The sequence below is a fragment of the Ectothiorhodospira shaposhnikovii genome (assembly GCF_022227765.1).
Classification (GTDB): domain Bacteria; phylum Pseudomonadota; class Gammaproteobacteria; order Ectothiorhodospirales; family Ectothiorhodospiraceae; genus Ectothiorhodospira.
In genome coordinates, this window is the sequence record NZ_JAJMLZ010000003.1 from 1 (window position 1) to 115,343 (window position 115,343).

101 protein-coding genes and 2 tRNA genes (1 of these 103 running past the window's edge) are annotated in these 115,343 nt (G+C 63.6%); 57 read left to right on the forward strand and 46 right to left on the reverse strand.

The features are described from left to right. Window positions 1–818 (forward strand): EAL domain-containing protein (locus tag LQD11_RS04920; protein ID WP_238616530.1); only part of this gene is annotated, 818 nt, incomplete at its 5' end. A 104-nt stretch (window positions 819–922) separates the two neighbouring features. Here LQD11_RS04920 and LQD11_RS04925 read toward each other — a convergent pair. The 10 genes from LQD11_RS04925 to rsxA form a co-directional block, all read right to left on the reverse strand. Next, window positions 923–999: transfer RNA gene (locus tag LQD11_RS04925), tRNA-Arg, on the reverse strand. A 55-nt stretch (window positions 1,000–1,054) separates the two neighbouring features. Further along, complete coding sequence (locus LQD11_RS04930) at window positions 1,055–2,500, reverse strand: GntP family permease (protein WP_238616531.1); 1,446 nt, start codon at window positions 2,498–2,500, stop codon at window positions 1,055–1,057. Further along, window positions 2,497–3,600, reverse strand: a complete 1,104-nt coding sequence (locus LQD11_RS04935; protein WP_238616532.1) for a patatin-like phospholipase family protein — start codon at window positions 3,598–3,600, stop codon at window positions 2,497–2,499. Before LQD11_RS04935 ends, LQD11_RS04930 begins: the two co-directional genes overlap by 4 nt. Window positions 3,601–3,896: 296 nt before the next feature. Next, on the reverse strand, window positions 3,897–4,163 hold the full coding sequence (locus LQD11_RS04940) for an RnfH family protein (RefSeq protein ID WP_238616533.1): 267 nt from the start codon (window positions 4,161–4,163) through the stop codon (window positions 3,897–3,899). A 27-nt stretch (window positions 4,164–4,190) separates the two neighbouring features. After that, the gene (locus tag LQD11_RS04945) at window positions 4,191–4,889 is read right to left on the reverse strand and encodes an electron transport complex subunit E (protein WP_238616534.1); all 699 of its coding nucleotides are present in this window, start codon (window positions 4,887–4,889) and stop codon (window positions 4,191–4,193) included. Beyond that, window positions 4,886–5,614 carry an electron transport complex subunit RsxG gene (gene rsxG / locus LQD11_RS04950; protein ID WP_238616535.1) on the reverse strand — a complete coding sequence of 243 codons (729 nt, stop codon included), beginning with the start codon at window positions 5,612–5,614 and terminating at the stop codon, window positions 4,886–4,888. Before rsxG ends, LQD11_RS04945 begins: the two co-directional genes overlap by 4 nt. Beyond that, window positions 5,611–6,717 carry an RnfABCDGE type electron transport complex subunit D gene (locus LQD11_RS04955; protein ID WP_238616536.1) on the reverse strand — a complete coding sequence of 369 codons (1,107 nt, stop codon included), beginning with the start codon at window positions 6,715–6,717 and terminating at the stop codon, window positions 5,611–5,613. Before LQD11_RS04955 ends, rsxG begins: the two co-directional genes overlap by 4 nt. A gap of 3 nt (window positions 6,718–6,720) precedes the next feature. Then, window positions 6,721–8,256 carry an electron transport complex subunit RsxC gene (gene rsxC / locus LQD11_RS04960; RefSeq protein WP_238616537.1) on the reverse strand — a complete coding sequence of 512 codons (1,536 nt, stop codon included), beginning with the start codon at window positions 8,254–8,256 and terminating at the stop codon, window positions 6,721–6,723. Window positions 8,257–8,267: 11 nt separating this feature from the next. Further along, on the reverse strand, window positions 8,268–8,807 hold the full coding sequence (locus tag LQD11_RS04965) for an RnfABCDGE type electron transport complex subunit B (protein ID WP_238616538.1): 540 nt from the start codon (window positions 8,805–8,807) through the stop codon (window positions 8,268–8,270). A 21-nt stretch (window positions 8,808–8,828) separates the two neighbouring features. After that, window positions 8,829–9,410, reverse strand: a complete 582-nt coding sequence (gene rsxA / locus LQD11_RS04970) for an electron transport complex subunit RsxA (RefSeq protein ID WP_008932848.1) — start codon at window positions 9,408–9,410, stop codon at window positions 8,829–8,831. A 288-nt stretch (window positions 9,411–9,698) separates the two neighbouring features. Here rsxA and nifL point away from each other — a divergent pair, with 288 nt between their 5' ends. The 13 genes from nifL to LQD11_RS05035 all read left to right on the forward strand — a co-directional run bounded on the left by nifL (window position 9,699) and on the right by LQD11_RS05035 (window position 25,428). Next, entirely contained in the window at window positions 9,699–11,273 is a 1,575-nt protein-coding gene (gene nifL / locus LQD11_RS04975; RefSeq protein ID WP_238616539.1) for a nitrogen fixation negative regulator NifL, read from the forward strand. Between the two features lie 19 nt (window positions 11,274–11,292). Beyond that, window positions 11,293–12,855, forward strand: coding sequence for a nif-specific transcriptional activator NifA (gene nifA / locus LQD11_RS04980; protein WP_238616540.1), 1,563 nt, complete (start codon window positions 11,293–11,295; stop codon window positions 12,853–12,855). A 75-nt stretch (window positions 12,856–12,930) separates the two neighbouring features. Further along, window positions 12,931–13,563, forward strand: a complete 633-nt coding sequence (locus tag LQD11_RS04985) for a phosphoribosylanthranilate isomerase (protein WP_008932845.1) — start codon at window positions 12,931–12,933, stop codon at window positions 13,561–13,563. Beyond that, window positions 13,550–14,770 (forward strand): tryptophan synthase subunit beta, encoded by a 1,221-nt coding sequence (gene trpB, locus LQD11_RS04990; protein WP_238616541.1) that lies wholly within the window; start codon window positions 13,550–13,552, stop codon window positions 14,768–14,770. Before LQD11_RS04985 ends, trpB begins: the two co-directional genes overlap by 14 nt. Beyond that, window positions 14,767–15,591 (forward strand): tryptophan synthase subunit alpha, encoded by an 825-nt coding sequence (gene trpA / locus LQD11_RS04995; protein ID WP_238616542.1) that lies wholly within the window; start codon window positions 14,767–14,769, stop codon window positions 15,589–15,591. Before trpB ends, trpA begins: the two co-directional genes overlap by 4 nt. Before the next feature lie 42 nt (window positions 15,592–15,633). After that, window positions 15,634–16,629 (forward strand): acetyl-CoA carboxylase, carboxyltransferase subunit beta, encoded by a 996-nt coding sequence (gene accD, locus LQD11_RS05000; protein ID WP_238616543.1) that lies wholly within the window; start codon window positions 15,634–15,636, stop codon window positions 16,627–16,629. Then, window positions 16,626–17,948, forward strand: a complete 1,323-nt coding sequence (gene folC, locus LQD11_RS05005) for a bifunctional tetrahydrofolate synthase/dihydrofolate synthase (RefSeq protein WP_238616544.1) — start codon at window positions 16,626–16,628, stop codon at window positions 17,946–17,948. Before accD ends, folC begins: the two co-directional genes overlap by 4 nt. Window positions 17,949–18,051: 103 nt before the next feature. Continuing rightward, complete coding sequence (locus LQD11_RS05010; protein WP_238616545.1) at window positions 18,052–18,522, forward strand: Dps family protein; 471 nt, start codon at window positions 18,052–18,054, stop codon at window positions 18,520–18,522. Between the two features lie 327 nt (window positions 18,523–18,849). Then, window positions 18,850–19,875 (forward strand): magnesium chelatase ATPase subunit I, encoded by a 1,026-nt coding sequence (gene bchI, locus LQD11_RS05015; RefSeq protein ID WP_238616546.1) that lies wholly within the window; start codon window positions 18,850–18,852, stop codon window positions 19,873–19,875. Further along, on the forward strand, window positions 19,872–21,659 hold the full coding sequence (locus LQD11_RS05020; protein ID WP_238616547.1) for a magnesium chelatase subunit D: 1,788 nt from the start codon (window positions 19,872–19,874) through the stop codon (window positions 21,657–21,659). Before bchI ends, LQD11_RS05020 begins: the two co-directional genes overlap by 4 nt. 9 nt (window positions 21,660–21,668) lie before the next feature. Further along, a complete protein-coding gene (bchO, locus tag LQD11_RS05025; RefSeq protein ID WP_238616548.1) occupies window positions 21,669–22,547 on the forward strand; it encodes an alpha/beta fold hydrolase BchO in 879 nt (292 codons plus the stop codon). 218 nt (window positions 22,548–22,765) lie between these two features. Further along, on the forward strand, window positions 22,766–24,304 hold the full coding sequence (locus tag LQD11_RS05030) for a phytoene desaturase (RefSeq protein ID WP_238616549.1): 1,539 nt from the start codon (window positions 22,766–22,768) through the stop codon (window positions 24,302–24,304). Then, window positions 24,301–25,428 (forward strand): phytoene/squalene synthase family protein, encoded by a 1,128-nt coding sequence (locus LQD11_RS05035; protein ID WP_238616550.1) that lies wholly within the window; start codon window positions 24,301–24,303, stop codon window positions 25,426–25,428. The genes LQD11_RS05030 and LQD11_RS05035 overlap by 4 nt, the downstream gene beginning before the upstream one ends. 48 nt (window positions 25,429–25,476) lie before the next feature. Here the strand turns inward: LQD11_RS05035 and LQD11_RS05040 are convergent, their stop codons facing one another. Further along, window positions 25,477–26,391, reverse strand: a complete 915-nt coding sequence (locus LQD11_RS05040; protein WP_238616551.1) for a carotenoid 1,2-hydratase — start codon at window positions 26,389–26,391, stop codon at window positions 25,477–25,479. Then, a complete protein-coding gene (gene crtD, locus LQD11_RS05045; RefSeq protein ID WP_238616552.1) occupies window positions 26,388–27,890 on the reverse strand; it encodes a 1-hydroxycarotenoid 3,4-desaturase CrtD in 1,503 nt (500 codons plus the stop codon). The genes LQD11_RS05040 and crtD overlap by 4 nt, the downstream gene beginning before the upstream one ends. Window positions 27,891–28,000: 110 nt before the next feature. On the opposite strand from crtD, the gene LQD11_RS05050 reads away from it, so the two are divergent. The 13 genes from LQD11_RS05050 (at window position 28,001) to LQD11_RS05110 (ending at window position 41,787) form a co-directional block, all read left to right on the forward strand. Continuing rightward, window positions 28,001–28,870, forward strand: a complete 870-nt coding sequence (locus LQD11_RS05050) for a polyprenyl synthetase family protein (protein ID WP_238616553.1) — start codon at window positions 28,001–28,003, stop codon at window positions 28,868–28,870. A gap of 7 nt (window positions 28,871–28,877) precedes the next feature. After that, a complete protein-coding gene (locus tag LQD11_RS05055) occupies window positions 28,878–30,035 on the forward strand; it encodes an acetylserotonin O-methyltransferase (protein WP_238616554.1) in 1,158 nt (385 codons plus the stop codon). A gap of 99 nt (window positions 30,036–30,134) precedes the next feature. After that, on the forward strand, window positions 30,135–31,094 hold the full coding sequence (gene bchC, locus LQD11_RS05060) for a chlorophyll synthesis pathway protein BchC (protein WP_238616555.1): 960 nt from the start codon (window positions 30,135–30,137) through the stop codon (window positions 31,092–31,094). Window positions 31,095–31,195: 101 nt separating this feature from the next. Beyond that, complete coding sequence (locus LQD11_RS05065; RefSeq protein WP_238616556.1) at window positions 31,196–32,119, forward strand: chlorophyllide a reductase iron protein subunit X; 924 nt, start codon at window positions 31,196–31,198, stop codon at window positions 32,117–32,119. A gap of 178 nt (window positions 32,120–32,297) precedes the next feature. After that, on the forward strand, window positions 32,298–33,740 hold the full coding sequence (gene bchY / locus LQD11_RS05070; RefSeq protein WP_238616774.1) for a chlorophyllide a reductase subunit Y: 1,443 nt from the start codon (window positions 32,298–32,300) through the stop codon (window positions 33,738–33,740). Then, on the forward strand, window positions 33,740–35,191 hold the full coding sequence (gene bchZ, locus LQD11_RS05075; protein WP_238616557.1) for a chlorophyllide a reductase subunit Z: 1,452 nt from the start codon (window positions 33,740–33,742) through the stop codon (window positions 35,189–35,191). Before bchY ends, bchZ begins: the two co-directional genes overlap by 1 nt. A gap of 386 nt (window positions 35,192–35,577) precedes the next feature. After that, window positions 35,578–35,736: a light-harvesting antenna LH1, beta subunit gene (pufB, locus tag LQD11_RS05080; RefSeq protein WP_008932826.1), complete on the forward strand. Its 159-nt coding sequence runs from the start codon at window positions 35,578–35,580 to the stop codon at window positions 35,734–35,736. Between the two features lie 91 nt (window positions 35,737–35,827). After that, on the forward strand, window positions 35,828–36,013 hold the full coding sequence (pufA, locus tag LQD11_RS05085; RefSeq protein WP_008932825.1) for a light-harvesting antenna LH1, alpha subunit: 186 nt from the start codon (window positions 35,828–35,830) through the stop codon (window positions 36,011–36,013). A 149-nt stretch (window positions 36,014–36,162) separates the two neighbouring features. Beyond that, the gene (gene pufL, locus LQD11_RS05090) at window positions 36,163–36,987 is read left to right on the forward strand and encodes a photosynthetic reaction center subunit L (RefSeq protein ID WP_238616558.1); all 825 of its coding nucleotides are present in this window, start codon (window positions 36,163–36,165) and stop codon (window positions 36,985–36,987) included. A 15-nt stretch (window positions 36,988–37,002) separates the two neighbouring features. After that, window positions 37,003–37,980 (forward strand): photosynthetic reaction center subunit M, encoded by a 978-nt coding sequence (gene pufM, locus LQD11_RS05095; protein WP_238616559.1) that lies wholly within the window; start codon window positions 37,003–37,005, stop codon window positions 37,978–37,980. Between the two features lie 5 nt (window positions 37,981–37,985). Next, window positions 37,986–39,083, forward strand: coding sequence for a photosynthetic reaction center cytochrome PufC (pufC, locus tag LQD11_RS05100; protein WP_238616560.1), 1,098 nt, complete (start codon window positions 37,986–37,988; stop codon window positions 39,081–39,083). A 192-nt stretch (window positions 39,084–39,275) separates the two neighbouring features. Next, the gene (locus LQD11_RS05105) at window positions 39,276–40,328 is read left to right on the forward strand and encodes an AI-2E family transporter (protein ID WP_238616561.1); all 1,053 of its coding nucleotides are present in this window, start codon (window positions 39,276–39,278) and stop codon (window positions 40,326–40,328) included. A gap of 46 nt (window positions 40,329–40,374) precedes the next feature. Beyond that, entirely contained in the window at window positions 40,375–41,787 is a 1,413-nt protein-coding gene (locus LQD11_RS05110) for a mannose-1-phosphate guanylyltransferase/mannose-6-phosphate isomerase (protein ID WP_276315665.1), read from the forward strand. Window positions 41,788–41,805: 18 nt separating this feature from the next. Here the strand turns inward: LQD11_RS05110 and mfd are convergent, their stop codons facing one another. The 9 genes from mfd to LQD11_RS05155 form a co-directional block, all read right to left on the reverse strand. Next, window positions 41,806–45,282 (reverse strand): transcription-repair coupling factor, encoded by a 3,477-nt coding sequence (mfd, locus tag LQD11_RS05115; protein ID WP_238616563.1) that lies wholly within the window; start codon window positions 45,280–45,282, stop codon window positions 41,806–41,808. 110 nt (window positions 45,283–45,392) lie between these two features. Beyond that, window positions 45,393–45,599, reverse strand: coding sequence for a YgaP family membrane protein (locus tag LQD11_RS05120; protein WP_238616564.1), 207 nt, complete (start codon window positions 45,597–45,599; stop codon window positions 45,393–45,395). A 108-nt stretch (window positions 45,600–45,707) separates the two neighbouring features. Then, window positions 45,708–46,583 carry a carbon-nitrogen hydrolase gene (locus LQD11_RS05125; RefSeq protein WP_238616565.1) on the reverse strand — a complete coding sequence of 292 codons (876 nt, stop codon included), beginning with the start codon at window positions 46,581–46,583 and terminating at the stop codon, window positions 45,708–45,710. Between the two features lie 56 nt (window positions 46,584–46,639). Beyond that, entirely contained in the window at window positions 46,640–47,050 is a 411-nt protein-coding gene (locus tag LQD11_RS05130; protein ID WP_008932188.1) for a hypothetical protein, read from the reverse strand. Window positions 47,051–47,422: 372 nt separating this feature from the next. Beyond that, window positions 47,423–48,406: an arsenic resistance protein gene (locus tag LQD11_RS05135; RefSeq protein ID WP_238616566.1), complete on the reverse strand. Its 984-nt coding sequence runs from the start codon at window positions 48,404–48,406 to the stop codon at window positions 47,423–47,425. A gap of 96 nt (window positions 48,407–48,502) precedes the next feature. Further along, window positions 48,503–49,570 (reverse strand): molybdenum ABC transporter ATP-binding protein, encoded by a 1,068-nt coding sequence (gene modC / locus LQD11_RS05140; protein ID WP_238616567.1) that lies wholly within the window; start codon window positions 49,568–49,570, stop codon window positions 48,503–48,505. Continuing rightward, a complete protein-coding gene (gene modB / locus LQD11_RS05145) occupies window positions 49,567–50,265 on the reverse strand; it encodes a molybdate ABC transporter permease subunit (RefSeq protein ID WP_200175542.1) in 699 nt (232 codons plus the stop codon). Before modB ends, modC begins: the two co-directional genes overlap by 4 nt. Before the next feature lie 81 nt (window positions 50,266–50,346). Further along, window positions 50,347–51,108: a molybdate ABC transporter substrate-binding protein gene (gene modA / locus LQD11_RS05150; RefSeq protein ID WP_200175534.1), complete on the reverse strand. Its 762-nt coding sequence runs from the start codon at window positions 51,106–51,108 to the stop codon at window positions 50,347–50,349. A 24-nt stretch (window positions 51,109–51,132) separates the two neighbouring features. After that, window positions 51,133–51,930, reverse strand: a complete 798-nt coding sequence (locus tag LQD11_RS05155; RefSeq protein ID WP_238616568.1) for a TOBE domain-containing protein — start codon at window positions 51,928–51,930, stop codon at window positions 51,133–51,135. 360 nt (window positions 51,931–52,290) lie between these two features. Here LQD11_RS05155 and LQD11_RS05160 point away from each other — a divergent pair, with 360 nt between their 5' ends. Further along, on the forward strand, window positions 52,291–53,466 hold the full coding sequence (locus LQD11_RS05160) for an MFS transporter (RefSeq protein WP_238616569.1): 1,176 nt from the start codon (window positions 52,291–52,293) through the stop codon (window positions 53,464–53,466). Between the two features lie 24 nt (window positions 53,467–53,490). Here the strand turns inward: LQD11_RS05160 and LQD11_RS05165 are convergent, their stop codons facing one another. The 7 genes from LQD11_RS05165 to glgB all read right to left on the reverse strand — a co-directional run bounded on the left by LQD11_RS05165 (window position 53,491) and on the right by glgB (window position 62,067). Continuing rightward, window positions 53,491–55,110, reverse strand: a complete 1,620-nt coding sequence (locus LQD11_RS05165) for a Na/Pi cotransporter family protein (protein WP_238616570.1) — start codon at window positions 55,108–55,110, stop codon at window positions 53,491–53,493. A 78-nt stretch (window positions 55,111–55,188) separates the two neighbouring features. After that, window positions 55,189–56,577, reverse strand: a complete 1,389-nt coding sequence (gene mgtE, locus LQD11_RS05170) for a magnesium transporter (RefSeq protein WP_238616571.1) — start codon at window positions 56,575–56,577, stop codon at window positions 55,189–55,191. A gap of 670 nt (window positions 56,578–57,247) precedes the next feature. Continuing rightward, window positions 57,248–57,733 carry a GIY-YIG nuclease family protein gene (locus LQD11_RS05175; protein ID WP_238616572.1) on the reverse strand — a complete coding sequence of 162 codons (486 nt, stop codon included), beginning with the start codon at window positions 57,731–57,733 and terminating at the stop codon, window positions 57,248–57,250. Window positions 57,734–57,770: 37 nt separating this feature from the next. Next, a complete protein-coding gene (locus LQD11_RS05180; RefSeq protein WP_238616573.1) occupies window positions 57,771–58,661 on the reverse strand; it encodes a hypothetical protein in 891 nt (296 codons plus the stop codon). A 117-nt stretch (window positions 58,662–58,778) separates the two neighbouring features. Then, window positions 58,779–59,570: a hypothetical protein gene (locus LQD11_RS05185; RefSeq protein ID WP_238616574.1), complete on the reverse strand. Its 792-nt coding sequence runs from the start codon at window positions 59,568–59,570 to the stop codon at window positions 58,779–58,781. A 186-nt stretch (window positions 59,571–59,756) separates the two neighbouring features. Beyond that, window positions 59,757–59,832 (reverse strand) — tRNA-Ala (locus LQD11_RS05190). A gap of 57 nt (window positions 59,833–59,889) precedes the next feature. Next, complete coding sequence (gene glgB / locus LQD11_RS05195; RefSeq protein ID WP_238616575.1) at window positions 59,890–62,067, reverse strand: 1,4-alpha-glucan branching protein GlgB; 2,178 nt, start codon at window positions 62,065–62,067, stop codon at window positions 59,890–59,892. A gap of 603 nt (window positions 62,068–62,670) precedes the next feature. Here glgB and glgC point away from each other — a divergent pair. The 3 genes from glgC (at window position 62,671) to malQ (ending at window position 67,258) form a co-directional block, all read left to right on the forward strand. After that, complete coding sequence (glgC, locus tag LQD11_RS05200; protein ID WP_238616576.1) at window positions 62,671–63,936, forward strand: glucose-1-phosphate adenylyltransferase; 1,266 nt, start codon at window positions 62,671–62,673, stop codon at window positions 63,934–63,936. Between the two features lie 13 nt (window positions 63,937–63,949). Further along, on the forward strand, window positions 63,950–65,674 hold the full coding sequence (locus tag LQD11_RS05205; RefSeq protein WP_238616577.1) for a glycoside hydrolase family 57 protein: 1,725 nt from the start codon (window positions 63,950–63,952) through the stop codon (window positions 65,672–65,674). 87 nt (window positions 65,675–65,761) lie between these two features. Beyond that, window positions 65,762–67,258 (forward strand): 4-alpha-glucanotransferase, encoded by a 1,497-nt coding sequence (gene malQ, locus LQD11_RS05210; protein ID WP_238616578.1) that lies wholly within the window; start codon window positions 65,762–65,764, stop codon window positions 67,256–67,258. Here malQ and LQD11_RS05215 read toward each other — a convergent pair. From LQD11_RS05215 to bchF, 11 genes are all read right to left on the reverse strand, one after another. Next, window positions 67,243–70,854, reverse strand: a complete 3,612-nt coding sequence (locus LQD11_RS05215; RefSeq protein WP_238616579.1) for an EAL domain-containing protein — start codon at window positions 70,852–70,854, stop codon at window positions 67,243–67,245. The two genes, malQ and LQD11_RS05215, sit on opposite strands and share 16 nt — an antisense overlap. A 20-nt stretch (window positions 70,855–70,874) precedes the next feature. Beyond that, the gene (bchJ, locus tag LQD11_RS05220; RefSeq protein WP_238616580.1) at window positions 70,875–71,480 is read right to left on the reverse strand and encodes a bacteriochlorophyll 4-vinyl reductase; all 606 of its coding nucleotides are present in this window, start codon (window positions 71,478–71,480) and stop codon (window positions 70,875–70,877) included. Between the two features lie 15 nt (window positions 71,481–71,495). Further along, window positions 71,496–72,365 carry a putative photosynthetic complex assembly protein PuhE gene (gene puhE, locus LQD11_RS05225; protein WP_008932210.1) on the reverse strand — a complete coding sequence of 290 codons (870 nt, stop codon included), beginning with the start codon at window positions 72,363–72,365 and terminating at the stop codon, window positions 71,496–71,498. A gap of 49 nt (window positions 72,366–72,414) precedes the next feature. Next, window positions 72,415–72,912, reverse strand: coding sequence for a photosynthetic complex assembly protein PuhC (gene puhC / locus LQD11_RS05230; RefSeq protein WP_238616581.1), 498 nt, complete (start codon window positions 72,910–72,912; stop codon window positions 72,415–72,417). Then, window positions 72,909–73,592: a photosynthetic complex putative assembly protein PuhB gene (gene puhB, locus LQD11_RS05235; RefSeq protein ID WP_238616582.1), complete on the reverse strand. Its 684-nt coding sequence runs from the start codon at window positions 73,590–73,592 to the stop codon at window positions 72,909–72,911. The genes puhC and puhB overlap by 4 nt, the downstream gene beginning before the upstream one ends. After that, complete coding sequence (gene puhA, locus LQD11_RS05240) at window positions 73,589–74,419, reverse strand: photosynthetic reaction center subunit H (RefSeq protein ID WP_238616583.1); 831 nt, start codon at window positions 74,417–74,419, stop codon at window positions 73,589–73,591. The genes puhB and puhA overlap by 4 nt, the downstream gene beginning before the upstream one ends. 27 nt (window positions 74,420–74,446) lie before the next feature. Next, window positions 74,447–75,883 (reverse strand): BCD family MFS transporter, encoded by a 1,437-nt coding sequence (locus LQD11_RS05245; protein WP_238616584.1) that lies wholly within the window; start codon window positions 75,881–75,883, stop codon window positions 74,447–74,449. Next, window positions 75,880–76,599, reverse strand: coding sequence for a magnesium protoporphyrin IX methyltransferase (gene bchM / locus LQD11_RS05250; RefSeq protein ID WP_238616585.1), 720 nt, complete (start codon window positions 76,597–76,599; stop codon window positions 75,880–75,882). Before bchM ends, LQD11_RS05245 begins: the two co-directional genes overlap by 4 nt. Before the next feature lie 132 nt (window positions 76,600–76,731). Beyond that, entirely contained in the window at window positions 76,732–78,339 is a 1,608-nt protein-coding gene (gene bchB / locus LQD11_RS05255) for a ferredoxin:protochlorophyllide reductase (ATP-dependent) subunit B (RefSeq protein ID WP_238616586.1), read from the reverse strand. A gap of 4 nt (window positions 78,340–78,343) precedes the next feature. Next, a complete protein-coding gene (locus LQD11_RS05260; RefSeq protein ID WP_238616587.1) occupies window positions 78,344–79,606 on the reverse strand; it encodes a ferredoxin:protochlorophyllide reductase (ATP-dependent) subunit N in 1,263 nt (420 codons plus the stop codon). Further along, on the reverse strand, window positions 79,603–80,106 hold the full coding sequence (gene bchF, locus LQD11_RS05265; RefSeq protein ID WP_238616588.1) for a 2-vinyl bacteriochlorophyllide hydratase: 504 nt from the start codon (window positions 80,104–80,106) through the stop codon (window positions 79,603–79,605). Before bchF ends, LQD11_RS05260 begins: the two co-directional genes overlap by 4 nt. 247 nt (window positions 80,107–80,353) lie before the next feature. On the opposite strand from bchF, the gene LQD11_RS05270 reads away from it, so the two are divergent. From LQD11_RS05270 to LQD11_RS05305, 8 genes are all read left to right on the forward strand, one after another. Further along, on the forward strand, window positions 80,354–81,364 hold the full coding sequence (locus tag LQD11_RS05270; RefSeq protein WP_238616589.1) for a cobalamin B12-binding domain-containing protein: 1,011 nt from the start codon (window positions 80,354–80,356) through the stop codon (window positions 81,362–81,364). Between the two features lie 34 nt (window positions 81,365–81,398). Next, window positions 81,399–81,671 (forward strand): hypothetical protein, encoded by a 273-nt coding sequence (locus LQD11_RS05275; RefSeq protein WP_238616590.1) that lies wholly within the window; start codon window positions 81,399–81,401, stop codon window positions 81,669–81,671. Then, window positions 81,613–82,887 carry a transcriptional regulator PpsR gene (gene ppsR / locus LQD11_RS05280; protein WP_420828252.1) on the forward strand — a complete coding sequence of 425 codons (1,275 nt, stop codon included), beginning with the start codon at window positions 81,613–81,615 and terminating at the stop codon, window positions 82,885–82,887. The genes LQD11_RS05275 and ppsR overlap by 59 nt, the downstream gene beginning before the upstream one ends. A gap of 149 nt (window positions 82,888–83,036) precedes the next feature. Then, the gene (gene chlG, locus LQD11_RS05285; RefSeq protein ID WP_040405525.1) at window positions 83,037–83,936 is read left to right on the forward strand and encodes a chlorophyll synthase ChlG; all 900 of its coding nucleotides are present in this window, start codon (window positions 83,037–83,039) and stop codon (window positions 83,934–83,936) included. A 124-nt stretch (window positions 83,937–84,060) separates the two neighbouring features. Beyond that, window positions 84,061–85,248, forward strand: a complete 1,188-nt coding sequence (locus tag LQD11_RS05290) for a geranylgeranyl diphosphate reductase (protein WP_238616592.1) — start codon at window positions 84,061–84,063, stop codon at window positions 85,246–85,248. Between the two features lie 10 nt (window positions 85,249–85,258). Next, entirely contained in the window at window positions 85,259–85,522 is a 264-nt protein-coding gene (locus LQD11_RS05295; RefSeq protein ID WP_238616593.1) for a hypothetical protein, read from the forward strand. Between the two features lie 12 nt (window positions 85,523–85,534). Further along, entirely contained in the window at window positions 85,535–86,578 is a 1,044-nt protein-coding gene (gene fni, locus LQD11_RS05300; protein WP_238616594.1) for a type 2 isopentenyl-diphosphate Delta-isomerase, read from the forward strand. A 275-nt stretch (window positions 86,579–86,853) separates the two neighbouring features. Then, entirely contained in the window at window positions 86,854–87,510 is a 657-nt protein-coding gene (locus LQD11_RS05305; protein ID WP_238616595.1) for a DUF2189 domain-containing protein, read from the forward strand. Window positions 87,511–87,540: 30 nt separating this feature from the next. Here the strand turns inward: LQD11_RS05305 and LQD11_RS05310 are convergent, their stop codons facing one another. The 4 genes from LQD11_RS05310 to LQD11_RS05325 form a co-directional block, all read right to left on the reverse strand. Further along, complete coding sequence (locus tag LQD11_RS05310; protein ID WP_238616596.1) at window positions 87,541–89,028, reverse strand: alpha/beta fold hydrolase; 1,488 nt, start codon at window positions 89,026–89,028, stop codon at window positions 87,541–87,543. Beyond that, window positions 89,025–89,720 carry an HAD-IA family hydrolase gene (locus LQD11_RS05315; protein ID WP_238616597.1) on the reverse strand — a complete coding sequence of 232 codons (696 nt, stop codon included), beginning with the start codon at window positions 89,718–89,720 and terminating at the stop codon, window positions 89,025–89,027. The genes LQD11_RS05310 and LQD11_RS05315 overlap by 4 nt, the downstream gene beginning before the upstream one ends. Before the next feature lie 40 nt (window positions 89,721–89,760). After that, window positions 89,761–90,474, reverse strand: a complete 714-nt coding sequence (gene ubiG, locus LQD11_RS05320) for a bifunctional 2-polyprenyl-6-hydroxyphenol methylase/3-demethylubiquinol 3-O-methyltransferase UbiG (protein ID WP_238616598.1) — start codon at window positions 90,472–90,474, stop codon at window positions 89,761–89,763. Between the two features lie 121 nt (window positions 90,475–90,595). After that, window positions 90,596–91,933 (reverse strand): TRZ/ATZ family hydrolase, encoded by a 1,338-nt coding sequence (locus tag LQD11_RS05325; protein ID WP_238616599.1) that lies wholly within the window; start codon window positions 91,931–91,933, stop codon window positions 90,596–90,598. Between the two features lie 102 nt (window positions 91,934–92,035). Here LQD11_RS05325 and mtnA point away from each other — a divergent pair, with 102 nt between their 5' ends. The 17 genes from mtnA to LQD11_RS05410 all read left to right on the forward strand — a co-directional run bounded on the left by mtnA (window position 92,036) and on the right by LQD11_RS05410 (window position 111,488). After that, on the forward strand, window positions 92,036–93,091 hold the full coding sequence (gene mtnA, locus LQD11_RS05330; protein ID WP_238616600.1) for an S-methyl-5-thioribose-1-phosphate isomerase: 1,056 nt from the start codon (window positions 92,036–92,038) through the stop codon (window positions 93,089–93,091). Between the two features lie 157 nt (window positions 93,092–93,248). Then, window positions 93,249–95,819 (forward strand): DNA gyrase subunit A, encoded by a 2,571-nt coding sequence (gene gyrA / locus LQD11_RS05335; RefSeq protein WP_238616601.1) that lies wholly within the window; start codon window positions 93,249–93,251, stop codon window positions 95,817–95,819. A gap of 121 nt (window positions 95,820–95,940) precedes the next feature. Then, entirely contained in the window at window positions 95,941–97,023 is a 1,083-nt protein-coding gene (serC, locus tag LQD11_RS05340; protein ID WP_238616602.1) for a 3-phosphoserine/phosphohydroxythreonine transaminase, read from the forward strand. Between the two features lies 1 nt (window position 97,024). After that, window positions 97,025–98,188 carry a phosphoglycerate dehydrogenase gene (locus LQD11_RS05345; RefSeq protein ID WP_238616603.1) on the forward strand — a complete coding sequence of 388 codons (1,164 nt, stop codon included), beginning with the start codon at window positions 97,025–97,027 and terminating at the stop codon, window positions 98,186–98,188. Window positions 98,189–98,217: 29 nt separating this feature from the next. After that, window positions 98,218–99,309, forward strand: coding sequence for a prephenate dehydratase (gene pheA / locus LQD11_RS05350; RefSeq protein WP_238616604.1), 1,092 nt, complete (start codon window positions 98,218–98,220; stop codon window positions 99,307–99,309). A 75-nt stretch (window positions 99,310–99,384) separates the two neighbouring features. Next, entirely contained in the window at window positions 99,385–100,509 is a 1,125-nt protein-coding gene (gene hisC, locus LQD11_RS05355; protein WP_238616605.1) for a histidinol-phosphate transaminase, read from the forward strand. Continuing rightward, window positions 100,506–101,363 (forward strand): prephenate dehydrogenase, encoded by an 858-nt coding sequence (locus LQD11_RS05360; RefSeq protein ID WP_008932235.1) that lies wholly within the window; start codon window positions 100,506–100,508, stop codon window positions 101,361–101,363. Before hisC ends, LQD11_RS05360 begins: the two co-directional genes overlap by 4 nt. 29 nt (window positions 101,364–101,392) lie before the next feature. Further along, complete coding sequence (gene aroA, locus LQD11_RS05365) at window positions 101,393–102,721, forward strand: 3-phosphoshikimate 1-carboxyvinyltransferase (protein WP_240544915.1); 1,329 nt, start codon at window positions 101,393–101,395, stop codon at window positions 102,719–102,721. Next, window positions 102,721–103,407 (forward strand): (d)CMP kinase, encoded by a 687-nt coding sequence (gene cmk, locus LQD11_RS05370; protein WP_238616607.1) that lies wholly within the window; start codon window positions 102,721–102,723, stop codon window positions 103,405–103,407. The genes aroA and cmk overlap by 1 nt, the downstream gene beginning before the upstream one ends. A 101-nt stretch (window positions 103,408–103,508) precedes the next feature. Then, on the forward strand, window positions 103,509–105,194 hold the full coding sequence (gene rpsA, locus LQD11_RS05375; protein WP_238616608.1) for a 30S ribosomal protein S1: 1,686 nt from the start codon (window positions 103,509–103,511) through the stop codon (window positions 105,192–105,194). Window positions 105,195–105,282: 88 nt separating this feature from the next. Next, window positions 105,283–105,582 carry an integration host factor subunit beta gene (locus tag LQD11_RS05380; protein WP_238616609.1) on the forward strand — a complete coding sequence of 100 codons (300 nt, stop codon included), beginning with the start codon at window positions 105,283–105,285 and terminating at the stop codon, window positions 105,580–105,582. A gap of 40 nt (window positions 105,583–105,622) precedes the next feature. Then, the gene (locus LQD11_RS05385) at window positions 105,623–105,916 is read left to right on the forward strand and encodes a LapA family protein (protein WP_238616610.1); all 294 of its coding nucleotides are present in this window, start codon (window positions 105,623–105,625) and stop codon (window positions 105,914–105,916) included. A gap of 5 nt (window positions 105,917–105,921) precedes the next feature. Beyond that, on the forward strand, window positions 105,922–107,118 hold the full coding sequence (gene lapB / locus LQD11_RS05390; protein WP_238616611.1) for a lipopolysaccharide assembly protein LapB: 1,197 nt from the start codon (window positions 105,922–105,924) through the stop codon (window positions 107,116–107,118). A gap of 61 nt (window positions 107,119–107,179) precedes the next feature. Continuing rightward, window positions 107,180–107,905 carry an orotidine-5'-phosphate decarboxylase gene (gene pyrF / locus LQD11_RS05395; RefSeq protein ID WP_238616612.1) on the forward strand — a complete coding sequence of 242 codons (726 nt, stop codon included), beginning with the start codon at window positions 107,180–107,182 and terminating at the stop codon, window positions 107,903–107,905. 110 nt (window positions 107,906–108,015) lie between these two features. After that, window positions 108,016–108,300, forward strand: coding sequence for a ComEA family DNA-binding protein (locus tag LQD11_RS05400; protein WP_238616613.1), 285 nt, complete (start codon window positions 108,016–108,018; stop codon window positions 108,298–108,300). Window positions 108,301–108,457: 157 nt separating this feature from the next. Continuing rightward, window positions 108,458–109,345 carry a UTP--glucose-1-phosphate uridylyltransferase GalU gene (gene galU, locus LQD11_RS05405; protein WP_238616614.1) on the forward strand — a complete coding sequence of 296 codons (888 nt, stop codon included), beginning with the start codon at window positions 108,458–108,460 and terminating at the stop codon, window positions 109,343–109,345. A gap of 238 nt (window positions 109,346–109,583) precedes the next feature. Beyond that, a complete protein-coding gene (locus LQD11_RS05410) occupies window positions 109,584–111,488 on the forward strand; it encodes a hypothetical protein (RefSeq protein ID WP_238616615.1) in 1,905 nt (634 codons plus the stop codon). Window positions 111,489–111,508: 20 nt separating this feature from the next. On the opposite strand, the gene LQD11_RS05415 is transcribed toward LQD11_RS05410, so the two are convergent. Together LQD11_RS05415 and msrP are read right to left on the reverse strand one after the other, a co-directional pair. Beyond that, window positions 111,509–112,081 (reverse strand): protein-methionine-sulfoxide reductase heme-binding subunit MsrQ, encoded by a 573-nt coding sequence (locus LQD11_RS05415; protein WP_238616616.1) that lies wholly within the window; start codon window positions 112,079–112,081, stop codon window positions 111,509–111,511. Between the two features lie 38 nt (window positions 112,082–112,119). Further along, window positions 112,120–113,061 carry a protein-methionine-sulfoxide reductase catalytic subunit MsrP gene (msrP, locus tag LQD11_RS05420; protein ID WP_238616617.1) on the reverse strand — a complete coding sequence of 314 codons (942 nt, stop codon included), beginning with the start codon at window positions 113,059–113,061 and terminating at the stop codon, window positions 112,120–112,122. 156 nt (window positions 113,062–113,217) lie between these two features. Between msrP and LQD11_RS05425 the strand changes: the two genes are divergently transcribed. Then, on the forward strand, window positions 113,218–114,213 hold the full coding sequence (locus tag LQD11_RS05425) for a cytochrome-c peroxidase (RefSeq protein ID WP_238616618.1): 996 nt from the start codon (window positions 113,218–113,220) through the stop codon (window positions 114,211–114,213). A 68-nt stretch (window positions 114,214–114,281) separates the two neighbouring features. Here LQD11_RS05425 and LQD11_RS05430 read toward each other — a convergent pair whose 3' ends face one another. Next, window positions 114,282–115,343 carry the 3' portion of a TonB-dependent receptor plug domain-containing protein gene (locus LQD11_RS05430; protein ID WP_238616619.1) on the reverse strand. The gene runs 909 nt beyond the window's last position, so the window shows 1,062 of its 1,971 coding nt (coding positions 910–1,971); its start codon lies beyond the right edge, outside the window; the stop codon is at window positions 114,282–114,284.

Below are 115,343 nucleotides of genomic sequence, written 5' to 3' on the forward strand. Positions count from 1 at the left end.
ACTTTGTTGACAAGCTGCGCGCCGCACTGGTCCGCTACCCTGCCGTGCCACCGGGTGACATGGAACTGGAGGTCATCGAGACCAGCGCCCTGAAGGATATTGCCCACATTTCGAGCCTGATCAGGGAATGTCGGGGGTTTGGCGTCAGCTTCTCGCTGGATGATTTCGGCACCGGCTACTCCTCGTTGACCTATTTGAAGCGATTGCCGGTCGAAACCCTCAAGATTGATCAAAGCTTTGTGCGCGACATGCTGGATGATCCGGATGATCTGGCCATCCTGCATGGGGTGATCGGCCTGGCCGAGAGCTTCCAGCGTGGTGTGATTGCCGAAGGCGTTGAGACCGAGGTTCACGGTCAAATGCTGTTGCAGCTGGGCTGTAAAATCGGCCAAGGCTATGCCATCGCAAAACCCATGCCTGCAGAAGAGATGACGCGATGGCATGCACGGTGGCAGCCCCATGCCAGTTGGAGTGGGACCTCCGCGATCCCCGATACCCTGCTGCCCGTGCTGTTCGGCATGGTTGCCCATCGTGCCTGGATGAACGCGTTAAAATCTTACGCGCACGAGACAAACCCGCATCCACCCGAACTGTCACCGCAACAATGCCACTTTGGTCGTTGGTTGGCGAGTCAGGATGGTAGGGGAGATACCTGCCCGGTGGTACTGACCCTGCACGAACAAGTGCATCAACTGGGCTGTGAACTGATCATGCTCACTCAGAAGGGTGACGATCTCCTGGCCCGGAAGCGTTTGGCCGAAGTGGAGGCTCTGCATGATCGACTCATGGAGGCAATTTGGGAGCTGATCGGAACCTGATGGTGGAAGCGGGTCCAACCTTGAGCCTATGGCTTTTCGCCTTCAAGGCCCAGAACGAAAAAAGGACCAGCAACGCCAAGTTACTGGTCCTTTTTTTCCTAATATGGCGCGCCCGGAAGGATTCGAACCTCCGACCACCTGGTTCGTAGCCAGGTACTCTATCCAACTGAGCTACGGGCGCTGAACAACTGAAGCGCGCATTCTATGGACGAGGCTGGGGGGTGTCAAGCATTTTTTTAAAAACTCCCGAACAGGGTTCCCAGGGTGATCAGTACCACCAGCGAGATGAACGGGGCCAGCATGGCCACCATGGCGATATCGAAATAGGCCTGGCGGTGGGTGAGGCCGCAGATGGCCAGTAGGGTGATGACCGCGCCGTTGTGGGGCAGGGTGTCCAGACCCCCGGTGGCTACCGCCGTCACCCGGTGCAGCAGTTCCGGATCGATGCCCCGGGCCTGGGCCATTTCCATGTAGGTCTCGCCCAGGGTGGACAGGGCGATGCTCATGCCCCCCGAGGCGGAGCCGGTCATGCCCGCCAGGATGTTCACCGCGATGGCCAGGGAAATGAGCGGGTTGTCGCCCCCCAGCCCCACCACCGTATCGCGGATCAGCAGGAAGGCCGCCAGGGAGGCGATGACGGCACCAAAGCCCACCAGGCTGGCGGTGTTGAAGATGGGCAGCAGGGAGGCGTTGGCACCGCTATCCACCGATTGCTTGAGTGTGGGCAGGCGCTTCCAGTTGGTGGCGATCACCACCAGCAGCGACAGCACCAGGGCGGCGATGACGGACCAGATCCCCCGCACCTGTTCGATGCTGGTCTCGCCGTACAGGGGCAGGGCAAGGAAGTCCGTGTCCATGCGCGGGATGATCAGGAAGGTGAACAGCAGGTTGATGGCGATCACCAGCACTAGGGGCAGCATGGCCACGAACACGGAGGGCGGTGCCACCGGGCGCTGTTCCACCGGCAGTTCCATGAGGTCGAAGCCCTCGCCTGAGGCCTTCTCTCGCAACTCCTTGTTGGGGGTGAAGTCCGCATCCGGATGGTCGCCGTAGCCTTCATGGGCCAGCTTGCGGGAACGGTAGGTGAGCCAGAGCATGCCCAGGGTGAACATCACCAGGGCGGTGATGATGCCCAGGCCCGGCGCTGCGAAGGGGGAGGTGCCGAAGTAGGGCATGGGGATGGCGTTCTGGATCGCCGGGGTGCCGGGCAGGGCGGTCATGGTGAAGGTGAAGGCACCCAGGGCGATGGTGGCCGGGATCAGACGCTTGGGAATGTTCGACTGGCGGAACAGGGCGGCGGCGATGGGGTAGACCGCAAACGCCACCACAAACAGGGAAACCCCGCCGTAGGTCATCAGGGCGCAGGAGAGCACCACCGCCAGGATGGCCCGGCTGCTGCCCAGCCAGCTGATGATGGCCTTGGCCAGCACGTCCGCGCTGCCCGAATCCTCCATCAGCTTGCCGAAGATGGCCCCCAGCAGGAATACCGGGAAGTAGAGGGTGATGAAATCCCCCGCCGCTCCCATGAAGATCTGGGTGTAGCTGCCCAGCACCGGGCCGTCCATGGTGGCCACCACGGCGAAGGTGGCCAGGGCCGGGGCCAGGATCAGCAGGCTGATGCCCCGGTAGGCCAGGTACATGAGCAGGCCCAGGGCGATGAGAATGACCAGGATGCCCATCATGACTTGGCCTCCTTGCGCGGATGGTCGCGGTGGTTGTCGCTGTCCTCATGCTCCAGATCGGGCGGGGCGAAGGTGTCGGTGAACAGGCTTTTCAGGTCGAAGCTGGAGCGCAGGCCCAGGTCATCGAAATGGCGTTCCAGGAAGGCATCCGCCCAGGCCCTGCCCCGGTCACGGAGATGGGTGAGGTAATCCCACTCGGCGTTGAGCTTGCTGGAGGCGTCCAGATCCTTGAGTTCCTCGTGGGCGTGGATCAGGTGCACGAAGATGTCCCGGTAACGTTCCGATTCCAGCTGCTCCGCCTCGATCAGCTGGTGTAGCAGCTCGATGGCGCGCAGTTCCTTGATCAGGCTGGCGTTGAAGGTGATCTCGTTGAGTCGGTTGATGATGGCACGGCCGGTCTTGGGCAGTTCCTCCCGGATCAGGGGATTGATTTGCACGATGATCAGGTCCCGGGTGGCGGTGTCTTCCACCAGGGGGTAGAGGGCCGGGTTGCCGATGTAGCCCCCGTCCCAGTAGGCCTCGCCGTTGATTTCCACTGCCTGGAACAGGAAAGGCAGGCAGGCGGAGGCCATCACCGAGTCCACGGTCAACTCGGGCTGGGTGAAGATGCGGCCCCGCCCGGTGCGCACGTTGGTGGCGGTGACGAATACCTTGAGTTTGCTGCAGTGGTTGACCCGGTCGAAATCCACCTGTGCCGCCACCAGATCCCGCAGGGGATTGATGTTCATCGGGTTGAGTTCGTAGGGGGAGAACTGCCGGGTGAGCTGTTCGAAGAAGAGGTAGCCCGGCGAATGATCCATGCTGAAACGGTGGGTGAGCCGGTCCCAGAGGGTGCGCTGGATGGGGGAGAAGCGGGCGGCGTCGCTGACGGTTTTCCAGAAGGCGGTGAGGGCGTCGCGGGCGCCTTCCCGGCCGCCTCGCTCCAGCCCGTCGGCCACGACCACGGCGTTCATGGCGCCGGCACTGGTGCCGCTGACGCTGCTGATGTGGATACGGGGGTCCGCCAGCAGGCGGTCCAGGACGCCCCAGGTGAGCGCGCCGTGGGCGCCGCCTCCCTGCAGGGCCAGATCCACGGTCTTGCGGGGTGTGCTGTTGCTCATTGGTCACTGATTCCGGTGTGAGCTTGGTTCTATTGCAACGCAGCAGCGGGAGGATGTCCAGTTCTGGAGAAAGTGGGCGGTCCTCGCTGTCACTCCGGGAGTATTCAGCGTCGCTCCCGCGTAAGCGGGAGCCCAGGAGTACAGGACCGTAGTCAGTTCCCGGTTGTACTGTCGCTCCCGCGCAAGCGGGAGCCCAGGGTTTTCTGGCCCGTCACTGGATTCCCGCTTTCGCGGGAATGACGGGGAGCCGCGGGAATGACGGGGAGTCGTGGGAATGACGGGTTGGGCAGGTCGGATCAATCGTCGTCATCATCATCGTCGTCATCGGACAGGTCCACGGTGATGGGGCGATAGATCTCCACCCGGTCCCCTTCCTGCACCGGGTTGTCCAACTTGCAGAACTTGCCGTAGATGCCCACCTTCTGATGATCCAGATCAATGCCCGGAAACCGCTTGAGGATGCCGGATTGCTCGATGGCCTGCTGCACGGTGGCCCCTTCCGGCAGTTCCACCTGCAGCCAGGCCTGGTTGCCGGGTTCACTGTAGGCTACGCCGACTTTCATGGATGTGTTCCTCCCAAGCCTGTCATGTCATGAGGATGTGGCCGGGGCCGCCGCCGGCGCCGTCCGCGCCGCCAGTCGGGCATCCAGCACCCGTTTGCCCGCCAGGATGAAACCCAGGGCCAGGAAGGCGCCGGGGGGCAGGATCATGAGCAAAAAGCCCCGATAATCGGGGATCAGGGTCAGTTCCATCCAGGCAAAGCTTTCTCCCAGCAGCAGGTGGGCATCGGCGAACAGGGTGCCGCTGCCGGGGATCTCGCGCACGGCCCCCAGGACCACCAGGATCACGGTGAACCCCACTCCCATGGCCAGACCGTCCACCATGGCCCGGTGCACCGGCTGGCGGGAAGCGAAGGACTCGGCCCGGCCCAGAATGGCGCAATTGGTGACGATGAGAGGGATGAACAGGCCCAGTGCCTTGTGCATTTCATACAGGTAGGCGTTCATCACCAGGTCCACCAGCGTCACCAGGCTGGCGATCAGCAGGATGAAGACCGGAATCCGCACCTCGGGGGTGATGATGGTCCGGAACATGGAGACCAAAAGCCCCGAGGCCACCATGACGAAGGTGGTGGCCAGGCCCATGCCCAGTCCGTTGGTGGCGGTGCCCGTGACCGCCAGCAACGGGCACAGGGCCAGCATCTGGGCCATGACCACGTTGTTGTCCCAGATGCCGTCCCGGAACAGACGGCGATAGTCCTCCAGCAGTGCCTTGGCGCTTTGGGTCATGGGTGTATCTCCGGCAGATTCCGGGCGGGCGGGGATGTCATGGGGGGCTCGGGGGAGGCAGAATCCTGTATGGCCGTCGGCATCGGCTCATCCGGAGCATCCGGGGCCCGTTGCAGCAGTTCCGACTGATGGGCATGGAACAGGGTCAGCCCGTCCCGAACGGCGTTCACCACCGCCCGGGGGGTGATGGTGGCCCCGGTGAATTGGTCGAAGGGACCGCCGTCCTTCTGTACCGCCCAGCGGGGGGCGGGAAGGGCGCTGAAGCTCAGGCCGTCGAAGGACAGGATCCATGGATCACGATTCACCTCGATCTTGTCGCCCAGCCCCGGGGTTTCCTTGTGTTGCAGCACCCGTACGCCCAGCACTTCACCAGCGGCATCCACGCCCATGAGGATATGGATGGGGCCGGCATAACCCCGCCCTTGAACCCGGAACGCCACGCCGGATACCCGGCCTTCCTGCCGGGCCCGGTAAACCTCCAGGGAGCGTCCGTCGTCGGTGCGCAGGGTATGGATGTCCTCCTGGGGGCGGTTGTCGTGCATCTGCGCGGGCAGGACCTGTTCCAGGGTGCGGCGGAAATCCTCGGCGCGACGCTCGGCGATGGTGTCCCGGGTCTGCAGGTCGGCAATCACCAGCACGGCGCTGGCCAGCAGGGCGATGCCCCCCAGCAGGGTGGCCTGGTAGCCGACCCGCTTGCGGTAGGTGGGTTGTGCCAGGGTGGTCATGGGCGTTTCTCCTGGGCCGGTGCCGGTGCTTCCGTGTTTTTCATCGGCAGGGGCTTCCCGCGCCGGGTGCGGCCATAGGCGCGGGGACGCAGGTAGTGGTCGATCAGGGGCGTGAGGGCATTCATGAGGATCACGGCGAAGGCGGCGCCTTCCGGATAGCCGCCCCAGGTGCGGATGACATAGATGAGCAGGCCGCAGCCGGCCCCGAACAGCAGTCGCCCGGCCACGGTACTGGGAGAGGTGACCGGATCGGTGATGATGAAAAAGGCCACCAGCATGGCCGCACCGGAGAACAGGTGCAGGCCGGGTCCGGCATAACGCTCCGGGTCGATGAGCATGAACACGGTGGACAGGATCACCAGGGTGCCCAGCATGGCCACCGGGACGTCCCAGGTGATGATGCGTTTGGCCATGAGCAGTAGCCCTCCCGCCAGGAGCAGCAGGGCGGAACCTTCACCCAGGCTGCTGGGTACGAAGCCCAGGGCCTGCTGGAGCGGGGCATAGACTCCGGGCAGGGTCTCGGACAGCCCCAGGTCCCGGCTGAAGCCGGTCTGGGCCTCGCCCAGCACCGTGGCGCCGGTGACGGCATCGGGAATCGCCACCAGGCCGAAGGTGATGGCCAGCCCTTCCAGGAAGCCGGGGGCACCCTCTGAAAACAGGGGGGAGGGGGTGATCCAGGTGGTCATCTCCAGGGGGAAGGAGACCAGCAGGGCCACCCGGGCCAGCATGGCCGGGTTGAACAAATTCTGGCCCAGGCCGCCGAAGACGTGCTTGCCGACGATGATGGCAAAGGCCGCCCCCAGCACGCCGATCCACCAGGGCGCCCACGGCGGCAGGGTCAGGGCCAACAGCAGGCCGGTGACGATGGCCGAGCCATCCATCAGGAACGGCGATACCGGCCGCCGGGCAATGCGCAGGCACAGGGCCTCGAACAGCACGGCGGCCAGAATGGTGATGAGCAGCAGGTTCAGGGCGGGCCAGCCGAACAGGTAGACACCGAAGGCGGTGGCCGGAAGCAGGGCGAGGGTGACCCAGCCCATGTTCCAGGCCACGCTGCCTGGGGCATGGGTATGGGGGCCGCTGACGGGGGTGGTCTGAGTCATGGGTTAGGCCTCTGCCTCATCGGCGGCGGGGGTCTTTGGGGTCTCCTTGGCGGCGCGGGCGGCCTTGGCTTCCTCGGCCTTGCGCTTGGCAGCCTCGCGCTCCGCCTTGCGCCGTTCCGCTGCCTCGGCCTTGGCCCGGGCTTCCGCCTCCTGGCGTTCCCGGCGTTGCTGGGCCAGCCGCTTGATCTCCTCCTGGCGACGCTGCTGTTCCCGCCGCGCCCCCAGCACGCCCTTGGCATGATGGAAGAACTGCACCAAGGGGATATGGGAAGGGCAGACATAGGAGCAGGAACCGCAGGCCACACAATCCATCAGGCCGTAATCGACGGCGCCGTCCATGTCCTCCTTGCGGATTCTTGCCGCCATCTCCAGGGGCATGAGACCGCAGGGACAGGCCGCCACGCAGCGTCCGCAGCGGATGCAGGGCATGGTTTCGCCGATGTTGATCTCTGCCTCGGTGAGGGCAATGATCCCGTTGCTACCCTTGATGACGGGCACCTGGGCATGGGGCATCACCTGGCCCATCATGGGGCCACCCATCAGCAGACGGGCCGGTGGTTGCCGGGTGCCGCCGCAATGGGCCAGCAGGTCTTCCACCCGGGTGCCCAGCAGGACCTCCAGGTTGGCGGGTCGCCGGACCGCGCCGCCGCCCACGGTGACGATGCGGGAGATCAGCGGGCGGCGCATGCGCACCGCCCGATGGACGGCGTAGGCCGTCCCCACGTTGTGGACGATCACGCCGATGTCCGCCCCCAGCTTGCCGGCCGGGATCTCGCGGCCGGTGACCGCCTTGATCATGTGTTTTTCCGAACCCATGGGATAACGGGTCGGGACCGCCATGGCCTCGATGGTGTCCATCTCATACAGCCGCGTCTGCAGGGCGGCCAGGGCTTCGGGTTTGTTGTCCTCCACCACCACCAGGGCGCGTCGCGCCCCCAGGGCATGGCGCATGATGCGGATGCCGTCCACCACCTCGTCGGTGCGTTCCCGCATCAGGCGGTCGTCACAGGTGAGATAGGGCTCGCATTCTGAGCCATTGATAATGAGGGTATCGATGTGATGCCGGGACCCCAGGTTCAGCTTGATGGCGGCGGGGAAGGTGGCTCCACCCATGCCCACCACGCCGGCCTCGGCCACCCGGCGGGCGATGGCTTCCGGTTCCAGGTTCAGGGCATGTTCCGGGTCCGGGTCCTCCAGCCAGCGATCCTCGCCGTCCGGTTCGATGACGATGGTCTCCACCGGCAGGCCGCTGGGATGGGGGGCGGGATGGGGTTCCACCGCCAGGATCCGGCCCGAGGTGGGCGCATGCACGGCCGCCGACACGGCGCCGTCGCCGCGGGCGATCATCTGGCCCTTGAGGACGGTGTCGCCGGCCTTGACCACCGGGCGGGCGGCGGCACCGATATGTTGCTGTACCGGCAGATAGAGCCGTGTCGGCAGGGGCAGGGGTTCGATGGGCAGTCCGCTGGTGGCCTGCTTGCGATCATCGGGATGGACGCCGCCCTGGAAGACGGGCCGCTTGCGCATGAAAGAGAACATGGGGAGCACCTTCAGGCCGATTTGGGTTTGGGCCAGTGCCAGCGACGCAGGCTGGGGGCTTCCGGCACCAGGCTCAGACCCTGGGTGGGGCAGACCTCCACGCATTTGCCGCAGCCGTTGCAGGCCTCGACGAAGACCGTATGGATCTGCCGGTTGGCGCCCATGATGGCGTCGGTGGCGCAGACCTTGTAACACCGGGTGCAGCCGTTGCACTGATCGGGATCGATCACCGCAAAGGCGGGGACTTCCTCACCCATGGCGGACAGGTCCACGGTGATGTCCAGTTTGTCGGCCAGTTGCTGGGCCAGGAGCTTGCCGCCCGGCGGACACAGGGTGACGGGTGCCTCCCGGGAGGCCAGGGCCTGGGCGGCACTGGGGCAGCCGGGCAGGCCGCACTGACCGCAGTTGGTGCCGGGCAGCAGGGCCTCGATTTCGTCCACCAGGGGGTCCTTATCCACCCGCAGGTATTTGGCGGCCATGCCCAGACCGTAGCCCAGGAGCAGGCCCATGGTGGTGAGGATGAAAATCGCGGAAAGCAGGGATGGTTCCATCGGAAATTCCTCCTGTCGCGGTCAGGCGAAGTTGAGTCCGGCAAAACCCATGAAGGCCAGGGACAGCAGACCGGCGACGATGAAGCCAATGGGGGCACCGGCAAAGGCGGCCGGTACGTTGCTGATGGCCAGGCGTTCCCGCAGGGCGGCGAAGATCACCATCACCAGGGTGAAGCCCAGGGCCGCGCCCAGGCCGAAGGTCACGCTCTGCAAAAAGCCGTGGCCTTCCTGCACATTGAGCAGGGCCACCCCCAGCACCGCGCAGTTGGTGGTGATCAGGGGCAGGAAAATCCCCAGCACCTGATAGAGGGCGGCGCTGGTCTTGCGGATGACCATTTCGGTGAACTGCACCACGGCGGCGATCACCAGGATGAAGGACAGGATGCGCAGAAAGCCCAGGTCCAGGGGTGCCAGGACGAAATACTCCAGCAGCCAGCCGGCCACGGACGCCAGGGTGAGCACGAAGGTGGTGGCCAGCCCCATGCTCAGGGCCGTGTCCAGCTTGTTGGAGACACCCATGAAGGGACACAGCCCCAAAAATTGCACCAGCACCACGTTGTTGACCAGGGCGGTGCCCACCAGCAGCAGCATGAACTCGGTCACGGTCGGTTCCTTCGGTTCGGTTGACGAAGGAATTGCATCTTGTGTGCCAGCCGCCTCATGCACGATGAAGGCGCATGAATCCAGGGGTCTTGTGGGGAATTGCACCGTGCTGGTGCGTATTGCTCTGTGCGGATCGTGACAGCGTGGGCCGGGTGATGTGGGTTCTGTCGGGAAGGCGACAATGCATGGCTGTCTCACTCGGGGAAAGACCGGACCTTTTGTATTGGCCTGGATGTTGCAGTGTGTTTATCAGGAACCCAGCCCAACTCACCCGGGAGACACACCTCCATGAGCCGACCCGATCAACCCGCCGTCGCGGGCCTGGCCGATACCATCCTGACCCCGGAGGGGGTGTTGCCGGCGCGCCTGTTCTTTGAAGCGGTGGAGCAGTCCTCGGTGGCCATTTCCATCACCGATACCCGGGCCAACATCCTCTATGCCAATCCGGCCTTTGAACGGGTGACCGGTTACGGTGTGGCAGAGGTGGTCGGGCGCAACGAATCCATTCTGTCGGATCGTCATACTCCAAGTCTGGTCTACGAGACCCTCTGGGGACGGTTGCGCCAGCTCAAACCCTGGTCCGGGGTGCTGGTCAACCGCCGCAAGGACGGTAGCCGCTACCTGGCGGAATTGAGCATTGCCCCGGTGCTGGATGGCCAGGGTCAGCTCAGCCATTACCTGGGCATGCACCGGGATGTGACCGAGATGCACCGGCTGGAGCAGCAGGTGCGCAACCAGAAGGCCCTGATCGAGTCGGTGGTGGATGCGGAACCGGTGGCCATCGCCCTGCTGGACGAGGCCGGTCAGGTGGTGTTGGGCAATCAGGCATACAAGCAACTGGCCGGCGACATGGGCGGGCGCGAGCCGGCCCGGGAATTTCTCACCGCCCTGGCCGAGAGCATGGGCGATGCCTTCGAGACCGCCCGCAGCACCGGGGAAGGCTTCGTCGACCGGGAGGTGCAGTTCGATCCGGGTGGTGGCCGTGCCCCTCGCTGGTTTTCCTGTTCCGGCACCTGGTTCAAGGAGCGCGACACCAGTGCGGATTCGTTTTTCGAGGCCCGCAAGGCCAGTTACCTGGTGCTGGTGGCCAAGGAGGTCACCGAGATCCGTCGCCAGCAGGAAGAGATGCGCATGAATGCCCTGCGTGCCCTGACCGCGGAGAGCGAGTTGGTGGAGAGCATGCGCGAGACCTTGGCCGGCGCCATTTACCAGATGCAGGGGCCGGTCAACATGATCGCCGCCGCCACCCAGCTACTGGCGCGTCGGCGTCAGGGGGAGGGCGGTGCCGATCCCTTGCTGAACGTGTTGCAGGAGGCCCTGGACGCCGGTCGTCGGGCCCTGCAGACCCTGGAAGACTCCATGCCCGAGGAGCGGGATGAGCCGGTGGCGCCGGTCAACATCAATGCCCTGCTGCGTGAGGTGTTGGGGCTTTCCACCCGACGTCTGCTGGCTGCCGGGGTGGTGGTGGACTGGCAGCCGGCGCCGGTGCTGCCCTGCGTGCTGGGTCGGGAAGGACGACTGCGGGGTATGTTCAAGCAACTGGTGGACAACGCCCTGGATGCCCTGGACGGCGCCACCGACGGCCGTCGGGAGATCCGCATCCTCACTGAGTCCCGAGGGGATGCGGTGCATGTGACCATCCAGGATTCCGGTCCGGGCATTCCCGAGCATCTGCGCCTGCGGGTGTTCGAGCCCTTTGTCAGTACCAAGGGCCGTTCCGGCCGTGCCGGGATGGGGTTGCCCATGGTTCAGGAGGTGGTGAACCAGCATGCCGGCCTGATCGAGATCGATCCCGGCTGCCATGAAGGTTGCCGTATCCGACTGCAGTTCCCCACCGCCGCACGACGACAAGACCCGAACTGACTAGGGAAGCCTCATGGTAATGTCTTCTTCAGCCGTAAGAGAGAATGGCGGGCATCGCTCTGCCCTGGTGGAGATGCAGCTGGACGCCCTCTATCAGGTGAGCCAGGTGCTCAGCCGTTCGGCGGATCTGCACGAGATCCTCTCCGACGTGCTCCATGTGCTGCACGAAGCCGCCGACATGCAGCGGGGCATGGTGTCGTTGCTGGACCCCTCCAGTGGCGAGCTGATGGTGGGGGCCGCCCATACCGGCCATCGCGAGCAATTGGAAAAGGTGCGTTATCGTCCCGGCGAGGGGGTGGTGGGGGCGATCCTGAAGGAAGGCGACACCCTGGTGATCCGGCGCATCGCCGACGAGCCCCGGTTTCTGGACCGCCTGCGTCTTTATGTCCCGGATCTTCCATTCATCGGCGTGCCCATTCAGGTGGGAGACGAAGCCCCCATCGGGGTCCTGGCCGCCCAGCCGGCCGCCGACGACGGTCTGCTCACGGAGCGGGCCCGTTTCCTGGAGATGGTGGCCAACCTGCTGGCGCAGACCGTGCGTCGTGCCTGGGACCTGGAAAAGGAACGCCAGGCGCTGACCGACGAACGGGACCGCCTGCGCCGGGAAGTGCGCAGCGGCTATCATCTGGACAACGTGGTGGGGCATTCCCGAGAGATGCGCCGGGTGTTCGAGCAGGTGCGCCAGGTGGCCAAGTGGCACACCACGGTGCTGATCCGGGGCGAGACCGGCACCGGCAAGGAACTGATCGCCAACGCCATCCATTACAACTCTTCCCGGGCCAATGGCCCCTTCATCAAGCTCAACTGCGCGGCCCTGCCGGACAACCTGCTGGAAAGCGAACTGTTCGGCCATGAAAAGGGGGCCTTTACCGGTGCGGTGGCCCAGCGCAAGGGGCGGTTCGAGCAGGCCGATGGCGGCACCATCTTTCTTGACGAGATCGGCGAGATCTCCCAGGCCTTCCAGGCCAAGCTGCTGAGGGTGTTGCAGGAAGGCGAGTTCGAACGGGTGGGCGGCACCCGTACCCTCAAGGTGGATGTAAGGGTGGTGGCGGCCACCAACCGTCACCTGGAGGACGAAGTGGAGCAGGGGGAGTTTCGCGAGGACCTGTATTACCGGCTCAACGTGATGCCCATCTTCCTGCCTGCCCTGCGCAAGCGCACCGAGGACATCCCCGATCTGGCCCGTTTCCTGGTGGCCAAACTGGCCCGGGCCCAGGGGCGTCCCCTGGACATCACCGATGGCGCCATCCGCACCCTGATGCGCCACGACTGGCCGGGTAACGTGCGCGAACTGGAGAACTGCCTGGAACGGGCGGCCATCATGAGCGAGACCGGAACCATCGATCTGGATGCGATCCAGCTTACGGGGCTGGAGGACAAGCTGCCCACACCGCGCAAGAACGGCGCGCCGGCCCCGGAAACGGATCTGGATGATCCGGAACTGGACGAGCGGGAACGAGTGATTGCCGCCCTGGAACAGGCGGGCTGGGTGCAGGCCAAGGCGGCCCGCCTGCTGGGGATGACCCCGCGCCAGATCGCCTACCGGATTCAGACCCTGAAGATCCGCGTCAAGCAATTCTGAGTCCGGCCGGCAACCTGCTGATGACCGTTCCCTTTTCTGGTACGCTTGGCGACTCGGTTCACCAGGCTGGCCTCCATGCGCACCCGTATCAAGATCTGCGGCATCACCCGACCTGAGGACGCCCGGGCCGCCGTGCAGGCGGGCGCGGACGCCCTCGGGCTGGTGTTCTACGCGCGCAGCCCGCGCGCCGTCACCCCGGATCAGGCCCGCGCCATTGCCGCCGTGGAAGCCCCGTTCGTCACCCGGGTCGGCCTGTTCGTGAATGCGGATGCCCAGTGGGTGCGTGAGGTGCTGGCCCGGGTCAGCCTGGACCTGTTGCAGTTCCATGGGAATGAACCCCCGGATTACTGCGAGTCCTTCGGTCTGGATTACATCAAGGCCATTCCCATGGCCGAGCCCGTGGCCGTGGGCGAGTACATGGACCGTCATCCCGGCGCCCTGGGCTTTTTGCTGGACAGCCATGGCGCCGGTCAGGTGGGCGGGACCGGCAAGACCTTCGACTGGTCCAGCTGGCCTGACCGGGCAACACGCCCCCTGATCCTGGCCGGCGGACTCCATCCGGACAACGTGGCCGCCGCCGTGCAACAAACCCGCCCCTGGGCGGTGGATGTGAGCAGCGGCGTGGAGTCGGCCCCCGGCCTGAAGGACCCGGAACGCATGACCCGATTCATCAGCGAGGTATTACGTGTCGACCGTGATCAAGCCTGAACAGACGCCGGACTGGCGTGCCTTCCCGGATGCCCGCGGGCATTTCGGGCCCTATGGCGGCCGTTTCGTTTCCGAGACCCTGATGGAACCCCTGCTGGAACTGCAGGAGGCCTATCAGCGTTATCTCCAGGACCCGCAGTTCCTGGCAGAGCTTGACCAGGACCTGGCCCATTACGTGGGGCGCCCCAGCCCCCTCTACCTGGCCGAGCGACTGACCCGGGAGCTGGGTGGGGCCAAGGTCTATCTCAAGCGGGAAGATCTCAATCACACCGGCGCCCACAAGGTGAACAACACCATCGGCCAGGCCCTGCTGGCCAAGCGCATGGGCAAGACCCGCATCATCGCCGAAACCGGCGCCGGTCAGCACGGCGTGGCCACCGCCACCGTGGCGGCCCGGCTGGGGCTGGAATGCGTGGTCTACATGGGCGCCGAGGACATCCAGCGCCAGGCCCCCAATGTCTACCGCATGCGCCTGCTGGGCGCCCGGGTAGTGCCGGTCACCTCCGGTTCCCGCACCCTCAAGGATGCCCTCAACGAGGCCATGCGGGACTGGGTCACCCACGTGGACAACACCTTCTACATCATCGGCACCGTGGCCGGTCCCCACCCCTATCCCGCCATGGTGCGTGATTTCCAGGCCATCATCGGCCGCGAGGCCCGCGAACAGTACCAGGCCGCCGAAGGCCGGCTGCCCGATGCCCTGGTGGCCTGCGTGGGCGGCGGTTCCAACGCCATCGGCCTGTTCCATCCCTTCCTCGCCGACGAGGGCGTGGTCATGTACGGCGTGGAGGCCGCCGGTGACGGTATCGATACCGGGCGCCATTCCGCGCCCCTGTGTGCCGGCAGACCCGGTGTGTTGCATGGCAACCGCACCTATCTGATGGAGGACGAGGACGGTCAGATCATCGAGACCCATTCCGTCTCCGCCGGCCTGGATTACCCGGGCGTGGGTCCGGAGCACGCCTGGCTCAAGGACGTGGGTCGGGTGCGGTACGTGCCCATCACCGATCGGGAGGCCATGGATGCCTTCCACCGTCTGACCCGCACCGAGGGCATCATACCCGCCCTGGAATCCAGTCATGCCGTCGCCTACGGCCTCAAGCTGGCACCGACCCTGGAGCCGGAGCAGGGCATCATCATCAATCTGTCCGGTCGGGGCGACAAGGACATCAATACCGTAGCCCGTCTGGAGGGGATCGAACTGTGAGCCGCATCGCCGCCCGTTTTGAAGCCCTCAAGGCCCGTGGCCGCAAGGCCCTGATCCCCTACATCACCGCCGGTGACCCGGAGCCGGGCAACACCGTGCCCCTGATGCACGAGATGGTGGCGGCCGGTGCCGACATCATCGAACTGGGGGTGCCCTTTTCCGATCCCATGGCCGACGGTCCGGTGATCCAGCAGGCCTGCGAGCGGGCCCTCAAGCACCGTGTCAGCCTGCGCAAGGTGCTGGAGATGGTGCGCGAGTTCCGGCGCGACAACATCGAGACCCCGGTGGTCCTGATGGGGTATCTCAATCCGGTGGAGATCATGGGCTATGAGACCCTGGCCGATGAGGCCGCCCGGGCCGGCGTGGACGGCGTGCTGACCGTGGACCTGCCGCCGGAGGAGAGCGCGGAGCTGGCCGGCGCCTTGAAGCGCCACGGTGTTGACCCCATCTTCCTGCTGGCACCCACCAGCCATGAGGCGCGCATCCGCGGCGTGAGCGAAGTGGCCGCCGGGTTTGTCTATTACGTCTCTCTTAAGGGCGTCACCGGGGCCGCGACCCTGGATGTGGAGGCCGTGGCTCAAAAGCTGGCCCTGATCCGTCGCCAGACCGACCTGCCGGTGGGGGTGGGTTTCGGTATCAGTGATGCCGAGGCCGCCGCCAAGGTGTCCCGGATCGCCGACGCCGTGGTGGTGGGCAGTGCCCTGGTCAAGCGTATCGCCGCCCATGCCGACGACCCCGCCGCCGGGCGTCGTGAAGTGGCCCAGGTGCTGGCCGGAATGCGTCGTGCCATGGATCAGGCCACCACCGCGACCCCAGCCTGAGCCGGGACCCCGATTCATTCATCCAAACGTTGACGATCGCCCATGAGCTGGTTTGAAAAACTCGTTCCTTCCCGGATCCGCACCGACGCCACCAACAAGCGGGCGGTGCCCGAAGGTCTGTGGCTGCGCTGCGATGGCTGTTCCGCCACTCTGTACCGCCCCGAGGTGGAGCGCAATCTGGAAGTCTGCCCCAAGTGCGGTTTCCACATGCGCATCAACGCCCGCCGGCGTCTGGAAGCCTTTCTGGACGAAGGTGAGCGCCAGGAGATCGGTGCCCAGATCGAACCGGTGGACATGCTGAAATTCCGTGACAGCAAGCGCTACAAGGATCGTCTGGTGGCGGCCCAGAAGACCACGGGCGAGAAGGATGCCCTGGTGGTCATGCAGGGCCGGTTGTTCGGCATGCCGGTGGTGGCCGCCGCCTTCAACTTCAATTTCATGGGCGGTTCCATGGGGTCCGTGGTGGGCGAGCGTTTCGTGCGCGGCGTGAATGCCGCCATTGAGGCCCGCTGCCCCATGGTCTGCTTCTCCGCCAGCGGCGGCGCCCGTATGCAGGAGGCCCTGTTCTCCCTCATGCAGATGGCCAAGACCAGCGCCGCTCTGGCGCGCCTGAAGGAAGAGGGGCTGCCCTTCATTTCCGTCATGACCGATCCCACCATGGGCGGCGTGTCCGCCAGTCTGGCGATGCTGGGTGATGTGAATGCCGCCGAGCCCGGTGCCTTGATCGGATTTGCCGGTCCCCGTGTGATCAAGCAGACCGTGCGCGAGACTTTGCCGGAAGGTTTCCAGCGGGCGGAATTCCTGCTGGAGCATGGTGCGGTGGATCTGATCATCGACCGTCGTCAGATGCGGCCTCGCCTGGGCAAGCTGCTGGCCATGCTGACCCATCAGCCCGCGCCGGATGTGCCGGTGCCGGTAGAAGATGATGACAAGGAGAAGGCGGAAGGTAGTGGCGCCGAGAATGACGGCGACCGGACGGAAGGCGGCGGTGACGCGGGTGCCCAGTCCGCGCCTCAGGGGCAGGGTCACCACGGATGACCACCCCAGCCTTTGCCGGGCCGCGCCACCACACGCTGGCGGCCTGGCTGGCCTGGCAGGAACAGGCCCACACCCGGGCCATTGACCTGGGTCTGGAGCGGGTGGCCGAAGTGGCCGATCGATTGCAGCTCAGGCCCGCCCCGATGCCTGTCGTCATCGTGGGTGGCACCAACGGCAAGGGTTCCACCGTGGCCATGCTGGAGGCCATCTACCTGGCGGCGGGATACCGGGTGGGCTGCTATACCTCGCCCCACCTGATCCATTACAACGAACGTATCCGTATTGATGGCCGCCCGGTGGCGGACGCGCCCATCTGCGAGGCCTTCGCCGCCATTGACCGGGCCAGGGGCGAGATCAGTCTCAGCTATTTCGAATTCGGCACCCTGGCCGCCCTGTGGCTGTTCCGCCGCGAGCGGGTGGATGTGATGGTGCTGGAGGTGGGGCTGGGCGGGCGTCTGGATGCGGTCAATATCCTGGATGCGGACGTGGCCGTGGTCACTGCGGTGGGTATCGATCATCAGGCCTTTCTGGGGGACGATCGGGAGTCCATCGGTTTTGAAAAGGCCGGTATCTTCCGGGGTGGTCGCGTGGCCGTCTGCGGTGATGCCGACCCGCCGGCCCGTCTGCTGGCCCATGCCGACGGGATCGGTGCCCGCCTGCTGCTGGCCGGGCGGGACTTTGCCCCGCTGACCGGATCGCGCACGGATACCTGGCAATACCGGGGTGCGGGTCTGGTGCTGGAGGGATTGCCCGCGCCGGCACTGTCCGGGAGTGTGCAGTACCGCAATGCCTCATCGGCGATCACGGCGGTGGTGTCTCTGCGGGAACGCCTGCCCGTGACGCAGGATGCGGTTGGCCGGGGGTTGGCCACGGCACGTCTGCCCGGCCGTTTTCAGCTGTTGCGGGAAGCCCCGGCATTGTGGGTGGATGTGGCCCACAATCCCCAGGGGGCGGAAAGCCTGGCCCTGAACCTCTTGGGCGTGCCCTGCCGGGGACGTACCCTGGCGGTGATGGGGGTGATGGCTGATAAAGATGTGGAAGGCATCCTGCATCCCCTGCTGGAGGTGATTCATGACTGGCATGTGGCCGCGCCCCGCACCGAGCGTGCCCTGGAAGCCGGTGTGCTGGCGGAACGCGTGGCGGTGCTCACGCGGCAACCGGTGCAGTCCCATGCATCGGTGGAGCAGGCCTGCCGGGCGGCGTTGGCGGCGGCCGGCCCCGAAGACCGGATTATCGTCTTCGGTTCCTTCTTCACGGTGGCCGAAGTGCTGCAGGGAGCGTTTTCCGGGTCTCCACCGGCGGGCCGTCCTGGGTTATGATTGGGGCATATGTTCATATTGGCCGGAATTTTCGCGGGCCGTCAGGGTCTTCTTCATTTCAGGCTGATCAGATAACACCAACACCCACTTAGGAGTACATGCTGTGACCCAGATCGATATCGGTATCAAGGAGCAGGACAGAGTCGAGATCGCCGAAGGCCTCAAGCGCCTGCTGGCCGACTCCTACACCCTCTATCTGCAGACCCACAATTTCCACTGGAACGTGGTGGGTCCCCAGTTCCGTGACCTGCACCTGATGTTCGAGGAGCATTACACCGAACTGGCCACCGCCGTGGACGACATCGCCGAGCGCATCCGTGCCCTGGATGTGCCCGCCCCGGGGACCTACAAGGAATTCGCCCGCCTGAGCAGCATCCAGGAAGTGGAGGGCGTGCCGCCCGCCAAGGAAATGGTGGACCTGCTGACCGTGGGTCATGAGCAGGTGGTGAAGACCTGCCGCGACGTCCTCAAGCTGTCCCAGGAAGCCGGTGATGAATCCACCTCCGCCCTGGCCTCCGATCGCATGCGCATCCATGAAAAGACCGCCTGGATGCTGCGCGCACTGAACAAGTAAGTCCCATGTCCGTGTCCCCCGGCTTGCCGGGGGACACGATGTTTGTGCGGTCGGCATGAAATGTCCCCGCAAAGTTCCGCATCACCCCTGCCACGTCATTTCCATGACAATCGCCCTTTGTCTTTTTGTGCCAATTAGGGGAACATTACGCCCTTGATCTGGGAACGGGTTCCCTGGGATTCCGGCTTTGCCGGGGTCGACATGGGGTATCTCTCAACGCTCGGCGTTGACCCGGTGCATGACCGGGCCAGGGCGGAGCCTCATCCCGGCATGGGCGCCGCTTGCCGTGGCAGCCCGGCCGCTACCTTAAGGCAGAACAGACAGACTATGGCTTTGACGTTTCCGTTTTCGGCGATTGTCGCGCAGGACGAGATGAAACTCGCCCTCCTCATCTCTGCCATCGACTCCAGTATCGGCGGTGTGCTGGTATTCGGAGATCGGGGCACGGGTAAATCCACCACGGTACGTGCACTGGCTGCGTTGCTGCCTCCCATGGAGGCGGTCGTCAACTGCCCCTACGGTTGCGCGCCGGAAAAGCGTGCCGGCCTGTGCGGCGTCTGTGAAGGTCCCGATGCCAAGGACAAGCCCAAGACCCGCAAGGTGCCGGTGCCCGTGGTGGACATGCCCCTGGGCGTGACCGAAGATCGGGTGGTGGGTGCCCTGGATCTGGAGCGGGCCCTCACCCAGGGCGAAAAAGCCTTCGAACCGGGCCTGCTGGCCCGCGCCCATCGCGGCTTTTTGTACATCGACGAGGTCAACCTGCTGGAAGACCACCTGGTGGATCTGTTGCTGGACGTGGCTGCGTCCGGCGAGAACGTGGTGGAGCGTGAAGGCCTGAGTATCCGCCACCCCGCCAAGTTCGTGCTCATCGGCAGCGGTAACCCGGAAGAGGGGGAACTGCGTCCCCAGCTGCTGGATCGCTTCGGCCTGTCCGTCGAGATCACTACCCCCACCGATCTGCCCACCCGCATCGAGGTGGTGCGTCGCCGCGATGCCTTCGAAAAGGATCCGGAAGGCTTCACCCAGAAGTGGAAGCGTCAGGATGCCAAGTTGCGCAAGCAGCTCGTCGACGGCCGCGCCCTGCTGCCCGAAGTGGTGGTCCCCGACGTGGCTCTGGAGCGGGCAGCGCAGCTGTGTCTGAAGCTGGGCACCGATGGCCTGCGCGGCGAACTGACCCTGATCCGCGCCGCCCGCGCCCTGGCCGCCTTCCAGGGCGACAAGGAAGTGACCGACGAACACCTGCGCCGCATCGCCCCGCCGGCCCTGCGCCATCGTCTGCGCCGCAACCCGCTGGACGACGCGGGCTCCACGGTGCGTGTGGAGCGGGCCATCGCGGAAATGTTCGACGCATGACCGATCCGCGCGCACCCGAACTGACACCGTGGGCGGCGGCCGGCATTGCGGCCGGCCTGTTTGCCGTCGATCCGGCCGGTTGCGGTGGTCTGGTGCTGCGTGCCCACGCCGGCCCGGTCCGTGAACGCTGGCTGGAACAGTTGCGTCAGCTGCTGCCGTCGACCTCTCCCATGCGTCGTCTGCCATTGCACATTGCCGACGGCCGCCTGCTCGGTGGCCTGGATCTGGCCGCGACCCTCAAGGCCGGTAAGCCCATTGCCGAGCGGGGATTGCTGGCGGAGTGTGATGGCGGCGTCGCGGTGGCGGCCATGGCCGAGCGCCTGACCGTGGCCACCGCCGGTCGCATTGCCGCGGTGATGGATTCCCATGAGGTCCTGTTGGAACGGGACGGCCTGGGTCTAAGGGTGCCCACCCGGTTCGGGGTGGTGGCCCTGGACGAAGGTGTCACCGATGACGAGGTGGTGCCGGTGGTGCTCACCGACCGGCTGGCCTTCCAGGTGGACATCGTGCCCGTGGGTATCCGGGATGTGGAAGAGCCCTTCTGGACCGTGGACGACATCGTTGCCGCTCGCAACCTGTTGCCCCAGGTGGAAGCGGGGGATTCCGTGCTGGAGGCCCTGTGCGGGGCCGCCATGGCATTGGGTATCGCGTCCCTGCGCATCCCGTTCCTGGCCCTGAGGGTGGCCCGCGCGGCCGCCGCCCTGGATGGTCGTACCCAGGTTTCCGACGATGACGCGACCCTGGCCGGGCGGCTGGTGCTGGCCCCTCGTGCCACCCGGTTGCCGCCCATGGAGCCGCCGGAGGATCAGCAGGAGGAGGCACCGCCGCCGGAGCAGCAGCCACCGGACGAGCCGCCGCCGGAAGGCGAGGATCAGCAGACCCAGCAGGATCTGGACAAGCCCCTGGAAGACCGGGTGCTGGAGGCCGCCAAGGCCGCCCTGCCGGCCGGGTTGCTGGCCCAGTTGCAGCTGGGCGCCATGCGCAGTCGCTCCGGCTCCGCCGGCAAGGCGGGAGCACTGCAGCAGGGCAAGTCCCGCGGACGCCCCATCGGCACCCGTCGGGGGGAGATCCGTGCCGGCGCCCGGCTCAACGTCATCGAGACGTTGCGGGCGGCGGCGCCCTGGCAGCCCCTGCGGCGGGCACAGGCCCTGGCCAGTGGCGCCGTCAAGGGACCGCGAGTGCATGTGCGGCGGGATGATTTTCGCATCACCCGCTTCAAGCAGCGCACCGAGACCACCACCATCTTTGCGGTGGATGCCTCCGGTTCCGCGGCCCTGCATCGTCTGGCCGAGGCCAAGGGGGCGGTGGAGTTGTTGCTGGCGGACTGCTATGTGCGTCGTGACCGGGTCGGGTTGATTGCTTTCCGGGGGCAGGGGGCCGAGTTGCTGCTCCCGCCCACTCGTTCCCTGGTGCGGGCCAAGCGCAGCCTGGCCGGTTTGCCGGGCGGCGGCGGTACGCCTCTGGCTGCTGCCATCGATGCCGTGCGTGAACTGGCCGAGGCGGTGAAGCGTCGGGGCGAGACGCCGGTGGCGGTGTTCCTGACCGATGGTCGGGCCAATATCGACCGGGAAGGCAAGCCCGGTCGACCCAAGGCCATGGAGGATGCCGTGGCCGCGGCGCGGGTGCTGGCGCAGGAGAACTTCACCACCATCCTGGTGGATACTTCTCCCCGACCCCAGCGTTCCGCCCAGGAACTGTCCCAGGCCATGAACGCCCGCTATCTGCCCTTGCCCTACGCCGATGCGGCCACGCTGTCCTCGGCGGTGCAGGCGGCCAGCAGTTAAGGGGCCGTCATGACAGGCCGGCTGGACTGGACGCGGGATGGTCATGATTGGCCGCACCGTGACGCCAGCCGGTTTGTCGAGGCCGGTGGTCTGCGCTGGCATGTGCAGTGTCTGGGGGAGGGGCCACCGATCCTGCTGGTTCACGGCACCGGTGCCGCCTCTCATAGCTGGCGTGATCTCATGCCCCTGCTGGCCCGTCACTTCACGGTGATCGCACCGGATCTGCCGGGGCATGGGTTTTCCTCTCCACCGGCGCGCTTTGCCGGGTTTGCCCTGCCGGGCATGGCGGCGTCCCTGGCGGCGCTGCTCAAGCAGATGTACCTGTCTCCGGTCCTGGTGGCCGGGCATTCCGCCGGGGCCGCGGTGCTGGCCCGCATGTGTCTTGACGGACACATTGCGCCGCGGGCCCTGGTGAGCATCAACGGGGTCATGCTCCCCTTGCCGGGTACGGTGAGCCTGTTCTTCAGCGCCTCGGCGCGTGTCCTCTCCATGATTCCCTTCATCCCCCATTACGTGGCCTGGCGGGCCACGGACCGTCGTGCCCTGGAAGGATTGCTGCGGGGAACCGGTTCGCGGGTGGATGCCCGAGGCCTGGAGTTGTACGGGCGTCTGGTGCGCAGTCCCGGGCATGTCGGTGGGACCCTCAACATGATGGTGAACTGGGACCTGCATCCCCTGGCCCGGGACCTGTCCCGTCTGTCGGTGCCGTTGATGCAGGTGGTTGGCGGCAATGACCGTACCGTGCCGCCCTCGGAGTCGCGACGGGTGCAGGCGCTGCTGCCTCAGTCACGCCTGGTGACGTTGCCCGGCCTGGGGCATCTGGCCCATGAGGAGCGCCCCGACCTGGTGGAACCCCTGTTGCTGGAACAGTTTCCGCCATGTTCATGAATGAACATTGAACAAGTCCTCTGCCGTCACTTCTACGTCCACCGTCATTCCCGGTTACGCGGGAATGACTTTTTCAGGGCATTCTGAAGGGAATGACGTGCCTCATGTAATGCGCATTTAGCCGGTTCAAACGCGCTTCTCTCATATGGTATGCCCCGTATCTCCCTGCTAGACTGTCAAGCAATACTTACAGTTGATAGGGTTGCTCTGTGTCCACGGTGGTAGAACCTCATTCCGCAACAGCCTCCTCTCACGCCAACCCGGATGCCCCTCATGCCGTGGTCATCGGCAGCGGTTTCGGCGGCCTGGCCGCCGCCATCCGCCTGGGCGCCCGAGGCTACCGAGTGACCGTATTGGAAAAGCTGGATGCGCCGGGCGGGCGCGCCTATGTCTTCCGCAAGGACGGCTTCACCTTCGACGCCGGCCCCACCATCGTGACGGCCCCCTTCGTGCTTGAAGAACTCTGGCAGCTTTGTGGGCGGCGCATGGAAGACGACGTGGACCTGCGCCCCATGGATCCGTTCTATCAGATCCGCTTCCACGACGGCGAAGTCTTCAATTACTGGGCCGACGTGGAGGCCGTGCGCGCCGAGGTGGCCCGTTTCTCTCCCGACGATCTGAACGGCTACGATGCCTACATGCGCGACAGCGAGGCCAACTACCGGGTCGGCTTCGAGAAACTGGCCCATGTGCCCTTCAATTCCTGGACCGACATGGCCAAGGTGGTGCCGGAGCTGCTCAGGTTGCGGGCCGACCGCAGTGTCTGCGGATTGGTGGCCAAGCACATCAAGAATCCCCGTCTGCAGCAGGTGCTGAGCTTCCATCCCCTGCTGGTGGGCGGCAACCCCTTCAGGACCACATCGGCCTACACCTTGATTTCCTATCTGGAACGGCGTTTCGGCGTCCATTCCGCCATGGGTGGAACCGGCCATATCGTCAAGGGGCTGGTGGGCCTGATCGAAGGGCAGGGCAATGTGGTGCGCTGCAATCAGGAAGTGCGGCAGATCCTGGTGGAGAACGGTCGCGCCACGGGTGTACAGCTGGCCTCCGGCGAGACCATCGCCGCCGATGTGGTGGTGTCCAACGCCGATTCCGCCGCCACCTACCGTTATCTGGTGCCGGAAAGCGCCCGTCGCAAGTGGACCAATCGGCGTATCGAGCGTTCCCGTTATTCCATGAGTCTGATGGTCTGGTACTTCGGTACCAAAAAGCGCTATGAGGATGTCCCGCACCATTCCATCATTCTGGGACCGCGCTATCGGGAGTTGTTGGATGACATCTTCGACCGCAAGGTCCTGGCGGAAGATTTCAGCCTGTATCTCCATCGTCCCACCAAGACCGATCCTTCCCTGGCCCCGGAGGGTTGCGACACCTTCTATGTGCTGTCGCCCGTTCCCCACATGGAAAGCGGTGTGGATTGGCAGCAGCAGGCCGAACCCTATCGCCGCAAGATCGAACAATACCTCTCGGAACACGTGCTGCCGGATCTGGAAAACCAGGTGGTGGCTTCTCACATGATCACTCCGCCTTATTTCCAGAACACCCTGTCTTCCTTCAGGGGGGCCGCCTTCGGACTGGAGCCCATCCTGACCCAGAGTGCCTGGTTCCGTCCTCACAATCAGAGTGAGGATGTGGACCGGCTCTACCTGGTCGGTGCCGGCACCCATCCCGGGGCCGGACTGCCGGGTGTGATCTCCTCGGCCAAGGTGCTGGACCGGGTGGTTCCGGATGCAGCGACTATCAAAGGTGCCTCATGATCAAGCTCAGATCCTCCGAAAAGCGCATGTCCCGGCGCGCCGCCGACGCGGCGGCCTGCCGGTCATTGCTGTGTGACGGCTCCCGGTCGTTCTATGCCGCTTCCATGTTCCTGCCCCAGCATATCCGTCGGCCGGCCACCGCCATGTATGCCTTCTGTCGCCTGGCGGATGACGCCATCGACCTGGACGAGCGGGGCGACGGCCTGGAGCGCATGCAGGCACGTCTGGATGCCATCTACGACGGCAAGCCCATGGACATTCCGGCGGATCGTGCCTTCACCGAGGTGGTGAGGCGCTATTCCATTCCCAAGGCGTTGCCCCAGGCCCTGCTGGAAGGGTTTGAGTGGGATACCCAGGGACACCGCTATCCCGATCTTGCCTCCCTGGAGGCCTACGGCTCCCGGGTGGCCGGCACCGTCGGCGCCATGATGACCCTGGTGATGGGGGTGCGCTCGCCCGACGCCCTGGCCCGGGCCTGTGATCTGGGGGTGGCCATGCAACTCACCAACATTGCCCGCGACGTGGGCGAGGATGCCCGTAACGGCCGTATCTACCTGCCGCTGGACTGGTTGCGGGAGAAGGGGATCGACCCGGACGAATTTCTGGCCAATCCCCGCTTCACCCCGGAGATGGGAGAGATCGTGCAGCGATTGCTCAAGGCCGCGGATGTGCTCTACGAGCGGGGTGCCGTGGGGATTCATGCCCTGCCGCCATCCTGTCGCAAGGGCATGCAGGCCGCCGCCGCCCTCTATTCCGAAATCGGTCGGGAAGTGGAGCGTAACGGCTGTGATTCCATCTCCCGGCGCGCGGTGACATCTCCTGTCCGCAAGGTGCTGGCCTTGTACTCCATGTCTCGACGCTGGGGCAGGGATGATCTTCGCGTGATCAAAGAGATCCTGTCGGAAGATCCGCTGGAGGCCAATCGTTTTCTGGTGGATGCGGTGCGGGAGCAGGAAGTGCTCACCCAGGAGATCCGTCCCCAGGGCGTGGGTATGGGGCGGGTCGAAGACCGTATCATGTGGCTGCACAACTTGTTTCAGCGGCTTGAGCAGCAGGATCGCCGTTCGCGTACTACCCGTGTCTCCCGCACGGGACCGGGCGGCGGGACGCCGGTGGCCGGCTGAGTCTTGTGCCGCCCTCGGGCCGGGTTCCGTACCCGGCCCGATTCGTTTTCAGCCTCTGGCCCTGCGCGGCATCCGGAACGGCAGCATGAGCTGTACCACGGTGGTCTCGAAACGCTCCAGAGACAGGCTCTCATGAAATGCCAGCCCCGGCTCCCCTTCAATGCGGGTATCCAGCAATGAGCGCACGTAGAAGGGGGTATCCGTCAAGGTCTGTCGGACCGCGGCCCGGCCGTCATCCGCCCGGGTGGCCCGGTCGATCCGCCACCATGCGGAGGTCGGCAGCCCCTGGCGCCGTGGGGGTTCGACATCTCGTACCCCGCCCCGGGGATCGAAGCGCAGGGTCAGCATTCGCTCCTGGTCATCCTTCTGGGTCGCCTCGTAGAGCACCACGGTGTCCCCGTTGGGCATGACGGCCCGCGACCAGTCCCAGTACCGAAAACCGTGTTCCAGGGGTTCGGTCCCGATGTTGCTGTCCATGTAACCGTGGCCCTGCCAGCGTAGCCCCGGTTGTTGCAGATCCACTTCCACGCGTGCGCAGGGGGCGATGGGGCGCCAGTGATGGCGCTCCTGCTGGTCCAGGGTATAGCTTCTGGCCGCCAGCGCCTCGGGACGAAGCCTGATGGTGCCGCGGATGCGGGAGGGGAGGGGGGCGGTGACTTCGTTCAGATGCACCGTCAGGCCGTCCGGCCCCCATTCCAGGGCACTGGGTCCGATCACCAGGTTGTCCCGATCCCTTTGCAGGTCGCCACGGCCGCGCTCGGTCATGGCCCAGCGCCGGGGTGCATTGCCGTAGAGGGCGACGTTGATCGAGACATGGTGACTGGGGTCTGCCGTGCCGCGCCGACGGGCGAGGGCATAATAGGGTGAAAAGACGCTGCCGACGAAGGCGATCAGGGTGATGCCGTGGCGACCGTCATCACTCCAGGCATCCAGATACCACCACAGATAGCCGCCCGGGGTCACTGCCTCCGAGAAGTCAGGTCCTGTATCACGGTCCGTGCCGCCAGTCGTCCCGACAGGGTCGCCATGGGCACGCCCGCTCCTGGATGCACGCTGCCCCCCGCCAGGTACAGCCCCGGTATCCGGCTGCGGCTCTCCGGCCGGTCGAACGACGCTCGCCATCCATGGGTCGCCCGGCCGTAGAGTGCGCCCCCCGTCGCCGGGAACAGGTGCTCGAAGTCCGTCGGCGTGGTGATCGCGTGTGGCGATTCTTTCAGGTCGATCTGCAGACCACAGCGCGCCAGGAGCCTGAAGGTGCTCTCCTCGCATTGGGCAATCTCCGTGGGTTTGTAGTGATGTTGATCGCCGATTGGCGGAGCGTTGACCAGGCAGAGTAACCGCTCCGCGCCGGATTGTCCGTGACAATCATCATCCGTGCGATCCTGGGCGCAGATATAGACCGTGGGCTCTCCGGGCAGGCGATGATGTTCAAAGATATCCCGGAACTCTGCCTGGTAATCCCTGGAGAAGAACACATTGTGCCGGATCAGGGGGAACCCCCGAGGGGCGGCCTTCAGGCTCCAGGTCAGGGCTGACAGGGAGCGTTGTCCGGGCTCCGGCCCCTGCGTGGCGCCGGCCACGTCGAGGCCCAGGCGACCCCGTGCCAGGGCGCCCACATCCCCATTGAAGATCACCAGATCCGCATCCAGGGATTCGTTCTCGCCCAGGGTGACCCCGCGGACCCGTCCCGCCCGGATGTTGATGCGACTGACCCGGGCATTGAAAAGGAACTGTACGCCCTGGGCGGCGGCCAGTTTGCAAAGTGCGTCGGGCAGGCGGGACATGCCGCCTTCCACGGTCCAGACCCCCTCCTGCTCCACGTGGGCGATGAGCATCAGGGTGGCGGGCGCCTGATAGGGAGAGGAGCCGCAGTAGGTGGAGTAACGACCAAATAGCTGGCGTAGCCTGGGGTCGTGAAAATGCTTGCCCAGAGCGCGCCAGAGGGTGTCATAGGGGGATATCCGGATCAGGTCGCCGATGCCTCTGAGGCCGGAGCGACTCACCAGGCCTGCGGGCGTGGGGCGGGAATCCCGGATGAAGGTATTTTCAAGGGTTCGGTAGGTTCGCTTGGCACGCTGGCAGAACTCCTTGAATCGCCGGGCTTCTCCGGGGCCGGAAAAAGTGCCGATGGCCGCGGCGGAGCGTTCCGGGTCGGCAAACAGATCCAGGCGCTCGGTCTCGCTCCAGGCATGGCGGGCCAGGATTTCAAGGGGTCTGAGACGAATGTGTTCGTCCAGACGGGTGCCTGCTGATTCGAACAGTTCATCAAACACCCAGCGCATGGTAAAGACGGTGGGTCCGGAGTCGATGGGGGCGCCGTCCACCACGACTTCGCGTATCTTGCCCCCGGGGGTGGCGGCTTTTTCCAGGACCAGAACCTCGATGCCCTGCCGATTGAGTTCCAGTGCCGCGGCCAGTCCGGCGATGCCGGCGCCAACGATGATTGCCTTGGGATTGCGCACCTGAGTTGTTGCCTCCTGCAAAGGCCTTTGACTCGGCCGGGGGTTGTGTCTATGCTGAGCACCAAGCATAAGTGACAACCTAACCTTACACTACGGGGCGGAGGCAAACCATGGATGCCATGACGCGAATTGAGCAGGCTTTGAACCAGGCGTTGGCCCGTGGGGAGACCCCGGCCTGTCCGCCGCTGCTCGCCGAGGCGTTGAGGTATTCGGTCTTCCCCGGCGGTGCCCGGATCCGTCCCCAGTTGTGCATCGCCGTGGCCCAAGCCTGCGGTGATGATGCGCCGGAGCTTGCCGACGCGGCGGCTGCTTCCATCGAACTCATGCACTGTGCCTCCCTGGTGCACGACGATCTGCCCTGTTTCGACAATGCCGACATGCGTCGCGGCAAGCCCTCGGTCCACGCGGCTTATGGCGAGCGTCTGGCGGTGCTGGCGGGGGATGCGCTGATCATCATGGCCATGGAGACGCTGGTACACAGCGCCACCCACCGCCCCGAGCGCCTGGCTCCCTTGCTGCTGACCGTGGGGCAGGGCGTCAGCGTGCCCTCCGGCATCATCCCTGGCCAGGCCTGGGAATGTGAACCGAATGTGGATCTGGCCCAGTACCAGCGGGCCAAGACCGGCGCCCTGTTCGCCGCCGCCACCATGGCTGGTGCCGTGGCCGCCGGTCATGAGCCCGCCGGCTGGCGGGCCCTGGGCGAGAAGCTGGGCGAGGCCTTCCAGGTGGCGGATGATCTGCGCGACGTGGCATCCAATCCGGAAGAACTGGGCAAGCCGGTGGGCCAGGACGAGGCCCTGGGTCGTCCCAACGCCGTGGCTACCCACGGTATCAAGGGCGCCACCAAGTACCTCAAGCAGTTGCTTGACGAGGCCATGGCCTCCATTCCCGCCTGCGCGGGGGAGGCGGAACTGCGTGTGCTGCTGATGAAGAAGGCCGCCAAGTTCCTGCCCAAGGAACTGGCCCAGCAGGCCGCCTGATCCGATCATGGCGCACCGGCCAGGGAGGCTGAAGTCCTTTTCCCGGGACGCTCTCTGGCGGGGCCGTTTTCTGGCCCTGCGCAACCGTGTGCTGTCCAGTCCCCGGTTTCAGCGCTGGGCGGCCGCATTCCCGCTGACCCGTCCTGTTGCCCATCACCATGCCCGCCGGATGTTCGATATCGTGGCGGGCTTTGTCTATTCTCAGGTCCTGTACGCCTGTGTTCATCTGCGCATTCCCGAACTGTTGCATGAGTCGGGGCCGCTGACCATTGAAGAGCTGGCCGCCAAGGTCGATTTGCCGGAGGAGTCCTGCCTGCTGCTGGCAAAGGCGGCGGCTTCACTGGATCTGATGGAATACCATGGGCGGGGTCGCTGGGGCTTGGGACGCCAGGGGGCCGCCATGATCGCCAACCCCGGCGTGGCGGCCATGGTGGAACATCACGTCATGCTCTATGCCGACCTGCAGGATCCGGTAGCTCTCCTGAGAGCCGGCAAGAACGGTCAGACCCGGCTCGGTCGATTCTGGGCCTATGCCGGGCAGGAGCCGCCCAGTGGCCTGGACGGAGGGCGGGTTGACGAGTACACGCGACTGATGTCCGTCTCCCAGCAGCTGGTGGCCGAGGAGATTCTCGATGCCTTCACGCCCAGGGGCTATACCCGATTGATGGATCTTGGTGGCGGGAACGCCACCTTTCTCTCCGCGGTGGCCGCCAGGGTGCCGGATCTGGAGCTGGCGCTGTTCGACCTGCCGGCAGTGGCCGAGAAGGCCCGAGCCCGTTTTGCCGAATTGGGTCTGGCGCACCGGGCCACGGCCATCGGTGGTGATTTCTTTTCGGATCCGCTCCCCAGGGGGGCGGATCTGATATCCCTGGTGCGCGTGGTCCACGACCACAACGACGATCACATCCTCGGGCTGTTCCGTTCCATCCGGGAGGCGTTGCCGGATCATGGCGCATTGCTGCTGGCGGAGCCCATGTCCGGCACCTCGGGCGCGGAGCCCATAGGCGACGCCTATTTCGGCATGTATCTTTTCGCAATGGGGCGAGGGCGTCCCAGAACCCCCTCCGAGCTGGAAGAAATGCTTTTAAAATCAGGCTTTACCCGTATTCGCCTGATTCCCACCAGAACACCTTTATTGACACGTGTCATGTTGGCTCAACCCTGACCTGGGGTGAGTGTTAGTTTGGGTTGACAACATCCGGGGTCACGCTAGACTTACACGCATATCTCGTAGGGCCAAATCAGGCCCCAGGCCAAGATCCTTATGAAAGCGACAGCCGTCGTCATCCAACAACCTGAATCTCTTGAAATTCGCGAGCTGGAGCTGACTGCTCCCGGTGCGGGGGATGTGGTTGTGGCGATCGACTGGAGCGGGATCAGCACCGGCACCGAAAGGTTGCTCTGGACAGGCAAGATGCCCAGTTTTCCCGGTATGGGTTATCCCTTGGTGCCCGGCTACGAATCCGTGGGCCGGATCATTCAGGCGGGTCCCGAGTCCGGGCGTCGGGAAGGTGAGTGGGTCTTTGTTCCCGGGGCTTCCTGTTATGGTGAGGTGAAGGGGCTGTTCGGCGGTGCCTCGTCCCGCGTGGTGGTACCCGGCGGCAAGGTGGTTCCCATTCCCGATCGCCTGGGTGAAGAGGGGGTGCTGTTGGCGCTGGCCGCCACCGCCTATCACGCCATCTTCCAGGGGCAGGCCGTGGATGCCCTGACGCCTTCCCAGTTACCTGATCTCATCGTCGGTCATGGTGTTCTTGGTCGACTTCTGGCCCGTGTCGCCGTGGCGGCGGGCGCCTCCCCCGTGGTCTGGGAACTGAATGAATCCCGTGCCGCTGGCGCCGAGGGTTATACCGTCGTTCACCCTGAGCGGGATGAGCGGCGTGACTATCACACCATCATCGACGTCAGCGGCGACAGCGCCCTGCTGGATACCCTGATTGCCCGCCTGGCTCGGGGCGGCGAGGTGGTGCTCGCCGGTTTTTACAGCCAACCGCTTTCGTTTGCCTTCCCGCCCGCGTTCATGCGCGAAGCCCGGATCCGCTGTGCTGCCGAATGGCGCGCGCCCGATCTGGCGGCGGTGAAGGCGCTCATCGAATCAGGCCGACTGTCTCTGGGCGGCCTCATCACACACCGCCGCCCCGTAGCCGAGGCCGATGAGGCCTATCGGACGGCATTCGGTGATCCCGAGTGCCTGAAGATGGTGCTGGACTGGAGATCCAGCCGGTGAGCGGCGGTGGTCATACGACTTCCGTCTCCGTTGATGCGCTCAGGGAACAGATAAGTTCCCGGCCAGCGGCGGAAACGATCCTTCCTGAAGGGGATGAGCGCGTGCAAAGTAGTACAGCCAAAGAAACCCAGATCATCGCAATCTATGGCAAGGGTGGTATTGGCAAGAGCTTTACCCTGTCGAACCTGTCCTACATGATGGCCCAGCAGGGCAAGCGCGTCCTGCTTATCGGCTGCGATCCCAAGAGCGATACCACGTCTTTGCTGTTCGGCGGCAAGGCCTGTCCCACCATCATCGAGACGGCTGCCCGCAAGAAACTGGCGGGTGAAGAGGTGGAGATCGGTGATGTCTGCTTCAAGCGTGGCGGGGTGTTCGCCATGGAGTTGGGTGGTCCGGAAGTGGGGCGCGGCTGTGGTGGTCGCGGCATCATCCACGGTTTCGAAATCCTGGAAAAACTGGGTTTCCATGACTGGGGATTCGACTATGTGCTGCTGGACTTCCTGGGTGACGTGGTGTGCGGCGGGTTTGGTCTGCCCATCGCCCGCGACATGTGCCAGAAGGTCATCGTCGTGGGTTCCAATGACCTGCAATCCCTCTATGTGGTGAACAACGTCTGCTCCGCGGTGGAATATTTCCGTCGCCTGGGTGGCAACGTGGGCGTGGCGGGCATCGTCATCAACAAGGATGACGGTACCGGCGAGGCCCAGGCCTTTGCCCAGGCGGCCGGCATTCCCATCCTGGCTTCCATCCCCGCCAACGAAGACATCCGCAGAAAGAGTGCCAATTACCAGATCGTCGCCCATCCGGACGGCGAGTGGGGGCCGCTGTTCGAGGCCCTGGCGACCCAGGTGGCCGAGGCGCCGCCACAGCGTCCCAAGCCGCTGACCCAGGATGAACTGCTGGGCTTGTTCTCCAGCGATGAAGTGGGACGGGATGTGGTGCTTGAGCCGGCGACCTGGGAAGATGTCCATGGTCATGCCATGGTCAAGAAGCCGTCCCTTGAGGTGGTCTATGACGATGTCTGACCGACATCGCCACCTCATGGAGGCCAGTCACCCCGATGTCGGTCGTGCCGGTGGTGGTGCCGGGTCTCCGGATCAATCTCAAGATGCGACGCCTTCCGTGAAAATCAACAAGATTCCAGTGACCGTCGAAACGACGGCTGCCGCCGCCGGTTCCGGCTGCCATGGCGGCCGGGAAACCATGGCGGCGGCAGCGCGTGCCGCCGGTCAGAGCGAGACCCTGGACCAATACGCCAGGGATTATCCGGCGGGTCCCCATGACCAGCCGCAGAGCATGTGCCCGGCCTTCGGTTCGCTGCGCGTGGGTTTGCGCATGCGCCGCACCGCGACCATCCTGTCCGGCTCCGCCTGCTGTGTCTATGGCCTGAGCTTCACCTCTCATTTCTATGGCGCGCGGCGCACTATCGGGTATGTTCCCTTCGACTCCGAAACCCTGGTGACCGGCAAGCTGTTCGAGGATATCCGGGAATCCGTGTATCAAGTGGCCGATCCGGCGGTCAATGATGCGGTGGTCATCATCAATCTTTGTGTGCCCACCGCCTCCGGGGTGCCGCTGCGGCTGCTGCCCAAGGAAATCAATGGGGTGCGCATCATCGGGATTGATGTCCCGGGTTTCGGTGTCCCCACTCATGCCGAGGCCAAGGATGTCCTGGCCGGCGCCATGCTGCGCTATGCCCGTGGCGAAGCCGAGCAGGGTCCGGTGCAGGCACCTCGGGATGGGCGCAAGGACAAGCCGACGGTCACCCTGATGGGCGAGATGTTCCCGGCCGATCCGGTGGGCATCGGCGCCATGCTGGAACCCCTGGGTCTTGCCGCGGGTCCCGTGGTGCCCACTCGGGAGTGGCGTGAACTGTATGCCGCGCTGGACTGTGCCGTGGGTGCCGCCATTCACCCCTTCTATACCTCTTGCGTGCGCGAGCTGAATGAAGCCGGTCGTGAAGTGGTTGGCTCGGCCCCCGTGGGCTATGACGGCACGGCCGCCTGGCTGGAGGCCATCGGCGAAGCTTGCGGCGTGGCCAGGAGTGCCGTTGACACTGCCAAGAACCGCTTCCTGCCTGCCATCAAGGGTGCGCTGTCCGGTGCCCCGATCAAGGGTCGCATCACCCTGTCGGGTTATGAAGGCTCCGAGTTGTTGGTGGCGCGACTGCTGATTGAAAGCGGCGCGGATGTCCCTTATGTCGGCACCGCCTGCCCCAGGACCCGCTGGTCCGATGCAGACCGCGAATGGCTGGAGAGCAAGGGTGTCCGGGTACAGTTCCGTGCCTCACTGGAACAGGATCTGGCTGCCATCGAAGAATTTGGTCCCAACCTGGCCATCGGTACGACGCCGGTGGTGCAAAAGGCGAAAGAGAAGGGTATTCCTGCCTTGTACTTCACCAACCTCATTTCCGCCCGTCCCCTGATGGGGCCCGCGGGTGCGGGTTCCCTGGCGCAGGTGGTCAATGCCGCCCTCTCCAATCAGGCTCGATTTGATCGCATGAAGGCCTTCTTCGAGGGTGTGGGTGAAGGCCATGCCACGGGTGTCTGGGAAGAGGTTCCACGGGATTATCCTGAATTTCGTGAGCGCATGAAACGTCAGCGGCAGCGTGTCGCCGGGCAGAGCGGTCCGGGGGAGGTGCGCTGATGTTCGTCCTGGATCTGGATCGCGCGGGTGGTTACTGGGGGTCGGTCTACGCCTTTACCGCCGTCAAGGGGCTGCAGGTCATCATCGACGGCCCCGTGGGCTGTGAAAACCTGCCGGTGACTTCGGTGCTTCACTACACCGATGCCCTACCGCCCCATGAGTTGCCGGTGGTGGTGACCGGGCTGGGTGAGGAAGAGCTGGGGCAAACGGGAACCGAGGCCGCCATGAAGCGTGCCCATCAGACCCTGGACCCGGATCTGCCCACGGTGGTGGTGACCGGCTCCATTGCCGAGATGATCGGTGGTGGCGTGACCCCGGAAGGCACAAATATTCAGCGGTTTCTTCCGCGGACTATTGACGAGGATCAGTGGCAGAGCGCGGATAGGGCCCTAAACTGGTTGTGGACTGAATTTGGAAGCAAGAAGGTGCCTGCCCCGAAGGCACGCAAGGCCGGAGAAAGACCGAAGGTCAATATCATCGGCCCCATGTACGGTACCTTCAACATGCCGTCCGATCTGGCGGAGATCCGCCGCTTGGTGGAGGGCATTGGTGCCGAGGTCAATATGGTGTTTCCCTTGGGGAGTCATCTGGCCGAGGTGCCCAGACTGGCGGATGCGGAAGTCAACATCTGCATGTACCGGGAATTCGGCAGACTGCTGTGCGAGACCCTGGATCGGCCTTATCTGCAGGCGCCCATCGGTCTACATAGCACCACCTTGTTCCTGAGAAAACTGGGTGAACTGCTCGGGTTGGATCCGGAGCCGTTCATCGAGAAGGAAAAACATACGACGGCCAAGCCACTATGGGATCTGTGGCGGTCGGTGACACAGGATTTCTTCGGCACGGCGACCTTCGGGATCGTGGCGACCGAAACCTACGCCAGGGGTGTCAGACACTTCCTGGAAGAAGAGATGGGAATGCCTTGCAATTTTGCCTTCGCGCGCAGCGCCGGGGCAAAACCCGATAATCAGTCGGTGCGCAAGGCCATTCATGAAAAGACGCCGCTGGTGCTGTTCGGCAGCTATAACGAACGCATGTATCTGGCGGAGATCGGGGGGAGGGCGATGTACGTACCAGCCTCCTTCCCAGGGGCGATCATACGGCGCCATACCGGTACCCCCTTCATGGGCTACGCCGGGGCGACGTATCTGGTCCAGGAGGTGTGCAACTCGCTGTTCGATGCGCTGTTCCACATCCTGCCCCTGGGTACGGAACTGGACAAGGTGGATGCAACGCCGTCGCGCCTGCACCGGGAACTGCCCTGGGATGATGAAGCCAAGGCCGTGCTGGACAGACTGGTCGAGGCATATCCGGTACTGGTCCGGATCTCCGCCGCCAAGCGCCTCAGGGATGCCATCGAGGCAGCTGCAAGGCGAGAAGGCGAGGAAAGGATCAGCGTGGACAGGGTCAACAGGACCCACGCGGATGTGGCGGCGGGCAGGGCGGCCTGAACAGACGACAGCCAGGGCAGGGTGAACGAACTCTGCCTTGGCGCAGAATGGATTGAAGCAGTAAACGCACATCGGAAGGATTCGATGTCGCGCAGGACAACGGATTCGCGGTTTTCTGGACGTCGCCGCCTTTGCATGCAGTACCGCGAGGCGATGTCGTCCTGACCTCCCGAAGTCAGGGAGGTTATGGGTCGATCGTGAAAGCGCTGTGACATGCAACTGACAGGTTCATGTCTTCAGTCATCACCCGTTGACCGGGTCTTTAAACGGTATGACAGGTGACACGGTCGTGAGTTTCGTTGTGGAGGCAATTTTTTCCATGACGGTCGTGATCGCGTTGAGTCAACGCGGTATTTGCCAATAAGGCTCATTTGGAGGGTATTTAAATGGTTGACGAAACGAAAGGTTCGCTCTCTGGGCTCACCGAAGACGAGGCCATGGAGTTTCACGGTGTCTTCATGACCAGCATGATGGGCTTCCTGGCCGTTGCTGCCGTTGCTCACGTTCTGGCCTGGATGTGGCGTCCCTGGGGCGTGGCTTGGTAAGACCTTGCACCATTCTGGTGTATTGGTCAGTACCAGGTCTTTCGAGCCAAAGTTTTAAAAGTAGTTCCCTAAAAACATAGGAGATTTCAACATGTGGCGTGTTTGGCTGCTGTTCGATCCGCGCAGAGCGCTGGTTGCCCTGTTCACGTTCCTGGCCGTGCTTGCACTGCTGATCCACTTCATCCTGTTGAGCACCGAACGCTTCAACTGGATGCACTCTGCGTCGGCTGTCGAAGCGACTCTGCAGGCTCAGGAAGGCGGTTCAGCACTGTCCTGATAGCGTCTGTAGCCGCAGGTGTTGGGCGGGTGTCGGCAGTCATGCCGGCTCCGCCCGGCATCCAAGGCCCTTCGCTAACAAGCGTGTTGAGAGTATAGGGCTAGGGCCGGAATCTCCGGCCTATGCCTTACTGACCGGAGGTTCTAGGAATGTCCATGCTGAGCTTTGAGAAAAGATACCGCGTACGCGGGGGGACGTTGATCGGAGGCGACCTATTTGACTTCTGGGTCGGGCCTTTCTACGTCGGATTTTTTGGGGTCCTAACGGCGTTTTTCGCGCTGTTGGGTACACTCCTGATCGTCTGGGGTGCGGCTATGGGCCCAACCTGGAACATCTGGCAGATCAGCATCAATCCCCCCGACCTGAGTTACGGCCTTGGCTTTGCACCCCTGACCGAGGGTGGGCTTTGGCAGATGATCACGATCTGTGCCTTGGGCGCATTCGTTTCCTGGGCGCTGCGCCAGGCTGAAATTGCCCGCAAACTGGGTATGGGTCTGCATATTCCGATCGCCTTCTCCGTGGCGGTCTTTGCCTATTTCACGCTGGTTGTCATTCGTCCGGTGCTGCTGGGTGCCTGGGGTCATGGTTTCCCCTACGGCATCATGAGTCACCTGGACTGGGTGTCCAACACCGGTTATCAGTTCCTGCACTTCCACTACAACCCGGCCCACATGCTGGCCATCGCCTTCTTCTTCACGACGGCTCTGGCCCTGTCATTGCACGGTGGTCTCATCCTGTCCGCAACCAACCCCAAGAAGGGTGAACCGGTCAAGACGCCTGAATACGAAGATACCTTCTTCCGTGACGTCGTCGGCTATTCCATCGGTGCCCTCGGCATCCACCGCCTGGGTCTGTTCCTTGCCCTTAGCGCCGCCTTCTGGAGTGCCGTCTGTATCGTCATCAGCGGTCCCTTCTGGACGCAGAGCTGGCCGGAATGGTGGAACTGGTGGCTTGACCTTCCTATCTGGGCTTAATGTAAGGGGACCACAATGGCCGAATACCAGAACATATTTAACCGGGTGCAGGTCCAGGCAGAGCCTGAGGCTGGCGTACCCCTGCCGAATGGTGATCGCGAACGCATCGGGAAACCGCTGCTGTTCTATTGGGCCGGTAAACTAGGTAACGCCCAGATCGGGCCGATCTACCTGGGCTGGACCGGATTGGCATCCATCCTGTTTGGTTTGATGGCAATCCTGATCATCGGTTTCAACTTCTTGGCCCAGGTCAACTGGGACGTCATCCAGTTCTTCCGTCAGCTGTTCTGGCTGGGACTGGAGCCGCCTCAGGCTCAGTACGGCCTGGGTATTCCTCCGCTGGCCGAGGGCGGTTGGTGGTTGATGGCAGGTTTCTTCCTGACCACTTCCATCCTGCTGTGGTGGGTGCGGATGTATCGTCGTGCGCGTGCGCTGAACATGGGTACCCATGTGGCGTGGGCCTTTGCCGCGGCAATCTTCCTGTATCTGAGCCTTGGCTTCTTCCGTCCGATCCTGATGGGTGACTGGTCCGAAGCAGTGCCGTTCGGTATCTTCCCGCATCTTGACTGGACCACGGCATTCTCTCTGAAGTACGGCAACCTGTACTACAACCCGTTCCACATGCTCTGCATTGCCTTCCTGTATGGTTCTGCTGTTCTGTTTGCCATGCATGGTGCAACGGTGCTGGCTGTGGGTCGTTATGGCGGTGAGCGCGAACTTGAGCAGATCACCGACCGTGGTACCGCTTCCGACAGAGCAATGCTGTTCTGGCGCTGGACCATGGGCTTCAACGCCACCATGGAATCCATCCATCGCTGGGGCTGGTGGTTCGCGGTTCTCGTACCGATCACCGGCGGCATTGGCATTCTGCTCACTGGCACGGTAGTCGACAATTGGTATCTGTGGGCGATCGATCACGGCGTGGCGCCGTCCTATCCGATCGTACATCCGAACGTCGAAGATCCGGCCATGCTTCAAGGGATGTCTCAATGAAAACGATGACGCGTAAAACGACGACAGTGGCGGCCCTTGCCGGTGCCGCACTCCTGATGACCGGCTGCGAACTGCCGATCGGGATCGAAACCGAACAGACCGGTTATCGCGGTCTGGGTATGGAGCAGGTAACCAAGCGCCATCTGGAAGCCATGAAGCGTAGCGGCATGGAAATTCCGGAGCCTGAGCGTCCCGCGGCTGCCGCCGGTCCCCGTGCCGGTGACATCTACGAGAACGTGAAGGTGCTGGGTGACCTGAACATCTCCGAGTTCAACCGTCTGATGAACGCCATCACCGCATGGGTGGCACCGGAGGAAGGTTGTAACTACTGCCATACGCCGGGCAACTTCGCCGACGAAAATGTCTACACGAAGATTGTCTCCCGGCGCATGCTGGAGATGACCTACACCATCAACCAGGAATGGACCGCCCACGTGGGTGAGACCGGTGTGACCTGCTACACCTGTCACATGGGCAATCCGGTGCCGGAAAATATCTGGTATGAGGACCCGGGCTTCAAGCAGGCCGGTGGCTTTGCCGCCAGCCGTATGGGTCAGAACTTGGCCGGTACCAACGTGGCTTCCGCCTCGCTGCCGAATGATGTCTTCACGCCCTTCCTGCAGGGTGATGAGCCGAAGAACATTCGCGTGACGCCGCGGACCTCGTTGCCGATGGGTGACAATCCGTACAACCTGGTGGACGCCGAGTGGGTGCATGGTCTCATGATCCACTTCTCGGTGGCCCTGGGTGCCAACTGCACCACCTGCCACAACACGAACAACTTCCCGGAATGGCAGACCAGCCCTCCGCAGCGTGTGACGGCATGGCACGGCATCGAGATGGTTCGGGCACTGAACAATCAGTACCTGAATCCGCTGCAGCCCGAGTATCCGGATTACCGTCTGGGTCCCACGGGTGACGCGCCCAAGACCAACTGCGCCACCTGCCACAACGGTCTGCAGTTGCCGCTGGATCGTGCACAGATGCTGAAGGATTATCCGGAACTGAACCGGGTGAACCACCGCGGCGCTCAGCCCGCGGCTACCACCAGCGCTGCTGCTGAAACTGCCGGTGACGCAGATGCGGAGGCTGTCGAAGGGTAAGTTCTTCGTACCTCTCGGCTGAATGACCCGGATGGAACCGGGTGAACAGGGGACCTTCGGGTCCCCTGTTTCGTTTGCGCGGAAATGGGTGCAAGGCGTCATGGCTTTGTGTATGTTGCTAGCGGCTTGAAGCGGTTTTCCGCTCTGGTAGCCTTGACGCTTGGTGGCCCATGGGCCTTGAGAGGAACAGCAGTGGTCGGAAATCGAGGGTTCGGGATTGATGGCTTCACCACCTGGCATTGGCTGCTGGGTGCCGCTGCAATGGTGATCGTGCTGGGGGGGCTCAAGACGGTCAGCCATATTCTTACCCCGTTCTTGATGGCGGCTTTCCTGGCCATCATCTGCGCCCCTCCCTTGACCTGGATGCAGCGTCGTGGCGTGCCGGGGGCGCTGGCGGTTCTTATCCTGTTCTCCGTCGTGGGCTTTACCTTCTTTCTGTTGTTTCTCGCGCTCAGGGATGCGGCGGAAAGCCTTGCCGTCCAGGCCCCGCTATACCAGACACGCCTGACAGGCTGGCTGGAGCATCTGCGGGCGATGGCCGAGGCCCGCGGCCTGCCGGAGGATCTGCTACCGGAAAAACCGGCCTTGCCTGCTACCGCAACCATCACCAATGCAGCCAGGGCCATCGCCGGGGGAGTGGGGCAATTCACGGCCAGTACCTTTCTGGTGCTGCTGGCCTTCATGTTCCTGCTGATGGAAGAGCGGGTTCTGGCGGCCAAGCTCAATGCGGCCTTCCCGGGGCGTCGGCGTGCCAGGGTGAGAATGCGGCGCTTTTTGCGCTCGGTCTATCATTACCTTGCCATCAAGACCGGTGCCAGTGTGGCTACCGGTCTGCTGGTGGGTATCGGGCTGAGCCTCATCGGTGTCGACTTCGCCATTCTCTGGGGAATCCTGGCGGGACTGCTCAATTTCATCCCGACCATAGGCTCGATCATTGCCGCGGCCCCGGCGGTGCTGATTGCCCTGCTGGGCATGGGGATGACGGAGGCGGTGCTGGTTCTGATCCTCTATGTGGTGGTCAACGTGGGCATCGGCAGCATACTCGAACCCAAGTTCATGGGGCGTACCCTGGGTCTGTCACCACTGGTGGTGCTGGTATCCTTGTTGGTCTGGGGATGGGTATTCGGGCCGGTGGGCATGTTGTTATCCATTCCCCTGACCATGATTGCCAAGCTGGCATTGGAGTCCAAGCCGGACACGCGCTGGATTGGTATCCTCATGAGTGATCGGCCCAGAGGGAGCTAGCCACGTCCGTGGCCGGCTCGGGACATGCTTTTCAGGAGATCCGGATTTGATTCCCTTGATACTTTCAGGCGGTGCGGGTACGCGGCTCTGGCCCATGTCGCGCCAGCTTTTTCCCAAGCAGTTTCTGCCCTTGGCTGAACCGCAAAGAACCCTGCTGCAGGCGACCCTGGAGCGTCTGCCCCAGGGGGATGATCTGGGCCGGCCGGTGGTGGTCTGCAACGAGGATCACCGCTTTCTGGTCGCCGAACAACTGCGCGCCATGGGGGTGCAACCGGCACGGATCATTCTGGAGCCCATGGGACGCAACACGGCACCGGCGGTGGCGCTGGCCGCGTTGGAACAGGTGCAGGACGGTGCGGACCCTGTGTTGCTGGTGATGCCGGCGGATCATGTGATCGCGGATGTGGAAGCCTTTCGCCGTGCGTTGTCGACGGCCCGTGTGAGGGCGGAAACCGGCGATCTGGTCACCTTCGGCATTGTCCCCACCGAGCCCCATACCGGCTATGGCTATATCCGTGCCGGTATCGGGACGGAAGAGGAGGGGGCCTTGCCGGTGCTGGAATTCGTGGAAAAACCGGATCAGCAGACGGCGGAAGGTTATCTTGCCGGCGGCGACTATTTCTGGAACAGCGGCATGTTCGTATTCCGGGCCTCGGTGTTTTTGCAGGAACTGGAGACTCACGCACCGGACATTCTTGTCGCCTGCCGCAAGGCACTGGAATCCGCCCGGGCGGACATGGACTTCCTGCGGGTTGACCGGGACGCCTTTGCCGCCTGCCGCGGCGATTCCATCGACTATGCGGTGATGGAAAAGACCGGGCGGGCCGTGGTGGTGCCGCTGCGGGCCGGCTGGAGCGACGTGGGTTCCTGGGCCTCCCTGTGGGCGGTGGGGGAGAGGGATGCCGACGGCAATCTGGCCCAAGGAGACGTCATCACCGTGGGGGCCAGGAATTGCTATGTCCACGGCAATCAGCGTCTGGTGGCCGCCGTGGGCGTGGAAGACCTGGTGATCGTGGAAACGGCGGACGCAGTGTTGGTGATGCACAAGGACCGCGATCAGGAAGTCAAGGAAGTGGTGGCGCGGCTCAAGTCCCGTGGTCGTGAAGAGGCGGATATTCACCGCTGCGTGGCTCGGCCCTGGGGCACCTATGAGCGCATTGATGCCTCGGATCGTTTTCAGGTCAAGCGCATCACGGTCAAGCCGGGACAGACCCTGTCGCTGCAGATGCATTATCACCGGGCCGAGCACTGGATCGTGGTGCGGGGCACGGCGCGGATCACCCGGGGGGAGGAGGTGTTCGTGCTCACGGAGAACCAGTCCACCTTCATCCCCCTGGGTGTCACCCATCGCCTGGAGAACCCGGGCAGGATTCCCCTGGAGCTGATCGAGGTGCAGTCGGGAAGCTACCTGGGGGAGGATGACATCGTCCGCTTCCAGGACACCTACGGTCGCAGTTGAGTCGGCGAGGGCGCCGCCTCAGGCGGCATCCTGCTTCGGGTTCAGTGCGTTCACCAGTCTCAGCACCGCCTGCACCCGCTGTTCCAGGGTTTCCATCGGCTCGAAGAACCTGAGCTTGTCGGGGCCGTCGAGCCGATAACCCTGGGGATTGGACTGGATCAGGCGGATGACGTCGGCGGGATCCACGGCCGGGTCCGGATGAAAGAGCACTCGTCCGCCCTGGGGACCCAGTTCCAGCTTGCGCACCCCCAGCGGCTGCAGTTTGAGCTTGAGCCGGGTGGCCTCCACCAGGTTTTTTGCCTGGGGCGGGAACAGCCCGAAGCGGTCGATCATTTCCACTTCCATTTCCCGTAGCTGTGCCTCGTCCCGGCAGCTGGCCAACCGCTTGTAGAGGATCAGGCGGCCGTGGACATCCGGCACGTAATCGTCCGGCAGCAGGGCCGGCAGACCCAGGTCCACCTCGGTGGTGTCGCCGGTCGAGGTTTCCAGGTCCGGGACCTTGCCTTCCTTGAGGGCCTTCACCGCCCGTTCCAGCAGTTCGTTGTAGAGGGTGAAGCCGATTTCCTGGATCTGGCCGCTCTGTTCATCACCCAGCAGTTCCCCCGCTCCCCGGATTTCCAGGTCATGGCTGGCCAGGGTGAAGCCCACGCCCAGGTCTTCCAGGGATTCGATGGCTTCCAGGCGCTTGACGGCATCCGGTGTCATGCCGGAGGGGGGGGGTGTGATGAGATAGGCATAGGCCCGGTGGTGACTGCGCCCGACACGGCCCCTGAGCTGGTGCAGCTGGGACAGCCCCAGCTTGTCCGCACGGTCCATGATGATGGTGTTGGCCGTGGGCACGTCGATGCCGGTCTCGATGATGGTGGTACACACCAGGATGTTATAGCGCCGGTGGTAGAAGTCGAGCATCACCTGTTCCAGTTCCTTCTCCCGCATCTGTCCATGGGCGATGCCGATGCTGGCGGAAGGGAGCAGTTCCGCCAGTTCGCGGGCGGCCTTGTCAATGGTGTCCACCTGGTTGTGCAGGTAGTAGACCTGACCGCCGCGCCGGATCTCGCGTAGGCAGGCCTCCTGGATCAGGGCATCGTTGCGCTGGCTGACGAAGGTCTTGATGGCCAGTCGTTCTTCCGGCGGGGTGGCGATGATGGACAGATCCCTGAGTCCCGACAGGGCCATATTGAGGGTGCGTGGGATGGGGGTGGCGGTGAGTGTGAGCATGTCCACCTCGGCCCGCAGGGCCTTGAGCCGCTCCTTGTGTCGCACCCCGAAACGCTGTTCCTCGTCGATGATCACCAGCCCCAGGTTCTTGAACTTGAGATTGCCTTGGATCAGCTTGTGGGTGCCGATGACGATATCCACGCGCCCGTCTTCCAGGCCTTCCATCACCGCTTGCTGCTGTTTCTGGGAACGGAACCGGGACATGGACTCGATGCGGATGGGCCAGTCGGCGAAACGGTCGCGGAAATTCTGGTCGTGCTGCTGGGCCAGTAGGGTGGTGGGTACCAGCACCGCCACCTGCTTGCCGTCCTGGACCGCAACGAAGGCGGCACGCATGGCCACCTCGGTCTTGCCGAAGCCCACGTCACCGCAGACCACCCGGTCCATGGGGCGCTCGGACGCCATGTCCGCCAGCACGGCCTCGATGGCGGACAACTGGTCCGGGGTTTCCTCGAACGGGAAGGCGGCGGCAAAGGCCGCGTACTCATCGCCATGGGGCTGGTAGGCGTGCCCCTTGCGGGCGGCCCGCCGGGCATAGATGTCCAATAGTTCCGCCGCCACGTCCCGGGCCTTTTCCGCCGCCTTGCGGCGGGCTTTGGCCCAGGTATCCGTACCCAGCTTGTGCAGCGGGGCATGCTCCGGATCGGAACCGGTGTAACGGCTGATCAGGTGCAGGGAGGAGACGGGTACATACAGCTTGTCACCGCCGGCATATTCCAGGGTGAGAAACTCGGTTTCCTGGCCGCCGACGGTGAGTTTCTGCAGGCCCAGATAACGGCCCACGCCGTTGTCCTCATGGACCACGGGTGCGCCGGGGTGCAGGTCCGTCAGATTGCGGATGACCGCATCCGCGTCCCGGGTGGGGCGATGACGGCGCCGTTCCTGGCGGACCCGCCGGCCGAACAGGCTGGATTCGGTCAGGATGGCCAGACCGGACTGGGGCAGATACAGGCCGTCATCCAGCGGCGCCACGGTCATGCACAGGGGCTGCTCCGCGGCAAGGAAGGCCTGCCAGGAATCCACCGGGGTGGGCAGAATGCCGAAGGGGCGCAGGGTGTCCAGCAGCACTTCCCGTCGTCCGGCGGATTCGGCGGTGAACAGGACGCGTCCGCTAAAACCCTCCAGAAACCGTTGCAGGCCCTGGGCGGGCTCGTTCTGGCGGGGATGAATCCGCAGGTCGGGCAGGGCTGCGGTTTCCATGTTGCACAGGCCCGCGCCGGTATCGGGCAGTGCCATGGCCTGGATCTGCAGATGCCGGCCCCGTGCCCATTGCCGGGACAGGGTTTCCGGGTCCAGGAACAGGCTGTCGGGGGGGAGCAGGGGGCGTTCCCGGTCATGGCGACGTTGCTCATGGCGATGGGCCACCTGATCGGCAAAGCCCCGGGCCGCCGTGTCCGTGTCGCCTGCCTGGATGAACAGGGTATTGTCGGGCAGGTAGTCGAACAGGGTCTCGGTGTGGTCGAAGAACAGGGGCAGGTAGTATTCGATCCCCGCCGGGGCGGCCCCCTGGCTGACCTCCCGATAGATCAGGCTGGCCTGGGGGTCGCCTTCAATGAGGGTGCGATAGCGTTGGCGAAAACCCTTGATGCCGGCTTCGTTGAGAGGGAACTCATGGGCGGGCAAGAGACGCACCTGCATGACCGTGTCCCGGGAGCGCTGGGTTTCCGGGTCGAAGGTGCGGATGGACTCGATCTCGTCATCCATCAGGTCGATGCGATAAGGCACCTCGCTGCCCATGGGAAACACGTCCAGCAGGGCACCCCGGACCGTATATTCACCATGCTCCATCACTTGGTTCACATGCCGGTAACCCGCCTCTTCAAAGCCGCTTCGGAGCTGATCCCGGTCGATGCGTTCTCCCTGGGACAGGAGCAGACACTGGGACTGCAACCAAGCCTTGGGTGCCAGCCGCTGCATCAGGGTGGTCACCGGGATGATCAGGGCGCCGTGCCGGAGGGAGGGCAACCGGAACAGGGTTTCCAGGCGCCGGGAGACGATGTCCTCATGGGGAGAAAAGACATCGTAGGGCAGGGTTTCCCAGTCCGGGAGGGCGAGGATGTCCCGGGTGTCGCCCAGGAAAAAGCCCAGTTCCAGCTCCAGGCGCTCGGCAGTCTGGGTATCGGGAGTGACCACGACACTCAGGCCCCGGTGCCGTTCCAGGGCGGCGGCCACGGCCAAGCCCAGGGCGGCGCCATACAGCTGCCCCCAGTGGGCACTTTGGTTTTCATGGGGCAGGGCGGGGGGATTGAGGGGGGTGAAGGTCTTTGACTGATCCATCCTGACTGCGGCCCGGCGGCTTCATTGACGAGCGCAGATTATACCCGGATGGGCAGGGGGTGTCGGCAGGCGGGGAAGAACTGCCCCGCCAATGGCGGGGCAGTGACGGCTCAGGAGGATTCCTTGTCGTCGGTTCTGATGTTGAGCAGGGTGTAGGCAGGGCACCAGCTCATGAGGGCGCTGGCCAGCGGGATCAGACCCAGCCAGCCCCAGGGGGTCTGAGGGCCGACAAAGACGAGGGCAATCAGCCCCAGGCCGACCACGATGCGGATCATGCGATCAGTGGAACCCATATTCTTCAGTTCTTCCAGATTCATGCGGTGTGCTCCTCGGGTTGGATAACAGCTTAAATCATAGCGGTTACAGGGTTATTCTGATTGACTAGGGGCAGGGTTTTTGGGATTCATTCTCCTTTGATTACGGGATTAGTCCCTGTAACGTTTCAGAAGATCCCCATAGGCATCGATCCGTCGGTCCCGCAGATACGGCCAGATTCGCCGTACCGCCTCGCTGCGGGCCTTGTCGATATCCACCACCAGTACCTGTTCCTGGCTGTCCGAGGCCTGGGCCAGGAATTCTCCCTGGGGGCCGCAGACGAAGCTGGATCCCCAGAATTGACTGCCGGCGGTGACCCCGGACGGATCCGCCTCAAACCCTACCCGGTTGCAGGCCGCCACCGGGATGCCGTTGGCCACCGCATGGGCGCGCTGCACGGTGATCCAGGCCTCCCGCTGACGGGCCTGTTCATCGGCCGTGTCGTTGGGGTCCCAGCCGATGGCAGTGGGGTAGATCAGCAGTTCCGCCCCGGCCAGGGCCATCAGCCGTGCCGCTTCCGGGAACCACTGATCCCAGCACACCAGCACGCCCAGGCATCCCACTCGGGTGTCCACCGGCTCGAAACCCAGATCCCCCGGCGTGAAGTAGAACTTCTCGTAATAGCCGGGATCGTCCGGGATATGCATCTTGCGATAGACCCCGGCCAGGCGCCCGTCGCTATCCAGTACTACCGCAGTGTTGTGGTACAGGCCGGGGGCACGCCGCTCGAACAGAGAGCCGACGATCACCACCCCCAGTTCCGCCGCCACCTCGGACAGGGCCTGGGTGCTGGGACCGGGAATCGGCTCGGCCAGGTTGAACAGCTCGGTATCCTCCGTCTGGCAGAAATACAGGCCGGTGTGCAGTTCCTGCAGGATGATGAGTTCGGCCCCTTGGGCGGCGGCCTCGCGGATGCCCCGCAGGCTTTTGTCCAGGTTGGACCGGGTATCTTCCGTGTTGGAATGCTGGATCAGTGCGATGCGCATGATGAGGTTCTGGGTCGGTTCAATGGTCGTGGAATGAAGGAAAGGCAAAGCCCGTTTCAACTGGAACGCAGGGAGTGCCGGTCCGGTGCGGGCGGCCCCCTGCGGGTCGCCAGGTAAAAGTGGAAGCAGGCCAGGCAGAGCATGAGCAGACTCATCAGCATGGCGCCCCGGTAGGGACCGAAGAAGATCCATGCCCCCAGCACCAGAAAGGCGATGCCCGTACTGCCCTGGATGATGAGTTTCTTTACCCGTCCCGCATTCCAGGTGGACATGGTGATGAACCACCAGCCCATGGGCAGGCCGGGAGCGGAGAACAGCACCACCAGCTGTCGGAAGATCCCCTCCAGATGGCCCAGGGCCAGATGAATGCCGAGGCTGCCGGCCATCAGCAGCAGCACACCGACGGCGGCGATCCGGTAGCTGGGCTGACGTGAGCGGTACCAGGGGCGTTTGACCGGGGTGTTCATCGGAGTGAAATACCTCAAGGATGTTCTGAGCAAACTATTTCGGCATGAAAATCGTCATTCCCGCCTCAAAACCGTCATTCCCGCGCAAGCGGGAATCCAGTCACGGGCCCTCCCGCTTTCGCGGGAGTGACGGCAGGTGCGGCCCGGGAATCCACCCACCCGCCGATCATTCCGGCACCCGTTTTTCGCAGGAAAGTGACGGGGCCAAGATATTGGTCGATTCCGATGCCGGCTGACAACCGCCACGGGCCGATCCATACAGTGCCATACACACACATTGGATCAACCGGAGCAAAAAGCGTTCAGAGGCCGGACCTGGACACCTTGATCAGAGATCAAATCTTTGCAAAACAGGCCTGCACCATAACCGAATCATGCCGGATTGCCCATATTGTTTCCCTCATCGCGAAACAGGCGTTTGGGAACCCACCACAGGAAGACGGCCATCCCCAGCAGTTCCACCAGACTCTGGAACACGATCACCACCACGGCCACCTCAAGGGAAGCCGGCAGCGCCAGGGCCAGCGGCAATACCACGAAAGAGTTACGGGTCCCGAAGCTGAAAGCCAGGACCCGGCCCTGTTCCGGGGGTAATCGGAACAGCCTGCTCATTGCCCAGGCCAGCCATCCCGCCGCGAGCAGGAACAGGGTGAAAATCAGCAGCAGATGCAGCAGCAGGGGGAGGGCGCCCACCACCAGATGGACCTGGGAGGTCGCCACGATGAACACCACCACTGCCAGCAGCGGCACCGGCAGGTCCCCCAGCCTGTTCACGAGCCTTCTGGGCCTGTCGGACCTTGCGGCCCAGTGCTCGGTGCCCAGTGCCAGCAGCAACGGCACGATGATCAGACCGAAAAACGCCAGCAGCATCTCGTCCCGGGCCAGGGCAAGGCTCAGGTCACCGGGAAACAGGAACCACAGGTAGATGGGCAGCAGGAGGATCTGAAGCAGCAGGCTGACGGGAGAAAAGGCGATGGCCCGCCGTGTGTCACCCCCGCCCAGCTGAGTGAAGGTGATGAACCAGTCCGTGCAGGGGACCAGCAGCACCAGGAGTATCCCCAGGCGCACGGCGGGGTCCTCGGGGGCCAGCAGCATCAATGTCCAGGCCAGCAGGGGGATGAGCACAAAGTTGCCCAGCACGGCCGCGGCCAGAAACCGGCCGTCCCGGAAGGCATCCCGCAGGCGGTTCAGCGGCACCAGGGTGAAGGTGGCGTACAGCAGCAGGCCCAATACGGGCCACAGCAGAGGTTCCAGCACCGCTCCGGCTGCCGGCAGGGCGGTGCCGAGCATGAGGCCTGTAAGAATGGCGGCAAGGTAGACGAAGACCTGATGGCGTTCCAGGGCCTGACGGTTCAAGTGACACCTCTCTTTGATTGACCGGGCGGATGCCCTGAATCGATCACGGGGTGCCGGAACTTGCCGGAATCCCGTCGGTTGGTTCGACTTGCAGGTTCAAGTCACCGCCACGCCCTTGACCATGGCCCAGACGGTCTGACCCTTTGCCAGCGCGAGCTGCCGGCAGGAACGCAGGCTGATACGGGCGAGCAGGGTCTGGCCACCGGCATCCAGAGTCAGGATCACATGTCCGGGCTGGGGATCATCACTGATGTCACTGATCCGGACCTGAAGGGCGTTGAGTACGCTGCTGGCATCGGGCCGGGTCAGGGCCACGGATACATCTCGGGCGAGAATGCGTGCCCTCAGGGGAGTGCCGACGGCCCGCTCCTGATGGGAGATCAGCAGACTGCCGCCGGCAAAGGCCAACTCCGTCAGGTGATCGGGTGCGTGGTGGACGGCCACGGTGCCTTCGATGACCGCCGAGGCCTGTTCGCTGTGGGCCAGGGGCAGGTCGGTGCGGGTCAGCAGAGTCTGCAACGGCCCCTGGGCCAGGGCGCGTCCCGCCTCCAGCAACACCATGTGGTCCGCCAGCCGTGCCACTTCCTCGATGGAGTGGCTGACGTAGACCACCGGTATGGACAGCTCATCCCTCAGTCGTTCCAGATAGGGCAGGATCTCCCCCTTGCTGGCCACGTCCAGGGAGGCCATGGGCTCGTCCATCAGTAACAGTTGCGGGCTGGTGAGCAGGGCGCGGCCGATGGCCACCCGCTGGCGCTGTCCACCGGAAAGGGCGTCCGGATAGCGGTCCAGCAAGGTTTCCAGGCCCAGCAGGGTCACCACGTCATCCAGTTTCACACGCCGTTCCCCGGCGGGAATGCGTTTGAACCCGTACAGCAGGTTGTTCCTTGCGTTGAGGTGAGGGAACAGGCTGGCCTCCTGAAACACATAGCCCAGGGGGCGTTGATGCACCGGAAGAAAGAATGTCGCATCCTGCCAGAGATCGCCGTTGAATTGCAGGCGGGCATCTTCAATGCGCTCCAGGCCAGCCAGGCAACGAAGGATGGTGGTCTTGCCGGAACCGGAGCGACCGAACAGCGCGGTGACGCCTTTTCCGGGGATCTGAAGCTCCACATCCAGGGTGAAGTCACCCCGTTCCAGACGGAACCTAGCCTGAATGCTCATGATCCCACCCCCACCACCTTGAATTTCCTGTTCAATCCATAGACTGCCAGCAGCAGTGAGAAGGACAGTATCACCAGGATCAGGGCCAGGGCATGGGCCGACTGATAATCCATGGCTTCCACATGATCGTAAATGGCAATGGAGGCCACCTGGGTCTGGCCGGGGATATTGCCGCCCACCATGATGATGACCCCGAATTCACCCAGGGTGTGGGCGAAGGAAAGCACCGCGGCGGTGAGAAATCCCCGTCGGGCCAATGGCGCCACGATGGTGAAGAATCGATCCAGCGGCGATGCCCGCAAGGTAGCGGCTACCTCCAGCACCCGCGTCCCGGTTGCCTGAAACGCGTTGGTCAGCGGCTGCATGACAAAGGGCAGGGAATAGATCATGGAGCCGATCACCAGGCCGGTGAAACTGAAGGCCAGGTGGTTGAACCCCATGGATTCCAGCGTGCCGCCCACCCAGCCTCGGGGACCCAGCAGGAGCAGAAGATAGAACCCGAGCACGGTGGGAGGCAGGACCAGTGGCAGGGTGACCAGGGCCTCCACAACCACCTTGCCCCGCCACCGGGTATGTGCAAGCCACCATGCCGCCGGTGCGCACAGTACCAGTAATATGGTGGTGCTGATGACCGCCAGCTTGAAAGTGACCCATAGGGCCATGGTGTCTTGGGGGGAGAGTGAAATGGGCATCATGGGCCTGGGAATGTCCAATGGGCAGTCAAAACCCGGCCCGATACCCGGAACAATGCCGCCGGGTATTGGGCCGGCGATGGGTCAGGGTATGCTGTAGCCTGCGGCCTCAATGACCCGCACGGCTTCCGGGCTGCGGATCCAGGCCATAAAATCCCGGGCCACTTCCATGTCGACGGCCCGCTTGAGAATCACCGCCTGCTGTTCGATGGGGTCAAACCACTCCGCCGGTGGAATCCAGTGGGACCCAGGAATGGTGCCATCGTCAGCCTTGACCTGGGCCAGGGCCACAAACCCCAGTTCCGCCGCGCCGGAGGCAATCTGCGAGTAGGCCTGTCCGATGGACTGGGCGCGTACCAGACGGCCCGCCCTGTCCAGGCTTTCCCAGATGCCCATGCCGGTGAGAATCTGCCGAGCGGCCACGCCGTAAGGGGCGTTGCGCGGATCGGCAATGCTGAGGAAACGGTAGCTTCCGGAGCGCAGTAGTGTTTCCGGGTCATTGAGGTAACCTTCCCGGCTGGACCACAGCACGGGTACGCCCACGGCGTAGGTGAACCGGGAATCTTCCAGGGCCAGTCCATCCGCGACCAGTGTTTCGGCGCGCAGGGTATCCGCGGAGAAGAACAGATCAAAGGGGGCGCCGTTGACCACCTGGGCGTACAAGGCACCGGATGCTCCGGCGCTGAGATTGATCTTATGGCCGGTTTCGGCCTCGTAGGCGGCGGTGAGGGTCTGCAGGGTGCCCAGGAAGTTGGCGGCTACGGCGGCCCGAAGTTCAGCGGCGGAAGCGGTCGTGATGCTGGTGAACAGCAAGAATAGAAACAGGATGACGTGTCTGGGTTTCATGTTTGAGCCTCCAGCAGGGTGGGTTCAGTCATTGACGGCCAGGATGACGTGGGGCGCCTTGATCAGGGCACAGGCCCGAGATCCCTGGGTGAGCCAGCCTTCGTCCAGGGCCTCCCGGGTGACGACGGCGGTGAGGACCCGGCCATGGCCCAGGTCCAGCTTGACCTCCGCGTTCACGGGGCCGGCTTCGATGTGGCTGACAATGCCCTGGAGGCGGTTACGGGCGGAAAAGCGCAGCGCATCGACCACTTCGCTCAGAATCACGAAGGAAGACTTGATCAGTGCATGGACTTCCCGGCCCACCTGCAGCCCCAGTTCCAGGCCGGCCTCATGGGTGACCACGGCGTGGATCTCCAGCCCATGGCCGATATCCACGGTAATCTCGTCGTTGACCGCGCCCTGCGTGACGCGGGAGATCTTGCCCTGGTAGTGGTTTCTTGCCGTTGTGCGCATGGATAGTTTCCTCATCAGTGTCCAGACATCGCCTAATTCGCCCGTGGACCGGGCCATTTGCTGCAGAAATTGCTGATACGCCTGTTCGGCGGCCCGGTACTGCGCAATCACCTGTTCGCCGTGGGCGGTCAGTCGGGTGCCGCCGCCGTGCTTTCCTCCCGCCTGCCGCAGCAGCAGAGGTTTGTCCGCCAGATTGTTCATGGCGTCGATGGCGTCCCAGGCCGCCTTGTAGCTCATGCCGATGGCCCGGGCCGCGGCGGAGATGGAGCCGGTGGCGGCGATCTGCTCCAGCAACTGGATGCGGGCGCCGCCAAGGAAGGTCTGGCCGTGCAGCTTGAACCAGAACTGCCCGTCGATTTCCGGTTGCATGGGGTTTTCCTGGTCTAAGGTTCGTTATGTATTTCTGTATATAGCGAATGTCGAAACACAACTCACGGGGTCGCTGTGCTCTAACTCAGCATTTTTTAGGCCAGCCAGATTGGTGCTTTTAAATGTCTGGTTTTAAAGGATTTGTTATTAAATCTCCATGGTCTGAGGGTGGGGTTTGCGACAGGAGAAAGGGGAGGGTGAGCCCGTTGTCTGAAATCCTACGTTTCCCGGGATCGGCCCGGCGGGCGGGGTGTCTGGGATAATGGCGTCATGAACGTGGATTGATTTATTTATATTCCTTGTCAGTATATGTGGTCCTGCAAATGGATGTGAGCACGTTATGGAGCCCGGAAAAGACCCATGATCCCTGCCTTCCTGCGCCGTCATCCCCTGACCGTCATCGTGCTGGCCCAGCTTTGCGGCACATCCTTATGGTTCAGCATCAATGGTGTGTGGTGGTCGATGGCCCCGGACCTGGGTCTGTCGAATGCGGATCTGGGGTATCTGACCCTGACCGTGCAGCTCGGATTCATCGTCGGCACGTTGACCATGGCGGCCACCGGCTTGGCGGATCGCTTTCACGCCAGTGTCATCTTCGCCGTGGCCTGTCTGTGCGGTGCGCTGGTCAATGGTGCCTTCCTGCTGGTGGCCGCCCAGCCGCCCTTTGATCTGTTGCTGCGGTTTCTGACCGGTCTTTGCCTGGCCGGGATTTATCCTCTGGGGATGAAATTGATCATCTCCTGGGTGCCACGGCACGCGGGGGTGGCGCTGTCCTGGCTGGTGGGCATGCTGACCCTGGGCACGGCACTACCGCACCTGATGCAGGGGATGACGCTGGGCATACCCTGGCAATGGCCCCTGCTGGGGGCCTCGATGCTGGCGCTGCTGGGCGGGGGACTGGTGCTGCTGCTGGGCGATGGCCCCCACCTGCCCAAGGCCGGAGGTAAGATCCCGCTGCGCCAGGGACTTTCAGGGCTGAAGATCCCGCGTTTTCGTGCCGTGGCCGGGGGGTATTTCGGTCATTGCTGGGAGCTCTATGCCTTCTGGATGCTGGTGCCGTTGCTGGTGGGGCGGGAGATTGGCCGTCTGGGTGCCGCGGATGCCTGGATACCCTGGCTGGCGTTCGCCATCATTGCCCTGGGGTTTGCGGGGTGTGTGGGCGGCGGTGTGATCAGTCGTTACCGGGGGAGTGAGTGGGTGGCCCGTCGCGCCCTGGCGATGTCCGGCGCCCTGTGTCTGGCCTATCCTTTCCTGACCTGGGCACCCGCCGGTTTATTGCTGATCCTGCTGGCCCTGTGGGGGGTGGCCGTGATTGCCGATTCGCCACAATTCTCCGCCCTGGCGGCAGCCAATGCCCCGCAGGAGCTGGTGGGTTCATCGCTGGCGGTGATGAATGCCATCGGCTTTGCCCTGACGGTGCCCGCCATCTGGCTGACCAGCCTGTTGTGGGAATTGCAAGGTGCCTGGGTCCTTCTGTGGCTGCTGCCGGGACCCTTACTGGGCCTGTGGGCGATGCGGGGCTTGAAGAAGAAGTAGCATCAATGCTTACCTGATGGCCCATCAACCCACCGCATCCGCCTCCGTCAGGGCCGGGTCTTCCGGGTTTTCCGGTTCTTCCTGGCAGTAGACATAAGTCACGCCGCTCAGGCGACGATTGAGCTGCTGAAAACCGTCCAGAATCTCCCAGGCCGGATAGGGCAGGCCGGGATGGGCGCGCTTGGCCTGGATCAGCCAGCGGCTGTTGTCCTGTTTGCGCTCCAGGATCTTGCGTCCCAGCTCCGGGCGTTCACGCATCAGCATCCGCGCCACGGTGTTCATCTGCTGGGTAAAGCGAGCCGCGGCATCCAGCACCAGCGGCCGCGCGGCCTCCAGGGCCCGGGGGGAGGCCTGTAGCAGGCGCCGGGCTTCGTCATGGAGTTCCGGTCCCAGGGTGCGAACGATCATGGGCAACTCCCGCATGAAGTCGTCCATGGTGTCCTTCAGGGCCTGATCCTCCCGATTGAGGGAATCATCGGGAATGGCATCCAGAAAGGCGGTCAGTTCGTGGCAGACCGTCTGCACCTCACGACCGCGGCGGGTGATGTCCGCTTCCAGACCATCGTCCAGCGCGCCTTGCTTGAGTCCCTGCATCACGCCGTCACCCATCAGGTGGAGGGTATCGAAGATACGCAGGGTTTCCCGCAGGGCCGCGTTGATGGCCAGAGCGGGATTTTGCAGCAGCAGCGGATCCAGCCTTGGGGTACCGGCCTTGCCCGGGGCGGGGCTGTCCGGAATCAGCATCCTGACCCAGCGTTCCAGGGCCGGGGCAAGGAACAGGGCGGCGCAGGCCAGCAGGTTGAACAGGGTATGGGTCCAGGCCGCCTGCTGGGGCAGTTCGCCCGGCAGTACCTGAAGCGGCAGTTGCGGAATGCCCAGCAGAAGGCCGGCCGCGCCCAGGGCCAGGGGCAGTTTGACCATGAGGATGGCCAGTCCCAGACGGCGTCCCTGGGCATCTCCCCAGCCGGCCAGCAACACGGTCAGGCACAGGCCGATATTGGCACCCAATACCCAAAGCAGCAGCATCGGCAGGGTGATCTGGCCGCCGGCCACCAGGGCCAGGGCCACGGCGATGGACGCGGTGGCACTTTGCACCATCAGGGTCAGCAGGACCGCGCCCACCAGAAACAGCAGGGGCAACTGGCTCAGGGCGGCGAACAGAGCCTCCACCGCCGGATCGGAACCCAGACTGGTGGCGGCGTCGCTCAGCAGGCCCATGCCCATGAGCATGAAGGCGAAGGCCAGCAATGCCTGACCCACGCCGCGAGGACGACTGGATTCCACGAACAGGAACAGTCCGGCCCCCACGGCAAGAAATAGACCGATATAGTGTTGCAGATCGAAGGAGACCATCTGCACCAGTACCGTGGTGCCCAGTTGCGCTCCCAGCAGGACGGCCAGCACGTTCTTCCAGGCCACCTTGCCGCGGCGGGTCATCTGTACCGAGAGCATGGCCGTGGCCGTGGAGGAGGGCATCACCGCGCCGCTGGCCACGCCGCCGACAAAGGCGCGGGCGCGGGTGCGGGTGAAGCCCTGCAGCCAGTCCAGCAGGTCACCCCCCATGATGCGGGCAAAGCCCTTGCGCAGAAACCGCAGGCCAAACAGGATCAGCAGGATGCCGGCGATGAGGTTGATCGGTTCCATGGTTCACCTTCGCTCAGATTTAGGTTTGTTGCGTAGGCCATGTGAACGGTTTATCCGATCACATGGCCGATTTCCATATCAGGCGCCGGGAATATGGGCGCCCAGGAGCCAGGCGGCCATCAGGAAGTACACCGCCAGGCCGGTGAAGTCCTTGATGGTGGTGATGAACGGGTCGGCGCCGGGGGCATGGTCCACACCGATCTTGACCATCACCCAGGGCAGCAGGAAACCCAGGATGGAAGCGGTGAACACGGCGGTGAACAGGGCCACGCCCACCACCACGCCCAGCAGCGGAATCCCGTTGGGCGCACCCTGCCAGAAGTAGGCGATGGTGCCCGCCAGGACCGCGATCACCGACGCCATGGCCAGACCCACCATGGCCTCCCGTACCAGATGGGAGCGGAAGAAACGTTCCATGCTGATGTGGCCCAGGGCCAGGCCACGGGCGAAAATGGTGGTGGACTGGGTGCCTACATTGCCGCCCATGTCCATGACCAGGGGGATGAAGATGGCCAGGGCCACCAGGGCGGCCAGGGTGTCCTCGAAGAAGTCAATGACGCCCCCCACCATCAGGCCACCCGCCAGGGTGACCATCAGGAAGGCCAGCCGTACCCTGACCGAATATCCGATGGGGCCGGAGGTGAGCTTTTCCGACCGCACCACATCCTTGGCGTGCACCATGCTCCCGATGCCGGCCTTCTTGTACACGTCTTCGGAGACGTCCTCTTCCAGCACGTCCATGGCATCGCTGAAGCACAGCACGCCGGCCAGACGATGCTGATCATCCAGTATCGGCAGCACCGGCAGGTCACTGCGCTGCAGCAGGCGGGCGGCATCCACCTTGTTGTCATGGGTGCCGGCGGTCACGCCTTCCCCGTTCACCAGGTTGCGGATGGGTGTGTTGCTTTCGGCCCGCAGCAGGCGGGTCAGGGAGACATGTCCCAGGTACTCCCCCTCGGCATTGGTCACGAAAACCACCGCGCCCATGTCTTCCGGGCTGTCCTCGATGCCGCGCAGTCGTGCCATGGCCTCTGCCACGGTGGTGTCCGCGGTCACTGCCACGTGATCCGAACGCATGACACGCACCACGTTGTCCGCATCGTGGCGAAGGATGGTCTGTACCGATTCGCGTTTTTTGGCGGGCAGGAGGGCCAGCAGTTCATCACCGTAGCGGCGGGAAAGCAGGGACACGGCCCGGGCGATGGTGTAGCTGGGCAGGCGGGCGGCAAAGCGGGCGGCTTCCGCCTTGCCCATGTGCTCCAGCAGTCCCGCCTGTTCCTCGTCGTCCATGTGCAGGAAGGTGGCCACGGCTTCCCTGGGTGTCAGTTCGGAAAAGATGGCCAGTCGGTAGGAGGGTTCGATGGCGGCCAGACAGCGGGCCTTTTCGGTGGGATCGGCATCCATGATGAGAGTCTTGGCCTCATGGAACTGGCCATTGCGAAGATGGTTGAGAACGATGTGGTTCATGGGATGAATTCCGTAATGAATGTTTTCGGCACGAAGCCGTCCACGGAATTCAGGCAAGGGGAGGCCGCGCCTCCCTGGATATGTGAAGATCAGCGGGGAGGGAAGGCCAGCCGCCTGATATCGGCGAACGGCATGTCAAAAACCCTCACCCGTCGCAATGAACGGGGCGAGGGCGGGGGTTCGGGTTCAGGGTCGTCTGGCAAGGACATCACCTCCTGGCATCGGGTTTTGGGTGGCGCACACAGCACCGCGCCACGGGCCGGCGGCCCATGTCGGGTGTTGGATGCAAGTCAAGGGGAGTGCCCGAAGGGGCAGCCGTCAGCGCGCCCCGGCCCTGTCAGGCAACGGAACGAGCAGGTACCCGTCCACGGGGGGACAGGATGACGGGGATGCACTTTCGGCTATCGGCTCCCTGATTGTCGCGGCAGTGTGCGGCGCGCCAGGGGAGCCTCATGAGCGGTAAGGAATTACCGCGGGAGAGAGGGAACCCGAGGGACGCCGCAGACCGCCGTATCGTGACCGTGATCGGCCCGGATCAAGCATCTACAACAAGAACTGTCCATGGGGTTATGGGTACCTCTACAGGTTGCAAAGGGCGGATTTGCCTCAACGGGCGGCATTCTACCCCCAGGAGGCGGTCGGGTAAACCCGATGTTTGCGGTGAGTCGAGCTATTTGGCGATATCCTTTGGCCTTGCCGTGCTTCCCGTTCCACATGCCGTCTGGCGGGCGATGGCTGTTTGCAGGGCGATCGTCCCGCTGTGCCGCCTGCCGATGGCGCCTTCAGGAACTTGTCGTGGAGTCTGGCTACCCAGATAGCGCAGATGGCTGCCGCAGCGTGCGCGGCAATCGGTGGCGCCAAAACCGGCAATCAGCACCTCGCCGCCCGTGGCTGCGTTGAGGTCGCATTCGGCTTCATGATGCAGACTGACGTGGATCACCCGCGCCTCCCGTCGACTCAGCAACCAGTCAATATGCCAGCGCAGCGTCTTGTCCCGGCTCAGGTGTCGCTCCACCCGGGCCACCAGATTGCGTCGGGCGCTGCCGGTATAGACATACCAGCCGGCAGGCAACCGGTGTGATGCCAGTCGCCCCGCTTGGATGCGGCAGGGGCGACTGAGCCGGATATAGAGCTGGTAGGTCGTTGGTAGGGCCAAGGGGCACTGATCCGGGGCGGGCGACCTGCCCGATACTTCAGGAGAACATGGATTTAAACGTGGCCCTGATCTCTTCCCGAATGATTTCCCGAATCCGTTCTTCGGAGATCGGGGGTTCCTGCTTGGGCAGGGCCTCCAGCTCGGCCTGGATCATGGCATGGATGGCGGCTTCGATGGCGCCGGGGGTGGATGCGGATGCCGCAACGGGCGCGGCGGTCGGTGCTTCATCGATCCGTGGCATTTCTTCCGGTTCGGACATGGGGGCCTCGGTTGCTTGTTCTGGCGTGGTGTCGTCAGGAGTGAGTGTATCTTCTTCCGGTTCCGGTTCCGGTTCCGGTTCCGGTTCCGGTTCCGCCATGGGTGTTTCCATGGTCGCTTCCGTTTCCGGCATGGCCTCATCCTCTTCCCGGACGGGCTGGGGTTCGGCTTCCATGATCATTTCTGCTTCCGCCATCGCCTCCTCGATCACCGGCGTGGATGGAGGGGGTTCGTCTTCAGGCTCCGGTGATTCTTCACCGGCCTGCTGCAGCAGCATGTCGAGGACCGGGTCGTGCTCTCCTGCAGTATCGGGGGGTGTCGGCTCTTCTCTTGCTTCTCGGGACCACATGGCATCACTGACCAACTCCAGTTTCTGGACGGAAGGCGCCTCTGCGGCCAGTATGTCCTCAATATCCGGTTCCGGTTCAATCTGCCGTGGTGGCGCCTCATCGACGATGAATCGGTCAAAGTCACCGTTTTCGATCCAGTCCGCCCATTCATCATAGAGGGCATTCTTGTCCGTGACACCCGGGATATCCCCGGAAATGAAGGCCGAGACATCCGAGACCTTGTATTTCTTCCGGACGTACTCCGCCAGAATGACGCCGATATCCTTGTTTTCGCGGGTCAGCGCCACCAGGCGCATCAAGCTCTCGGATTTTGCATTCATGTCGGTTCCCTTCCGGCTATGCCGGCCGGCTGAGTGGATGGGTTGCCGTGGCCCTCGCCAGGCCCCTCATGAACACCTTATCGGCAAGTGGGCAAGGAAATTGAACATTTCCCCGCGCTACATCGTGCCGAGGATCCAGCCCTCGACCCGGGCGATGCGGGATTCGGCGTGTGTGAGCGAAGGGGTGAGATATGAAGCGAGGCTTCCGTCCAGGTCGAAACGGCGTAGCTGCAGGGCGACCACGTAGGCGTCATGCTGGTCGGGTGTGCGGCCGTCCCGTGGATGTGCCTTGCTCCACAGGGAAGGGTAGACCTCGACAAGGACGGCGCGACCCGGGGGCATGTTCCAGCCATCGAAGGGCCAGACATGCAGCCGCTGCCCCAGTGCCAGCCGCAGCAGGCGTAGCCAGGGAAGTCCGGCATGGGTTGATTTGGCCACCGAGCCGGGGACGTCGAAATGAAACACGGACTTCGCCCCCGCCCTTGCCTCGGTAAGGCGACGCCAGCGGGTGTTGCCGGAACGGTCCCGAGCATATCCGCACGAACCGTCGCGGACAAAATCCACATAGGTGTGTTGATCGTCGGTGGGCCAGTGTTGGTGAAAATCATCCAGGAAGGCGGTCCAATCCGGGGGCAGGTGATGGGCTTCGAAATACCGCAGGGGAAAGGAAAATCCGTGATCGATGCCGACGAGGGTAGGTACGTCTTCGGACAAGCGGGCGGTCAGCCACGCCGCAAGACCACGCCGGGTCCAGTATTTTCGTGGACTTGGTGGCGGAAGGACCTCCGTCGGCAGGGATTCCCGGTCGGCTTCGTAGACACGCAAGCCCTTGAGACTGTCATCCGGCGTTTGCGCGCCGGAGTAGTCGATGCCGATATAACGATGGAAAGCAGGATGTTTCACAAGCATCCCTCTGCTATTCGTCGGCATGGTGTTGCAGCCAACGATGGCCTTTACCGGTCACGCGCTGATGCTCCCGTTCTGGTGAGGTGAACAGGCAGGAAAAGCACTTTCAGGATTGTGGGAGGCAGTGTGGGAACGAAAAAAAAGCCCGCCCGTAACTTTTGCTGAAACGGACGGGCTTTTTTGTTTTGGTGGTGGAGCGGATGGGAATCGAACCCACGACCTCAGCAGTGCGATTGCTGCGCTCTCCCAACTGAGCTACCGCCCCATGGGGTGAAAGTATACTCCAGGGTTCCTGCTTGTCACCAGTGCCGGGGGCGGTGCCTCAGCCGGTTGCCGGCTGGAGCAGGATGCCCGCCAGCGGCGGCAGAGTGAGCACCACGGAGTAGGGTTTCCCCATCCAGGGTATGTCTTCGGCTTCCACTTCCAGGTTGCCCAGATTGCCGCCGCCGTAGTAGTGGGAGTCGGAGTTGAAGATCTCCCGATAGCGGCCGGGGCCCGGTACGCCGATGCGATAGCCTTCCCGGGGTACGGGGGTGAAGTTCAGGGCGCTGATGATGAACTGGTTGCCGTCTTCGGTCTTGCGCAGGTAACTCAGGACCGACTGGGCGGCGTCATGACAGTCGATCCAGTCGAAGCCCTGCCATTCGAAGTCGAGGTGATGTAGCGCGGGCTGTTCCCGGTAGAGACGGTTGAGGTCGGCGACCAGGCGTTGGACGCCTTCGTGGAAGGGGTATTGGAGCAGGTGCCATTCCATTTCCCGGGATGCGTCCCATTCGTTGCCCTGACCGATCTCGCAGCCCATGAACAGCAGTTTCTTGCCCGGGTAGCTCCACATGAGGGTGTAGAGCAGGCGCAGGTTGGCAAACCGCTGCCACTCATCGCCGGGCATGCGGTAGAGCAGGGAGCGCTTGCCGTGGACCACTTCGTCGTGGGAGAAGGGCAGCACGAAATTTTCGGTGAAGGCATAGAGCAGACCGAAGGTGAGCCGGTCGTGATGGTAGTGGCGGTGGATGGGGTCCTTCTTGAAATAGTCCAGGGTGTCGTTCATCCAGCCCATGTTCCACTTCATGGCAAAGCCCAGGCCTCCCAGCCAGGTGGGACGGGTGACCTGGGGCCAGGACGTGGATTCCTCCGCGATGATCAGGGCCCCGGGATGGCGGCCCTGGACGGTACTGTTCAACTCCCGCAGGAACTCAATGGCATCCAGGTTTTCGTTGCCGCCGAACTTGTTGGGTACCCAGTCACCGGGTTCCCGGGAATAGTCCAGGTAGAGCATGGAGGCCACGGCGTCCACCCGCAGACCGTCGATATGGAATTCCTCCACCCAGTACATGGCGCTGGAGACGAGGAAGTTCCTCACCTCGTTGCGGCCGTAATTGAAGATCAGGGTGCCCCAGTCACGGTGTTCGCCCAGGCGAGGGTCTTCATGCTCGTACAGGGCGCTGCCGTCGAAGCGGGCCAGCCCGTGGGCGTCCTTGGGAAAATGTCCCGGCGCCCAGTCCAGCAACACGCCGATGCCGTGTTCGTGGCAGAGATTGACGAAATAGCGGAAGTCATCCGGTTCGCCGAAGCGGCTGGTGGGGGCGTAATAGCCGGTGGTCTGGTAGCCCCAGGAGCCATCATAGGGGTGTTCGGTGATCGGCAGCAGTTCCACATGGGTGAAGCCCATGCGGGTGACATAGTCCACCAGTTCCCGGGCCAGTTCCCGGTAATTGAGAAACTGGCCGTCTGCGTCCCGCCGCCAGGAACCCAGGTGCACCTCATAGACGGACATGGGGCGGTGCAGCCAGGCCTCGTTGCAGCGATCCGCCAGCCAGGCCTGGTCGGACCACTGGAAACGGCTGGGAGGGCTGACCACCGCTGCGGTGCGGGGGCGCAGTTCAAAGCGCTGACCGTAAGGGTCGGCCTTGAGCAGGATGGCGTCGGTGTCGCGGTTGCGGATTTCGTACTTGTAGAGGGCGCCGGGCGCCATGCCGGGGATGAACAGCTCCCACACCCCGCTGCCGCCGCGTACCCGCATGGGATGGCAGCGGCCGTCCCAGCGGTTAAAGTCGCCGACCACGGACACCCGTTCCGCGGCGGGTGCCCAGACCGCGAACCGGACGCCCTGAATGCCGTCTACTTCATGAAGATGGGCGCCCAGGAATCGGTAGGCGTGCCAGTGGCGCCCCTCGTTGAACAGGTGGATGTCGAAGTCCGGCACCTGGGGGGCGAAACAGTAGGGATCGTAGGCAATCTGCTCGTGGCCATGACCATCACTCCATCGTATGCGATAGTGTGAGGGCAGGGCGTCGCGGGGGCCGCGCCACTCGAACAGCCCCTGTTTGCCGACGGGCTTCATGGGGGCGTTGAGTTCCATGATGCCGGCCTCGCGGGCGAAGGGTAGCAGGGCGCGCACCACGCACTGCCCCGCCTCCATGTGACGACCCAGAAAGGCAAAGGGGTCGTGATGCCGTGAGTCAAGGATACGTTGGAGATGTTCGTTGTACGATGTAGGCATGAGAGGTTCCGTGGCTGGCGCGGCGGTGTGGCGGCACTTTCCGTGGCTGCAGAAATGATGTAATAGATTCGAAACAGGGACATCGCACTATGATAAGCGGGCCATGCCGGGGGCTGAAGTACCCGATTGAGTCAACCCTATCATGAGCAGCGTGACCGAGTCCCCCATTGACCCGGGTCCGGGAAAGTCAGCGTCAACTACCCCCGACTGAAGTCGGGGGCTTGCCTGCCTGCCGCGTCGCAGGTGAAAGCAAGCCGGGTTGACCAGCCTGAGCCCGCCTGAGCAGGACGCTCGAAAGGGGCTACGTTTGCAACAGGTCGTCAAGACCCACCGGCGGATGCTTCCTCAGTCTGCCGCTCTGGAAGGTTGGGATCATGCTGGCGAAAGGTAAAGCGCCGAAGGTTCCAGTCGCCGCGCCAGCGGGAGCCGGTTGCAGACATTGGCGAGGGGAGATAGGGCGAAAGCCCTGCGTCACTGGTGCCCTTTACGGGGCAGAGCCTTGCGGCCCAGTGGGTGGAAGGCCCACACCTTTTCCTGTGGCTGTAATACCGCAGCCGCAATTCCTCCCGCGATTGAAATCGCGGGTTTCCTTGCGGAAAGATTATGAAATCACAATCTCAACGCTTCGTCAGTCGCATCACCCGAGACACCCTGGCATTGATCCTTGCCGGGGGGCGGGGGTCCCGTCTCAAGCAGCTCACCCTGTGGCGCGCCAAGCCGGCGGTACCCTTCGGCGGCAAGTTCCGGATCATCGACTTTCCGCTGTCCAACTGCATCAACTCGGGTATCCGTCAGGTGGGAGTGCTCACCCAGTACAAGTCCCATTCCCTGATCCAGCACATCCAACGCGGCTGGGGGTTCCTGCGCGGGGAGTTCGGCGAGTTCGTGGAACTGCTGCCGGCCCAGCAGCGCATCGAGACTTCCTGGTATGAAGGGACGGCGGACGCAGTCTATCAGAACCTGGACATCATCCGTGACCATGACCCGGGGTACGTTCTCATCCTGGCCGGCGATCATATCTACAAGATGGACTACGGCGACATGATCGCCTACCACGTGGAGTCCGGCGCCGACATGACCGTCGGATGCCTGGAGGTGGATCTGGAAACCGCCCGGGGGTTTGGCGTCATGGCGGTGGACGGAGACGGCCGGGTGCGTCAGTTCACGGAAAAACCGGCGCAGCCCCAGAGCATTCCCGACAAGCCGGACAAGGCGCTCGCCTCCATGGGGATCTATGTCTTCAATACCCGCTTCCTGTTCGAACAGCTGATCAAGGATGCGGATACCCCGGGCTCCAGCCATGATTTCGGCAAGGACATCATCCCCAACGTGATCAAGTCCTATCGGGTGATGGCGTATCCCTTCCGGGACGTGCAGACCGGTTCCCAGGCCTACTGGCGTGACGTGGGGACCATCGACTCCTACTGGCAGGCCAATCTGGAGCTGATCGGCGTGACGCCGGAACTGAATCTTTACGACATGGACTGGCCCATCTGGACCTACCAGGAGCAGTTGCCGCCGGCCAAGTTCGTGTTTGACGACGATGACCGGCGCGGCATGGCAGTGGATTCCATGGTCTCCGGGGGTTGCATCATCTCCGGTGCGCTGGTGCGACATTCCTTGCTGTTCTCCAATGTGATCGTCAACTCCTTCAGCCAGATCACCGATTCCGTGGTCCTGCCCGATGTGGAGATCGGTCGTCATTGCCGGATTCACAAGGCCGTGATCGACAAGGGTTGCCGGATTCCCGAAGGCATGGTAATCGGTGAAGATCCGGTGGAGGATGCCAAGCGCTTCCATGTCTCGGATGGCGGTGTGACCGTGGTGACGCCCGAAATGCTCGGCAACATGCCCCGCTATGCCCGCTGAGTCCTCCACCCGGATGAATTCTCCGGCGATCAGGCTGGTGCTGTGCTGGCACATGCATCAGCCCGAATATCGCGAGGCGGGCACCGGCCGCTACGCCCTGCCCTGGACCTATCTGCATGCCATCAAGGATTACGTGGACATGGCCGCTCACCTGGAGGCGACTCCCGGCGCCCGGGCCGTGGTCAACTTCGCCCCGGTGCTGCTGGAGCAGATCAAGGATTACGCCGATCAGGTGGCTGCCTTCCTGTCCCGGGGGGAAGCCGTTTCCGATCCGGTACTGGCCTTGCTGGGGGCGCAGTCGCCGCCCGCCGGTGTTACCGAACGCATGCAGCTGGCCGAGGCCTGCGCGCGGGCCAATCGCAAGCGTCTGATCGAGCCCCATGCGGATTATCGGATGCTTGTCGACATGCTGCCCTGGCTGCGCCAGCAACCGGATGCCGTGGCCTATCTGGCGGATCAGTATTTCTTCGATCTTGTGACTTGGTATCACTTGGTGTGGCTGGGTGAGACGGTCCGGCGCAAGGATCCCCGCATCGATTCGCTGATGAAGCAGGGGCGTGATTTCACGCCGGGACAGCGCAGGCTGTTGCTGGAAATCATTGCGGAACTGCTGGGGAATCTGATCGGTCGCTACCGGCGCCTGGCCCGGTCGGGGCAGGTGGAGCTGTCCTTCACCCCCTATGCTCACCCCATCATGCCCCTGTTGCTGGACTTGAAATCCGCACGGGAAGCGGTTCCGGAAATGAAGCTGCCCGAGGCTTCCTCCTATCCCGGAGGCGATGCCCGGGTCCGCTGGCACGTGGCGCACGGCATGCGGGTGTTCGAGTCGCATTTCGGCCTGCGCCCGGCGGGTTGCTGGCCCTCCGAGGGCAGCGTCAGCGATGCCACCCTGCGGTTACTGGCCCAGGAGGGGGTCCGGTGGGCGGCTTCCGGTGAGGGGGTGCTGTTGAATTCCCTGCGCACATCATCCGTGAGCCCGCCGGCCGCGGATCGTACCTGGCTCTATCGTCCCTATCGTTACGATGCCGAATCCCTGGCAGTCTTTTTCCGGGATGATGCCCTGTCCGACTCCATCGGCTTTCGTTATGCCGACTGGCATGGGGATGATGCAGTGGCCGATTTCATTCACCAGTTGGAGCGGATCGCCGGTCAGCTGGCCGGCTCACGCAGGCCACAGGACCCACCGCCGGTGGTATCCGTCATACTCGATGGCGAAAATGCCTGGGAATACTATCCCAACAATGGTTTCTATTTTCTCTCCGCCCTGTATCCCAAACTGGTGGCGCATCCGGACATCGAGCTCACGACCTTCAGTGACGTCCTGGATGACGGGCCGCCCCCGTCGGCATTGTCCCGCGTGGTGGCGGGGAGTTGGGTCTATGGTAACTTCGAAACCTGGATCGGGTCCGCGGACAAGAATCGGGGCTGGGACATGCTGGTCGACGCCAAGATCCATGTGGACCGGGTTCTGGCACAAGGCCGGTTGACGCCGGTCGAGGAAGCCGCGGTGCTGGATCAGCTGGCGGTCTGCGAGGGTTCCGACTGGTGCTGGTGGTTCGGTGACTACAACCCTTCCTCGGCGGTGAGCTTGTTCGAGCGTCTGTATCGTCAGCACTTGAGCCACCTGTACCGTCTCATGGGGGAAACACCTCCGGCTTATCTGGCACAGTCCGTGAGCCGGGGCAGTGGCGAGCCGGTGGCGGGCGGTGTCATGCGAACCGGTCAGAAATCCGAATGATGAAGGTGGTGGTTCAAGGTTCTCCCGCGTCCGGTCCATGCAGTTCGGTATCATCGGCGGGAGTCAGTCACATTGGACGGAGGCAACGTGTCCGTAACCGTTCCTGAAGCCCGGTCATTTCTGGACCGGCGCCGTGCCGGTATTCTGCTGCATCCCACCTCGCTCCCGGGCAGTGCCGCGCAAGGTGCCCTGGGACATGAGGCCCACCGCTTCATCGAGTTTCTAGAGGCCTGTGGCGCGACCGTCTGGCAGGTGCTGCCGTTGAATCAGCCCCACGCCGGTGGATCCCCGTATCAGTGCATGTCGGTACACGCCGGCCATACCGGTCTGATCTGTCTGGAAGCGCTGCGCCGACGGGGCTGGCTGGCGGAGGAAAAACCCGCCCATCGGGAACTGGGGTTGAGAAACCCCTTCGGCTGTATTGCGTTGCAGGAGGCCAGGCTGGGTTTTGAGGCCCATGCCGGTGATGATGAGCGGGCCGCCTTTGCCGCCTTCAAGTCACATCATGGGTACTGGCTGGAAGACTACGCGCTGTATCTGGGACTCAAAGCCGAACAGGGCCAGGCCCCTTGGTGGGAATGGCCCGCACCCTTGCGTGATCGGGAGGAGGGGGCACTGGCGGCGGCCAGGCAGCGGCTTGAGTCCGTGCTGGAACAATACCGTTTTGAGCAATTCCTGTTCTACGATCAGCTGCAGGCGGTGAAGCAGCATGCCAACCGCAGGGGGATACTCCTGTTTGGCGACATGCCCATCTTCGTGGCCAGTGACAGTGCCGATGTCTGGACCCATCGTCGCCTGTTCGATCTGGATGCCCGAGGTCTGCCCAATACCGTGGCCGGGGTGCCTCCCGATTATTTCTCGGCCACGGGCCAGCGTTGGGGGAATCCTCACTATCACTGGCGGAACATGGAGGCCGACGGATTCCAGTGGTGGATCGAACGCATCAGTGCGGCCCTGGAGATGGTGGACCTGATCCGCATCGACCACTTCCGCGGCTTTGAGGCCTATTGGTCGATCCCCGCGGACGAGGAAACCGCCATCAACGGTCACTGGGTGCCGGCACCGGGCAAGGCTCTGTTCGATACCTTGCGGGAACGGTTTGGCACCTTGCCGCTGGTGGCGGAGGATCTTGGCGTGATCACCCCCGAGGTGGAGGCCCTGAGGGAACAGAACGGCCTGCCGGGAATGAAAATCCTGCAGTTTGCCTTTGAAGGCGGGTCCGCCAATCCCTATCTGCCCCATCATCACCAGGAAAACTCGGTGGTGTATACGGGCACCCATGACAACGACACCACCCTGGGCTGGTATGCCGCCTGTGACGAGACGCTCCAGAGCCGGGTGAGGGAATATCTGGGTTTCCCCGATGAGTCCATGCCCTGGCCCCTGATACGCAGCGCACTGGCCTCGGTGTCACGCCTGGCGGTCCTGCCGATGCAGGACGTGCTGGAACTGGATGGGCATCATCGCATGAACACGCCGGGCACCCAGGAGGGTAACTGGTGCTGGCGTTTTTCCTGGGAACAGGTGCCCGACAGCCTGGCTGGACACCTTCGGCATCTCATGAGTCTCTACGGCCGGGTCTGATCCGGGGCGACGGGGAGCGGAGAACCGTCCTGGAGCAGGCTGCCGATGACATCTGCCGGCTGCGGATGGCTGAACAGGAAGCCTTGTCCCCGCGTGCAGCGATGCGCCATCAGGAAATCCCGCTGGGTCGGGGTTTCCACCCCTTCCGCCACCACCTCCAGACCCAGATTCAGGCCCAGTCCGATCATGGCATCGACGATAGCCATGGTCTGTCTGCAACGTGCGGGATCCCGTTCCAGCTCCGCAATGAAGGACTGGTCGATCTTCAGGCCGTGGACCGGCAGGTTGCTCAGGTAGCTCATGGAGGCATAGCCCGTTCCGAAATCATCCAGGGACAGGGTGAATCCGGCCGTTTTCAGCTCCGATAGGATGGCCCTGGCGTCGTCGATGGAGCGCATGGCCGTGCTTTCGGTGATTTCGAATTCCAGCAGCGCGGGGTCGATGTCGTGTTGTGACACCGTGGCCAGGACCTCGGTCACAAGGCCTTGTTTGTAGAGTTCCTGCGTGGTCAGGTTGATGGCAACCGGTACCACGGGGATACCGGCCGCTCGCCAGCGCTGGATCTGTTCGCAGGTCTTGCGCAACACCAGTGGGCCGAGACTGAGAATGAGGCCGCTGCTTTCCGCCACCGGTATGAAACGGTGAGGGGGCAGGAGCCCCTGTTCCGGGTGAAGCCAGCGCACCAGGGCTTCAAGACTCTGGATCTGCCCGGTGGCCATGTCGACGCGCGGTTGGAAATGGAGCAGCAGTTCATCCCGTTCCAGGCCCCGGCGCAAGGCTTGTTCCAACTGAAACTGATCCTTGAGCTGCTTGTCCATGGTGGAGGTGAAGAAACAGTAGGCGCGCCCCTCGCCGTCGTTCTTGCTGCGATGCAGGGCGGCATCACCTCGACGCATCAGTTCGTCCACGGTATCGGCATCTCCCGGGAAAAGGGCGATGCCGGTGCTGGCGGTGACCACTAGAGACTGGTCCTGGATGGTCAGGGGTTGTTCCACCAGCTGCTGGATGCGTTCCGCCAGATGCAGCGCGTCCTGGGTCTGTGCCATGTGCGCCTTGAGCAACAGGAAGTGGTCCCCACCCAGTCTTGCCAGGGTGTCTTCCTTGCCAAGCAGGCCCTGGAGCCGATCGGACAGGATGCGCAACAGTTCATCCCCCGCGGCATGTCCCAGGGAATCATTGACCCGCTTGAGGTCATCGACATCGATGGAAAAGATCGCCAGGTGATCACCGTTATGTCGGACCCTGACCATGGCCTGCTGGAGGCATTCCCGCATGACCGCCCGCTTGGGCAGGCCGGTGAGAGGATCATAATGGGCCAGGTAACTCAGCTGTTCCGACAGGGCCTTGCGGTCACTCAGGTCCTCGGACATCTTGACGAAATGAGTGATGTCTCCCTGGGTATTTTTCAGCGGGGTCAATGTCGCTTGTTCCCAGAAATGCTCCCCGGATTTCTTGCGTACGGCCAGTTCTCCGCTCCATATCCTGCCCGCGGACAGGTCATGCAGAATGCCGTCAAGATCCGGACTCATGGCCGCGTCATGGGGATGGATCAGTGCCAGGGGTTGGCCCTGAATCTCTTCTCGACTGAAACCGGTCAGTTGGCTGAAACGGGCATTGATGTATTCGATACGGGCTTCCCGGTCGGTAACCAGCACGATACTGGGACTTTGCTCCACCACCAGCGCCAGTCGCTGGATGCGGCTTTGTTGCCGCTTCTGTTCGGTGATGTCAATCAGTCCGCCGTAGAGCCGGACCGGCCCCGTGGGGTGTGATGAGGGGATGCATTCGGAGGTGGCCCTGACCCAGCGGGGCGGGCCAAGCTTGCTGCGCAGGCGCAATTCACAGCAGGAGGCCCGGCCGGGTTCAAGCTCGAGGATTTCCCGTTTGAAGATTGCCTGATCCTCGTCCAGGACCAGGAATTCCCAGGAGCCCCGATCACGGATATCGGCCACACTGTAACCGGTCATGGCCTGGATCGAGTCGGTCATCCAGTCGATCTGCAGTGTGCCCCGGTCATCCCTGAGGCAGGCATAGGCGATATCGCTGGTCACGGCGCAGATATGCCGATAGCGCGCTTCGCTTTCCTGAAGTTCCTTCTGGGCACGACAACGGATGATCATGCCGGCCAGATTTTCCGCGACCATGCGCATCTGGTCGGGCTGTTCCTGCCAGTGGTGAGCCGGCAGCTGCCCGAAGCTTTCCAGCAGCAGCAGGCCCAGGATTTCACCGTCGCTGATCATGGGGACCAGACGGACCGAGCGGGCGTTGTCAGGGCTGAGCAGCTGATGTTCCCGGGCAAATTCCGGGGGTTGTCCCGGCCCCTTTTCCAGCATCAACACCTCACGGGCTCGCATCCGGAGGGTGGTCCAGGGCAGTTGCGTGACATGCCATTGCCGGCGCAGGTCGGGTCCCGTCCCATCGCCTTCCAGGCCGGACCAGTGATGGGTAAGTTCCAGGGCGTTGCGATCCGGGGAATATTCCAGGATACGGCAGCGCTCTGCCTGGAAAAACCGTCCGATCTGTTGCAGTGCCTGCACCATGGCCGGGTCCATGTGCTCGATGCGGGTATTGACGAACAAGGACGAGATATTGGCCAGCATGGCCTGGAAGCGCAGCTGGTGTTCCAGGGAGTCCTGGGCATTCTGCCGTTCGGTGATATCCCGGTTGATCCCCCGATAGCCCATGAATTCACCGTGGGCGTCCATCACCGGGTTGCAGACATGTTCGACCCAGCGGGTTTCGCCGCTCTTGGTCAGGATCCGGAACTGCACCGGGGCACTGTCAAGTGTCCTGTCCGTGGCGGTCTTGTGCGATTGGTACCGGGGCAGGTCATCCGGATGAATGATCCGTTCCATGAGTTCGGGATCGTCCATGAAGTCTTCCGCGCTATACCCGGTGATACGCGCACAGGCGGGGGAGATGTAACGAAATTCCCCGTCATGGCCGAGCCAGAAATCCCAGTCGGGGGAGAAGGTCGCCAGGATGCGGTAGTTGTCCTCACTCTCCTGCAGACGGGCATAGGATTCCATCAATGCGTCACGCTGCTGTATGAGCGGGGTCTGGTCCACGATGCTGCAGATGAAACCCGGCTTGGCGCCATCCGGTTCCGGCAGGCGGATCAGGGCAATGTCGGCGATCAATGGGCGGCCGTCGGCCCGCCGCAGTCGAACGGCCTGGCAGTCCGAGCGTCCATCATGGCGTGCCCGCTCCAGTGCGTTTTCCAGGAAATTGCGGTGCTTTGCCTCGGATAGCTGGGTGAACAACCTGCGATTGAGGGCGAGGGTCCGGTGTGCGGCGCTGTTGGCGTCCTGCAGAAAGCCGCTCCAGTCAATCCGCAGGACCGGTAGCGGCAGTTCCTGATACAGGCGGCTGAACCGGCTCAGCGCCAGTTCGGTTGCCGTCTGGCTCTCCAGCAATGCCTCCTGCTGGATGCGCAGTTCGGCATGGTAGATGTGCAACTCCTCCAGGAGTGTCTCGACGTCCAGCTCACCCCGTTGCAGGGAGAACAGGGTGCTGTCGAAGCTGTGATCCCGCAGGATCTGCTTGGCTCTTTCACGCAGGGTGGCGGCGTTGAGCAGTGGCATCTTGGAGGCCATGAGTTATCCGAAGACGACGTTCAAACGTCCCAGGATACGGCAAACAGACAACTCGATGCACCCGTGGCCCCGCAGGCGGTCTCCCGAACGGTAGTGTTCTTGTGGACCAGCGATCGGAATAGGTGCTCAAAGGTTGCCGCATAGTAATCACAGACCGGCTCGTGGGCCTGGATTTCCTTGCAGATGGGGCCGCCGGTAATGCTCAGTTCCAGGCTCCGGTCACGGTTGACCTGGAAACGGCCGCTTCCGGTGAAGGTCCAGGCATTGCGTGAAATGGCGGTCAGGAGAATGCGGCTGGCGGGTCCCGCCGGCAGTAGCCGGAGCAGTGTCTGGACCGGTTTGGGAATACGGTTGGCCAGCAGGTATTCGGCGGTCAGGCGGCCTGCCTCGCGGGAGACCGACCTCGCCTCTTCGGGAGTGAGGGTTTCCCGGACCACCCGGTGCAGGGCGGTCACGTCTTTTTCATCCACCATCTGGGTGGGCGGCTCGGACAGATAGTGCATCAGCCCGGCGGCTTCGAAGATCCGTGCGGTTACGGCCTCTCCCTGCTGGTGGGTCAATGCTTGAGCCATGCGGGTGATGGAGTTGGGACCGATGGTGCCGGGGGTATGTGCGTGCGCAGTCATGATGGGTGTGCAGGTTCAGGAGCGAAGACGGCCGGGACCGGCGGCAAGCCCAGTCCCTGGAGACTCCTTGTCAGGGTCATTGGCCACCGGGATGTTGGGTCTGATGGGTCGGAAACAGGGTTCGGGCTGACGGGAGCGAAGCGCCCAGTTCCACAGTGCTTGCGAGGGCAGGGGCAGTACCAGGAACCAGTGTTCGAGGATTGCCAGGATCATCAAAATGGCCAGGAAGGTTGCCATGATGGCCTGGTGGGCGGAAACCTCCGGACTCAAGGCCATTTGTACCAGGAATACCGCCACCACCGTGGACGCGGTGACCGTCAGGGGGAACAGCAGATTCATGGGGCGCTTGCGGAAGTAGCTCTCCAGGTAGCGCAGATGATCCGGTAGCCACTCTTCATTGAGATTGCGCACGCCGAGGAAGACGTTGAGCTTGGTGCTGGTGCGCATGATCCAGAGGATGAGGAAGGTGTACAGGCCCATCTGATTGGCGCCCCCCCAGGTTACCCACAAAATGGCGACCGCACTGATCAGTAGTGCCAGTTCATGGTAGATGATGGCCTGGGTGGCGTAGAGGAATCGCCGCCAGCCACGGGCATTGTCCGGGCAGCGGGTACGCCGGGAGCCCGTGATCAGCCCCATGAGGAAGCTCATTTCCACCCAGCCCCAGATCAGGATGGCACAGGTGAAGGCAATATAGGCGCCGGCGACGGAGACATCCTGACTGGTGATGGCCAGACCGTACAGGGCCGCGGCGCCAAGCAGGGTGGCGCCAAGCATGCTCCAGCGATAGGTATGCCGGGGGAGTCCGTCCAGATAGATGATCGCTCCGGTGCTGAACCACCAGAGGAAGACCACATAGAGGATTGGCAGGCCGAACTGTGTCACGGATTCAGTTTACCCGGTTTCGCGGCCTAGCGCGCAAGGAGTGCCGCGGTCAGGAGTCCCTGGCCGCGTCCAGAAGCCGGCCGAAGGCGGCGGCGTTGGTGGAGCCGAAGGCATTGAGCTCGTAACGCAGGCCGGTGGCGGGATCTTCCAGCGTCAGACTGCCGTTGGACCAGCGTGTCAGGCGCAGGGGCGAGGGATCGCTTTTTTCCGCCTCGGTACGACGATCAAGGGCGATGATACGGATGACGGTGCGCATGAACCCGCCTTCGGAAGGGCTGAGCACCTGGAGGACCTGACCATTGGCGCCATCGAGCACCGCCAGATAGCCGCCGGGGCGATCTTCGGTGCGCAGGTCCAGAGTCTGTACCGCTGTGACCTGGGGCGCGCTGGATGGAGCCGCGGCATCGACCTGGGCTGGGGAGGATCTGGTGGCCGTGGCACTGGCACCGAGGTAATACACCCCCGCGCCCAGTGCCACGACCAGCACGCCCAGCCCGGAGAGCAACAGTGTGGTTCTGGATCGCTGGCTCGCCGGCTTCTCACTCATGATGCGGTCTGGCTCGAGGTCTGATCGGTACGTTTGCTGGGTGCGGAACCGGACAGCATGCCCGTCAGCTCGGGTCTGGCGTTCGGATCCGCAGGTACATATTCACCATGGATGGCCTTGCCCAGCAGCTCTGCAACGCGCTTGGCATCGGGGATGCAACGCAACATGGGCTGAGGGGTCAGCAGACGCCAGGGGCGAACATGGGGCCACATGATCAGGTAGGACACCCGTTCCGGCGGCTCAAGCACCAGGGCAATGTCGCCCGTTCCATCGGCGTAGGCCTTAAGTGACGCGGACTGGATCACCCGGTAGGGGAGGTTCACCGACATCTGTATGGCAACCCCGAAACGGATGACGATACGACGATTCGTGATGGTATAGACCGTGGCACGTGCCATCAGCCACGCCAGTAGGTAGAGCAGGGCTACCGCGGTCACGGACAGGGTCAGGACAAGGGCGATGTCGGCCAGTGCTCCGGGGATGGAGGCACCTTGCATCAGGCTGTAGCTGCCCCGGGCCGCAAGGAAGATACCCAGATAGACCATGACCTTTCTGACGTGAAAGGCCCGCCGGGCGAGGGCGCCCCACAGGGGGGCGCCTTGCCACAGGATGTGCTCCCCCTCGGGGGGGAGCTCGGGCAGACCACGGATCGGTTCAGGAGCGTGGTCGTCGTGACTCACAGGAAGGCTTCCCTGCGTTCCTTGGTGGCGTAGAAGTGACCACCACCGAAGTAGGCCATGATGCGGTCTTCTTCCAGGCGGGTGACGGACTCGGCATTACGGGTCACGGGGGCATCGGCGAAGTGATGGGACATCACGGACACCACGCGAACCTCGAAGGGACGACCGTCAATCATGCGCTCGCCCAGGCTGGCGCCTGCCTTGGCCTTGGCGGCGCGAGCCACCTTGGAGAGGAACATCGGCACCAGGACGGTGCGGTTGGCAATCTCGGAATTGACTTCCACCTCCAGATAGCGGGGCATGGCTTCGGAGCGGTCAACCCAGATGTCACGCACGGTGCCGGCCACCTTGCCGTCAGCGGCGTAGACGGGCATGCCGCGCGGATCGGGATCACGGGAAGGCACGCCGAAGCCGTGGCTGGTGACGCGCATGGGCACGATACGGGGCGTACCGTCCATGGTGACGTCGGGCTCGTCGGCACGCTGTGCCCAGGAGGCCGGACCCACGCCGTCAATCATGGGATTGCCGGTGGGCTCCAGCGGAGAACCGGGGAACTTGTTGGCCGGCTTGGCATGCACTTCACGGGTATCGGGGTTGCCGTTGGCGATGATGATGGCACCACCGTCGGCGGTCAGGAACTGCTTGGGACCGGGGACGGGCGGGAAACCCTGAACCGTGATGTAGGGGGAACGATCAGACTCCAGTGGATACCCCTCCCGCTTGTTTTCGCGGTGGAGGTAATAGACTAGGCCTGCAAAGAAGAACCAGAAGACGTACAGCGTGACTTGCGCGACATCCATATATTCAGTAATGGCACCGGTTGGCATTGCATTTCCTCCAAGTTTCGAGTGGGCCTAGCCGGGGAAGTCGGCCATGCCGAACCTCGATGAAGATTGCTCTCGGGAAACGCTCTTGCTGCGCACGAGCGGTCCGATCGCGACGAGTGTGGCTAACAACAACACTATTTCAATATGGTAGACCACCGCATAGCCAATTTCCGGACCGGTCAGGGACGGACCCAGCAGTTCCCTGCTGGTCATGGCATTGACGATGTCGCGAATCACACCCCCCAGGATGATCCCAAGACCCAGGGCGGTTGCCTGAACGGCGCCCCAGGCACCCAGTGCGATGCCGCTTTGTCCACCATTCTCCCGGCTCATGGCCGCAATCAATGTGCCCACGGCGAAAAAGCCTGTACCGAAACCGATGCATGTGGCACCGATACGGAACAGCAACGCCGAATCCATGGGTGCTGCAAGGATCACTGCCGTGAACGCACCAATGCCGATCAGTGCGCCCAGGGCCGAGAGCCGATAGGGGTTCCCGCCGCGGTTCAACCACCAGGCCGCCAGGGCCAGGGAGGCCAGGGTACCGCCCGCAAGCAAGGCCGTCAGTGTCGTTGTGGCACTGACGGACAACCCCAGAATTTCTCCGCCGTAAGGCTCCAATAATATGTCCTGCATCTGGAAACCGGCCGTTCCCAGCCCCACCACCACGAGAAAGCGCGCCGCATGGCTCTGACTCATGTAATTGCGCCAGGCTTCCTTGAAAGGTTGCCGCGGTGCGTTCTTCGAGGTGCGTGCAGGGTTACGTGCCTCTTGTTTCCATAATGCCAGACAATTTACAAGGAAAGTCACGACAGCCGCGCCTTGTATGACCTGGATCAGTTTCATTTCGCTGAAATCGATCAGCAGGGCGCCCAGGGTGAGGGCGCTGACCAGCATGCCCACCAGGAGCATGGTGTAGAGGAGGGCAACCACCCGTGGCCGCTTGTCTTCCGGGGCCAGATCGGTGGCCAGGGCCAGTCCCGCGGTCTGGGTGGTATGCAGTCCGGCGCCGGTCAGGAAAAAGGCCAGCGCGGCCGCCGCGGGACCCGCCCATTCCGGTCCCATTTCACCGCCGGTGGACATGAGCAGCAGGGCAAAGGGCATGAAGGCCAGGCCACCGAACTGCATCAGCGTGCCGATCCAGATGTAGGGCACGCGGCGCCAGCCCAGGGCGGAACGATGGGTGTCGGAACGGTGTCCGATGAGGACGCGGAAGGGCGCGAACAGGACAGGCAGGGCGACCATCAGGGCCACCAAGGCCGCCGACAGGCCCAGTTCCACAATCATGACGCGATTGAGGGTGCCCGTTAGTAGAACGATGGCCATGCCCACGGAGAGTTGGAACAGGGACAGGCGCAATAGCCGCCCCAGGGGCAGATCCCGGGTGGCGGCATCGGCGAAGGGCAGAAAGCGCGGTCCTACATGGGACAGCGCTCTGGCGATCTGTCGGCTGACGGCCTTCACGTCACATCATTCCTGCCTGTGCTCAATTCCAGTGCCTGGGAGGTATAGAACCCCTTGGAAATGCGATGGGTCCGCATGGGTTTCCAGCCGTCGAGGGCGGGTTCGGCGGCAATCAGTCGTAGCAGTGTCTTTTCGGCCACCGGCTCGATGGCGGGGGAGCGGTCGCTCTTGGGGAATACCTTGCCCACCGTGTGCATGATGGCCAGGGCCGGGGTGCGCGGGGCAAAGGTGAACAGCAGTCCCGCATGGGTGCGGGCAGCCAGCACAGAGAGGGCCTGGACGATGTCCTGGGACTGATAGTGGATCAGGGAATCCATGGCCACCACATAGTCGAATTCACCCAAGGTCGGGTCCAGGTAGTCGCCCACATGGAATTTGATCTCGCCGGTACCCAGATCCTCGGATTCGGCCCGTTCACGGGCCATGTCCACCAGGTTCTGGGACAGGTCGATGGCGATCACGTGGGCCCCGCGACGGGCGGCCTCCACCGAGAGCATGCCCGTGCCGCAACCGGCATCCAGCACCCACTTGCCGGTGAGGTCCTGCGGCAGCCAGTCCAGCAAGGTGTTGCGCATCTGTTCCCGACCGGCGCGCACCGTGGCGCGAATGTGGCCCAGCGGCGTGTCGGAGGTCAGCTTTTTCCAGGCATCGACGGCGGTCCGGTCGAAGTAGGTTTCCAACTGGCCGCGTCGCTTCTGATAAGAGGGAGAAGGCATCAGGAAAATCCGTGTGAGTCAAAATGGGGCGGCATGGACCCTGATTATAGTTGGCCGCGGGGAAGTCCTCATCCCCGCGGGCCGTCCATCCTGATCAGGGCAGGACATGCATGGGGCCGCGGCCGGCATGTGTCACCGACCGAAGTGTGCCTTGGCATCGTACAGGGTGTCGATTTCGATGCGACTGATCCCCCGTTCCTTGGCAAAGCGCTCGGTATTGCGTCGTGCCTTGCCGCGGACGAAGAACGGGATCTTGCGCAGTTCCTTTTCCGCTTCCGGAGACCAGACGGGTTCGCCGTCCGTCGGCGTCGCCTCCGGCTCCGGCTCTACCGTGGCGGCAGCGGGGCTTGTGGCCGCCTGGGCGGCCCCCACGGGGCGGGTTTCCGCCGGCGCGCTGGCGCCCAGATGTGAAGGGCCTGCCTCGGCGTGGAACTCGAAGTCTTCCCGGAACATGCCCAGCAGGTGTTCTTCCAGGCCCATCATCAGGGGGTGTACCCAGGTATCGAACAGGACGTTGGCGCCGCCAAAGCCCATCTGGGGGGCGTAACGGGCAGGGAAGTCCTGCACATGGACCGGCGCGGAGATGACGGCGCAGGCCACACCCAGACGCTTGGCGATATGCCGCTCCATCTGGGTGCCCAGCACCAGTTCCGGATGCAATTCCGCCACCTGGGCTTCCACTTCCAGATAATCGTCGGTGATCAGGGGTTCGATGCCGTACTGCTTGGCAGCCTCGCGTACCTCCCGGGCGAATTCCCGGCTGTAGGTGCCCAGCCCCACCACGGTAAAGCCGAATTCCTCGGTGGCGACCCGGGCCGCCGCGACGGCATGGGTGGCATCACCGAAGATGAATACCCGCTTGCCGGTGAGGTAGTTGGAGTCCACCGACCGTGAATACCAAGGCAGGCGGGAGTCGCCGTCACGCAGGGCAGGCTCCGGGTCGACACCGGCCAGGGCGGCCACTTCGGCGATGAATTCGCGGGTGGCGCCGACCCCGATGGGCACCACCTTGGTGAAGGGCTGCTTGAACATCCGCTCCAGCCACTTGGCGGCGGTGGCGGCGATCTCGGGATACAGGACCACGTTGAAATCGGCCTCGCCCAGGCGGGCGATGTCCATCGGCGTGGCGCTCATGGGGGCGGTCACGTGGACGTCGATGCCGAGGCTGTTCAGCAATCGGGTGATTTCCTGAATGTCATCCCGATGCCGGAACCCCAGGGCCGTGGGACCGAGGATGTTGCAGCGTGGCCGTTGTCCTTCGGGTCGGGCAGGGCGCTCGGTGCCCGGTGCCGGGACATGGGGGCCGGCCAGACCGCGAACGACCTGATAGAAGGTTTCCGACGCGCCCCAGTTTTCCTTGCGTTGATAGGACGACAGTTCCAGCGGGATGGCGGGAACGGGCAGACCCAGTCCCTTGGCCAGACCGCCCGGGTCATCCTGAATCAGTTCCGCGGTGCAGGAGGAACTGACCAGCATCGCCTGGGGCTTGAAGCGCTCGCAGGCCTCCCGGGCGGCCTCCATGAACAGTTCGGCCGTGTCCTGGCCCAGATCACGGCCCTTGAAGGAGGTGTAGGTCACCGGCGGGCGCTTGTCGCGCCGCTCGATCATGGTGAACAGCAGATCCGCATAGGTGTCACCCTGCGGTGCGTGAATCACGTAATGGAGGCCCTCCATCCCGGTGGCCACGCGCATGGCGCCCACATGGGGTGGGCCTTCATAAGTCCAGACCGTCAGTTGCACGACATCAGACTCTCAGTTTGGCCTTCCGCAGCAGCGGACGGGCGAAAAGTTCAGCAAGATCAGCCGCCTGGTCATAGCCCTGGATGGGGGTGAAGACCAGTTCGATGGACCATTTGGTGGTGATCCCCTCGGCTTCCAGCGGATTGGCCAGTCCCAGACCGCAGACCACGACGTCGGGCCGTGCGGCGCGACAGCGGTCAAGCTGCTTGTCCAGATGCTGGCCTTCGCTCAGGGTGGTGCCTTCCGGCAGCAGTGTCAGTTCTTCCGCCAGATGCTGGCGATGCAGATGGGGGGTGCCGATCTCCAGCAGTTCCATGCCGGCTTCCCGGTGCAGGAAACGGGCGAGCGGAATCTCCAGTTGGGAATCGGGCAGCATGAACAGGCGCTTGCCCGCCAGCTGTTCGCGCATGCGGACCATGCCGCGCCGGGCGCGCTCGATACCGGGGGCGGTGACCCGGTCGAACAGGTCGCCGGCGACGCCGAAGGTATCCGCCACCGCCTTGAGCCAGCGGGTGGTGCCTTCCTCACCCAGGGGGAAGGGCGCGGCAATGCGGGTGGCGCCCCGCTTTTCCAGGCAGCGGGCGGTGTCCGCCAGGAAGGGCTGGGCCAGGATATAGCGGGTATTGGGGCCGACGGCCGGCATCTCGCGGGAATTGCGTGCCGGCAGGAACTGCACTCGGGTGATGCCCATTTCGTTGAACAGGCGCACGAACTGATCTTCCACCACGTCCGCCAGGGTGCCCACGACCAGCAGGTCGGGGGCGCCGTCGGCGGGGGCCTGGGGCAGTTCCGGGACCAGCGCCGCCAGGCAGGTGTCCTCTCCCTGGGTGAAGGAAGTTTCCAGGCCGCTGCCGGAATAGCTCAGGACCCGCACCTGGGGCTGGTGTTGCCGGGACAGTCGGGAGGCGGCCCTCTCCAGATCCAGCTTGATGACCTCGGAGGGGCAGGAGCCCACCAGGAACAGCATGCGGATATCGGGGCGGCGTTCCAGCAGGCGGGCCACCACCCGATCCAGTTCTTCATTGGCGTCGGCCAGGCCGGCCAGATCCCGTTCCTCGATGATGGCGGTGCCGAACCGAGGCTCGGCGAAGATCATGACGCCGGCCGCCGACTGCATCAGGTGCGCGCAGGTCCGGGAGCCGACGATGAGAAAAAAGGCGTCCTGGATCTTGCGGTGCAGCCAGATGATGCCGGTGAGGCCGCAGAACATGGAGTTCTGTCCCCGTTCGCGGATGACGGGGATGTCCATCAGCTTGTCACCGCTCATTTGGCCGACCCTTCGGCGGGGGCGCTGCCTTGCAGGCGAGCGGCGCGCAGCTTGATCAGGAACTGGGCGGCGTTGACCACATAGACGGCGTAGGCCACCAGGGCCAGATACATCTGCTGTTCCGTGCTCAGGAAGTGCCAGAACAGGGACACCATGTAGGCGGTGTGCAGCGCGATCACCAGCATGCTCACCACATCTTCCCAGAAAAAGGCCTTGGCAAAGAGGTAGTGACCGAAGACGACCTTCTCCCAGATGGCGCCGGTAACCATGATGGTATAGAGAATGAGTGTCTTGAGGACGATGGAGGCATGGGCCAGCCAGAGACCCTCGCCGGTCATGAGGTAGCGCACGACCAGCCAGGCACTGATGATGAAGACAACGAACTGCAGTGGCGCCAGGATGCCCTGGACCAATGTCCACGGCGTCTCGTCGCGACGCCGGCGTTCTTCGGGAGTATAGAGTGGGCGGGGCTTGCGCTCACCGGCTCCAGCATGCTGCATTGCGCCTTTCTCCAGACAGCTCAACGTGGTGGCGTGAGTTTGTACAAGGGTCCCTGGTTTGTCAATCAAAGTGGACGTAAGCATTGGTTGACAATCCTTTATCGGGCAACCATGATTTTTGTGGGTAAAAAAGCGCCCTCGTCCTGCTAGACTGCCTGTTTTGAATGCCCGGAGAATGGCTGTGCTTTCCAGGCATTGACCGACTGTCGCCGCCACGGTGGCTTTCCGACGTCCTTGGGAGGGGTTGATGGTGACTGCGAGACGACCGACCAGTCGCGACGAGCGGGTGCCGACCCGAAGTCCTGGTGGGGAAATGATGGATCTGCACATGCTCGATGGTTCCTCCGCCAATGCGGATGGGGAAGGGCGATCTCTTGCGGCGGAGGGCGATATCGCGGATGCGCGGCCGGACCGGGATACCGAGCGTTTGAGAAGCGAGCTTTCCAGGGTCATCGAGGGGGAGATCATCCCCCGTCTGATGCTGGCGCACCGCACCCGAACCGGTGGCGACGGCCGCCGGCCGGGGAGCCGAAAGGGGGGGCGGTCCGTGACGATCGGCCCCGACACCGCGCCTATCAATGGACAGTCGGTGGCAGAGTTTGCCCGCTTGGTCATGGAGCATGATGCCGCCGCCGCCTCGTCCTATGTGGACATGCTGCGTGCGCGGGGTGCCACTCTGGAGATGATCTTCGTGCAGTTGCTGGCCCCCACGGCAAAGCGCCTGGGGGAATTGTGGGAGATCGATCAGGCTGATTTTACAGAAGTGACCGTGGGCCTTTGCCGGCTCCAGCACGTGCTGCGGGAGCTGGGGGGCATCTTCGAGGGAGAACTCGGGCACGAATTGCCCAGTCAGAAGAGGGTGCTGATGGCCCCGATACCCGGGGAGCATCACACCTTCGGTCTTCTGATGGTTTCTGAATTCTTTCGCCGCGCGGGTTGGGAAGTCACCTGTGACCCGGCGATCAGCGCCGCTGAACTGAATCACCTGGTGCATCGGGAATGGTTCGACGTGGTGGCTCTGTCCGTCAGTTGTGAACCGTTGCTGGAACGGGTTTCCGGCACGATCAAGGGGGTTCGTCGCGCATCCCGAAACCCTGCTGTCGGGATACTCGTGGGCGGACGCCTGTTCGTGGAAAACCCTCACCTGGTGTCCGTGGTGGGGGCCGACATGACGGCGACGGATGGCAATGAAGCGGTTCGTCGGGCCGAGGACATGCTGTTCCGGCGGGTGGGTTGCGTGAGTCAGCAGATTGGCTGATGTGATCCGGATACAGGATTTGATACCGATAAGCGTGGAGCGAGTGAAGCAGTTCAAGGCCCCAAAGCAGTCGCTCGGGGAGCTGAAGCCCGACCAGGTGGCGTCCCTGATCGCCGCGGCGGCGGATGTTTCCCTTGTGCTGGATGACGCCGGCGTCATCCAGGATCTCGCCTTTGGCAGCGATGAACTGTCCATGGAAGGGTATGGTCAGTGGTTGGGCAAGCCCTGGGTCGATACCGTCACCCTGGATGGAAGGGTATGGTCAGTGGTTGGGCAAGCCCTGGGTCGATACCGTCACCCTGGATAGCCGCAACAAGATCGAGGCCCTGTTGCGGGATGCCGGCGCCGACGGCAATACCCGCTGGCGTCAGGTGAATCATCCCTCGGGCCGGGGTGTGGATGTGCCGGTCATGTATTCCGCGGTCAGAGTGGGGGATGATGGCCGCGTGGTGGCCATGGGCAGGGATCTGCGCGGTATCGCCACCTTGCAGCGTCGTCTGGTGGAATCCCAGCAGATGATGGAGCGCGAATATTCACGCCTGCGTCATGCCGAGACCCGTTATCGCCTGTTGTTCCAGGTGGCTTCCGAGGCCGTGCTCATCATGGATGCCGCCACCCATAAGGTGGTGGAGGCCAATCCATCCGCCGGTGAACTGCTGGGGGATAGCGTGGGCAGGATGGTCGGCAAGGTATTTCCGGAAGGCTTCGATCTGGAAAACACCCAGTCCATTCAGGACATGCTGGCCACGGTGCGTGCCACCGGGCATGCGGAAGAAGTCAGTGTGCGTTCCCTTGGGGGCGAGCGTGAATTCATCATCGCCGCTTCCCTGTTTCGTCAGGACAACGCCTCCCATTTCCTGGTCCGGCTGCGTTGCCCGGTGCTGGATGCCCTGTCATCGGTGGGGCCGCAGATGCACTCCCGGGTACTGGCCATGGTGGAACGGGCACCCGACGGTTTCGTGGTCACCGATCTTAGCGGTCGCATCCTGACCGCCAATCCGGCCTTTCTGGAACTGGCGCAGATGCCGACTGAAGATCAGGTTCGTGGCCAGTCACTGGGGCGTTGGCTGGGTCGACCCGGCGTCGACCTCAACGTCCTCATCGGTAATCTGCGTGAACACGGTTCTCTACGCCTTTTCAGCACAGCCATGCGAGGTGAATACGGCTCGTCCACGGAGGTGGAGATTTCCGCCGTGGCGGTGCTTGACGCCGACAGCCCCTGCTTGGGTTTTACCATTCGCAGCGTGGGGCCGCGGCTGTCCCGCGATAGTGTGATCGCCCGGGATGGTCCACGTTCCGTCGAACAGCTCACGGAACTGGTTGGACGGGTGCCGCTCAAGGATCTGGTGCGGGAAAGTACCGACATGATCGAGCGCCTTTGCATCGAGGCCGCACTGGAACTGACCAATGACAACCGGGCTTCTGCCGCCGAGATGCTGGGTCTGAGCCGACAGAGCTTCTACGTGAAACTCAGGCGCTACGGCCTGGGTGACCTGGCCCCGGAAAACGAAGACAAGCTATGACCGGTAGAGCTTGCGAGCATGATTCACCCTTGATTTTCATGCCCCCGATGGCCGTGTGATGGTGGTGTCCATCATTCATTACTTATGGCGCCCGTGGGCAGTGTAAATGAAGCTTGACGATCCTGTTAGCCGCGTATAATTTACCCGCCATGTCGATTCCAGCACCCCGTGCAGTCCTTGAACTGCTCAAGCCCGTCACCTGGTTCCCGCCCATGTGGGCCTTTGCCTGTGGCGTCGTCTCATCCGGTGTCGCCCTGCAGGAGCGGTGGTGGCTCATCATCGTCGGCGTGGTCCTGGCGGGTCCGCTGATCTGCGGCACCAGTCAGGCGGTCAATGACTGGTTTGACCGCCATGTGGACAAGATCAACGAACCCCATCGCCCCATTCCCTCGGGGCGGATTCCCGGCCGCTGGGGGCTTTACATCGCCATCATCTGGACCATCCTGTCCTTGCTGGTTGCCACCTTGCTGGGCGTTTGGGGCTTTCTGGCGGCGCTCTTCGGCATGATCCTGGCCTGGGCCTACAGTGCCCCGCCCACCCGCCTCAAGCGCAACGGCTGGTACGGCAACTCCGCCGTGGCCATCTGTTATGAAGGGGTGCCCTGGTTCACCGGTGCCGTGGTGATGACCGTGGGCACGGCGGCCGCCGGTTTCCCCGACTGGCGCATCGTGGTGGTGGCCCTGTTGTACAGCGTCGGCGCCCACGGCATCATGACCCTCAACGATTTCAAGTCCGTGGAAGGGGATACCCGCATGGGTCTGGGTTCCCTGCCGGTGCAGCTGGGCGTGGAACGTGCCGCCCGCCTGGCCTGCTGGGTCATGGCCCTGCCGCAGGTGGTGGTGATCGCGCTGCTGTTCTCCTGGGGCGCCCTGTGGCATGCATTGGCCATCGCCGTGCTGCTGGCCGTTCAGGGGGGACTGATGCTGCGCTTGCTCAAGCAACCCAAGGAACTGGCGCCCTGGTACAACGCCACCGGCGTCACCCTTTACGTGAGCGGTATGATGATCACGGCTTTCGCCCTGGGCAGCATGAATCTGATGGCGTCGTGATCAGCACCTTGCCAGGGTAGTTTTCGGGGGGGAGTCGAGGCGACGGGTTCGCCGGACTCCCCTTTTTTGTGACTTTTTTCCGTGGTGTGGTAGTGAGCCGCGGAGCCGGACAAAGGTGAATCAAATGGCTGAAATGGAAACCTATGATGTGGTCGTGATCGGCGGCGGTCCAGCGGGGGCGACGGCCGCCACCGATCTGGCCAGGGCCGGGCGCAAGGTTCTGTTGCTGGATCGGGAAGGGCGCATCAAGCCTTGCGGCGGCGCCATCCCCCCCATCCTCATGACCGAGTTCGACGTGCCGGAAGAGGTGCTGGTAGCCAAGATTCGCTGCGCCCGCATGTTCTCTCCCTCCGACCGCAAGGTAGACATGCCCATCGACGGCGGTTATGTGGGCATGGTGGACCGCAAGACCTTTGATCCCTGGCTGCGCGACCGGGCCGAGCAGGCCGGTGCCGAGCGCCGCGTGGGCACCTATGAGAAGATCGACCGTGACGCCGACGGCACCGCCGTGGTGCGTTACAAGAATGCCGACGACGAAGTGGTGGGCGTGCGTGCGCGGGCCGTGATCGGCGCCGACGGTGCCCGTTCTTCCGTGGCCCGCCAGGAAGTTCCCGGCGCCGACAAGATCCCCCATGTGGCCGCCTACCATGAGATCATCAGTCGTCCCACCCGGCCGGACGCGGAATATGATCCCGAGCGCTGCGACGTCTATTATCGCGGCTCCCTGTCTCCCGATTTCTATGCCTGGGTCTTCCCCCACGGCGACACCGTCAGTGTGGGGGTCGGTTCCGCCCATCGTGGCTTCTCCCTGAAGGGTGCGGTGGATGAGTTGAGAAAGGCCGCCGGCATGGAAGACTGCGAAACCCTGCGCCGCGAGGGTGCTCCCATCCCCCTGTACCCGATGAAGTGCTGGGATAATGGCCGTGACGTCTTGCTGGCCGGGGATGCCGCCGGCGTGGTGGCTCCCGCCTCCGGCGAGGGCATCTACTACGCCATGCTGGGTGGGCGTCTGGCGGCGGAGGCCGTGCACAACTTCCTCACCTCCGGCAAGCCGGCGGACCTGAAACTGGCCCGCAAGCGCTTCATGAAACTGCATGGACAGGTATTCTGGGTGCTGGGCATCATGCAGCGCTTCTGGTATATCAACGACAAGCGCCGCGAGCGATTCGTGGCCATCTGCCGCGACAAGGACGTACAGGATCTGACCTGGCAGTCCTACATGTACAAGAAGTTGGTACGGACCCGTCCCCTGGCCCAGATCCGTATCTTCTTCAAGGACATGGGACACTTGCTGGGTCTGTCCAAGGTCTGAGGAGCGAGCCGTGGCCCAGTGGTTTGCCTCCGGTCTGGTCGTCGATCTGATCATCCTGGCCATGGTCCTGGAGGCGGCCCTGCTGGGCCTTTGGCACCGTCGTACCGGCCGGGGGATTGCCTTTGTCAGGCTCTGGCCCTTCCTGCTGGCCGGCGTGTCTCTCATGCTGGCCCTGCGGGCAGCGCTGACGGGGGCGGAGTGGTACTGGATCTCCTTCTGGCTGCTGGCGGGATTCGTGGCCCATGTAGCGGATCTGTGGCAACGCATGCGCTGAACCATGGATGCCATGACCTTCGATACTGCTTCCCTGCGCGACCCCCGTTCCAAGGGGCGTCATATCAAGGCGTGTCTTACCCAGCAGGTGCTTTACCAAAAGAGCACCGGCCTGGAACGCTTTGATTTCGTCAGTCAGGCCCTGCCTGAAATCGCCCTATCACAGATCGATCTTTCCGTGAGTCTGGCGGGGCGTGCCCTGTCCGCGCCGCTGATGATCGCCCCCATGACCGGTGGGGACCGGCGAGCGCTGGTGATCAATCATCGTTTGGCCCGGGCGGCGCAGCGCTGGGGCCTGGCCATGGGCGTGGGGAGTCAGCGAGTGGGCATTGAGGACCGCAGTCGGGCGCGTTATTTCGAGCTGCGCAGTCAGGCGCCCACCGCCCTGCTGTTTGCCAACCTGGGGGCGGCCCAGCTGGTGAAGGGATGGGGTAGGGATGAGGCCCTACGGGCAGTGGAAATGATCCACGCCGACGCCCTGTTCATCCATCTCAACCCCATCCAGGAAGCCGTTCAAGGCGGAGATCTGGATTTTCGCGGTGTCGCGGATCGTTTGAGCCGACTCTGTGAAGCACTCGAGGTTGCGGGTGTGCCGGTGTTTGTCCGGGAGGTGGGTTTTGGCATCAGTGAACAGGCCGCCCGGCAGTTGCTGGCCTGCGGCGTGTCCGGCATCGATTGCGCCGGTGCCGGCGGGACATCGTGGGCACGGGTGGAATCACTCTGCGCGGATTCCGAGCGGGAGCGTCTGATGGGGGAGCGCTTCGGTGAATGGGGGATTCCCACCAGCGACAGCATCCTCAATGTGCGGCGGGTTTCCCGGAGCCTGCCCCTGATTGCCTGCGGCGGCCTGACCAACGGCATTGAGCTGGCCAAGGCCCTGGCCCTGGGGGCGGATGTGGGGGGCATGGCCAGGAGCATGCTGGTGAAGGCCTGTCAGGGGGAGGACGCCCTGAACCGTTTCATTGCCGACACCCTGGACGAGCTGCGGATCTGCATGTTCGGTACCGGCGCCGCCACCGTGGCGGCGCTACGGGGCACGGTGGTGTCCTGTCGATAGCTTCTTGGCGCACAACCCCGCGGTAGCTCATCGACGGGGCAATGTTTGTCAAAATGCGCACTCCATCACAGGCAGTGTTGCCTGTTCGGGTCTATACCTTTGCGTCATGGGGGAGTCCTTGCCGGTGTCTTATGCCGAAGTGAGGTGGTGCCATGGACAAATCACTCAATTCCGCTCCCGTTACCGCAAGCGCGGAACCCATTCCTCAGCGCATTTCCCGTGATCGCCCTTTTCACTGGCTATCCATGGGGGCTAGGGATTTCTTGAAGGCCCCCGTGCCTGGACTGATCTACGGCTTGCTGGTGGTACTGCTGGGTTATGCCATTCTCTGGGGTGTGAGAGCCGAGCCCTTTCTGGTGCTGACCTTCCTGGCGGGGTTCCTGCTGGTGGGTCCCTTGGCTGCCATGGGCATCTATGAAAGCAGCCGCCTGCTGGAACAGGGACGGTCGGTTTCCTTCATGCAGACTTGGCGGGTCTGGCGGGAGAACCCGATTGTCATCGGTCTGTATATTGCCTTCCTGTCGGTGGTCATGATCGCCTGGATTCGTTTTACTTCCCTTATGCTGGCACTGTTTTTTGACCGTCTGCCCGCGGGATTGCAGACCAGTTGGACATCCTTGTTCAGCACCGTGGAAGGTCTGGGATTTTTGGGTATCTTCATGGCCAGCGGCGCCCTTGCAGCCTTGTTGGTGTTCATGACCGGGGTGGTCACCCTGCCCATGATCACGGACCGGCGCGGCGAAATCATCGACGGTGTGGTGACCAGTGTGCGGGTGGTGCTTCAGAACCCTGCCGCCATGGCGATATGGGCCGGGCTGCTGGTGGTCCTGACGGCCTTCGGGTTTGCAACCCTGATGCTGGGACTGATGGTGATCCTGCCGATTCTGGGGCATGCCACCTGGCACGCCTACAGGGAGTTGGTGCACTGGTGAAGTGATGCGCCCGAACGGTTGTGGGATGGGTCAAATCAGCGGAAACATCATGGTCAGGGTCCAGCCCAGGAAGGCGGCCATGGCCAGCCCCCCGGCCCAGGGCCGTTGCGCCGGCAGGCTCACCAGCAGGGGCAGGGCCAGCATGACCGGCAGCAGGGGCAGGATGATGAGCAGGAACATCATGCCGTCCACCACGGCGGCGGCAATGCCGACGGTGACCATGGTCACCAGGGTGATGCCCAGGCCAAGGCCGAAGCCCCGGATGCCCTCCCGTCCCAGCAGGGCGGTGGACAGGGCCAAGGCCCAGGGCAGGATCAGCAAAGTCAGCACCGGCAGATAGGGCAGGCGGTGCAGCGGGGGCCACCAGGCCAGCCAGACCTTGGCGCCGAGCACACCGAAGGCCAGCATCAGCACGCCGAACATGACCATTCCCCAGCCCAGGTCCGACCATTCCGGGCGGGGCGGTCGGGTGCCCAGGGCCAGCCAGAACAGGCCGGCCAGGGCCAGCCAGAGGGCGAACTGGGGACTTACCAAGATGCCCCCCAGTCCATCCAGATAGATCACCTCGCCGATACCGATCAGGGCCAGGGTGGCTCCGATACCGCTCAGGGCGGCGCGCAGCAGGGGGCGGCGGGTGTGATCCATCCAGTCCGGATGCATGCCGAGCAGGGAAGGGGATTCCCGGTGCGCGAACAGGGGGACCAGGGCACGCCAAAGGATCAGGACCGCCAGCAGGTGCAGTAGCCACCAGGCCAGGGTGGGATTGGGCGAAACGTCCGGGATCGAAAGATCCCAGGCCCGGGCAAACCAGGCCAGGGAGGCGGCATGGGCCTCGTGGCGAAACAGGATGCCGATGTGTTCGGCATGGGGAATGACGGTGAGGGTGCGCGCGGTGCCCTGCAGGGGATCTCCCCCCTCGCCGCCGGCCTGTTCCAGCAGGGTTTTCGCCGCCGCCAGGAAGGGGCCTTCCCAGGCGCCGGCCATGAGCATCAGGTTGCGGGGGCTGTCCGGGCCGACCTCGCTCTGGCCGGGGGAGATGGCCACCACGGCGCTGACATCGTCCAGGCGCAGCCTGCCGGCGTCGATAGCGGCCCCGGCTCCCAGGGAATGCCCCAGCAACCCCAGGTGCTGGTGGTCTACCTCGGGACGGCTCAGCAGCAGATCCAGGGCGGTCTGGACATCCCGCTGAAACTGTTCTGGATCATTCCACCAGTCCAGGGGGGCCTGATTGCGACCGTGACCACTCAGGTCCGGCAGGGCCACCACGACGCCGGCGCGGGCCAGGGTCAGCGCCCAATGGCGCATCAGACGGTCGGAGCCGGCAAAGCCGTGGGCCATGACCACGCCCGGCGCCGGCTCGGTCACGGCGGGCAGCAGCAGAGTGACGGGGACGCCGTCCCGGGTGAGGGACAGACTCTGCACACCCCGTTCGGCGGCCAGTACCATCCACCAGGCCAGGGCCATGAGCAGCACCGCGATCAGGGCGGCGCCCAGGCGCAGGGGCAGATATCTGTTCATTGTGAGGCGATCCCCACCCGGGACTCGGCGGGGAGCCAGGGAAGGATCTGTTCCGGGTGATCAATGGCGGCATCCGCGCCCCAGGTGGCGGCTGCCTGGGCGTCGTCGATATAACCGTAGAGGGCGACCAGGGTATGGGTCCCGGCGGCGCGCCCGGCCTGGATGTCCCGCTCGGCATCACCTACGTACAGACATTCGGCCGGTTGGCAGGCCGCCTGTTCACAGGCCAGCAGCATGGGCATGGGATGGGGCTTGCGCTGGGGCGTGGTGTCGCCGCTGATGACGGTGACGGCCCGTTGGTGCAGATCCATGGCGCGCACCAGTGGATCGGTGAGCCAGGCCGGCTTGTTGGTGACGATGCCCCAGTTCAGTCCCTGGTTCTCGATGGCCTGGAGCAGGGTCTCCATGCCCGGAAACAGGCGCGTTTCCAGACACAGATAATGTTCTGCGTAAAGATTCAGGAAACGCAGCCTGAGGGTTTCGAAGCGATCGCCCTCGGCGTCGGGAAAGGCCAGTCTGACCAGGGCCGCGCCGCCGTTGGAGACCTGGTTACGTACGGTTTCGAAGGGCAGTGCCGACACGCCCTGTTCCCGTTGCAGGGCAACCAGGGCGGCATGCATGTCCGGGGCGGTGTCCGCCAGGGTGCCATCCAGGTCGAACAGCACGGTTCGCAAGGGCTCGCGGCTGGGCATGGAATGGTTTCCCCGGCTGAGTCTGAGTGGCTGCTTCGGCTTACGCCTCGCGGATGGCGTGGGCCAGATAGTTGACATCGACACCGGGACCCAGGCGATAGGTGCCGGAGAGGAACTGGTAGTGCATGCCCATCAGTTCCTTCAGGGTCAGATTGGCCTCGCGCATCCATTGCTCCATCTCCGATGGGCGGACGAAGCGGGCGTATTCATGGGTGCCCTTGGGTAGCATGCGCATGAGGTATTCCGCGCCCAGAATGGCCATGGCGAAGGCCTGGGGCGTGCGGTTGAGGGTGGCGAAGAAGACATGGCCACCGGGCTTCACCAGGCGGGCGCAGGCATGGATGACGGAACCCGGGTCGGGGACATGCTCCAGCATTTCCATGCAGGTGACCACATCGAAGGCGCCGGGCATGGCTTCTGCCAGCACCTCGGCGGAGGTCTGCCGGTAATCCACTTCCAGGCCGGACTCCAGCAGGTGCATGCGGGCCACGCCCAGACCGTCCTCGCTCATGTCGATGCCGGTGACCTGAGCGCCACGCTGGGCCATGGCTTCGGAGAGCAGGCCGCCGCCGCAGCCCACGTCCAGGACCTTGAGGCCCTTGAGTCCGCCGCAGCCTTCATCGATGTAGTCCAGGCGCAGGGGGTTGATTTCGTGCAGGGGGCGGCATTCACCGCTGGGGTCCCACCAGCGGTGGGCCATGTCACCAAACTTGGCGATCTCGGCGGGGTCGACGTTGTGATGGGTCTCGGACATGGGGATCGGTCTGCTGGAATGATGGGGCATTGTACTCACCGGGGCGACATTTTATCCACCTGGAGCCGGAATCCTCCAGGTGTCCATCCCGGTGGGAGCGGGTCTGCCCGCGAACAGTGGCTCATCCGGAGCCGGTCTGATGATCCGCCCTGGCGATCTTCTCCTGCCAGATCCCGATGCGCCGGTGCAGATCGGCCTCGTCAATGGTGGTGAGCTGCCGGTCCCGCAGCAGCGGGCGGCCGTCCACCCAGACATCACTGACCTGATGGCGGCCGCAGGCATAGATCAGATGGGATACCGGGTCATAGACCGGACGGCATTCCAGGTCATCCATGAATACCGCGGTGATGTCCGCTCGCTTGCCGGGGACCAGGGAACCGATCTCATCAGCCAGGCCCAGGGCGCGGGCGCCGTTGAGGGTGGCCATGCGCAGGGCGGTATGGGCGGGCAGGGCCGCCGCGTTGCCACTGACTCCCTTGGCCAGCAGGGCGGCGGTGCGCATCTCGCCGAACATGTCCAGATCGTTGTTGCTGGCGGTACCGTCGGTACCCAGGGCCACGTTGACGCCCGCCTCCAGCAGGGCCTGCACCGGGCAGAAGCCGGAGGCCAGTTTGAGGTTGGATTCGGGGCAGTGGACCACATGGGTGCCAGCCCGCGCCAGGTGGGCGATCTCCGCCGGTTGCAGCTGGGTCATGTGAATGGCCATGAGATTTGAACCGCTCAGGCCCAGTCCGGCCAGCCGCTCCAGGGGCCGGACACCGAAGCGGGCGGTGGCCTCGTTGACCTCGTGGGCGGTTTCATGGACGTGCATGTGAATGGGCAGGTCCAGTTCATCGGCCAGGGTGACCAACCGCTTCAGCGGCTCGTCGGACACCGTGTAGGGGGCGTGGGGGGCAAAGCAGAAGGAGAGCAGGGCGTTGCCTTTGTGGCGATCGTAGATTTCCAGGCCCTTGGCGATGTATTCGTCGCCGTTGGCGGCCCAGCTGCTGGGAAAATCGATGACGATGAGGCCGATGGCCGCTCGCAGGCCCACTTGGGAGGCCACCAGGGCGGTGGTTTCCGGGAAGAAGTACATGTCATTGAAGCAGGTGGTGCCGCCGCGCAGCATTTCGGCGGCGGCCAGCAGGCTGCCGTCGTGGACGAAATCCTCGCCGACGAAGCGACCTTCGGCGGGCCAGATATGGTTCTGCAGCCAGTCCATCAGGGGCAAGTCGTCGGCCAGCCCCCGCAGCAGGGTCATCGGCGAGTGGGTATGGGCATTGATCAGGCCCGGGATGAGGGCGTGCCGGTCCAGGCGGCGGTGGGTGTCGGCCTGGTAGCGCCGTTCCGCCTCGGGGGTGGGCAGCAGATCCAGTATGCGGCCCTCGTGGATGACCAGGGTGTGATGGTCCAGGACCTGATTGTCCGGTTCCACCGGGATGATCCAGCGGGCGGAGATCATTTTTTCGACGTTTTTCATGGCGGAAAAGATAACTGCACCCTGTCGCGGCGGGCAAGCGGTACATCGGTCTTGATCCAACCCACTGGCGGCGGAATCATGGCGGACATACAATCCTGCCCCATGAACACACACGCCCATGACTCCATTCGTGCCGTGCAGTGGACCGGCACCCACCTGCGCCTGCTGGATCAGCGGCGCCTTCCCCACGAATCCGTCTACCTGGACATGGATACGGCCCCGGAGGCGGCCGTGGCCATTCGCGACATGGTGGTGCGCGGCGCCCCGGCCATCGGGGTGACGGCCGCCTATGCGGTGGTCCTGTCCGCTCGTCAGGCCTGGTCCCGTGATCCGTCCCACTGGCGGGACGCCATGCAGGCGGATCTGGACACCCTGGCGGCCTCTCGTCCCACCGCCGTGAACCTGTTCTGGGCCCTGGCCCATATGCGTCGGCTCATGGATCGCCTGCCCGACGGTGTCGACCCCACCGGCGAACTGCTGCTTGAGGCCGAGCGCATCCATCACGACGACATCGAAGGCAACCGCCGCATGGGCGAACTGGGCGCCGCCCTGATCGACCCCGGCAAGGCCGTGCTGACCCACTGCAATACCGGCTCGCTGGCCACCGGCGGCTACGGCACCGCCCTGGGAGTCATCCGCAGTGCCTATGCCAAGGGCCTGATTCCCCATGTCTTTGCCGATGAAACCCGACCCTGGTTGCAGGGGGCGCGCCTGACCGCCTGGGAACTGGTGCAGGACGGCATTCCGGTCAGCCTGCTGTGCGAGGGCGCGGCCGCCAGCCTGATGCGGGAAGATCGGGTGAGCTGGGTGATCGTGGGCGCGGACCGCATTGCCGCCAATGGCGATGCCGCCAACAAGATCGGCACCTATGGTCTGGCCGTGCTGGCCCGGCATCATGGGGTGCGCTTCATGGTGGTGGCCCCCACCACCACCATCGACATGGAAGCGGCCGACGGCAGCGCCATTCCGATCGAGCAGCGCGGGGCCGAGGAAGTGCTGGAACTGGCCGGAAAGCGGGTGGCCGCCGATGGGGCAGGGGCCTGGAACCCGGCCTTTGACGTCACCCCCGCCGGACTGATCGACGCCATCGTCACCGAACGGGGTGTGGTGGAACAGCCGGATCGGGAAAAAATGCTGGCTCTGATGTCGGGACGCTGACCTGACCTGGCCTTGCGGTTGCCGGGACTTGTCCGGCAACCGCCGCCGAAACCATGCGGCGGACGGGGCGGCGGCCCCCTGGCCATCCCGACGTTGTGGTATGATTGTCCGCTTGTTCTGATCCCTTTTTCCGCCCATCATCACGCCCTGAGACTGAATGGCCGAATTCGCCAAAGAAATCCTCCCCGTCAATCTCGAAGACGAGATGCGCCAGTCCTATCTGGACTACGCGATGAGTGTCATCATCGGGCGCGCCCTGCCCGACGTGCGGGACGGACTCAAGCCGGTACACCGCCGCGTCCTCTTCGCCATGCGCGAGCTGGGCAATGACTGGAACAAACCCTACAAGAAATCCGCCCGCGTGGTCGGTGACGTGATCGGTAAGTATCACCCTCATGGTGATTCCGCCGTCTACGACACCATCGTGCGCATGGCCCAGCCCTTCTCCATGCGCTACATGCTGGTGGACGGGCAGGGCAACTTCGGCTCAGTGGACGGCGACGCCCCGGCGGCGATGCGATACACCGAAGTCCGCATGGCCCGGATCGCCCACGAAATGCTGGCGGACATCGACAAGGAAACCGTCGATTTTGTCGACAACTACGATGGTTCCGAGTCCGAACCCTCCGTCTTCCCCGCCCAGTTGCCCCATCTGCTGATCAACGGCTCGGCCGGCATCGCGGTGGGCATGGCCACCAACATCCCGCCCCATAACCTCACCGAGGTGGTGAATGCCTGCATTGCCCTGATTGATGACCCGGAACTGGGCATCGACGGGCTGATGGAGCATCTGCCGGGTCCGGATTTCCCCACCGCCGGCACCATCAACGGCGATCGCGGCATCCACGAGGCCTACCGCACCGGCCGCGGCCGCATCTACGTGCGCGCCCGCACCGAGATCGAGACCGACGAGCGGACCGGGCGTCAGTCCATCATCGTCACCGAGCTGCCCTACCAGGTGAACAAGGCCCGGTTGCTGGAGCGCATTGCCGAACTGGTCAAGGAGAAGAAGCTCGAAGGCATCAGCGAGCTGCGGGACGAATCCGACAAGGACGGCATGCGCATGGTGGTGGAACTCAAGCGCGGCGAAGTCCCCGAGGTGATCATCAACAATCTCTATCAGCACACCCAGATGCAGAACGTGTTCGGCATCAACATGGTGGCGCTGGTGGATGGTCAGCCCCGTCTTCTGGATCTCAAGCAGATCCTGGAGGCCTTCCTGCGCCATCGCCGGGAAGTGGTGACCCGACGGACCATCTATGAACTGCGCAAGGCCCGTGAGCGTGCCCACGTGCTGGAAGGCCTGGCGGTGGCACTGGCCAATATCGACGAGGTCATCGCCCTGATCAAGGCCTCCGGCAGCCCCGCCGAAGCCAAGGAAGGGCTGCTGGCCCGGGCCTGGAATCCGGGTGTGGTGACCGGCATGCTGGAACGTGCCGGGGCCCTGGCTTCCCGCCCCGAGGACCTGGCGCCGGCATTCGGTCTGAGGGAGGACGGTTATCATCTGTCCGAGGCCCAGGCCCAGGCCATCCTGGACCTGCGCCTGCATCGTCTGACCGGGCTGGAGCAGGACAAGATCGTCGCCGAGTATCGGGAACTGCTGGAGCGCATCCATTACCTGCTGGAGATCCTCGGCAGCCCGGATCGGTTGATGGCGGTGATTCGCGAGGAACTGGAAGCGATCCGGGAACAGTACGGTGATGAACGCCGGACCGAGATCCTGAGCACCCAGCTTGACCTGACCCTGGAGGATCTGATCACCGAGGAAGACGTGGTGGTCACCCTGTCCCATGCCGGTTATGCCAAGTACCAGCCCCTGAGCGCCTATCGTGCCCAGCGCCGTGGCGGCCGGGGCAAGACCGCCACCACCTTCCGCGACGAGGATTTCGTGGATCGTCTGGTGGTGGCCAACACCCACGACACCATCCTGTGCTTCTCCAGCCGTGGCAAGGCCTACTGGCTCAAGGTGTATGAACTGCCCCTGGGCAGTCGTACCGCCCGCGGCCGCCCCATGGTCAACCTGTTGCCCCTGGAGGAAGGGGAACGGATCAACGCCATTCTGCCGGTGCGTGAGTTCAGCGAGGATGTCTATGTCTTCATGGCTACCAGTGAAGGCGTGGTGAAGAAGACGCCGTTGGTGGATTTCTCCCGTCCCCGTTCCAACGGCATCATCGCCGTAGGTCTGCGGGATGGAGACTGGCTGGTGGATGTGAAGATCACCGACGGCCGCAAGGACGTCATGCTGCTCACTTCCGCCGGCAAAGCCATTCGCTTCAACGAGGATTCCGTCCGTCCCATGGGGCGTACCGCCAGTGGCGTGCGCGGCGTGAAGCTGAGCGAGGGCCAGCAGGTGATTTCCCTGATCATCGTCGATCAGGGCACCATCCTGGTGGCCACCGAGAACGGTTACGGCAAGCGCACCCCGCCGGAGGATTTCCCGCTCCATGGCCGTGGTGGTCAGGGAGTCATCGCCATCCAGACCGGCGGCCGCAACGGCAACGTGGTCGGCGCGACCCTGGTGGGCGACGAGGACGAGGTCATGCTCATCACCAACGGGGGTACGCTGGTGCGGACTCCGGTGGCCGATATCTCGGTGCTGGGTCGCAACACCCAGGGCGTGAGGCTGATCCGTCTGGCCGACGACGAGAACCTGGTGGAACTGGCCCGGGTGGAAGGTCTCAACGGGGAAGGCGAGGATGAGGCCGCCCCCGAGGATGCCGATGCCTGAGTCCGTTCCGGCTTTCGCGGCCAAGGGCCGCTCCCACGGAGGGCGGTCTCCCACACAGTGCTGCTTTTGCCTGGATGGCGACAAACCGTATTCGTAGTGTGATCCAACCCTGGAGCAAACCATGACACGAGTCTACAACTTCAGCGCCGGCCCCGCCGTGCTGCCCGAGCCGGTGCTGGAACGCGCCCGCGAAGAAATGCTCGACTGGAACGGGACCGGTATGTCGGTGATGGAAATGAGTCACCGTGGCAAGGCCTTTGTGTCCATCGCCGCCCAGGCGGAACAGGATCTGCGGGATCTGTTGCAGATCCCCGCCAACTACAAGGTGCTGTTCCTGCAGGGCGGTGCCACCGGCCAGTTCGCCGCCATCCCCATGAACCTGCTGCGGGGCAAGACCCGGGTGGACTATGTCAACACCGGCGCCTGGTCCAAGAAGGCCATCTCCGAAGCCAGGAAATATGCGGATGTGAACGTGGTGGCCACCGCCGCCGACAGCCACTTCACCACCATCCCGGCCTTTGATACCTGGCAGCGCGGCAGCGATGCCGCCTACCTGCACTACACCCCCAACGAGACCATCGGCGGGGTGGAATTCCACTGGATCCCCGAATCCGGTGACGTACCCCTGGTGGCGGACATGTCCTCCAACATCCTGTCCGGTCCCCTGGATGTCTCCCGCTTCGGCCTCATCTACGCCGGCGCCCAGAAGAACATCGGTCCCGCCGGCCTCACCCTGGTGATCGTGCGTGACGACCTGCTGGGCGGCGCCATGGCATCCACCCCCAGCATCTTCGACTACCAGGTGCAGGCGGAAGCCGAGTCCATGTCCAACACCCCGCCCACCTATGCCTGGTACCTGGCCGGCCTGGTGTTCCAGTGGCTCAAGGAGATCGGCGGCCTGAAGGTGATGGAGGAGATCAATCGCCGCAAGGCCGAGAAGCTCTACAAGGCCATCGACAACTCCGCCTTCTACACCAACCCGGTGGATGTGGCTGCCCGCTCCCGCATGAACGTGCCCTTCACCCTGGCGGACCCCGAACTGGACGGCCTGTTCCTCAAGGAAGCCGAGCAGGCGGGACTGACCACCCTCAAGGGCCACCGCTCCGTGGGTGGCATGCGTGCCAGCATCTACAACGCCATGCCCGAGGCCGGCGTCGATGCCCTGGTGGAATTCATGGTGGACTTCGAACAGCGCAAGGCCTGACATGTACAAGATCCTTACCCTGAACAACATCTCTCCCAGGGGCCTGGACCGGTTCGGCCACGAGCATTACGAAGTGGCCTCCGAAATCAGCCAGCCCGATGCCGTCATGGTGCGTTCGTTCAACATGCATCAGATGGAGATTCCCGCCAGCCTCAAGGCCGTGGGCCGCGCCGGTGCCGGCGTGAACAACATTCCCCTGGATGCCATGACCGAGCGGGGCGTGGCGGTTTTCAATGCGCCCGGCGCCAATGCCAACGCGGTGAAGGAACTGGTGCTGGCGGGGATGCTGCTGGCGGCCCGCAACATCTGCCAGGCCTGGGACTACACCCGCCATCTGGAAGGGGATGACGCCACCCTGCACAAGCAGGTGGAAGCCGGCAAGAAACAGTTCAGTGGTTTTGAACTGCCCGGCCGTACCCTGGGCGTGGTGGGTCTGGGGGCCATCGGTGTCCTGGTGGCCAATGCCGCGCGCGCCCTGGGCATGAACGTCATCGGCTTCGATCCGCACATCACCGTGCGTGCCGCCTGGCAGCTGGATGCCGGTGTGCAGCAGGCCCTGAGCGTGGACGATCTGATCGCCCGATGCGACATGGTCACCTTCCATGTCCCCCTGAACGACCATACCCGTCATCTGCTCAACCGGGAGCGGCTTCACTCCATGCGGGACGGTGCCGTGGTGCTGAATTTTGCCCGCGAGGGCATCGTGGACGAGGCCGCCGTGCTCGAGGCCCTGGAAGCAGGCAAGCTGCGCAGTTATGTGTGTGATTTCCCCAGCAACAACCTGATGGGCAAGGCCGGGGTGATCGCCCTGCCGCACCTGGGTGCCTCTACCCAGGAAGCGGAGGAGAACTGCGCCGTCATGGTGGCGGATCAGCTGCGCGAGTACCTGGAGCACGGCAATGTGCGCAATTCCGTGAACCTGCCGGAGGTGGTGCTGCCTCGGGCGGGCAAGACCCGTCTGGCAGTCATCAACCGCAATCTGCCGGACATGGTGGGGCAGATCTCCCATGTGCTGGGGCAGAACAGCATCAATATCGTCCACATGGTGAATGAATCCCGCGCCGGAGTTGCCTACAATCTCATCGACGTGGAAGACGAGATCGGTGAAGAAGCGGCCCGCGCCATCGCGGGCATTGACGGCGTGTTGCGGGTCCGCGTCCTGTAACAGGTCCCACGGCTAGAGCAGATCGAGATATGAGTGGTCAGGACGGGGAGACGCTGGACGGCATTCGCCGGCGCATTGATGCGCTGGACGATGAGATCATGCGTCTGATCAGCGAACGGGCCGACTGTGCCCAGGAAGTGGCCCGCATCAAGCGGGCCGCCGATGCCCGGGCGGAGTTTTACCGTCCGGAACGGGAGGCCCAGGTATTGCGCCGGATTCAGGCGGCCAATCCCGGCCCCCTGAACAGCGAGGAGATGGCCCGGTTGTTCCGGGAGATCATGTCCGCCTGTCTGGCCCTGGAGCAGCAGTTGTCCATTGCCTTTCTGGGGCCGGAGGGGACCTTCACCCAGGCCGCCGCCCTCAAGCATTTCGGGCATTCGGTCAATACGGTCCCCATGAATGCCATCGACGAGGTATTCCGTGAAGTGGAGTCCGGCAGTGCCCATTACGGGGTGGTGCCGGTGGAGAACTCCACGGAAGGGGTGGTGACCCATACCCTGGACCGCTTCATGCAGTCTCCCCTGAGCATCTGCGGTGAGGTGGAGCTGAGAATTCATCACCACCTGCTGTCCACGGCCGACGCGCTGTCCCGGGTGGAGCGGATCTATTCCCACCAGCAGTCCCTGGCCCAGTGCCGGGAGTGGCTGGATGCCCGTCTGCCCCATGCCGAGCGCCTGTCGGTGAGCAGCAATGCCGATGCGGCCCGGCGTGCGTCCCGGGAGCCGGGGGCGGCGGCCATTGCCAGCGAGGCGGCGGCGGAGCTTTACGGCCTCAACGTGCTGGCGGCCAATATCGAGGACTCACCGGACAACACCACCCGCTTCCTGGTGATCGGACCCCGTTCCAGCGGGCCCTCCGGCAACGACAAGACCTCGCTGCTGGTATCGGCCCGCAATCGCCCCGGTTCCCTCCATGGTCTGCTCTCGCCCTTTGCCGATAATGACGTGAGCCTGACCCGGATCGAATCCCGGCCTTCCCACTGCGTGAACTGGGAATATGTGTTCTTCATGGACATCGAGGGTCATGCCCAGGATGCCCACGTGGCCAAGGCCCTGAGAGAACTCAAGCAGGAAGCGGAACTGGTCAAGGTGCTGGGCTCCTACCCCAAGGCGGTTCTGTAGGCCCTTGCATCGGAGGCGGCCATCCGCGCTCGGGCAGTTTTGTGACGGCTTCCAAGAATCAACCCCGGAGACAACATGAGCTGTGATTACCGTGCCCTGGCCAATGCCGGGGTTCAGAGCCTGATGCCTTACCAGCCCGGCAAGCCGGTGGAGGAGCTGGAGCGGGAACTGGGCATCCGCGAGAGCATCAAGCTGGCCTCCAACGAAAACCCCCTGGGCCCCAGTCCCCGTGCCATTCAGTCCCTGGGCGGATTGCTGGAGGGGCTGGCCCTGTATCCCGATGGCGGCGGTTTCGCCTTGCGCCGCCGTCTGGGGGAGGTGCTGGGGGTGGAACCGGCCTGCATCACTCTGGGCAACGGCTCCAACGACGTGCTGGAACTCATTGCCCGGGCCTATCTCTCCCCCGGCCGCAACGCGGTCTTCTCCGCCCATGCCTTTGCCGTCTATCCGCTGGTGGTGCAGGCGGTGGATGCCGAGGCCCGCGTCGCCCCGGCCAATCCCGTGGATCATGCCATGCCCTACGGCCACGACCTGGCCGCCATGGCGGAGCGGGTGGATGCCCATACCCGGGTGATCTTCGTCGCCAACCCCAACAATCCCACCGGCACCTGGCTGGATGGCGCTTCCCTCAAGGCCTTCATCGCCGCTCAGCCCCGGGAGACCCTGGTGGTGGTGGACGAGGCCTATTTCGAATACGTGGAAGAAGCCGAATACCCGGATACCACCCGCTGGCTGGCGGAATTCCCCAACCTGGTGGTGACCCGGACCTTTTCCAAGATCCACGGCCTGGCGGGTCTGCGCATCGGCTACGCGGTGTCCAGTCCGGAGGTGGCGGACATCCTCAATCGGGTGCGTCAGCCTTTCAATACCAACACCCTGGCCCAGGCCGGTGCCCTGGCCGCCCTGGAAGACGACGCCCACGTGCGTGAGTCCGTCAGGGTGAACCGGGAAGGTTTGGCCTTTCTCACCGCCGCCTGCCGCGAGCGGGGTCTGGATTTCATTCCTTCGGTGGGCAACTTCCTGTGCATCGACATGGGCCGGGAAGCCGGGCCGGTGTATCAGGCTCTGCTGCACCAGGGGGTGATCGTGCGTCCCGTGGGCGGCGGTTACGGTCTGCCCCGTCATCTGCGGGTGACGGTGGGGCGTGCCCATGAAAACCGGCGTTTCATCGACGCCCTGGATCAGGTGTTGGGCCGGTGATTCGTCGTCTGACCATTTTCGGTGTCGGCCTCATCGGCGGTTCCCTGGCCCTGGCCCTGCGCCGGGCCGGTACCTGTGAGGAAGTGGTAGGCTGTTCCCGTTCCGAGGACCATCTGCGCCAGGCGGTGGAGCTGGGCGTGATCGACCGCTACAGCCTGGATCCGGCAGAGGCAGTGGCCGGTGCCGACATGGTGGTGCTGGCGGTGCCCCTGGGCGCGATGGGCGGCGTCTGCGCTGCCATCCGTGACCATCTGGCACCGGATGCGGCCCTCACCGATGTGGGCAGCGCCAAGGGCAGCGTGGTGGACGCAGTGCGGGAAGGGTTCGGTGAACTGCCCCATGGCTTCGTGCCCGGTCATCCCATTGCCGGGACCGAGCGCAGCGGCGTGGCGGCGGCCTTCCCGACCCTGTTTCAAGGCCGGCGGGTGATTCTTACCCCGCTGGATACCACGGACATCGGTGCCCTGGCCAAGGTGCGCACCATGTGGGAGGAGACCGGGGCGGTGGTGGAAAGCATGTCCGTGGCTCATCATGACGAAATCCTGGCCGCCACCAGTCATCTGCCTCACCTGCTGGCCTTCGGTCTGGTGGACAGCCTGGCCCGCATGGGTGAGCGGGACGAGATCTTCCGTTATGCGGCCGGCGGTTTTCGCGACTTTACCCGCATCGCTTCCAGCGATCCGGTGATGTGGCGGGATATCTGCCTGTCCAACCGGGAGGCCATCCTGTCGGTGATGGCCCACTACCAGGAAGATTTGACCATGATCACCGAGGCGGTGTCCCGGGGTGACGGTGAGCGGCTGCTGGAGATCTTTCAGCGCGCCAAGGCGGCCCGGGATCGGTTCTGTGAGTGAATGTTCTTTTCGTGGATGCAGGTGATCAGATGACACACGGCAGTATGCTGGAATTCCTGGTGGAACCGGGCGGTCGGCTTGAAGGCCGCTGCCGGGTTCCCGGTGACAAATCCATCTCTCATCGCTCCATCATGCTGGGCGCGCTGGCGGAAGGCACCACCGAGGTGAGTGGTTTTCTGGAGGGAGAGGACTGCCTGGCCACCCTCAAGGCCTTTCGCGCCATGGGGGTACGGATCGACGGTCCCGAAGCCGGGCGGGTGACCATCCACGGCGTGGGCTTGCAGGGTCTGAAGGCCCCCGACGCCCCCCTGGACCTGGGTAACTCCGGGACATCCATGCGCCTGATGGCCGGCCTGCTGGCCGGACAGCCGTTTGATACCGTGTTGACCGGCGATGCCTCCCTGAGCCGTCGACCCATGCGTCGTGTCACCGAACCACTGTCACGCATGGGTGCCCGCATCGACACCGGCCCCGAGGGCCGTCCCCCCCTGACCATCCGGGGTGGACGGGCGCTGGAGGGCGTTGACTATGACATGCCCGTGGCCAGTGCCCAGGTCAAGTCCAGTCTACTCCTGGCCGGCCTCTATGCCCGGGGCAGGACCTGTGTGACCGAACCGGCACCAACCCGAGACCACACCGAGCGCATGCTCACCGGGTTCGGCTATGACGTGGCGTGCGACCAGGGGCGGGTCTGCCTGCAGGGTGGGGGGCGTCTGCACGCCGCTGCCATCGACGTGCCGGCGGATATCTCATCCGCGGCCTTCTTCCTGGTGGGGGCCTCCATCGCGCCCGGTTCCGAGCTGACCCTGGAGCATGTGGGCGTCAATCCCACCCGCACCGGCATCATCGATATCCTGCAACTGATGGGGGCCGACATCCGCCTGGAAAATCCCCGTGAAGTGGGTGGCGAGCCGGTGGCGGATCTGGTGGTGCGGGCCGCCCCCCTCAAGGGCATCCGTATCCCCGAGGCCCTGGTGCCCCTGGCCATCGACGAATTTCCCGCCATCTTCGTGGCGGCCGCCTGTGCCGAGGGTGAAACCGTGCTCACCGGTGCCGAGGAGTTACGGGTCAAGGAAAGCGACCGGATTCAGGTGATGGCCGATGGCCTGGCCGCCTGCGGTATCCAGGCTCGACCCACGCCGGACGGCATCGTGATTCAGGGTGGCCGGCTGCAGGGCGGCGTGGTGCAGAGTCACGGCGATCATCGCATTGCCATGTCCTTTGCCATGGCGGCGCTGCGGGCCCAGGGATCCATCCGCATCCAGGACTGCGCCAACGTGAATACCTCCTTCCCGGGTTTTGCCGCGCTTGCCGGTGGGGCGGGGCTGAACATCCATGTGATGGAGGGGGGCGTCTGATGTCCGTGCCCGTGATTACCCTGGACGGTCCCGGTGGTTCCGGCAAGGGGACGGTGAGCCGCCTGCTGGCCGAACGATTGGGCTGGTCCTTCCTCGACAGCGGTGCTTTGTACCGTCTGGTGGCCCTGGGCGCCCTGCGCCGCGGGATGGCGCTGGACGACGTGGCGCGAGTGTCCGAGCTGGCCCGTCATCTGGATGTGTGCTTTGAACTGGATGAGGCCGGTGCCCCCACGGTTCGCCTGGACGGCGATCGGGTGGGCGGCGAGTTACGTACCGAGGCCTGTGGCGATGCCGCTTCAAAAGTGGCCGCCATTCCCGAAGTCCGGCAGGCCCTGCTGGATCGGCAGCGGGATTTTCGCAGCGCCCCGGGGCTGGTGGCCGATGGCCGGGATATGGGCACGGTGGTCTTTCCCGATGCGCCATTGAAGGTTTTCCTGACCGCGGACACGGAAGAGAGGGCCCGGCGTCGCTACCTGCAGTTGAAGGAGCAGGGCCTTAATGCTAACCTGCCAGCCCTCATAGAAGAGCTGGCCGAACGTGATCGGCGTGATGCGGAGCGGGCCGTGGCCCCGCTCAGGCCCGCGGAAGATGCCATCGAGGTGAACTCCACCCACATGAGCATCGATGCGGTCCTGAACGAGATCCTCGCATTGGCGGCGAAACGCGGTCTGATGGCAGTGCAATGATCGTATGGTCCGGGGCAGGCAAGCCCGGGATCCTTTTTGAATAACCGGTCTGCAACGGGATAGTGCAGGCCCCAATACTATTTTGCAGGTTCAACCAACCCATGACTGAAAGTTTCGCGCAACTGCTCGAAGAGAGCTTGTCCTCCATCGAGATGCGGCCCGGCTCCATCTTGAACGGCACTGTCATCAACATCACCAATGACATGGTGGTGGTCAATGCCGGCCTCAAGTCCGAGGGCGTCATCCCCATCGAGCAGTTCTACAACGAAAAGGGTGAGCTGGAAATCCAGATCGGCGATCTGGTGGAAGTGGCCCTGGAGTCCCCCGAAGACGGCTTCGGCGAGACCCGCATGTCCCGCGAGAAGGCCAAGCGTGCCAAGGCCTGGGAACGCCTCGAAGAAGCCATGGAGAAGGACGAGACCATCGCCGGCATGATCAGCGGCAAGGTCAAGGGCGGCTTCACCGTGGAACTGGGCGACATCCGCGCCTTCCTGCCGGGCTCCCTGGTGGACGTCCGCCCCGTGCGCGACACCGCGTACCTGGAAGGCAAGGAACTGGAGTTCAAGCTCATCAAGCTGGATCGTCGCCGCAACAACGTGGTGGTGTCCCGCCGCGCCGTGGTGGAGAAGGAATACAGCGCCGAGCGCGAAGCCCTGCTCAAGAACCTGCAGGAAGGCATGGTCCTCAACGGTATCGTCAAGAACCTCACCGACTACGGTGCGTTCCTGGATCTGGGCGGTATCGACGGCCTGCTGCACATCACCGACATGGCCTGGAAGCGGGTCAAGCACCCCTCCGAAGTGGTCAACATCGGTGACGAGATCCAGGTCAAGGTCCTCAAGTTCGACCGCGAGCGCAACCGCGTCTCCCTGGGTCTGAAGCAGCTGGGCGAAGATCCGTGGGAAAACATCACCCGCCGTTATCCGGTGGGCACCCGTCTGTTCGGCAAGATCACCAACATCACCGACTACGGCTGCTTCGTGGAAGTGGAAGACGGCGTCGAAGGTCTGGTGCACGTCTCCGAGATGGATTGGACCAACAAGAACGTGAACCCCGCCAAGGTCGTGGTGGTGGGCGAGGAAGTGGAAGTGATGATCCTCGACATCGACGAGGAGCGTCGCCGCATCTCCCTGGGCATGAAGCAGTGCCAGCCCAACCCCTGGGACGAGTTCGCCGCCATGCACAACAAGGGCGAGAAGGTCTCCGGTGTGATCAAGTCCATCACCGACTTCGGCATCTTCGTGGGCCTGGAAGGCGGTATCGACGGTCTGGTTCACCTGTCCGACCTGTCCTGGAACATGCCCGGTGAAGAAGCCGTTCGCAACTTCCGCAAGGGCGAGGAGATCGAGGCCGTGGTGCTGTCCGTGGACCCCGAGCGTGAGCGCATCTCCCTGGGTCTGAAGCAGCTGGACAAGGATCCCTTCTCCAACTTCGTGGCCGAAAACGCCAAGGGCAGCATCGTCAAGGGTGTGGTCCGGGAAGTGGACGCCAAGGCTGCCGTGGTGGAACTGGGTGATGGCGTCGACGGTATTCTGCGTGCCTCCGAACTGTCCCGGGATCGCGTCGAGGACGCCCGCACCGTGCTGAGCGTCGGAGACGCGGTCGAAGCCAAGTTCGTGGGCGTGGATCGCAAGAACCGCACCGTGACCCTGTCCATCAAGGCCAAGGAAAGCGACGAAGAAGCCGAAGTGATGCAGGACTACAGCGGTTCCTCCGCGGCTACCACCTCCCTGGGTGCGTTGCTCAAGGAACAGCTGGCCGGCAGCGGCGACTCCGAGAAGAAGTAAGGCTCGCTCCATCATCCCCGGATGCAACCCATCCGGGGATGTTTGCGTGCCGGGAGTCATGGTCGTGTAACATGCAAAGGGCAGGACGATGACGAAATCGGAACTCATCGATATACTAGCTCGCAAGCAGAGCCATCTCGCGTATAAAGATGTCGAGTTGTCGGTCAAGACCATACTCGAACAGATGAGCCAGGCACTGGCCACCGGAGACCGGATCGAGATTCGCGGTTTCGGCAGTTTCTCGCTGCATTTCCGGCCGCCGCGGGTAGGGCGCAACCCCAAGACGGGTGAGACCGTGTCTCTGCCGGGGAAATACGTGCCTCACTTCAAGCCTGGCAAGGAATTGCGGGAGCGGGTCAATGAGCCGGAAAAGGCCGGGATCCGCTGACGTGGCAACACACTAATGTCCACAATCGGGAAAGCAGCCCATGAGTCGAGTCATTCTTCCGTTGGTTCTCATCCTGGCCGTTGTTCTGGGGGCCAGTTTCACGATTCTTAATGCCGGGGAGGTGGATGTACACCTGTACCTGGAAAGTTTCCAGGTGCCGCTGTCCATCGTAGTCTTCGTCAGCATGCTGCTGGGGGCCGTTCTTGGGGGTCTGGCTTGCAGCGGTCTGGTGATGCGCCGTGGCCGTGACGCACGCCTGCTACGCAAGCGTTGCAAGCGGGCCGAAGATGAGATTGCCAGACTGCGCGCACTACCCAGCAACAGCAAGGTTTAATTTTCATGATGGAACTCCTGTGGCTGCTGCTGCCGGTAGCGGCAGCCTCGGGGTGGCTGGCGGCCCGTCGTACGGCTCGGCATGATGTCGAGCCCGAGCGGGCCGTTACCTTTTCCAGCCATTACATCAAGGGTCTCAACTATCTCCTGACCGAACAGTCGGACCGTGCCCTGGAAGTGTTCATCGACATGGTGGACGTGGATCCGGACACGGTGGAGACCCACCTGATCCTCGGCAGCCTGTTCCGTCGCCGGGGCGAGGTCGACCGGGCGATCCGTATCCATCAGAACCTGGTGGAGCGGGAAAATCTGGATCCGGCACAGCGAGCCAATGCCCTGATGGAGCTGGGGCGCGACTACATGAAGGCCGGTCTGCTGGATCAGGCCGAATCCCTGTTCAAGGAACTCATCCAGCTGGGCTTTCTCCAGGCGGATGCCTACCGGCGCCTGCGTGCCCTGTATGAGCGCGAACGGGATTGGGCCAATGCCATCTGGGCCAGCGAACAGTTGTGTGAATTTTCCACCGAGCCGCAGAACCGCCGTATCGCCCAGTACCATTGCGAACTGGGCGAAATGGCGCGATCGAAGGGGGATGCCCCGGACGCGGGCCGGCATGCCCGCAAGGCCCTGAGTTTTGATCAGGATTGTGCCCGCGCCGGTATCCTCATGGGTGACCTGGCCCTGGATGATGCCAATCCCCGGCTGGCGGTGGAGCACTACAGCCGCGTGATGCGCCGGGATGCGGGATTCATCTCCCTGGTACTCCCCCGCATCCAGGACGCATTTACCCGTCTGGAAGATGCCCGGGGCCTGGAATCCCTGCTGACGGAACTGCGTGACCAGCATCCCTCCGAGGCCACCTCGCTGGCCCTGGCCCAGGCACTGGAAGCCCGGGGACGACTGGATGACCTGGATACGCTGCTGCGGGAGGAGATGGCCCGGGACAAGGTATCCCTGAAACTGTTGCCGGTCTATCTGCGCCTCAAGGCACAGCGCAACGCGGCGACCGCGGACGTGCTTCCGGCGGCCATCGGGATGCTGGACCGGTATCTGGAGGGGCATGTCTGCAACACCTGTACGCAATGCGGATTTCAGTCCCGCACCCATTTCTGGCATTGTCCCAGTTGCCAGGGCTGGGCCACCATCCGTCCCGTTGACAGTCTGATTGATCAGCGTCCGGAAACCTGTTTGACGCCCCCCTGAGCAGGACGGTCCCGCCGTCCTGGTCTGTCCCCCGTTTCCCATTACGAGGTTTGCCAAGATCATGTCCCTGATTTCCTCCGGCCCACGGGTCATCGTGGCCCTGGATTTTCCCGATGCCGATGCCGCACTGAGCCTGGCGTCCCGGCTGAACCCTTCGCAGTGCCGTCTGAAAGTGGGGTTCGAACTGTTTGTCAGCGCCGGACCGGCCCTGATCGAGCGTCTGCACGCCCTGGGTTTTCAGGTATTTCTGGATCTCAAGTTCCATGACATCCCCAATACCGTGGCCGGAGCCTGCCGGGCCGCCGCGCGTCTTGGGGTCTGGATGGTCAATGTCCATGCCAGTGGCGGTCGCCCCATGATGGAGACGGCGCGGGAAGCCCTGGAGTCCGTGGCCACTTCGGGGCAGCGCCCGCTGCTGATCGCAGTGACCGTACTGACCTCGATGGATGATGGCGATCTGGCCGGTTGCGGTGTGACCCGCACGGTGGCCGAACAGGCGCACTACCTGGCGACCCTGACCCATGAGGCGGGACTGGACGGGGTGGTCTGTTCTGCCCACGAAGCCGGTGCATTCAGGACGGCCTTTGGCGAACGTTTCCTGCGCGTGACCCCGGGGATCCGCCCGGCGGACGCGGCACTGGGTGACCAGAAGCGGGTGATGACACCCGGAGCGGCGATGGGGCTTGGATCCAGCCATCTGGTCATCGGTCGTCCCGTGACTCAGGCCCAGGATCCCGGCGCCGTGCTGACGGCGGTCAACCGGGAGATCGCTGACGCCCTGGCTTGAATCAGAGGGAGATTTGGGCGATAGTGACGGCGCGGGTACAACGGATTGCAGGAACACGCGACCCGCGTTCAACCAAGGAATGCCAAGGAAATCCTCAAGGAGGCAACGGTATGAAACGTCTGACGTCCCTGATCGTCTTTTTTTCCCTGCTGTTCACCGCCCCCGGTGCCTTTGCGACCGGCCCGGTGAATGTCAACGAGGCGGATGCCCAGTCCCTGTCCCGCGCCCTGACCGGTGTGGGGCTGACCCGGGCCGAAGCGATCGTTGCCCACCGCGAACAGCACGGTCCCTTCACTTCCGTCCACCAACTGACACGGGTGCCGGGCATCGGCCCGCGGACCGTGGAGCAGAACCTGGACCGGATCGAGCTGGGTAGCCACGCGCCACGGGACTGATCCTGCCCGCGAAGGCAGGACCAGTCCCGGATCTGCCGGGACACAACAGACAAGGGGCGGCCAACACCGCCCCTTGTCTGTTTTGTGTCATCGCATCGGCCTATACTGACTGATCCTGGGACCGAATCCACACAATCCGACCAACGAAGACGTGCTTATGCAAAAAAAGATAAGGAAGGCAGTTTTTCCCGTGGCTGGGATGGGCACTCGCTTCCTGCCCGCCACCAAGGCCAACCCCAAGGAAATGTTGCCCGTGGTGGACAAGCCCTTGATCCAGTACGCCGCCGAGGAGGCGGTGGAGGCGGGCATCGACGTGCTGGTATTCGTCACCGGGCGCAACAAGCGCTCCATCCCCGATCATTTCGACAAGGCCTATGAGCTTGAAACGGAGCTGGAAGAGCGCGGCAAGGAAAAGATGCTGGAGATCGTCCGCAATATCCTGCCCGCCGGCGTGACCTGCGTCTACATCCGCCAGGCGGAGGCCCTGGGCCTGGGGCATGCGGTGGGCTGTGCCCGCCCGGTGGTGGGCGATGAGCCCTTTGCCGTCATCCTGGCCGACGACCTCATTGACGGTGCGGGGAAAGGGGCGCTCAAACAGATGGTGGAAGTCTACGAACAGTATGGTTCCAGTATTCTGGGCGTGGAAGAGGTACCGCCCAGCGAGACGCACAAATACGGCGTGGTCACGCCGGAGCCGATTGCCGACCGCCTCTGGAACGTCACGGGCATCGTGGAGAAACCGGCACCGGAGGTGGCGCCCTCCAACATGGCCGTGGTGGGGCGTTACATTCTCACCCCCCGTATCTTCGAGTTGCTGGAAAACACCCAGAAAGGTGCCGGTGGAGAGATCCAGCTCACCGATGCCATCTCCGATCTGCTGGCCGAGCAGCAGGTACTGGCCCATCGATTCAACGGTACCCGTTATGATTGCGGCAGCAAGCTCGGCTATCTGCAGGCCACCGTGGAATACGCCCTGAAGCACCCGGAGCTCAAGGATGACTTCCGGGAGTATCTGCTGGGGAATGTCTGCAGTCGCGGCATCTGAGTGTAGGAATCAGGCCACACACCGGTCGATGTCCTTCAGGAAACACTGGACCAGTCTTCTACCGCCACTTCGGCTCCGCTACCGCCACTCCCGCGGAAGCGGGAGTCCGGAATTTCCAGTAGTCTGTGGCTGGATTCCCGCTTGTGCGGGCATGACGGGTTCAGAATGGTCTTATCCTTGAATTTTCAAGTCATGAGGGCGGTACGGGGTACCGCCCTCAACAAGCATCGGTCGGGAAGTGAGCTGGTTCAGATTCATTCAACGATCCGCTCGGCCCAGGGAAAATACCGTTTCCCTGGGGCGGCGGGATGATGAGCGTTACGAGCGCTGGTCCAGGGCCGTCAAGCGGACGCGCGTCTCCCGCAACCTGTTGAACATCGCATGGACGGCAGGCCCGGTGACCGTGCTGGGTCTGTCCGGTGGCTATTACATCGGCTATGGCCGTCCTCCTTCCATTGAGCTGGTGACTTATTTCGTCAGCTTCACCGTTCTCTCCGGCCTCATCGGCCTGATCGCCAAGATCGTTTACGACAGCATTCACGGCACCGCCAAGGAGCAGGCACAGGCCGATGTCATGGAGGCCATCGACAAGCTGGGAGATCTGATCCTGGCGGTGCGGGACCTGGCCATGGAGGGACTGGATCCGGAGGTGCGTCGTCGTGAGGCCGCCGTGCAACTGCTGCAGCGGGTGGATCTTTCACCGGAAGGGGTGGCCTTTGCCTGCGAAGAACTGACCGGCAATCCGGCGCTGGGGCGCTGGCTGGCGCAGATCGACACCTTCCGGCGGGCCGGTCTGTATTCCCGCATCCGTGACATCCATCAGGAAAGGGGCGAGGAATTCGAGCATATCGTCGCGGATCTGCGGCAGATCGCGCCCGTGGCCGCGGGCATCCTGCGGGAGCGCTACCTGGGCAGGGCGCCCAAGCTGCAGCTGGGCGTACCCCGGGACGAGTTCTTTCTGGAACGGGTGATGGCCGCCATTGAGCAGGACAACCCCCTGCTCATGACCACTACCGACGTGGAAGCCATGCTGGTACTGGCCTTTGAACTGGTCAATGGGCGCGAGATTCCCATGCTCATGTTCAGTTATACCGGCAAATGGCGGTTGGCCGGGGCGCTGGATCAGATGGAGGCGGCGCGCAGCCGTTACCGTATTGCCCAGGCAGCCGCCAGTAACCGGATTCGTGCCCTGGCTTCCTGGCTGGTGGAGGTGGACCTTTTGGCCTACGAGGAAGTGCCCGAGGGGCTGTCGTCCCACCTGTTGGTGGAGCGGGTGGTGCTGGCACTGGATGAACTGGCCACGCTGCTGGATGACCTGTGCAGGGGCCTGCGGGAGGATCAGCCCGACCCCCAGTCCCGGGGAGATCTTCGTCGCCTGGCGGAAAACCTGGCCACGGCCCTGCGCCTGTATCGCACCGCCCACGAGGCGTTTCAGGAAGTGGGACGTGTCCATGCGGAGCTGCTCCGGACATCGGAAGCCTGGGAGGCGCTCACTTCCCGGGATCTGGATGCCTCCGAGCAGCTGCGGGTGGGACCGGGCCGTCGCGGGCTTCGTATCGTGGAAAAGGTGGTCAGCCTGGAGGAGGATGCCCGCGAGTCGGTCTGCCAGCATCTGGTGAGGTATCTGCACGGCGAGCATCTGGAAAAACGCGGGCGACGCTTCTTCACCCGTCGTGACGGTCGTCGCCGTCCCCTGACCCTGGACGGGGCCAGGCAGTTGGCGGTGGAAGTGGCCTTAGCCCTGGAGCCCCATATCGGCCTGTCCCGTCCCGAGGTACAGCGGGGGGTGGGGGCGACCCAGGCCAGCTACCTGGGCAGCCTGGAGCCGGGCATGAGTGCCCAGGAAAAACGCATCCTGGGCGAGGCCATGGCCCTGGAGGTGGAGCAGGACATGAGTCGAGCCGCGGAGCGCCTGGCCCTGGCTCTGGTGAAACACTATCGGGTGAGGCTGACGGATGCCGCCCGGGATTTTCTCATCGAGACCTATGGCGCCCGTCCCCAGGTGTTGAGCATGATCTCCCAGAGCCACCTGGACGAGATGCCCCGCATCAGTCTGTTGAGCCTGCGGCCACCAGTGGTGCCCAGCCCACGCCGGGACTGGTATCGCAGTCTGGTGCGGGCACGCAGAGTGTTGCCGGACTGATCCTGGAGACCTTAAATTCATCATTTTTCAGGGGATGAGAAACCCCATCGCTCCACCAACCTGAACAGGACCAGGGCGGTGAATAGCAGTCCCAGTACGATGACCTCCGTCTCGATCACCCGGGATACCATCCAGTAATGCAGGATGCCGCCCGCCGCCGAGACATAGGCCAGACGATGCAGCCACTGCCAGCGTACCCGACCCAGTCGTTCCCTGGCTCTGTTCACCGAGGTCAGCACCAGCGGCACCAGCATCACCCAGGCAATCAGCCCCGTCTGAAGGTGTCTGAGCGCCAGAACTTCGGCGACCATGAAAGACCATGACCCGCCCTGGATCATCACCACCCAGACCAGGACATGCAGCAGCAGGTAGGTAAAGGCCCATAACCCCATGGCCCGGCGCACCGCCGGGAAGCCCGGCCAACCGGTCAGCCGGAAGGCGGGTCCCAGGGCCAGGGTTGCCAGGAGCAGATACAGTCCCCAGCGCCCCAGTTCATGCAGCAGTCGCTCTTCCGGCACCACCCCCAGCATGCCGGTCTGCCAGGCAATGCCGAGCCATGACAGGGGCAGGGCGGCGCCAATGAACAGGATCACCCTGAATCCCCGGATGAATCGCGGTGAGGCCGACCCCATCAGAAATGGCGGCGCAGGTCCATGCCGGCGTAGAGATCCGCCACCAGTTCCCCATAGCCGTTGAACAACTCCGTACGACGTCGCCCGCTTTCACCGATGCGTCGTTCCGTGGCTTGCCGCCAGCGCGGATGGCGGACTTCCGGGTTCACGTTGGCATAAAAACCATACTCGGACGGTTGCCGGGCGGTCCAGGAACTGACGGGTTGATCCTCTTGCAGGTGAATGCCGACGATGGACTTGATGCTCTTGAAGCCGTATTTCCAGGGCACCACCAGCCGCAGTGGGGCACCGTTCTGATTGGGCAGTATCTCTCCGTACATGCCCACGGCCAGCAAGGTCAGCGGATGCATGGCTTCATCGATGCGAAGACCTTCACGGTAGGGCCAGTCCAGGATGCGACTGCGCTGACCGGGCATCTGTTCGGGATCGTGCAGGGTTTCAAACACCACATACCTGGCGCGGGAAGTGGGCTCAAAGCGTTTGAGTAGATCACCCAGGGGAAAACCGATCCAGGGGATCACCATGGACCAGCCCTCCACGCAGCGAAGACGATAGATCCTTTCTTCCAGGCCATGGGGGGCAAGGATGTCCTCCAGGGCGAGGCGGCCGGGTTTGTCGACTTCACCACTGATCACCACGGACCAGGGATGGGTCTGTAGCCGATGGGCATGCCGTTTCGGGTCTTCCTTGCCGGTGCCGAATTCAAAGAAATTGTTGTACCCGGTGGCCATGGCGTGATCGGTCAGCGGCTCGTCCGTGGAAAAGGGGCCTTGAACGGCATCGGCCAACCCGGCTTGCAAGGCCGGACCGGCGGATAGGCCCGGTGCCGCCGCCGCCAGCAGCAGACCTCCGGCCTGTTGCAGGAAGCGTCGTCGCTGGGCATAGACCGCCTGGGGCGTGATCTCCGAAGCAGGTGGGATCGGGTATTTCAAGCCAACCATTTTGAACTCTCTTGACCCGGCTGAAGGTCGCTTTTTTGATGCGGCTCATGGCTTTGATACATGGGGGGCGGTTTTGGTTGCACGGCAAGGGAAACAGGTCTATTTCTAGACTTATTCTAAAGTAATATCATCGACGCGAGTCAACGGGAGAAAGTCATGAAACGTATTGTGCAATCCCTTCGCAAAGCCCTGCCTGTGGCGGTTCTGGTCTGTGTCGCCGGCAGTGGGGGTGTTCAGGCCGCCGAATTTGAAAGCTACAAGCGTTATTTCGAACCCCTGCCGGCCTTGCCGCCGCTGCCGTCCAACAACTCACTGACCCCGGAGAAGGTGGAACTGGGCAAGATGCTGTTTTTTGAACCCCGCATCTCCGCCAGCGGGGTGATCAGTTGCGCCACCTGTCACAATCCGGCACTGGGCTGGTCCGATCGCATTCCCAGGGCGGTGGGGCACGATGGCCAGGTCGGAGAGCGCAACACCCCCACGGTCCTCAATTCCGGTTTCCTGGAGGCACAATTCTGGGATGGGCGCGAGCCTGACCTGGAGGGACAGGCCTTGGGGCCGATCCAGGCCGAGATCGAGATGGCCATGGAACTGGATGATGCCCTGGATCAGTTGGCGCGATTCGATGTCTATCAAGAGCGTTTCAAGGAGGCCTTTCCCGGCCAAGCGGATCCGTTGACCGCGGAGAACGTGGCCAAGGCCCTGGCCAGCTTCCAGCGCACCCTGAACACGCCGAACTCGCCCTTTGACCGCTACCTGCGGGGGGATGACAACGCCATGACCGAGCAGCAAAAGCGCGGCATGGCGGCCTTCGTGGGCAATGGCTGTATCGCCTGTCACCGCGGAGCCAATTTCTCGGACAGTCGTTTCCACCGTTTCGAGTTGCCCGGCTCCACCGATGAAGGGCGTTTCGTGGTGACGGGGGAGGAGCGTGACCGCTTTGCCTTCCGTACCCCCACATTGCGCAACGTGGCGGTGACCTACCCCTATTTCAACAACGGTAGCGTGGATAACCTCCATGACGCAGTGCAGTTGATGGGCGAGCAGATGCTGGGCCGCAAGCTGGAACAGCCGGTGGTGGATGACATCGTGGCCTTCCTCCATGCCCTCACCGGAGAGATGCCCCGGATCACGTTCCCTTCTCTGCCCTGAGCACCTGACCCCGCCGTATTGATGCGGGAGGCGTGTCCGGCAGGCCTATGGCTTGCCGGACTGATCGCTTAGAAGTTCAGTTGGAGAGACACGGCGGTTCGTGTCTCACGGCGGTTGGCGGGCCAGCTGGGGCCCTCATCGCCGCGACCGGTAAAGCCGCTGGCCAGCAGATCGTCCACGTGCAGCCCGATCTCCGCCTGCTCCCCCAGGGATCTTCGCAGGCCCAGACGCAGGAAGCCGTCGCCGGTGCCCAGGGGCGCGGCCAGTGGGTCATCCAGCCATTTCACATCGGCATGATGGTAGTACTGGAACGACAGGGTCCAGGTATCGTCGGGTGTGTAGTAACCGGCAAGATTGAAGATATGGTCCGGAACCGAGTCTGCATGGAGCCTGGTATCCGGTCCGGCGCTGCGGCTGCCCAGCAGGGACAGTCCTCCGCTCAGGCGCAAGCGGGAATTGAACCGGTAGTCGACCTGCATCTCCACTCCCTGGATGGTCAGTTTGCCCAGATTGCTGATGACCGCAGTGAAGTCTACGGGCATCTGCCCCAGGGGGATCTGGATCAGTCGATCCACCTCGTTGTGAAAGGCCTTGATGTCCAGGCTGCCCCGACCATGATCAAACAGCAGGTGACCGCCCAGTTCCAGGGATTGGATGACCTCGGCCCGGATATGCTCATCCGCGATGAAGGTCAGACCGCCTTCGCCGGGCCGAATCCCGATCGGGGTGGGGAAGACGGCCTCGATCTCCGACTCGATGAGGCTTGGGGTGCGTATGGCACGGGAGGCCACCAGGCGCAGGCTCAGGTCACTGGTGGGGAGGAAGATCAGGGCTGTCCGCGGCATGAATTCATCCCGGATCAGGTCATTGGCCTCATACATCCCGCCCAGATTCAACAGCCAGCGTTCCGCGGGCATCCATTCCAGGTTGGCGAACAGACGCTGGATGCGATTTTCCACAGTGCCGCCGGGCGTGTTGAAATAATAGGTTGAACGGGCGGTGTCCTGGCGCAGTCCGCCTCCCCAGACCACCCGGGTCCGGGGCTTCAGTTGACGATGCCATTCCACTTCCAGGTCATGCCGGCGGTTACGTACCCCCTGATCCACATCGACCCACAGGCCGGAGGCCGG

Excerpts from the sequence above, each read along its gene's own strand:
- LQD11_RS04930 (WP_238616531.1), bottom strand. The coding sequence starts at position 2,500 with ATGATGGGCATCCTGGTCATTCTCATCGCCCTGGGCCTGCTCATGTAC.
- LQD11_RS04935 (WP_238616532.1), bottom strand. The coding sequence starts at position 3,600 with ATGAGCAACAGCACACCCCGCAAGACCGTGGATCTGGCCCTGCAGGGA.
- LQD11_RS04940 (WP_238616533.1), bottom strand. The coding sequence starts at position 4,163 with ATGAAAGTCGGCGTAGCCTACAGTGAACCCGGCAACCAGGCCTGGCTG.
- LQD11_RS04945 (WP_238616534.1), bottom strand. The coding sequence starts at position 4,889 with ATGACCCAAAGCGCCAAGGCACTGCTGGAGGACTATCGCCGTCTGTTC.
- rsxG (WP_238616535.1), bottom strand. The coding sequence starts at position 5,614 with ATGACCACCCTGGCACAACCCACCTACCGCAAGCGGGTCGGCTACCAG.
- LQD11_RS04955 (WP_238616536.1), bottom strand. The coding sequence starts at position 6,717 with ATGACTCAGACCACCCCCGTCAGCGGCCCCCATACCCATGCCCCAGGC.
- rsxC (WP_238616537.1), bottom strand. The coding sequence starts at position 8,256 with ATGTTCTCTTTCATGCGCAAGCGGCCCGTCTTCCAGGGCGGCGTCCAT.
- LQD11_RS04965 (WP_238616538.1), bottom strand. The coding sequence starts at position 8,807 with ATGGAACCATCCCTGCTTTCCGCGATTTTCATCCTCACCACCATGGGC.
- nifL (WP_238616539.1), top strand. The coding sequence starts at position 9,699 with ATGAGCCGACCCGATCAACCCGCCGTCGCGGGCCTGGCCGATACCATC.
- nifA (WP_238616540.1), top strand. The coding sequence starts at position 11,293 with ATGTCTTCTTCAGCCGTAAGAGAGAATGGCGGGCATCGCTCTGCCCTG.
- LQD11_RS04985 (WP_008932845.1), top strand. The coding sequence starts at position 12,931 with ATGCGCACCCGTATCAAGATCTGCGGCATCACCCGACCTGAGGACGCC.
- accD (WP_238616543.1), top strand. The coding sequence starts at position 15,634 with ATGAGCTGGTTTGAAAAACTCGTTCCTTCCCGGATCCGCACCGACGCC.
- folC (WP_238616544.1), top strand. The coding sequence starts at position 16,626 with ATGACCACCCCAGCCTTTGCCGGGCCGCGCCACCACACGCTGGCGGCC.
- bchI (WP_238616546.1), top strand. The coding sequence starts at position 18,850 with ATGGCTTTGACGTTTCCGTTTTCGGCGATTGTCGCGCAGGACGAGATG.
- LQD11_RS05020 (WP_238616547.1), top strand. The coding sequence starts at position 19,872 with ATGACCGATCCGCGCGCACCCGAACTGACACCGTGGGCGGCGGCCGGC.
- bchO (WP_238616548.1), top strand. The coding sequence starts at position 21,669 with ATGACAGGCCGGCTGGACTGGACGCGGGATGGTCATGATTGGCCGCAC.
- LQD11_RS05035 (WP_238616550.1), top strand. The coding sequence starts at position 24,301 with ATGATCAAGCTCAGATCCTCCGAAAAGCGCATGTCCCGGCGCGCCGCC.
- LQD11_RS05050 (WP_238616553.1), top strand. The coding sequence starts at position 28,001 with ATGGATGCCATGACGCGAATTGAGCAGGCTTTGAACCAGGCGTTGGCC.
- LQD11_RS05055 (WP_238616554.1), top strand. The coding sequence starts at position 28,878 with ATGGCGCACCGGCCAGGGAGGCTGAAGTCCTTTTCCCGGGACGCTCTC.
- bchC (WP_238616555.1), top strand. The coding sequence starts at position 30,135 with ATGAAAGCGACAGCCGTCGTCATCCAACAACCTGAATCTCTTGAAATT.
- bchY (WP_238616774.1), top strand. The coding sequence starts at position 32,298 with ATGGCGGCGGCAGCGCGTGCCGCCGGTCAGAGCGAGACCCTGGACCAA.
- bchZ (WP_238616557.1), top strand. The coding sequence starts at position 33,740 with ATGTTCGTCCTGGATCTGGATCGCGCGGGTGGTTACTGGGGGTCGGTC.
- pufB (WP_008932826.1), top strand. The coding sequence starts at position 35,578 with ATGGTTGACGAAACGAAAGGTTCGCTCTCTGGGCTCACCGAAGACGAG.
- pufA (WP_008932825.1), top strand. The coding sequence starts at position 35,828 with ATGTGGCGTGTTTGGCTGCTGTTCGATCCGCGCAGAGCGCTGGTTGCC.
- pufL (WP_238616558.1), top strand. The coding sequence starts at position 36,163 with ATGTCCATGCTGAGCTTTGAGAAAAGATACCGCGTACGCGGGGGGACG.
- pufM (WP_238616559.1), top strand. The coding sequence starts at position 37,003 with ATGGCCGAATACCAGAACATATTTAACCGGGTGCAGGTCCAGGCAGAG.
- pufC (WP_238616560.1), top strand. The coding sequence starts at position 37,986 with ATGACGCGTAAAACGACGACAGTGGCGGCCCTTGCCGGTGCCGCACTC.
- mfd (WP_238616563.1), bottom strand. The coding sequence starts at position 45,282 with ATGGATCAGTCAAAGACCTTCACCCCCCTCAATCCCCCCGCCCTGCCC.
- LQD11_RS05120 (WP_238616564.1), bottom strand. The coding sequence starts at position 45,599 with ATGAATCTGGAAGAACTGAAGAATATGGGTTCCACTGATCGCATGATC.
- LQD11_RS05125 (WP_238616565.1), bottom strand. The coding sequence starts at position 46,583 with ATGCGCATCGCACTGATCCAGCATTCCAACACGGAAGATACCCGGTCC.
- LQD11_RS05130 (WP_008932188.1), bottom strand. The coding sequence starts at position 47,050 with ATGAACACCCCGGTCAAACGCCCCTGGTACCGCTCACGTCAGCCCAGC.
- modC (WP_238616567.1), bottom strand. The coding sequence starts at position 49,570 with ATGAGCATTCAGGCTAGGTTCCGTCTGGAACGGGGTGACTTCACCCTG.
- modB (WP_200175542.1), bottom strand. The coding sequence starts at position 50,265 with ATGATGCCCATTTCACTCTCCCCCCAAGACACCATGGCCCTATGGGTC.
- modA (WP_200175534.1), bottom strand. The coding sequence starts at position 51,108 with ATGAAACCCAGACACGTCATCCTGTTTCTATTCTTGCTGTTCACCAGC.
- LQD11_RS05155 (WP_238616568.1), bottom strand. The coding sequence starts at position 51,930 with ATGCAACCGGAAATCGACGGGCAGTTCTGGTTCAAGCTGCACGGCCAG.
- LQD11_RS05160 (WP_238616569.1), top strand. The coding sequence starts at position 52,291 with ATGATCCCTGCCTTCCTGCGCCGTCATCCCCTGACCGTCATCGTGCTG.
- LQD11_RS05165 (WP_238616570.1), bottom strand. The coding sequence starts at position 55,110 with ATGGAACCGATCAACCTCATCGCCGGCATCCTGCTGATCCTGTTTGGC.
- mgtE (WP_238616571.1), bottom strand. The coding sequence starts at position 56,577 with ATGAACCACATCGTTCTCAACCATCTTCGCAATGGCCAGTTCCATGAG.
- LQD11_RS05180 (WP_238616573.1), bottom strand. The coding sequence starts at position 58,661 with ATGAATGCAAAATCCGAGAGCTTGATGCGCCTGGTGGCGCTGACCCGC.
- LQD11_RS05185 (WP_238616574.1), bottom strand. The coding sequence starts at position 59,570 with ATGCTTGTGAAACATCCTGCTTTCCATCGTTATATCGGCATCGACTAC.
- glgB (WP_238616575.1), bottom strand. The coding sequence starts at position 62,067 with ATGCCTACATCGTACAACGAACATCTCCAACGTATCCTTGACTCACGG.
- glgC (WP_238616576.1), top strand. The coding sequence starts at position 62,671 with ATGAAATCACAATCTCAACGCTTCGTCAGTCGCATCACCCGAGACACC.
- LQD11_RS05205 (WP_238616577.1), top strand. The coding sequence starts at position 63,950 with ATGAATTCTCCGGCGATCAGGCTGGTGCTGTGCTGGCACATGCATCAG.
- LQD11_RS05215 (WP_238616579.1), bottom strand. The coding sequence starts at position 70,854 with ATGGCCTCCAAGATGCCACTGCTCAACGCCGCCACCCTGCGTGAAAGA.
- bchJ (WP_238616580.1), bottom strand. The coding sequence starts at position 71,480 with ATGACTGCGCACGCACATACCCCCGGCACCATCGGTCCCAACTCCATC.
- puhC (WP_238616581.1), bottom strand. The coding sequence starts at position 72,912 with ATGAGTGAGAAGCCGGCGAGCCAGCGATCCAGAACCACACTGTTGCTC.
- puhA (WP_238616583.1), bottom strand. The coding sequence starts at position 74,419 with ATGCCAACCGGTGCCATTACTGAATATATGGATGTCGCGCAAGTCACG.
- bchM (WP_238616585.1), bottom strand. The coding sequence starts at position 76,599 with ATGCCTTCTCCCTCTTATCAGAAGCGACGCGGCCAGTTGGAAACCTAC.
- LQD11_RS05260 (WP_238616587.1), bottom strand. The coding sequence starts at position 79,606 with ATGAGCGGTGACAAGCTGATGGACATCCCCGTCATCCGCGAACGGGGA.
- bchF (WP_238616588.1), bottom strand. The coding sequence starts at position 80,106 with ATGCAGCATGCTGGAGCCGGTGAGCGCAAGCCCCGCCCACTCTATACT.
- LQD11_RS05270 (WP_238616589.1), top strand. The coding sequence starts at position 80,354 with ATGGTGACTGCGAGACGACCGACCAGTCGCGACGAGCGGGTGCCGACC.
- ppsR (WP_420828252.1), top strand. The coding sequence starts at position 81,613 with ATGGAAGGGTATGGTCAGTGGTTGGGCAAGCCCTGGGTCGATACCGTC.
- chlG (WP_040405525.1), top strand. The coding sequence starts at position 83,037 with ATGTCGATTCCAGCACCCCGTGCAGTCCTTGAACTGCTCAAGCCCGTC.
- LQD11_RS05290 (WP_238616592.1), top strand. The coding sequence starts at position 84,061 with ATGGCTGAAATGGAAACCTATGATGTGGTCGTGATCGGCGGCGGTCCA.
- fni (WP_238616594.1), top strand. The coding sequence starts at position 85,535 with ATGACCTTCGATACTGCTTCCCTGCGCGACCCCCGTTCCAAGGGGCGT.
- LQD11_RS05310 (WP_238616596.1), bottom strand. The coding sequence starts at position 89,028 with ATGAACAGATATCTGCCCCTGCGCCTGGGCGCCGCCCTGATCGCGGTG.
- LQD11_RS05315 (WP_238616597.1), bottom strand. The coding sequence starts at position 89,720 with ATGCCCAGCCGCGAGCCCTTGCGAACCGTGCTGTTCGACCTGGATGGC.
- ubiG (WP_238616598.1), bottom strand. The coding sequence starts at position 90,474 with ATGTCCGAGACCCATCACAACGTCGACCCCGCCGAGATCGCCAAGTTT.
- LQD11_RS05325 (WP_238616599.1), bottom strand. The coding sequence starts at position 91,933 with ATGAAAAACGTCGAAAAAATGATCTCCGCCCGCTGGATCATCCCGGTG.
- mtnA (WP_238616600.1), top strand. The coding sequence starts at position 92,036 with ATGAACACACACGCCCATGACTCCATTCGTGCCGTGCAGTGGACCGGC.
- gyrA (WP_238616601.1), top strand. The coding sequence starts at position 93,249 with ATGGCCGAATTCGCCAAAGAAATCCTCCCCGTCAATCTCGAAGACGAG.
- serC (WP_238616602.1), top strand. The coding sequence starts at position 95,941 with ATGACACGAGTCTACAACTTCAGCGCCGGCCCCGCCGTGCTGCCCGAG.
- LQD11_RS05345 (WP_238616603.1), top strand. The coding sequence starts at position 97,025 with ATGTACAAGATCCTTACCCTGAACAACATCTCTCCCAGGGGCCTGGAC.
- pheA (WP_238616604.1), top strand. The coding sequence starts at position 98,218 with ATGAGTGGTCAGGACGGGGAGACGCTGGACGGCATTCGCCGGCGCATT.
- hisC (WP_238616605.1), top strand. The coding sequence starts at position 99,385 with ATGAGCTGTGATTACCGTGCCCTGGCCAATGCCGGGGTTCAGAGCCTG.
- aroA (WP_240544915.1), top strand. The coding sequence starts at position 101,393 with ATGACACACGGCAGTATGCTGGAATTCCTGGTGGAACCGGGCGGTCGG.
- cmk (WP_238616607.1), top strand. The coding sequence starts at position 102,721 with ATGTCCGTGCCCGTGATTACCCTGGACGGTCCCGGTGGTTCCGGCAAG.
- rpsA (WP_238616608.1), top strand. The coding sequence starts at position 103,509 with ATGACTGAAAGTTTCGCGCAACTGCTCGAAGAGAGCTTGTCCTCCATC.
- LQD11_RS05380 (WP_238616609.1), top strand. The coding sequence starts at position 105,283 with ATGACGAAATCGGAACTCATCGATATACTAGCTCGCAAGCAGAGCCAT.
- LQD11_RS05385 (WP_238616610.1), top strand. The coding sequence starts at position 105,623 with ATGAGTCGAGTCATTCTTCCGTTGGTTCTCATCCTGGCCGTTGTTCTG.
- lapB (WP_238616611.1), top strand. The coding sequence starts at position 105,922 with ATGATGGAACTCCTGTGGCTGCTGCTGCCGGTAGCGGCAGCCTCGGGG.
- pyrF (WP_238616612.1), top strand. The coding sequence starts at position 107,180 with ATGTCCCTGATTTCCTCCGGCCCACGGGTCATCGTGGCCCTGGATTTT.
- LQD11_RS05400 (WP_238616613.1), top strand. The coding sequence starts at position 108,016 with ATGAAACGTCTGACGTCCCTGATCGTCTTTTTTTCCCTGCTGTTCACC.
- galU (WP_238616614.1), top strand. The coding sequence starts at position 108,458 with ATGCAAAAAAAGATAAGGAAGGCAGTTTTTCCCGTGGCTGGGATGGGC.
- msrP (WP_238616617.1), bottom strand. The coding sequence starts at position 113,061 with ATGGTTGGCTTGAAATACCCGATCCCACCTGCTTCGGAGATCACGCCC.
- LQD11_RS05425 (WP_238616618.1), top strand. The coding sequence starts at position 113,218 with ATGAAACGTATTGTGCAATCCCTTCGCAAAGCCCTGCCTGTGGCGGTT.